General features: G+C 48.4%; 106 protein-coding genes and 1 tRNA gene (1 of these 107 running past the window's edge). 53 read left to right on the top strand and 54 right to left on the bottom strand.

All coding sequences use genetic code 11. From position 1 onward, the window contains the following. Window positions 1-3 precede the first annotated feature (3 nt). From dnaA to gyrB, 3 genes are all read left to right on the top strand, one after another. Window positions 4-1,356: a chromosomal replication initiator protein DnaA gene (gene dnaA / locus MKZ32_RS00005; protein WP_239798060.1), complete on the top strand. Its 1,353-nt coding sequence runs from the start codon at window positions 4-6 to the stop codon at window positions 1,354-1,356. Window positions 1,357-1,553: 197 nt separating this feature from the next. Continuing rightward, the gene (gene dnaN, locus MKZ32_RS00010; protein ID WP_239795370.1) at window positions 1,554-2,660 is read left to right on the top strand and encodes a DNA polymerase III subunit beta; all 1,107 of its coding nucleotides are present in this window, start codon (window positions 1,554-1,556) and stop codon (window positions 2,658-2,660) included. A gap of 67 nt (window positions 2,661-2,727) precedes the next feature. Beyond that, window positions 2,728-5,109, top strand: a complete 2,382-nt coding sequence (gene gyrB, locus MKZ32_RS00015) for a DNA topoisomerase (ATP-hydrolyzing) subunit B (RefSeq protein WP_239795371.1) — start codon at window positions 2,728-2,730, stop codon at window positions 5,107-5,109. Between the two features lie 136 nt (window positions 5,110-5,245). Here the strand turns inward: gyrB and MKZ32_RS00020 are convergent, their stop codons facing one another. Further along, window positions 5,246-5,674, bottom strand: a complete 429-nt coding sequence (locus MKZ32_RS00020) for a hypothetical protein (RefSeq protein ID WP_239795372.1) — start codon at window positions 5,672-5,674, stop codon at window positions 5,246-5,248. 264 nt (window positions 5,675-5,938) lie between these two features. Between MKZ32_RS00020 and MKZ32_RS00025 the strand changes: the two genes are divergently transcribed. The 13 genes from MKZ32_RS00025 (at window position 5,939) to MKZ32_RS00085 (ending at window position 20,893) form a co-directional block, all read left to right on the top strand. Continuing rightward, window positions 5,939-6,511 (top strand): hypothetical protein, encoded by a 573-nt coding sequence (locus tag MKZ32_RS00025; RefSeq protein ID WP_239795373.1) that lies wholly within the window; start codon window positions 5,939-5,941, stop codon window positions 6,509-6,511. 155 nt (window positions 6,512-6,666) lie between these two features. After that, complete coding sequence (locus tag MKZ32_RS00030) at window positions 6,667-7,668, top strand: YncE family protein (RefSeq protein WP_239795374.1); 1,002 nt, start codon at window positions 6,667-6,669, stop codon at window positions 7,666-7,668. Between the two features lie 28 nt (window positions 7,669-7,696). Next, complete coding sequence (locus MKZ32_RS00035; protein ID WP_239795375.1) at window positions 7,697-9,010, top strand: FecR family protein; 1,314 nt, start codon at window positions 7,697-7,699, stop codon at window positions 9,008-9,010. 2 nt (window positions 9,011-9,012) lie between these two features. Beyond that, window positions 9,013-9,447, top strand: coding sequence for a hypothetical protein (locus MKZ32_RS00040; protein WP_239795376.1), 435 nt, complete (start codon window positions 9,013-9,015; stop codon window positions 9,445-9,447). A 175-nt stretch (window positions 9,448-9,622) separates the two neighbouring features. Continuing rightward, on the top strand, window positions 9,623-10,009 hold the full coding sequence (locus MKZ32_RS00045) for a nuclear transport factor 2 family protein (RefSeq protein ID WP_239795377.1): 387 nt from the start codon (window positions 9,623-9,625) through the stop codon (window positions 10,007-10,009). A gap of 153 nt (window positions 10,010-10,162) precedes the next feature. Then, complete coding sequence (locus MKZ32_RS00050) at window positions 10,163-10,618, top strand: ferritin-like domain-containing protein (RefSeq protein ID WP_239795378.1); 456 nt, start codon at window positions 10,163-10,165, stop codon at window positions 10,616-10,618. Window positions 10,619-10,661: 43 nt separating this feature from the next. After that, window positions 10,662-13,205, top strand: coding sequence for a cytochrome c (locus tag MKZ32_RS00055; RefSeq protein WP_239795379.1), 2,544 nt, complete (start codon window positions 10,662-10,664; stop codon window positions 13,203-13,205). Between the two features lie 10 nt (window positions 13,206-13,215). Next, window positions 13,216-14,061, top strand: coding sequence for a hypothetical protein (locus MKZ32_RS00060; protein WP_239795380.1), 846 nt, complete (start codon window positions 13,216-13,218; stop codon window positions 14,059-14,061). Between the two features lie 23 nt (window positions 14,062-14,084). Continuing rightward, window positions 14,085-16,070, top strand: coding sequence for a hypothetical protein (locus tag MKZ32_RS00065; protein WP_239795381.1), 1,986 nt, complete (start codon window positions 14,085-14,087; stop codon window positions 16,068-16,070). 20 nt (window positions 16,071-16,090) lie between these two features. Continuing rightward, entirely contained in the window at window positions 16,091-17,578 is a 1,488-nt protein-coding gene (locus tag MKZ32_RS00070; protein WP_239795382.1) for a c-type cytochrome, read from the top strand. 174 nt (window positions 17,579-17,752) lie between these two features. Continuing rightward, window positions 17,753-19,210 (top strand): c-type cytochrome, encoded by a 1,458-nt coding sequence (locus tag MKZ32_RS00075; RefSeq protein ID WP_239795383.1) that lies wholly within the window; start codon window positions 17,753-17,755, stop codon window positions 19,208-19,210. A gap of 74 nt (window positions 19,211-19,284) precedes the next feature. Further along, window positions 19,285-19,497 carry a hypothetical protein gene (locus MKZ32_RS00080; RefSeq protein ID WP_239795384.1) on the top strand — a complete coding sequence of 71 codons (213 nt, stop codon included), beginning with the start codon at window positions 19,285-19,287 and terminating at the stop codon, window positions 19,495-19,497. Then, window positions 19,484-20,893 (top strand): patatin-like phospholipase family protein, encoded by a 1,410-nt coding sequence (locus MKZ32_RS00085; protein ID WP_239795385.1) that lies wholly within the window; start codon window positions 19,484-19,486, stop codon window positions 20,891-20,893. Before MKZ32_RS00080 ends, MKZ32_RS00085 begins: the two co-directional genes overlap by 14 nt. Window positions 20,894-21,009: 116 nt before the next feature. On the opposite strand, the gene MKZ32_RS00090 is transcribed toward MKZ32_RS00085, so the two are convergent. Then, window positions 21,010-21,903, bottom strand: coding sequence for an exonuclease domain-containing protein (locus tag MKZ32_RS00090; protein ID WP_239795386.1), 894 nt, complete (start codon window positions 21,901-21,903; stop codon window positions 21,010-21,012). After that, complete coding sequence (locus MKZ32_RS00095; protein ID WP_239795387.1) at window positions 21,904-22,272, bottom strand: hypothetical protein; 369 nt, start codon at window positions 22,270-22,272, stop codon at window positions 21,904-21,906. 484 nt (window positions 22,273-22,756) lie between these two features. Between MKZ32_RS00095 and MKZ32_RS00100 the strand changes: the two genes are divergently transcribed. From MKZ32_RS00100 to MKZ32_RS00120, 5 genes are all read left to right on the top strand, one after another. Further along, window positions 22,757-25,726: a hypothetical protein gene (locus tag MKZ32_RS00100; RefSeq protein WP_239795388.1), complete on the top strand. Its 2,970-nt coding sequence runs from the start codon at window positions 22,757-22,759 to the stop codon at window positions 25,724-25,726. Between the two features lie 229 nt (window positions 25,727-25,955). After that, on the top strand, window positions 25,956-26,492 hold the full coding sequence (locus MKZ32_RS00105; protein WP_239795389.1) for a hypothetical protein: 537 nt from the start codon (window positions 25,956-25,958) through the stop codon (window positions 26,490-26,492). Between the two features lie 64 nt (window positions 26,493-26,556). Beyond that, window positions 26,557-27,375, top strand: a complete 819-nt coding sequence (locus MKZ32_RS00110; RefSeq protein WP_239795390.1) for a polysaccharide deacetylase family protein — start codon at window positions 26,557-26,559, stop codon at window positions 27,373-27,375. A 610-nt stretch (window positions 27,376-27,985) separates the two neighbouring features. Then, window positions 27,986-28,522, top strand: a complete 537-nt coding sequence (locus MKZ32_RS00115; RefSeq protein ID WP_239795391.1) for a hypothetical protein — start codon at window positions 27,986-27,988, stop codon at window positions 28,520-28,522. 177 nt (window positions 28,523-28,699) lie between these two features. Further along, complete coding sequence (locus MKZ32_RS00120) at window positions 28,700-29,551, top strand: polysaccharide deacetylase family protein (protein ID WP_239795392.1); 852 nt, start codon at window positions 28,700-28,702, stop codon at window positions 29,549-29,551. 121 nt (window positions 29,552-29,672) lie between these two features. On the opposite strand, the gene MKZ32_RS00125 is transcribed toward MKZ32_RS00120, so the two are convergent. Next, a complete protein-coding gene (locus tag MKZ32_RS00125) occupies window positions 29,673-30,899 on the bottom strand; it encodes a methyltransferase domain-containing protein (RefSeq protein WP_239795393.1) in 1,227 nt (408 codons plus the stop codon). Between the two features lie 580 nt (window positions 30,900-31,479). Here MKZ32_RS00125 and MKZ32_RS00130 point away from each other — a divergent pair. The 6 genes from MKZ32_RS00130 to MKZ32_RS00155 all read left to right on the top strand — a co-directional run bounded on the left by MKZ32_RS00130 (window position 31,480) and on the right by MKZ32_RS00155 (window position 42,386). Continuing rightward, window positions 31,480-33,660 (top strand): O-linked N-acetylglucosamine transferase family protein, encoded by a 2,181-nt coding sequence (locus tag MKZ32_RS00130; RefSeq protein ID WP_239795394.1) that lies wholly within the window; start codon window positions 31,480-31,482, stop codon window positions 33,658-33,660. 6 nt (window positions 33,661-33,666) lie between these two features. Then, on the top strand, window positions 33,667-37,632 hold the full coding sequence (locus MKZ32_RS00135; RefSeq protein ID WP_239795395.1) for an O-linked N-acetylglucosamine transferase, SPINDLY family protein: 3,966 nt from the start codon (window positions 33,667-33,669) through the stop codon (window positions 37,630-37,632). 137 nt (window positions 37,633-37,769) lie between these two features. Next, window positions 37,770-39,926, top strand: coding sequence for an O-linked N-acetylglucosamine transferase, SPINDLY family protein (locus MKZ32_RS00140; protein ID WP_239795396.1), 2,157 nt, complete (start codon window positions 37,770-37,772; stop codon window positions 39,924-39,926). 161 nt (window positions 39,927-40,087) lie between these two features. Beyond that, the gene (locus tag MKZ32_RS00145) at window positions 40,088-40,852 is read left to right on the top strand and encodes a glycosyltransferase (RefSeq protein WP_239795397.1); all 765 of its coding nucleotides are present in this window, start codon (window positions 40,088-40,090) and stop codon (window positions 40,850-40,852) included. A gap of 133 nt (window positions 40,853-40,985) precedes the next feature. Next, window positions 40,986-41,252: a helix-turn-helix domain-containing protein gene (locus tag MKZ32_RS00150; protein WP_239795398.1), complete on the top strand. Its 267-nt coding sequence runs from the start codon at window positions 40,986-40,988 to the stop codon at window positions 41,250-41,252. A gap of 318 nt (window positions 41,253-41,570) precedes the next feature. After that, the gene (locus MKZ32_RS00155) at window positions 41,571-42,386 is read left to right on the top strand and encodes a PEP-CTERM sorting domain-containing protein (protein ID WP_239795399.1); all 816 of its coding nucleotides are present in this window, start codon (window positions 41,571-41,573) and stop codon (window positions 42,384-42,386) included. Between the two features lie 392 nt (window positions 42,387-42,778). Here the strand turns inward: MKZ32_RS00155 and MKZ32_RS00160 are convergent, their stop codons facing one another. Both MKZ32_RS00160 and MKZ32_RS00165 read right to left on the bottom strand, forming a co-directional pair. Continuing rightward, entirely contained in the window at window positions 42,779-42,967 is a 189-nt protein-coding gene (locus tag MKZ32_RS00160) for a CsbD family protein (RefSeq protein ID WP_239795400.1), read from the bottom strand. Window positions 42,968-43,503: 536 nt separating this feature from the next. Then, entirely contained in the window at window positions 43,504-43,896 is a 393-nt protein-coding gene (locus MKZ32_RS00165) for a hypothetical protein (RefSeq protein WP_239795401.1), read from the bottom strand. Window positions 43,897-44,400: 504 nt separating this feature from the next. Here MKZ32_RS00165 and MKZ32_RS00170 point away from each other — a divergent pair. Both MKZ32_RS00170 and MKZ32_RS00175 read left to right on the top strand, forming a co-directional pair. Next, the gene (locus MKZ32_RS00170; protein ID WP_239795402.1) at window positions 44,401-44,883 is read left to right on the top strand and encodes an EF-hand domain-containing protein; all 483 of its coding nucleotides are present in this window, start codon (window positions 44,401-44,403) and stop codon (window positions 44,881-44,883) included. A gap of 284 nt (window positions 44,884-45,167) precedes the next feature. Continuing rightward, window positions 45,168-45,503, top strand: coding sequence for a hypothetical protein (locus MKZ32_RS00175; RefSeq protein ID WP_239795403.1), 336 nt, complete (start codon window positions 45,168-45,170; stop codon window positions 45,501-45,503). 536 nt (window positions 45,504-46,039) lie between these two features. Here MKZ32_RS00175 and pstB read toward each other — a convergent pair. The 10 genes from pstB to MKZ32_RS00220 all read right to left on the bottom strand — a co-directional run bounded on the left by pstB (window position 46,040) and on the right by MKZ32_RS00220 (window position 54,020). Beyond that, window positions 46,040-46,813 (bottom strand): phosphate ABC transporter ATP-binding protein PstB, encoded by a 774-nt coding sequence (pstB, locus tag MKZ32_RS00180; protein ID WP_239795404.1) that lies wholly within the window; start codon window positions 46,811-46,813, stop codon window positions 46,040-46,042. A 12-nt stretch (window positions 46,814-46,825) separates the two neighbouring features. Then, complete coding sequence (pstA, locus tag MKZ32_RS00185; RefSeq protein WP_239795405.1) at window positions 46,826-47,671, bottom strand: phosphate ABC transporter permease PstA; 846 nt, start codon at window positions 47,669-47,671, stop codon at window positions 46,826-46,828. 2 nt (window positions 47,672-47,673) lie between these two features. Next, complete coding sequence (gene pstC, locus MKZ32_RS00190) at window positions 47,674-48,636, bottom strand: phosphate ABC transporter permease subunit PstC (RefSeq protein ID WP_239795406.1); 963 nt, start codon at window positions 48,634-48,636, stop codon at window positions 47,674-47,676. A gap of 451 nt (window positions 48,637-49,087) precedes the next feature. Further along, window positions 49,088-49,318 (bottom strand): hypothetical protein, encoded by a 231-nt coding sequence (locus MKZ32_RS00195; protein ID WP_239795407.1) that lies wholly within the window; start codon window positions 49,316-49,318, stop codon window positions 49,088-49,090. A gap of 306 nt (window positions 49,319-49,624) precedes the next feature. Continuing rightward, on the bottom strand, window positions 49,625-50,185 hold the full coding sequence (locus tag MKZ32_RS00200) for a ParA family protein (RefSeq protein ID WP_275584232.1): 561 nt from the start codon (window positions 50,183-50,185) through the stop codon (window positions 49,625-49,627). Beyond that, a complete protein-coding gene (locus MKZ32_RS15325) occupies window positions 50,160-50,369 on the bottom strand; it encodes a ParA family protein (protein ID WP_275584233.1) in 210 nt (69 codons plus the stop codon). The genes MKZ32_RS00200 and MKZ32_RS15325 overlap by 26 nt, the downstream gene beginning before the upstream one ends. 263 nt (window positions 50,370-50,632) lie before the next feature. Beyond that, entirely contained in the window at window positions 50,633-51,085 is a 453-nt protein-coding gene (sixA, locus tag MKZ32_RS00205) for a phosphohistidine phosphatase SixA (RefSeq protein ID WP_239798061.1), read from the bottom strand. 221 nt (window positions 51,086-51,306) lie between these two features. Continuing rightward, on the bottom strand, window positions 51,307-52,056 hold the full coding sequence (locus tag MKZ32_RS00210; RefSeq protein ID WP_239795408.1) for a GNAT family N-acetyltransferase: 750 nt from the start codon (window positions 52,054-52,056) through the stop codon (window positions 51,307-51,309). Window positions 52,057-52,241: 185 nt separating this feature from the next. Further along, entirely contained in the window at window positions 52,242-53,072 is an 831-nt protein-coding gene (locus tag MKZ32_RS00215; protein ID WP_239795409.1) for a lysophospholipid acyltransferase family protein, read from the bottom strand. Window positions 53,073-53,471: 399 nt separating this feature from the next. Continuing rightward, a complete protein-coding gene (locus tag MKZ32_RS00220; RefSeq protein WP_320412279.1) occupies window positions 53,472-54,020 on the bottom strand; it encodes a pyruvate kinase in 549 nt (182 codons plus the stop codon). A 5-nt stretch (window positions 54,021-54,025) separates the two neighbouring features. On the opposite strand from MKZ32_RS00220, the gene MKZ32_RS00225 reads away from it, so the two are divergent. Next, window positions 54,026-55,066 (top strand): IS630 family transposase, encoded by a 1,041-nt coding sequence (locus MKZ32_RS00225; RefSeq protein ID WP_239795410.1) that lies wholly within the window; start codon window positions 54,026-54,028, stop codon window positions 55,064-55,066. Here the strand turns inward: MKZ32_RS00225 and MKZ32_RS00230 are convergent. Together MKZ32_RS00230 and phoU are read right to left on the bottom strand one after the other, a co-directional pair. Further along, complete coding sequence (locus MKZ32_RS00230) at window positions 55,051-56,502, bottom strand: pyruvate kinase (RefSeq protein ID WP_239795411.1); 1,452 nt, start codon at window positions 56,500-56,502, stop codon at window positions 55,051-55,053. The two genes, MKZ32_RS00225 and MKZ32_RS00230, sit on opposite strands and share 16 nt — an antisense overlap. Before the next feature lie 32 nt (window positions 56,503-56,534). Next, window positions 56,535-57,242: a phosphate signaling complex protein PhoU gene (gene phoU / locus MKZ32_RS00235; RefSeq protein ID WP_239795412.1), complete on the bottom strand. Its 708-nt coding sequence runs from the start codon at window positions 57,240-57,242 to the stop codon at window positions 56,535-56,537. Between the two features lie 361 nt (window positions 57,243-57,603). Between phoU and MKZ32_RS00240 the strand changes: the two genes are divergently transcribed. Continuing rightward, window positions 57,604-58,041 (top strand): alkaline phosphatase family protein, encoded by a 438-nt coding sequence (locus tag MKZ32_RS00240; protein WP_239795413.1) that lies wholly within the window; start codon window positions 57,604-57,606, stop codon window positions 58,039-58,041. 108 nt (window positions 58,042-58,149) lie between these two features. After that, window positions 58,150-59,730 carry an OprO/OprP family phosphate-selective porin gene (locus MKZ32_RS00245; protein ID WP_239795414.1) on the top strand — a complete coding sequence of 527 codons (1,581 nt, stop codon included), beginning with the start codon at window positions 58,150-58,152 and terminating at the stop codon, window positions 59,728-59,730. Between the two features lie 630 nt (window positions 59,731-60,360). Here MKZ32_RS00245 and MKZ32_RS00250 read toward each other — a convergent pair. The 3 genes from MKZ32_RS00250 to MKZ32_RS00260 form a co-directional block, all read right to left on the bottom strand. Continuing rightward, entirely contained in the window at window positions 60,361-60,564 is a 204-nt protein-coding gene (locus MKZ32_RS00250; protein WP_239795415.1) for a hypothetical protein, read from the bottom strand. 155 nt (window positions 60,565-60,719) lie between these two features. After that, window positions 60,720-62,819: a polyphosphate kinase 1 gene (gene ppk1, locus MKZ32_RS00255; RefSeq protein ID WP_239795416.1), complete on the bottom strand. Its 2,100-nt coding sequence runs from the start codon at window positions 62,817-62,819 to the stop codon at window positions 60,720-60,722. 208 nt (window positions 62,820-63,027) lie between these two features. Continuing rightward, window positions 63,028-63,372 (bottom strand): hypothetical protein, encoded by a 345-nt coding sequence (locus MKZ32_RS00260; protein ID WP_239795417.1) that lies wholly within the window; start codon window positions 63,370-63,372, stop codon window positions 63,028-63,030. A 267-nt stretch (window positions 63,373-63,639) separates the two neighbouring features. Here MKZ32_RS00260 and MKZ32_RS00265 point away from each other — a divergent pair, with 267 nt between their 5' ends. Continuing rightward, window positions 63,640-63,936 carry a toxin-antitoxin system TumE family protein gene (locus MKZ32_RS00265; RefSeq protein ID WP_239795418.1) on the top strand — a complete coding sequence of 99 codons (297 nt, stop codon included), beginning with the start codon at window positions 63,640-63,642 and terminating at the stop codon, window positions 63,934-63,936. Continuing rightward, window positions 63,917-64,261 carry an HVO_A0114 family putative DNA-binding protein gene (locus MKZ32_RS00270; protein ID WP_239795419.1) on the top strand — a complete coding sequence of 115 codons (345 nt, stop codon included), beginning with the start codon at window positions 63,917-63,919 and terminating at the stop codon, window positions 64,259-64,261. Before MKZ32_RS00265 ends, MKZ32_RS00270 begins: the two co-directional genes overlap by 20 nt. A 44-nt stretch (window positions 64,262-64,305) precedes the next feature. Here the strand turns inward: MKZ32_RS00270 and MKZ32_RS00275 are convergent, their stop codons facing one another. The 3 genes from MKZ32_RS00275 to MKZ32_RS00285 form a co-directional block, all read right to left on the bottom strand. Next, window positions 64,306-67,914, bottom strand: a complete 3,609-nt coding sequence (locus MKZ32_RS00275) for an SIR2 family NAD-dependent protein deacylase (protein WP_239795420.1) — start codon at window positions 67,912-67,914, stop codon at window positions 64,306-64,308. Window positions 67,915-68,133: 219 nt separating this feature from the next. Then, the gene (locus tag MKZ32_RS00280) at window positions 68,134-68,532 is read right to left on the bottom strand and encodes a type II toxin-antitoxin system HicB family antitoxin (RefSeq protein WP_239795421.1); all 399 of its coding nucleotides are present in this window, start codon (window positions 68,530-68,532) and stop codon (window positions 68,134-68,136) included. Beyond that, complete coding sequence (locus tag MKZ32_RS00285; RefSeq protein WP_239795422.1) at window positions 68,529-68,774, bottom strand: hypothetical protein; 246 nt, start codon at window positions 68,772-68,774, stop codon at window positions 68,529-68,531. Before MKZ32_RS00285 ends, MKZ32_RS00280 begins: the two co-directional genes overlap by 4 nt. A gap of 143 nt (window positions 68,775-68,917) precedes the next feature. Here MKZ32_RS00285 and pepN point away from each other — a divergent pair, with 143 nt between their 5' ends. Then, window positions 68,918-71,704 (top strand): aminopeptidase N, encoded by a 2,787-nt coding sequence (gene pepN, locus MKZ32_RS00290; RefSeq protein WP_239795423.1) that lies wholly within the window; start codon window positions 68,918-68,920, stop codon window positions 71,702-71,704. 282 nt (window positions 71,705-71,986) lie between these two features. Here the strand turns inward: pepN and MKZ32_RS00295 are convergent, their stop codons facing one another. After that, complete coding sequence (locus MKZ32_RS00295) at window positions 71,987-72,793, bottom strand: hypothetical protein (RefSeq protein WP_239795424.1); 807 nt, start codon at window positions 72,791-72,793, stop codon at window positions 71,987-71,989. A gap of 51 nt (window positions 72,794-72,844) precedes the next feature. Then, a complete protein-coding gene (locus MKZ32_RS00300; protein ID WP_239795425.1) occupies window positions 72,845-73,795 on the bottom strand; it encodes a sensor domain-containing diguanylate cyclase in 951 nt (316 codons plus the stop codon). Window positions 73,796-73,888: 93 nt separating this feature from the next. Here MKZ32_RS00300 and MKZ32_RS00305 point away from each other — a divergent pair, with 93 nt between their 5' ends. After that, window positions 73,889-74,173, top strand: coding sequence for a hypothetical protein (locus MKZ32_RS00305; RefSeq protein ID WP_239795426.1), 285 nt, complete (start codon window positions 73,889-73,891; stop codon window positions 74,171-74,173). A gap of 118 nt (window positions 74,174-74,291) precedes the next feature. Here MKZ32_RS00305 and MKZ32_RS00310 read toward each other — a convergent pair whose 3' ends face one another. Both MKZ32_RS00310 and MKZ32_RS00315 read right to left on the bottom strand, forming a co-directional pair. Beyond that, complete coding sequence (locus tag MKZ32_RS00310) at window positions 74,292-74,666, bottom strand: Hsp20/alpha crystallin family protein (RefSeq protein ID WP_239795427.1); 375 nt, start codon at window positions 74,664-74,666, stop codon at window positions 74,292-74,294. A gap of 14 nt (window positions 74,667-74,680) precedes the next feature. Further along, window positions 74,681-75,100: an Hsp20/alpha crystallin family protein gene (locus MKZ32_RS00315; RefSeq protein WP_239795428.1), complete on the bottom strand. Its 420-nt coding sequence runs from the start codon at window positions 75,098-75,100 to the stop codon at window positions 74,681-74,683. A 142-nt stretch (window positions 75,101-75,242) separates the two neighbouring features. Between MKZ32_RS00315 and MKZ32_RS00320 the strand changes: the two genes are divergently transcribed. Further along, window positions 75,243-75,380: a DnaJ domain-containing protein gene (locus tag MKZ32_RS00320; RefSeq protein WP_275584234.1), complete on the top strand. Its 138-nt coding sequence runs from the start codon at window positions 75,243-75,245 to the stop codon at window positions 75,378-75,380. Window positions 75,381-75,689: 309 nt separating this feature from the next. On the opposite strand, the gene MKZ32_RS00325 is transcribed toward MKZ32_RS00320, so the two are convergent. The 3 genes from MKZ32_RS00325 to MKZ32_RS00335 all read right to left on the bottom strand — a co-directional run bounded on the left by MKZ32_RS00325 (window position 75,690) and on the right by MKZ32_RS00335 (window position 77,931). Then, complete coding sequence (locus MKZ32_RS00325) at window positions 75,690-76,274, bottom strand: Swt1 family HEPN domain-containing protein (RefSeq protein WP_239795429.1); 585 nt, start codon at window positions 76,272-76,274, stop codon at window positions 75,690-75,692. Window positions 76,275-76,277: 3 nt separating this feature from the next. Further along, window positions 76,278-76,934, bottom strand: a complete 657-nt coding sequence (locus tag MKZ32_RS00330) for a DUF5343 domain-containing protein (RefSeq protein ID WP_239795430.1) — start codon at window positions 76,932-76,934, stop codon at window positions 76,278-76,280. 130 nt (window positions 76,935-77,064) lie between these two features. After that, entirely contained in the window at window positions 77,065-77,931 is an 867-nt protein-coding gene (locus MKZ32_RS00335; RefSeq protein ID WP_239795431.1) for a YicC/YloC family endoribonuclease, read from the bottom strand. A gap of 253 nt (window positions 77,932-78,184) precedes the next feature. Between MKZ32_RS00335 and rph the strand changes: the two genes are divergently transcribed. The 3 genes from rph to hemW all read left to right on the top strand — a co-directional run bounded on the left by rph (window position 78,185) and on the right by hemW (window position 80,834). Continuing rightward, window positions 78,185-78,901: a ribonuclease PH gene (gene rph, locus MKZ32_RS00340; protein WP_239795432.1), complete on the top strand. Its 717-nt coding sequence runs from the start codon at window positions 78,185-78,187 to the stop codon at window positions 78,899-78,901. Between the two features lie 6 nt (window positions 78,902-78,907). After that, entirely contained in the window at window positions 78,908-79,501 is a 594-nt protein-coding gene (rdgB, locus tag MKZ32_RS00345) for an RdgB/HAM1 family non-canonical purine NTP pyrophosphatase (protein ID WP_239795433.1), read from the top strand. Window positions 79,502-79,640: 139 nt separating this feature from the next. Beyond that, a complete protein-coding gene (gene hemW / locus MKZ32_RS00350) occupies window positions 79,641-80,834 on the top strand; it encodes a radical SAM family heme chaperone HemW (RefSeq protein ID WP_239795434.1) in 1,194 nt (397 codons plus the stop codon). Between the two features lie 42 nt (window positions 80,835-80,876). Here the strand turns inward: hemW and trmB are convergent, their stop codons facing one another. From trmB to thiS, 3 genes are read right to left on the bottom strand one after another with little or no spacing between them, the layout of a single operon-like run. After that, a complete protein-coding gene (gene trmB / locus MKZ32_RS00355; RefSeq protein ID WP_239795435.1) occupies window positions 80,877-81,554 on the bottom strand; it encodes a tRNA (guanosine(46)-N7)-methyltransferase TrmB in 678 nt (225 codons plus the stop codon). Beyond that, the gene (locus MKZ32_RS00360; protein ID WP_239795436.1) at window positions 81,551-82,336 is read right to left on the bottom strand and encodes a thiazole synthase; all 786 of its coding nucleotides are present in this window, start codon (window positions 82,334-82,336) and stop codon (window positions 81,551-81,553) included. Before MKZ32_RS00360 ends, trmB begins: the two co-directional genes overlap by 4 nt. Before the next feature lie 15 nt (window positions 82,337-82,351). Continuing rightward, complete coding sequence (thiS, locus tag MKZ32_RS00365; RefSeq protein ID WP_239795437.1) at window positions 82,352-82,555, bottom strand: sulfur carrier protein ThiS; 204 nt, start codon at window positions 82,553-82,555, stop codon at window positions 82,352-82,354. A 41-nt stretch (window positions 82,556-82,596) separates the two neighbouring features. Here thiS and MKZ32_RS00370 point away from each other — a divergent pair. Further along, window positions 82,597-82,670 (top strand) — tRNA-Gly (locus MKZ32_RS00370). Between the two features lie 151 nt (window positions 82,671-82,821). On the opposite strand, the gene MKZ32_RS00375 is transcribed toward MKZ32_RS00370, so the two are convergent. Then, on the bottom strand, window positions 82,822-83,553 hold the full coding sequence (locus tag MKZ32_RS00375) for a glycosyltransferase family 2 protein (RefSeq protein WP_239795438.1): 732 nt from the start codon (window positions 83,551-83,553) through the stop codon (window positions 82,822-82,824). A gap of 27 nt (window positions 83,554-83,580) precedes the next feature. After that, complete coding sequence (locus tag MKZ32_RS00380) at window positions 83,581-84,507, bottom strand: UDP-glucuronic acid decarboxylase family protein (RefSeq protein ID WP_239795439.1); 927 nt, start codon at window positions 84,505-84,507, stop codon at window positions 83,581-83,583. 575 nt (window positions 84,508-85,082) lie between these two features. Between MKZ32_RS00380 and MKZ32_RS00385 the strand changes: the two genes are divergently transcribed. After that, window positions 85,083-85,829, top strand: coding sequence for a class I SAM-dependent methyltransferase (locus MKZ32_RS00385; protein ID WP_239795440.1), 747 nt, complete (start codon window positions 85,083-85,085; stop codon window positions 85,827-85,829). 102 nt (window positions 85,830-85,931) lie between these two features. Further along, the gene (locus MKZ32_RS00390) at window positions 85,932-86,690 is read left to right on the top strand and encodes a YdcF family protein (RefSeq protein ID WP_239795441.1); all 759 of its coding nucleotides are present in this window, start codon (window positions 85,932-85,934) and stop codon (window positions 86,688-86,690) included. Between the two features lie 43 nt (window positions 86,691-86,733). Here the strand turns inward: MKZ32_RS00390 and MKZ32_RS00395 are convergent, their stop codons facing one another. The 4 genes from MKZ32_RS00395 to MKZ32_RS00410 all read right to left on the bottom strand — a co-directional run bounded on the left by MKZ32_RS00395 (window position 86,734) and on the right by MKZ32_RS00410 (window position 92,404). Beyond that, window positions 86,734-89,844, bottom strand: a complete 3,111-nt coding sequence (locus tag MKZ32_RS00395) for an efflux RND transporter permease subunit (protein ID WP_239795442.1) — start codon at window positions 89,842-89,844, stop codon at window positions 86,734-86,736. Further along, window positions 89,841-91,145: an efflux RND transporter periplasmic adaptor subunit gene (locus MKZ32_RS00400; protein WP_239795443.1), complete on the bottom strand. Its 1,305-nt coding sequence runs from the start codon at window positions 91,143-91,145 to the stop codon at window positions 89,841-89,843. Before MKZ32_RS00400 ends, MKZ32_RS00395 begins: the two co-directional genes overlap by 4 nt. A gap of 204 nt (window positions 91,146-91,349) precedes the next feature. Beyond that, window positions 91,350-91,784, bottom strand: coding sequence for a c-type cytochrome (locus tag MKZ32_RS00405; RefSeq protein WP_239795444.1), 435 nt, complete (start codon window positions 91,782-91,784; stop codon window positions 91,350-91,352). 83 nt (window positions 91,785-91,867) lie between these two features. After that, window positions 91,868-92,404, bottom strand: a complete 537-nt coding sequence (locus tag MKZ32_RS00410) for a DUF1264 domain-containing protein (RefSeq protein ID WP_239795445.1) — start codon at window positions 92,402-92,404, stop codon at window positions 91,868-91,870. A gap of 449 nt (window positions 92,405-92,853) precedes the next feature. Between MKZ32_RS00410 and MKZ32_RS00415 the strand changes: the two genes are divergently transcribed. Continuing rightward, window positions 92,854-93,477: a superoxide dismutase family protein gene (locus tag MKZ32_RS00415; RefSeq protein WP_239795446.1), complete on the top strand. Its 624-nt coding sequence runs from the start codon at window positions 92,854-92,856 to the stop codon at window positions 93,475-93,477. Between the two features lie 89 nt (window positions 93,478-93,566). Continuing rightward, entirely contained in the window at window positions 93,567-93,884 is a 318-nt protein-coding gene (locus tag MKZ32_RS00420) for a DsrE family protein (RefSeq protein WP_239795447.1), read from the top strand. 331 nt (window positions 93,885-94,215) lie between these two features. On the opposite strand, the gene MKZ32_RS00425 is transcribed toward MKZ32_RS00420, so the two are convergent. The 14 genes from MKZ32_RS00425 to tkt all read right to left on the bottom strand — a co-directional run bounded on the left by MKZ32_RS00425 (window position 94,216) and on the right by tkt (window position 109,687). Next, window positions 94,216-95,160 (bottom strand): multicopper oxidase domain-containing protein, encoded by a 945-nt coding sequence (locus MKZ32_RS00425; RefSeq protein ID WP_239795448.1) that lies wholly within the window; start codon window positions 95,158-95,160, stop codon window positions 94,216-94,218. Window positions 95,161-95,235: 75 nt separating this feature from the next. Next, the gene (locus MKZ32_RS00430) at window positions 95,236-95,586 is read right to left on the bottom strand and encodes a c-type cytochrome (RefSeq protein ID WP_239795449.1); all 351 of its coding nucleotides are present in this window, start codon (window positions 95,584-95,586) and stop codon (window positions 95,236-95,238) included. Next, window positions 95,576-96,256, bottom strand: coding sequence for a c-type cytochrome (locus MKZ32_RS00435; RefSeq protein WP_239795450.1), 681 nt, complete (start codon window positions 96,254-96,256; stop codon window positions 95,576-95,578). Before MKZ32_RS00435 ends, MKZ32_RS00430 begins: the two co-directional genes overlap by 11 nt. Window positions 96,257-96,258: 2 nt before the next feature. After that, on the bottom strand, window positions 96,259-97,350 hold the full coding sequence (locus MKZ32_RS00440) for a multicopper oxidase domain-containing protein (protein ID WP_239795451.1): 1,092 nt from the start codon (window positions 97,348-97,350) through the stop codon (window positions 96,259-96,261). A 198-nt stretch (window positions 97,351-97,548) separates the two neighbouring features. Next, a complete protein-coding gene (locus MKZ32_RS00445) occupies window positions 97,549-99,168 on the bottom strand; it encodes an MFS transporter (protein WP_239795452.1) in 1,620 nt (539 codons plus the stop codon). A gap of 373 nt (window positions 99,169-99,541) precedes the next feature. Then, window positions 99,542-99,952, bottom strand: a complete 411-nt coding sequence (locus tag MKZ32_RS00450; protein ID WP_239795453.1) for a DoxX family protein — start codon at window positions 99,950-99,952, stop codon at window positions 99,542-99,544. 73 nt (window positions 99,953-100,025) lie between these two features. After that, entirely contained in the window at window positions 100,026-100,649 is a 624-nt protein-coding gene (wrbA, locus tag MKZ32_RS00455) for an NAD(P)H:quinone oxidoreductase (RefSeq protein WP_320412252.1), read from the bottom strand. A 211-nt stretch (window positions 100,650-100,860) separates the two neighbouring features. Then, window positions 100,861-101,670, bottom strand: a complete 810-nt coding sequence (gene ppk2 / locus MKZ32_RS00460) for a polyphosphate kinase 2 (RefSeq protein ID WP_239795454.1) — start codon at window positions 101,668-101,670, stop codon at window positions 100,861-100,863. A 129-nt stretch (window positions 101,671-101,799) separates the two neighbouring features. Next, a complete protein-coding gene (locus tag MKZ32_RS00465) occupies window positions 101,800-102,138 on the bottom strand; it encodes a hypothetical protein (RefSeq protein WP_239795455.1) in 339 nt (112 codons plus the stop codon). A 288-nt stretch (window positions 102,139-102,426) separates the two neighbouring features. Then, window positions 102,427-103,491, bottom strand: coding sequence for a class II fructose-bisphosphate aldolase (gene fba, locus MKZ32_RS00470; RefSeq protein ID WP_239795456.1), 1,065 nt, complete (start codon window positions 103,489-103,491; stop codon window positions 102,427-102,429). Between the two features lie 89 nt (window positions 103,492-103,580). Beyond that, window positions 103,581-105,020, bottom strand: a complete 1,440-nt coding sequence (gene pyk, locus MKZ32_RS00475; RefSeq protein WP_239795457.1) for a pyruvate kinase — start codon at window positions 105,018-105,020, stop codon at window positions 103,581-103,583. 26 nt (window positions 105,021-105,046) lie between these two features. Then, window positions 105,047-106,231, bottom strand: coding sequence for a phosphoglycerate kinase (locus MKZ32_RS00480; protein WP_239795458.1), 1,185 nt, complete (start codon window positions 106,229-106,231; stop codon window positions 105,047-105,049). Window positions 106,232-106,312: 81 nt separating this feature from the next. Next, window positions 106,313-107,311 (bottom strand): type I glyceraldehyde-3-phosphate dehydrogenase, encoded by a 999-nt coding sequence (gene gap, locus MKZ32_RS00485; protein ID WP_239795459.1) that lies wholly within the window; start codon window positions 107,309-107,311, stop codon window positions 106,313-106,315. Window positions 107,312-107,671: 360 nt separating this feature from the next. After that, window positions 107,672-109,687, bottom strand: a complete 2,016-nt coding sequence (gene tkt / locus MKZ32_RS00490; RefSeq protein WP_239795460.1) for a transketolase — start codon at window positions 109,685-109,687, stop codon at window positions 107,672-107,674. 432 nt (window positions 109,688-110,119) lie between these two features. Here tkt and MKZ32_RS00495 point away from each other — a divergent pair, with 432 nt between their 5' ends. The 8 genes from MKZ32_RS00495 to gspE all read left to right on the top strand — a co-directional run. Continuing rightward, complete coding sequence (locus MKZ32_RS00495; protein ID WP_239795461.1) at window positions 110,120-110,383, top strand: AbrB/MazE/SpoVT family DNA-binding domain-containing protein; 264 nt, start codon at window positions 110,120-110,122, stop codon at window positions 110,381-110,383. Window position 110,384: 1 nt separating this feature from the next. Continuing rightward, the gene (locus tag MKZ32_RS00500; RefSeq protein ID WP_239795462.1) at window positions 110,385-110,798 is read left to right on the top strand and encodes a putative toxin-antitoxin system toxin component, PIN family; all 414 of its coding nucleotides are present in this window, start codon (window positions 110,385-110,387) and stop codon (window positions 110,796-110,798) included. Between the two features lie 63 nt (window positions 110,799-110,861). Continuing rightward, window positions 110,862-111,305, top strand: a complete 444-nt coding sequence (aroQ, locus tag MKZ32_RS00505; protein ID WP_239795463.1) for a type II 3-dehydroquinate dehydratase — start codon at window positions 110,862-110,864, stop codon at window positions 111,303-111,305. Window positions 111,306-111,307: 2 nt separating this feature from the next. After that, a complete protein-coding gene (accB, locus tag MKZ32_RS00510) occupies window positions 111,308-111,751 on the top strand; it encodes an acetyl-CoA carboxylase biotin carboxyl carrier protein (RefSeq protein ID WP_239795464.1) in 444 nt (147 codons plus the stop codon). A 3-nt stretch (window positions 111,752-111,754) separates the two neighbouring features. Beyond that, entirely contained in the window at window positions 111,755-113,110 is a 1,356-nt protein-coding gene (accC, locus tag MKZ32_RS00515) for an acetyl-CoA carboxylase biotin carboxylase subunit (protein ID WP_239795465.1), read from the top strand. 1 nt (window position 113,111) lies between these two features. After that, window positions 113,112-114,002, top strand: a complete 891-nt coding sequence (gene prmA / locus MKZ32_RS00520) for a 50S ribosomal protein L11 methyltransferase (protein ID WP_239795466.1) — start codon at window positions 113,112-113,114, stop codon at window positions 114,000-114,002. After that, a complete protein-coding gene (locus MKZ32_RS00525) occupies window positions 113,999-114,784 on the top strand; it encodes a zinc-ribbon and DUF3426 domain-containing protein (RefSeq protein WP_239795467.1) in 786 nt (261 codons plus the stop codon). The genes prmA and MKZ32_RS00525 overlap by 4 nt, the downstream gene beginning before the upstream one ends. Before the next feature lie 131 nt (window positions 114,785-114,915). Further along, window positions 114,916-115,343, top strand: the beginning of a protein-coding gene (gene gspE, locus MKZ32_RS00530) for a type II secretion system ATPase GspE (protein WP_239795468.1). 1,342 nt of this gene lie beyond the right edge of the window; 428 of the gene's 1,770 nt are visible here — the first part of the coding sequence; the start codon lies at window positions 114,916-114,918; its stop codon lies off the right edge, out of view.

A 115,343-nucleotide genomic window follows, 5' to 3' on the forward strand; every position in this document is an offset into this window, starting at 1 on the left:
ATTATGCGAGACAACACATTATGGAATTCCTGTCTTCTTTTTTTTGAAGGTACGCTTACCTCACAACAATTTAATTCCTGGATTAAACCTCTGACTTTTGAAATTCACGGTAATAAAATTACCTTGACTGCACCTAACAGTTTTACGTTAAAACTTGTGCAGGGACGATTTTTACCAGAAATTTCCAAGCGAGCAGAATTATTTCTTTCATGCCCGCCAAGTTTCGAGTTACGCATAGGAGAAAGACCTCTCAATTTGCTTCCCTCAACATTACCAGTTGCTATAACTAATATTATCCCACCTATATCCCAACCCACACTTAATAAACACAAAAATCAAAATAAACTTAATCCTTTGTTATCTTTTGAAAACTTTGTTACTGGTAAAGCAAATCAATTGGCTCATGCAGCAGCAATACAAGTTGCTGAAACTCCCGGCACAACGTATAACCCATTATTTATTTACGGTGGGGTTGGATTAGGAAAAACTCATTTAATTCAGGCTATTGGAAATCATATAAAACTTGAAAATGCACAGGCAAAAATTTGCTATGTTCATGCTACAAATTATATTTCAGATGTTGTCCGCGCCTTTCAAACTAAAAAATTTGATGAATTTAAACAGTTTTACAACTCCTTAGATTTGCTATTAATTGATGATATTCAATTCATCGCGGATAAAACTGGAACCCAACAAGAATTTTTCTATACTCTTAATTCATTAATTGATGGACATAAACAAGTTGTAATCACTTGCGATACCTTTCCCAAAGAAATTTCTGGAATGACGCCCCGACTTACTTCTCGGTTCAGCTGGGGATTAACAGTCGCAGTTGAACCACCTGGTTTGGAAATGCGAGTAGCAATTTTGCTACAGAAAGCTGCTATTTCTAACAATCCGATAAGTGAAGATGTTGCTTTTTTTATTGCCAAACACATTCGTTCAAATATCCGTGAATTAGAAGGTGCACTTAAACGTATAGATGCTTATTCCAAATTTCACAAACGCATCATCTCTGTAGAACTTGCAAAAGAAGCTCTTAAAGATTTGCTTGCTTCTCAAAATAAGCAAATTTCCATAGAAAATATTCAAAAAACTGTAGCTGATTTTTACCGCATCAAGGTTGCTGATCTTCTTTCCAAGAAGCGTACGCGCTTAATTGCCAGACCTAGACAAATTGCGATGTGCTTAGCAAGGGAATTAACACAATTAAGCTTACCTGAAATTGGAGCTGCTTTTGGAGGACGTGATCATACAACGGTTATGTATGCATGTAAGACCATCGAAAGCTTACGCAATTTGAATTCCCCTCTTAATGCAGATTTCAATTTACTTAATCAAACATTAAGAAACTAATGTTTGATATTGTATTTATTTTGTGAATAACCATTCTAAAAAATAGTTTTTTAGAAACTATACACAAAATTTACAATGCCAAAAACAACATTTATCCACACCTTTTTATAAACTCTAATATGTTATAAACAAATAAAAATACAAAGTTATTCACTATATATAATATCTATTATTGTTATTGTTAAAGGTATATAAGAATGTTTATTGAAAAGATTGAAAAAAATAATTTACTAAATCCCCTTCAGAAAATCATTGGAATAGTAGAACGTAAACAACCTCTCCCAATTCTATCAAATGTATTAATTGAAAAAACCGGATCAAATATACGTTTTGTAGCAACGGATCTTGAAATTCAAATTTCAACACAATTTACCGATGCAAATCAAAGAAGTCCTGATACAGCAATTACTGTAGCTGCTAAAAAATTACAAGAAATTCTCAAAGTTTTACCTGAAGAAAGTAAAGTTACATTAGATATTCAAGAAACTCGTCTTTTAGTAAAAGTAAATAAAAGTAAATTTACTTTACAAACTTTACCTGCTCAAGACTTTCCAAAGGTTTCCGAACAATTAGAACAAGCTGTCAAAATTCAAATTGAACAAGGAAAGCTTAAAAAATTATTTGGTATGGTTCAATATGCCATGGCACAGCAAGATATTCGTTATTATTTAAATGGTGTTTTATTGGTTATTGAGGGCAATTTTTTAAAATTAATAGCAACAGATGGACATCGTCTTGCTTATATTATTACTAAGCTTGATCAAGAATATCCTAAACGTGAAATTATTCTGCCTAGAAAAACAGTTAATGAACTAATTAAACTTTTAACTGAGACAGAAGAAAAAATAACATTTGAATTAACTGAGAATCAAGTCCGTATGACTTTTTCAGATATTATTTTAATTTCTAAGGTAATCGATGGAAAATTTCCAGATTATGAGCGTGTTATCCCTAGTTATACTAATCAACTTACGTTGAATAGAATTGAAATATTACAGGCGTTACAACGCGCAGCAATTTTATCCAATGAAAAATTCAGAGGTGTACGTTTTGTACTGACAGAAAAAAATCTGCGTATTATAAGTAACAATAGCGAGCAAGAAGAAGCGCAGGAAGATATGGAAATAGACTATCAAGGAATTGCACTTGATGTTGGTTTTAATGTTAATTATTTAATGGATGGATTAAATAATGCTGCTACACAAACCATAACATTCTCATTTGGTGATGCAAATAGTAGTATTTTGATCACAATTCCAGGTAATGAAGAATTTAAGTACGTTGTTATGCCAATGCGTATTTAATAACGAATGAAGTATAAGTTAATTTATACACACTTAATGTTTCACGTGAAACAAATGAAAGAAAATAATGAATGAATATAATTCCACCAGTATCAAAGTTCTCAAGGGGCTGGAAGCAGTTAGAAAACGTCCAGGCATGTATATTGGTGATACTAATGATGGCAGTGGCTTGCACCACATGGTCTTTGAAGCAGTTGATAATGCTGTGGATGAAGCATTAGCGGGGCATTGCAACGAAATATCTGTGATTATTCATCCAGATAATTCAATTAGCGTGACGGATAATGGACGTGGTATTCCGACAGATATTCATGAAGAAGAAAATCGTTCCGCAGCAGAGGTAATAATGACGGTGTTACATGCCGGCGGTAAGTTTGACGGAAACTCTTATAAGGTTTCAGGTGGCTTACATGGAGTGGGAGTTTCAGTAGTGAATGCATTGTCCGAATGGCTACGATTGACAATCTACAGAGACAATAAAATCCATTTCATGGAATTCCATTTGGGAGAACCAGTTGCACCGCTTAAGGTAATAGGCGAGACAAAGAAACGCGGCACAGAAGTGCATTTTCTGCCTAGTAAGGAAGTGTTCGGACTAGTCGAATTTCATTTCGATATTTTGGCTAAACGTCTACGCGAACTGTCTTTCTTAAACAATGGCGTAAAGGTTTCGTTGATAGACAAACGGAATGGTAAAGAAGAACTTTTTGCATTCACAGGCGGAGTAAAAGGTTTTGTAGAATACATGAATAGAAATAAGAATGTACTTCATAAAAATATCTTTTATACGCTTGTTGAAAGAGAAGGAATAACAGCCGAAATTGCCATGCAATGGAATGACTCTTACCAGGAAACTGTGCAGTGTTTTACTAATAATATCCCGCAGCGTGATGGTGGTACACATTTGACAGCCATGCGTACAGCAATGACTCGTACATTGAATCAGTACATTGAATCTGAAGAAATTGCTAAAAAAGCCAAAGTTGAAACAACTGGTGATGATATGCGTGAAGGATTAACAGCGATACTTTCGGTAAAACTTCCTGATCCTAAATTTTCTTCGCAAACTAAGGATAAGTTAGTTTCTTCTGAAATTCGCCCCGTTGTCGAAGAGGTAGTTAGTCAACAATTAATGGCATTTCTGCTAGAAAATCCAAATGACGCAAAAGTAATTGTTGGGAAAATTGTAGAAGCTGCGCGTGCCAGAGAAGCTGCTCGTAAAGCTCGTGAATTGACTCGTCGTAAAGGGGTGTTGGATGGTATGGGGTTACCTGGTAAGTTAGCCGATTGCCAAGAAAAAGACCCGGCACAATCGGAGTTATATCTGGTTGAGGGTGATTCTGCCGGGGGCTCGGCAAAACAAGGACGCGACCGTAAGTTTCAAGCTATCTTGCCGCTTAAAGGTAAAATTTTAAATGTTGAAAGAGCGCGTTTTGAAAAAATTATTTCATCGCAGGAAATCGCCACGCTGATCACGGTTTTAGGCACGGGTATTGGTCGGGATGAGTACAACCCGGACAAATTGCGTTATCACCGGATCATCGTGATGACAGATGCTGATGTGGATGGCTCACATATACGTACCTTGTTATTAACGTTTTTCTACCGTCAAATGCCAGAGTTAGTTGAGCGCGGCCATGTTTATATTGCACAACCGCCACTATATAAAGTCAAACAAGGCAAGGAAGAGCGTTATTTAAAAGACGATCATGAAATGAAAACTTTTATGCTTCGTTCCGCCCTTGTTAATGCCGAGCTACATACTGATCAAGATTCACCAGCACTGAAAGTTGAAACACTCGAGCATCTGGCAAAGGAATATTTCCTTGCGGAAGCCATCATCGATCGCTTATCCCGGGTTATCGCAAAGGAAGCTTTGCATGCAATGCTCAAGCAGCCAGATATTCAATTGGATAGTGCAGAACAAGCAGAACAAAGTGCGATAAGCCTGCAACAAGTTTGTGGCCCGGAAATAATTGTGAAAGCTGAGATTAATTCATCCAATGATGAAAACCGTTTACGTTTGGAAAAACATTTGCATGGTAATTATTCCGTAAGCTACATTGAGCCGAGCTTTTTGCTAAGCGGTGATTACACCCAAATTAAACAAACGGCACTCGCTTTGAATGGACTGTTAGGCAAAGGCGCATACATCAAACGAGGAGAACAACGCAAACCTGTAGCCGATTTCAAGCAGACCATCGAATGGTTGCTGGAAGAGGCTAAACGTGGAGTTAGTATTCAGCGTTATAAAGGGTTGGGAGAAATGAATCCAGAGCAGTTGTGGGAAACTACTATGGATATAAAAAACCGGATCTTGTTGCGTGTGCAAATTGAAGACATGATTTCAGCGGACGAAACTTTTACAACTTTGATGGGCGATATAGTGGAGCCTCGCCGTGCCTTCATTGAACAGAATGCTCTGGGAGTTAAAAATCTTGATGTATAGAATGATACTGATAGCCAAGAGAATTTAAGTGTACAGCTATAAATTGCGACAAATTCCACCAAGTTTAAGTATTTTTTAATGCGAGAGTTTTTCTCTATGTAGTTAAGTTGGCGCGGCACCTCCACAAAGGTGACGTCTACCCTCTGGCCTGTATGAGCCACATAGCCATGGCGTCAGTTGTCGTGAAACTAGTCACAACACTGCAATCAGCTTCAAGTCTTTGAGTATTCCCGGACAGCCAGGCCGTCTCTTGGCGCCAGACACCCGGCCTTGCAGTTGCAGCCAAAAAAACGCATGGAGAGCCGGTCACGAAACTGGTATTCAATCCTTCGTAGGCCAGGTTGCACAGGTGCTGGAGAATTAGCATCTTGAACATGAGTACCGCATCGCGATGCGGTTTTGCTCCAGCGTTGTTCTTCCCTTCCTTGACATTCTCCCCTGTCAAATCAGAACGAAATGCATCCCTCTCTATTTGGCTATCAGTTATACCAAACCCCTCTATTTCTGTGAGCTTGATTGTGTGGGTCTCCGTGTCAAAAAAATCAGATTGATTACGGGCTACCATTGTGTTCGATGTTCATTGGATGGATGCTGCCATTCATCTCGAGAGTGTTTCACCATACAGAAAAGCTAAGGAGAAATGCGAGGATTGTTAAGATTTCCGTATCAAAAATAAGGAAATTGCCTATTCCATTTTCATTTCTTGCAGGTAGTATTTATTATGCTGATGCTCCCTAAACGAGGAACTGTCTCATCAGCACTTGATACTTACTATTTGATAAAACTGCGGGTAGTCACTGTTTCCCGCAACCAACCTAAGGAGACCTAAATGTTCCAACTAAACAAAATCGTAAGTGGCATGATGGTGATCGCAGCATCGTCTGTATTGACGATGAGTGCCTATGCCGTAGATGCAAAGGTGTCGGCTAGCGATAAAAAAGTGATCGAGAGTGCGATGTCCGCAGCGCCAGCCAAGGTTGCGAAGGATGCAACCATCGTGGCCATGGAGGCAGGCGGCAAAATGCGCACCCTGCGCCAGGGAACAAACGGTTTCACCTGTATGCCGGACAATCCGGCGACGCCCGGGCCCGACCCCATGTGCATGGATAAGAACGCCATGGAATGGGTCCATGCATGGATCGCACACACAAACCCCACCCCAGGGAAAGTCGGTTTTATGTACATGCTCTCCGGTGGAACGGACGCCAGCAATACCGACCCTTATGCGACTAAGCCTGATGCCAATAATCATTGGATCAAGACCGGACCTCACGTGATGATCGTCGGCGCCGACGCCAGCTTTTACGATACGTATCCGAAGAGCGCTGACCCCGACCCCTCGCTCCCCTTCGTAATGTTTGCAGACACGCCGTACCAGCACTTGATGGCGCCGGTTAAGTAAGTATCGATTCACGCAATTTAAGCTACAGAGAAAACAGGGGGCAGGCCATGGTTTTTTGTTACCTCCGACTCGAAGAAACCGTGGTCTGTCTTATGATGTTGCTACGGTAATTTGGGTTTTTTTATGTTCCGTTATTCTGGAAGTGCTACACCAACATGAAGCTTTTTTTAATGATAACCCGTGCTGCAATTTTAATACTCTCACTCAGTCTGCTTTCAAGCTGCGCCGAACTTGAAAATAAACTTTCAGGTAAAACACCTCCGCGTGTTTATGTTGCTAATGAGAGTTCTAACTCAGTTACCGTGATTGACGCGCTGACGTTCAAGGTGATTGCCACCGTCGACCCCAAAAATTTCTCGACCCATGATCTTGCGTTATCCCGTGATGGAACGCGCTTATACGCGACTAACCTTGCTTCAGGGCGGCTTTCTGTCATTGATACAAAAGCACTGGAAACGATTGCGTCAATTTACACCGGTAGCCGCTGCCATGTGGTTGCACTCACCAATGACAACCGGTTTGCCTGGGTTGCCAATATTGGCGATGACACGATCTCCATAGTGGATACGGAGGGCTACCGAATTGTGGGTACGCTAGCTGTCGGAAAAGGTCCTACCGGCCTGACGTTTTCTCGGGACGGCAGTTTCGCCTATGTGAGCAATCAAGGCGACAAAACCGTTGCAGTGGTTGACACCACCACCTATCAGCTAATCAAAACCATTCCAGTTGGATCCAACCCGCATTTTTTGACGCTGGGACCTGATGGGCGTATCTGGGGAGCCAATTCCGGGGGTAATGACATTTATGTGATCGACCCCGCCACTCAGACCAAAGTTGCAACCTTTGAGGTAGGCCCCAATCCACAGCAAATTGCTTTCGCTTACAAAGGCATGGTGGGCCCTAATGCATATGTCACCGTGAGTGGTGCGAATAATGTCGCCGTTGTAAACATCAATAACACCAGAATGCAGGTTGTTGAACGCATTCCGGTGGGTGATAAGCCCAATGGCATTCTGGCGAACACGGAAGGCACCCGTATTTATGTCGGGAATGAGGGTTCTAACAACTTGCATGTGATCGATACCGGTACCAATGCACTCCTCGCCACGGTACCCGTAGGCCTCAAACCCATCAGGGTGGTGATGTCGCGCAATTAGGCAGAGTATAAAAATAATGAAGAAACTAATGAATCATTCAGGCTACCTCGGCATGCCTCAAATAAACAGCCGGAACAAACAATATGTTGTTCTGCTTCTGTGGGCTCTGTGCGTATCTGGGTTTATTTTGTTTACACCTGTTACAGCCCGAGCTGAGAGTGCGGCTGTCGGCATTGCCAAGAACGCCAAGGGCTCACTGGTCGTAGTGAGAGTGGATGGAATAGAGGAGCGTTTGCGGGGAAAAGGTGCGCTGGCGCTTTTTGAAGGAGATGTATTGCGCACAGATGACAAGAGCGTCGCACTGATAGAACTGAAAAACGGTATTCAGGTAGGACTTAACCGGAACACCAGCTTCAAGATTGTTTCACGCTGGGAAAAAGAAAGCGGGATAACACGCATTCTCCGCCTGAAACAGGGCATGTTATGGGTCAAAATCAGTGGCGGGCCGCAGCAATTAGAAGTTGAAACGCCCGTGGCCATTGCCATAGTTAAAGGGACTGAATTCATCATTGAAGGCTTACAAAACGGCAACAGTGTTTTAACAGTCATAGAAGGTCTGGTGGAGTTTGGCACCGCTTTGGGTACGTGCCCTATCCGTACGTCTACGGTCAGTTATGCGGAACAAGGCAAGAAATGCACCAAACCAGTGATTACTGATGTCAAGACTGCCGCCAATTGGACGGCAGAGCTAAGCGGTACTGCAGCAGCATCAGTTCCAGATTCAGCTGTAACCTCGCTACCGGTATTCTGGCCGCCACCGGATGCTTCAACGCATCAAAAAATCCCGCGTGAACTCCTTGTGCCAAATAATACCCAGGCACAAACCTGGGCAAGCGTAGCCGCCAGGCTAGAAAAAGCACTGACTGATAACGGCTATTCCAGCCCTGGATATTATGCTGTTCCGGAAGGATTTGCGTTGATCAGCCAGCTTGAACGAATCAACCGAGATGCCACGCCCTCTCCACCCAATATACGCTGGAAAATAAAAGTTGATCCAGCCAGTATCAAGTCTTTCAATTTGGAATCTTACCTGAAGGCGTTGCTGGGTAAGGATGAAGGACTTTTTCGGGTTATTGCGTTCGTTTTTACCCCCGTTCCCATTATTACCAGCGGGGAAAAAATCGATATAGAAGAAGCAAAGCTTTGGGTCGGCAAAGGTGGTTCAAAGCTTCCCAAAGTCCTGTCGAAGCAAATTTATGATGAGGATATGGAAGCTACCGCTTTGATATATGAATTCGAAATCCCCAGCCGTAGAGAACCTGCCAGGCTGAATAAACCTTCCGAGCATAATGGCCAGCAACACTTGAAAGCAGCCAACATCTTGAAGGCGCTAGGGGGCTAACCATGCTTGTCTCCATTACAGCCGCAAGACAAAAACTAGCCATCGTATGGTTTAGTGGCGCCGGTTTAACTTTTATTGCTTTGCTCATTCTTGACACTTTCGGTAACCAGGGGCACGGCGCTGTGCTATGGGATTGGTTTCTCCCTGTTATTACGCCGAATCTCTCTCTTATCGTTGGCGTGATGTTCAATGATCTCAGACGTAAAGCTGCAAAAGGTGAGTCTGTGGATTCATTCATGTACCGCCTCGCGTTTTGGCTTTCCTTAGTCTATCTCTTGCTGTTGTTTATTACGCCATTGTTGTCACCTTTTACTGATGTGCCGCTAGTTACCTATCTCCAGAATTCGAAAATACCGCTATCTCTAGTGCAAGCCTTGGCTACCACTGCACTGGGTGCTTTTTATGTGCAACGAGAGTCCAAATTTGAACCCAAATAATGCAACCTCATGGGCAATGGGAATCCAGACACTCGGAAACAGGAGGGATGATGCCGTCATGGAATCGTTTGCTTGCTTGACATAGGTCGGCTAATGGGGGCCATCTAATTGTGGCTTTAGAAGCGCTATTACTAATGCAGGGCATTTTTAACAAGATCGAACAGGAGGAGTAAACATGGGAACAGCTACCACTATCGTGAAACAAGTTTACGAGGCATTTGGCCGCGGGGATGTACCGGCGATTCTGAATCTGATCGCTGACGAAGTCGATTGGGAGTTCGTTGGTTCGACGAATTTACCTTATGCCGGTCGGCGAAAAAATCCTAAAGAAGTGGCCGATTTTTTTGCGGCGGTGGCGCAGTCCGAAGATATACATGCCTTCGAGCCGCGCGAATTTATCGAGGCCAATGAGCATATCACCGTGCTGGGCTGGGAGGATACAACTGTGCGTGACACCAACAAAAAATTTGAGAGCGAATGGATTCATGTGTTCACAGTAAAAAACGGCAAAATTACCCGTTGGCGGGGGTTTCTCAACACAGCTGCGCATTACGGATTGTAGCAGGCGAAATCGGTGCAATAACTGAGGGCCGACTATGGTTTCTTCGGGTAAAAGGTGACAGAAAACCGTGGTTCCCGAAATTAATGGGATCAGACCTCCATGGCACTCGCAAACCGTTGGCACCAACTTAATTTCATAAAGGAGAAATTGATCATGGACAAAGACGCCGTACTGAAAATACTTAATCGCATCATGGAACTGGAACTGGCCGGTGTGGTGCGCTACACCCATTACGCGTTGATGGTGTACGGCTACAATCGCATCCCCATCGTTGACTGGCTGCAGAAACAAGCCGAGGAGGGGCTGGTTCACGCACGTCAGGCCGGTGAGCTGGTGACCTGGCTGGGTGGGCACCCGTCGCTAGGCATCGGCCCTCTGCTGGAAACTCACACCCATGATATCGGCGACATTATGCGCGAATCGCTGGCGCACGAAGTAGAGGCACTGCAGGCTTATTACGAATTGCTTGCTCTCGCTAAGGACAAGGATGTTCGGCTCGAAGAATATGCTCGCAACATGATCGCTCAAGAAACCGCGCATCAGGATGAGGTGAACAAGATGTTGCGCAAGCCGGGACAGACTGATGCATTCTCGGCCACAGGAAGGTAGCTGCGGGATTTATTAAAACAGTAAAGCAGGGAAGGGAAAGAACATGAAAACATCAATCTGGCTCGCCACCATGGCCGTTGCAGCCATTGCTGCACTAGCGTGGTTCACAAAGCAACCCGAGATAGCTCAGGCAGAGATCGCAACCCAGCCATCCGTCGCGCAAGCGCAAATGACCAGTCAACAAAACAGCGCCTATACCGATAATGAATTTCATTCTGGCGAAGTTGGCCTCAGTCCAAGTGCGCGTGCGGGACGTGAAATTTGGTTCAAGGCGACCGCGGGCAACGAGCGTTTTCATACGTACACTTTTCAGCAGCGCGTTGGCGTATTAATTGATTGGTTCCGGGTGCTGCGCGGTGACCAGCGTGAACAGCGTTTTCAAACATGGGGGCTAATTAATGATCCCGGCTGCTGCACCCCGGGCAGTCCGAATTGTCCAGCCAAAAGTCGGGAAGAAACCTATGGTTTTGATTGGTGCCCGGGTGATGAGACGCTACTGAAGTTTGTCGGTAAGTCTGGCTATCGTGACCCAGCCTGCGATTTCAAGGACGCACCCGCTGAATCTGCCGACCCCAAAGGACATCAGGATGGACGAGAAGATGCCTGTAACCTGGCCTTTGGTACTTCAACCGGCGCGTTAGGTTTTCGTAAATTTCCCAATCCAAAATTTGATCCGGTGGCGTGGAAAAAACTTAATGGCAGTCTGGGAACGTGGGAAGGCTATGATCGTAAAATCAGCAGTGACCCAAAACGTAATGATGCCAAGCTGAGCCGTCTTAGCGATGGTTCCATTGAACCGCCGTTCCGCATTGGCATGGCATGCGGCGCCTGCCACATTGCATTTAACCCGGCCAAGCCACCCACTGACTCTGCCCATCCAAAATGGGAAAATATTACTGGCCTGGTTGGCAATCAGTACATTCGCATTTCTGAAATCATCGTTTCGGGTATGCCCAGTGACACTCTGGAATGGCAAGTATTTGCTCACGCGCGTCCCGGCACATCCGATACTTCTGCTATCCCTACCGATCAGATCAACAACGCTGGCACTATCAATGCGCTTATCAATATTGCCCAGCGCCCGGTTCACGACAATACCCAAGTTCTCAGGTGGCGCAAGGCTGAGGTCTGCCCCAGCGGTGCGAAAGAACATGAGTGCTGGTGTGAGCCGAATAAGCCCGGCAAGTGCTGGCAACGCAGCCTCAAGACTGAGGCCGTGCACCATATACTCAAGGGCGGTGAAGACTCAACAGGTGCACTAGGTGCAATCCAACGCGTTTATTTCAACATTGGTTCGTGCGCAGAAAAGTGCTGGCTGAATCATCTAACTGATTTACGCCAGCTCGATCCTGCCGCGCGCAACTTTGGTCAGACGCCCTTCAGCATCGGCCAGTGCCGTCGCGAGTGCCCCAATTTCCGCGCCATAGAAGATCGTTTGCAAGACATCCTGGCCTTCTTCCTATCGCCTGAAAGCGCAGCGGCCGATTTGCAAGCTGCACGTGCAAACATGCACGCATCGAAGGTCGCGTATGGCAAAGATGATTTGACTGCTGATCTTGAACAAGAATTCGGCAAGGGCGCGGTCAGTCGTGGCCGCACTGTGTTCGCCGCCAATTGCGCGCGTTGCCATTCCAGCAGCAAAGCGCCGGCAGAGACGGTGGATTTTCACGCGCTTGATCCCAAGACCGGTTTGCGCGCCGACTGGCTTGGAAGTGACGCGCTTGCCCCGGTATCGGAAATTGGCACGGATCGTTGCCGTGCTCTGCACTCCAATCATATGCAAGGGCATGTATGGGAAGAGTTTGCGTCCGAGAACTATTATGCTCGTCCCGCCGACCCGAATATCCCCGAACAGAACGGTGGAGGACGTGGTTATTACCGCAATATTTCATTGCTCAATGTATGGGCACATGCTCCGTTCCTGCACAATAATTCGGTAGGGCCCGAGTTATGTGGGATCAGTACCGGATCATACGACTTTTACCGTAACAGCTATGTCGACGCTAGCAAGCCTGGCTACCCTATGCTGTCGCATGATAAAAGCCCTGTCTGCTGGAAATACGACCCCAGTGTGGATGGTCGCTTCAAGCTGTATGTCGCATCGATGAACGACCTGCTTAATCCGTCACAGCGCGCTCCCAAGGCGACCAAGCTCGATCGGGACATTGTGCTCGATGTTGGCCCACGAGTTTGGGACGGGTCTGAAGAAAAGCTCATCGGCTTCTCAGTACGCATTCCTGCAGGATCGACCGCGGGCAAAGTGGGTAATTTTCAGCACAAGGCCTTCATCGCCGATCTGATCGCGGCCAAGCTGCATCCCCAGCAACTCGAAAAAAACTATACAACACAATTCGGGGCAGCCAACGCACATCAGCTTGTGCTGGCCATGCAGGATACTGCCAATGCCATAGTGCAGGACCCGGGCAAACTGGTTGACGCAATCAAATCGGCCCGCGCGCGACTGCCGCTGTTGGGTGAGGTATATTCCTCATGCAATGCGGAAATCGAAAATGACGGCCATCGTTTTGGCGAGGATCTGTCACCCTCCGACAAAAAAGCACTGATCGCCTTTCTGGCAACGCTTTAAGGAGAACCATATGCGTACCCTTCCCCTGCTTATGATTGCTGTCGTTCTACCATTGTCTGGTTGTGATTATATTAAAAGTCGGTTTGGGGCTAAACCTGATATTTATTATGCGACTTACGGCGAGGGCTATGCCGCGAAGCCCGATCTGGCTCAGCTCGAATACGAGCACCCGCTGTCAGTTAAAGAACTCGTCAAGGTTACGCCCCAGTATCTCGACACCTTGTCACAGGAACAGCTCGACCAGCTCTATGCACGTCTGCCTGCCGGCCCTATCCCCGATGGTGCATTCGACGGCAGCATCGTCTTTCCCAAGGGCAGTAGCGGAAAATTACGTCTTGCTGAAATGCTTGGCGGCCTGAAAGGCTTGGCAGCACAGTTCAAGGGTAAAAAGCTGGAAATCGTTGGTGAGACCTTATGGAAGGGCAAGGTTTTTTACCGTGATGAAAAAGTGCTGCGCAACCGCATCGAGGATCTGACCATTCTTCGTCCCATCATTGGTGCTGGAGAGATTCCAAAAATCAGTGTCGATGGCCGGGATGCATGGCTGTTGTTCCCGGCTAAACTGTACTGCGGTCAAAGTCTGCTGGATTCCCGGCGCGAGTCCATCATCATCGACTATGCCTTTACTGACGAGCTCCCCGGCTATCGCGAGATGCCGGATTCTCTGGCTGGTCGCAACGGCCTCAAGGTGCGTGATGAGATCCGCATGATACGTCCCGGTCTGTATCTGGGTCGTGCTTATCTTGATCGCGCTTTCGGGCTGAATTTCATACTTGAAAATAAAACGCTAGCCAAAGCAGGTGAGGCCGATTTTCTTGCCGGTAAAATCGTCCAGGAGTGCTGGTCTGGCACATAGCTGGAGTATCACGGAAGTCTTACATGAACCGGATAACAGGAGGCATCATGGCGTTGCTGTGCTGTTTAAGCATGGGTGCCGTTGCGGATGACGGTGACCTGCCTCCGACAGGTCGCTCTCGTTTTGATTTTTTGATGGGTAATGCGCCTGTGCCATATCCTTTCCCGCGCCTTATAGCGCGCATCCGATCGCAACTCGAAGCATCCGGGGACGGCTTATCACCCCTAAAAATCACGCTGATTCCTCTGGGACGTTCGCTACGACGTTCCGTCGCCGCACCCGATTTTTTCCATTTTCCAAGTGTAGTCGCAGCGGTGGATGGCAATTCCCAAGAAGGTTATACGCCGTTAAAGGACCAGTTGTTTTTAGGCTATAACGAGCGCGCCGAATCAGTCGAAATTATTAGCTATAACGAGCAGGCCGGGCGTTTTGAATTTCAGGTCGTACGTGATTACCGATCTGGCGCGCAGCCGAAAACCTACTATGCGAGCCGCGCACTATGTCTTGCCTGCCACCAGAATAATGCGCCAATTTTCTCACGTCCATTGTGGGACGAAACGCCTGCCAACCCTGCCATCGCCGCGCGCCTTAAAGCCACGGGACGCGATTTTTATGGCATCCCGCTTTCTGGAACTGATATTTCCAGCGCTATTGATGCTGCGGCAGAGCGTGCCAATCTGTTCCAAGTATGGCTGCAGATATGGCGCGAAGCATGCAGCAATGTTTGTCGCGCACAGTGGCTCGATGCCGCACTTGCTTATGCCATGTCCGGAAATTTGCCGGAAGTCGATGAATTGAAATTCACTGATCTGGAAGTGCGCTGGATAAAAACATGGCCGCAGGGTCTCAGCATTCCTGGTTCCAGCATTCCCAATCGCGATCCGTTCGCGAATATCGTTGAACCCCACATCAAATCACCTGCCATGCTGTCTCATCCCGTGGCGGAGCTGGCACAGCTGGCGTACATTCCCGCCCAATTGGAACCGCTTAATCCACGTCCGATATTACAACGCTGGACTACTCCAGATAAAACTCGATTAGTAGCCGGACTGGCTGGATTGCTAAATAAAGCTGACGTGCAAGCATTTGATCGCGCACTGGTAACACATACCAAGGCGCAGTCGCGCACACTCACGCTGCCATGTCATTTCACACGCAAACCGAGACGTGTAGTGTTCAACTGCACTACCTCAGATCTGCATTTGTCGGGGGTAATTCAAAATGTCGGAAGTACGCTCAGCGGACAGATTGACCGACTGCAAGTGGGCCATGCGAAGACTGCACTTGACTTGACCCTCTCTGGCCGGATGACTAAAGCGGGACAGATTGAACTAATACCCAAGCGCGGAGCGAGTGAGGTTCGTTTGTCCGACGGGCGTCGCTGGTCACGGCTGCAACTCAACACCTTGCGCGCCGATCAAGGCTTTGCAACCCTCACACTGATCGATGATTACGCGGCTGTGCGCTCTGCGTCGCCCCGCTTGCCGTTGATGACGGCAAGTGTTTTTGACGGTAGTCGCGCACTGGCTGAGTTGCAAGCTGAATTAGGCATGGATAAGCGCGAAGCTTTGGCGCGCGAAATTTTAGCAAACAAACTGCCGCCCGCAAAATTGGAAATCGTAGCGCCGCGCAAACTCTCCGGCAGCGCGGCACGCTTTTTACAATACTGCGGACAATGTCATGACAGCACAACTAATTTTCCGCCTAATTTTTTGCACGGCGATGACGCTACCGTCAACACTCGTCTTGATCATTGCGCCGAACGCATTTTTTATCGCCTAAGCATGTGGCACGTGGCCGAGGCGAAGCGCGGTAAAACCGCCATGCCGCCGATCTCAGCGCTTGCCGCATATGGCTTCGATGCAGCAAGCTGGACGAACTCCGCGCCATTGGCTGATTTACTAGACGCTGCACGCCAACGTATTGTCACTCACGGTGGCCAGCCTGATGCCGTACTTACGCGGCCTTTCGAACAACTGCGCAGTTGCCTCCCCTCCTCCACTCCATGATCTGAAAGGAAGATTCCCTTATGAAAATCTCCTCCTGCATAGTCTGCCGTATCGGGTTATGGTCGGGCATCATTCTGGTCGTACTTTTGCTGCTGCTCACCGGGCTGCGTTTTTGCCGCGATGAACCCGTCGTGTATGCAGACCCGGTCGAGCATTTTAAATACGGTTCTACGGGTGGCGACCGCGTGATGGGTTTTCCCAAACGGGTATTCCGGGCATTGCCAGAAATCTGCGGCCAATATCTTCCCGGTAAGGGGTATGCGTCACTGGGCATGATTTTTGAGCCTGGCCACGATCTTCCGGTCGGCATGAGTCAACGCAGGCATATGGGTATCGACCGCACTTTTCTCAACTGTGCGGTGTGCCATACCTCAACTGTACGTGTGAAAGCGGATGCCAAGCCCATGCTGGTGGTTGGCATGGGCGCCAACACTTTTAATCTGATGGCCTTCGAGAAATTCATCAATAGCTGTATGCGTGACGTGAAATTCAGTGCTGAATATCTGGTACCAGTCATTCAGGCTCAAGCTATCCAAGAACAGGGCGTCGAGCTGTCGCTGCTGGATCGCTATGTGGTTTACCCTGTTGCCATTACGTTGATGCGCGACCGCGTCACCTCCCTCATGCATCGTATGCGCTTCATTGACGCACAGCCGGATTGGGGGCCGGGCCGGGTTGATACCTTCAATTCCGCCAAGGCCCTGTTCAATTTTTCCATTGAACAATTGCCGCATGAGGAGCTGCTGGGTACGGCCGATTTTCCAACTATCTGGAATCAGGGCAAGAAAACCAGCATGCAGTTGCATTGGGATGGCAACAACAATTACGTAGAAGAGCGCAATCTTAACGCTGCCTTCGGCACTGGAGCCACGCCGCCCAGTCTGGACCACGCCGCCATGACGCGTATCCAGGTATGGAATGCCAGCGCCACGGCGCCTGCCTTTGGAAAATCTTTCCCCATCGATCCGGTCAAAGTCCAGCACGGCGCAACGATTTACAAGGAATATTGCGCTGCCTGCCACGGCGCAAGCGGCACCGATTTTTCCGGGGCGTATGTCGGTAAAGTCACACCTCTGAAAGAGATAGGCACCGATCCCAACCGGCTTAATTCCTTTACCCCTATGCTCGCCGAAAATCTAGGCACGCCGTATGCCGGAACGGCTTATAGATTTACGCACTTCCGCAAAACCTGGGGTTATGCCAATGCCCCGCTGGACGGTCTGTGGTTGCGCGCGCCGTATTTACACAATGGCTCCGTACCAACATTGTGGGATCTGCTGCAACCGGTGAATCAGCGTCCAGCACACTTTTATCGCGGTAATGATCTTTATGATCCAGTGAAATTAGGATTCGTCGCGGACGTGGCGAAGGATGGCGATAAATCCTACTTTGCTTACGACACAGACAAGCCCGGCAACAGCAAGGCGGGTCATACAGGCAAGGCTTACGGAACTGAACTGCCTGATGAAGATAAATGGGCGCTGATTGAATACCTTAAAACATTCTGACTTAATTGAGTACTCCAAAACACATGACAGAATTTCCATTTAAGGTGGTTTCCCTCATCCCCACCTTCTCCCTGGGGGAGAAGGGCTTTGCTTCCCTCTCCCCCAGGGAGAGGGACTAAGGGTGAGGGAAGGAATGTCCATGAACAAAAAGATCAATAAGGAAGGAGAAATATCATGACAAAACTCTGCAAATGCTCTCGCTGGCTGCTCCCACTCGGTATTCTTGCCCTCATTACGGTCGCGGTGCTCGGCTATGTCAGCTGGGATCGGTTCTTCCGCGATTACGGCCAACCGCCATTCTCCAGCGCGGAGGAGCGCTTCAAATATGGCTCTATCGGTGCTGAATTCGATGCCGGTATTCCTTACTGGATTTTCTATGTGCTGCCGCGCATGTTTCCGGAAAAATTGCCGAAGCCGGGCGGCCTTGCCGCTTTTGGTGTGAACTGGGAGCAGGGAAAAGAGTTGCCCATCGGCTTCACCAAACGCCGTATCGGTTTTGATCGCGTGGCCAATAACTGCGCTGCCTGTCATGTGGCAAGTTACCGCAAAGCGCATAACGAGAATCCTGTTCTCATCGCCACCGGCCCCAACCACACGCTTGATCTGGAAGCCTTCTTCCGCTTCCTGGTCGATTGCGCGAAAGACCCGCGTTTTAATGCCGATAATTTGATGTCCGAGATCAATGGCGCCGCCAAGCTCGACTGGATTGACCGCATGGCTTACCGCTTCCTCATTATCCCGATCACCAAAAAAAGGCTGCTGGAGCGCGAAGGGCAATTCCAGTGGATCTATCGTCATGACTTTCCCGAATGGGGAAGGGGACGCGATGATGCGATGAACCTGACCAAGTATTTCATGATCCGCTGGAAAATGGACGACACGTTTGGGCCCACCGACATGCCTTCGGTATGGAATCTGAAAAAATACAAACCTGAGTTGGGCCACCGCATGAACTTTGCCGGTGATTCCCATGACCCGCGCTCGGTCGTTATGGACTCTGCGCTGGGCTTGCTAGGTGCGGCACCGCATGATAAAAACGATTTTTTGAAACAGATCGACTGGTTGCTCGACTACCTCGGCAACACGCCTGCACCAAAATATCCTTTCATCATAGACCAAGCCCTGGCCGCCAAGGGCAAGTCAGTGTTTGATGCAAACTGCATGCAATGCCATGCGTCCGCCCGTGTCGGAACGCGTATTCTCCTCGCCGAAATTGGCACCGACCGCGGACGCATGGACACCTGGAACCAACAGGCTGCCATTGAAGCAAACAAAGTTGTCAGAGATATGGGCCTCGAACGTAAAGGCCTGGTGGAAGAACCATTGATCGGTTACGTCGCCCAGTTCCTCGATGGTATCTGGTTGCGCGCGCCTTATCTCCACAACGGCTCCATCCCCTCGCTCAGGGATCTGTTAAAACCGCCCAGCCAGCGGCCGCAGGCATTTTGGCGTGGCTACGATGTTTATGATCCCGCCAATATGGGCTTCATTTCGCAAGGCCCGGAAGCGGAAAGGGCAGGTACAAAATATGACACCACCCTGCGCGGCAACGGCAACATGGGCCACGACTTCGGCACCGGGCTGCCGGAAGAGGACAAGAATTCGTTAGTGGAATATCTGAAGACTTTGTAAGGAACGTATCACCCTAATAACAACAATAACAACAGAGACGGATGCGGACTTTTTTAAATCTCAAGGAGAATGCGATGGAATATCTGCTGGCACATTTTTCACGCTCTCGACGAGTGGTGGTCGATGATATTTTTTCTGGACGAACCGAGGAGATCATAGAACTCGAAGCGGGAGCTCACATTGTAGCGCTGGGCCCGCCATATAATTTTACCCCTTCATCAATCAATATTGTTCTGCGCGATACGTCGCCGCTCACGCCGATGGAGGTGGCCTTTGATCCCATATAGCTGCCGGGCCATGGCCGCTCTGGCGCTCTTGCTGGTCTTGGCGACGTCCGGGTGCGCGCACTATCCCGTCAACACTCCGCTTGCAACCTTCCAACAGGATAGCGGTTACCGATTTGTTCAGGATGCCGTCCCCCCGAATACGAACTCATTGTTTGTCTGCCTGGTATTTTCCGGCGGTGGTACCCGTGCGGCGGCATTTTCCTATGGCATTATGGAAAAGCTGCGCGACACCAAGATCGTCTGGCAGGGTGTGACTAAGAGTCTGCTGGACGAGGTGGATTGCATCTCGTCGGTCTCTGGTGGCTCGTTCACTGCGGCCTATTATGGCCTCTTCGGAGAGCAGATTTTCTCCGACTTCAGGACGCACTTTCTTGAGCGCAATGTGCAACGGGAGTTGTTTGGCAAAGCACTGGCTCCAACCAACTGGTTGCGTTTGGCTTCGCCCACCTTCAGCCGCATTGATTTGGCAGCAGAGCTTTACGATGAGGTGTTGTTCGAAGGCAAGACTTTCAAGGATCTGGCTGACCTCAAGAAACGGCCTTTTGTAATCATCAATTCCACCAACTTGGCCAATGGGGACGGATTTCAATTCACTCAGGCACAGTTTGACTTTCTTGGTTCGGATTTGGCGACTTATCCTATTTCCAGGGCGGTTACCGCTTCATCGGCATTTCCCTTTTTGTTGAGCCCATTGAGCCTGAAGAATTACGCAAGTCCTGAGAATTACGTTGTTCCAACGGATGTCAAACTCGGAAAAGAAGATTTCTATGTCAACCGCCGTCGTTATCAGTGGGCACTCAACCAGTTGGCCTATCTCGATAAGGAGGCGCGTCCTTATGTGCATCTCATGGACGGGGGGTTGGCGGACAACATCGGGCTACGTCCGCTTGAAGATGCGTTTTTGCGGACCAGTGGCTTTATTCGAAGTTTGATCAACGAGGGAGAAATCGATAGATTGGTCTTCATCGTTGTCAATGCTCGAACTGACGACCAAGGTGACTTCAGCCGCGCCGAGAGCCCTCCCAGCCTTGGCACGGTGGCCTTCAAAACTGCAACTATCGCGTTAGACAACTACAGCTTCGAGACCATCGAATTCATGCGTGATCTTGCGGCTGCGCGCAAGCAAACGCAAATGGTGATAGCAGCCTGTCAGAAAATGCTGGATAAATGCATGGGTCAGCGCTTGCCACAATTGGCAAAAACTATCGAGCCCTATGTGATTGAGGTGAATTTTGAGGCGATTTCAGACCCCGGGCGGCGTAACTACTTCTTGGGCTTGCCGACCCGTTTTTCCTTGTCGCGCAATCAAGTGAAAGACCTTGTCGACATTGGCCCACAGTTGCTGGATCAGTCTCCTGATTTTAAGGCCCTGCTGGAGTCACTTTCTGGAAACTAAGCATGAAGTTGGCTGTTGGCTGTGACATGGGCTTTTCTGGCCTAATGAAATAAAAGGGTAGCGTCCCCTTTTTCCAAAGGGAGGACAGGATGTTTTGGTCACTCAGGAGCGGTTTGTTAGGCATATTCATGTGTAAGCCTTACTAATTCCTTGAAATCGCTTTCCCCGATAATTCTTATTGGAGCGCCTTGAGAAATTAGTTCCGCTGCCTTTCTATGCTTGGCACTCTTGTCATGACCTGCAAGCTTACTAATATCTTGGTCACCAACTACAAGGATGGTTGTTTTCTGAGTAACTGATGGTGCGACTTGGCAGCCGACTGATGCTGCAAGGTTGGCGGCCTCTTGCCGGCATATTTCGAGAGCACCAGTAAAGACCAGAAGTTCTCCAGCAAGCTCGCCATCGGGATTTCCCTCTCGTCTTATTGCAGCACTGCCACCTCCGACCCCGGGAATTATTGGGCCTCTTACTCTCGACAACCAACCATCGATATCAAGACCCTTTTCTTTACATGCCTTGATAAGAATATGAGCACATGCTTTGGCATCTTCGAGAGCATCATGATGTTTGAACTGAAAACCCAGCATCTTTGAAACAGGCGAAAGACCATATCCTTTCCAAGCGCAATCAATCCACGTTCTACGAGCAACTCTTGCCGAATCTAGCCAACTACAATTTGGGACGGCAATCTTGTACCTTCGACAAGCTTGGCTAATGGCTACTCTGTCGAAATGGGTATGACAAACGGCAACTTTCCCATCAAGTATTGAGCGTAATTTTTCGCTTAAATCCAATAATGTAGGTGACCCGTCAACAGTCTCTTCTGTGATCCCATGGATGGATATATTCAAACCATCAAAATAGTCTTCAGGATCAATGAATGACTTCCATTCGTGTACTAAACGCCCATCAACATACTCGACAAGACCAATTTGGCATATGGAAGCCATATTTGCGTTAGCTGTTTCTACATCTAGCGCAACAAAACTTATATTCTCAATATCCTGCATTCATGCACCGCCATATTTAGAGATATCACTGGTGTATGTCACTTGGACACCTGTACTAGCACAGACCAGTTTGACATCTACTGAAAGGTCAATATTGAGATCTTCGTCTTTCAGACCTTGCAGCTGAGCCAGGTAGAAGTATGAACCCCACTTTTCGCCTTTCATTGGCTTATCTAGTCCGCCTTTCCAATCCAAAGCTGGTAATTCGCCACGTTCGGCGCGAGCAGCAAGTTCCGGCTTTAATATTCTCAGTTCACGCCCGGTTTCCCAACTCCGGATTGAACCTTGATCTTCAGCCTTCCAGCACTTCTCCCAAGAAAGGCCTTTACGAACGGGCTCAGTAATCGAACGGAATATTTTCTTGCTCAACTTTTTGACTCCTCGCGGGTTCGCCTAATGAATAGCGTTTATCTGCCGCCCTCCCCAAACTTGTTTAAACTCACGACCTTATTGGCGGCGAATAAACCTTATTGGACTGAACCACTGGAGAACAGAACCTATGGGGTATGAACTTCGATGCCATTAGTTTATACCATTAGGAAGTCCATTGGTTTTAATGGACTCGCACTCAATGGACAATCTGACTTCAAGCCGTATCATGCTGCGCTTTTTGTACTTGAGACTTAAACTGCCCTGTCAATTACCTATTGAGTGTTGCCCTAATTGCTAATCCCGTACAAACATCATTTACGAACAGTAAATGGTATTATTTGGAACGATTAGTTGCACCTTACTATCTTAGGTATTTCGATAATTCTCTGTTGGTTTGTCGAATGTACTTTCTTCAATATCCGTCACAGAATATCCATTCAAGTGCCCCTTCAGAAGCCATGCCACTAACAAAAGCAATGAAATGATTAGCTACCTTAATAAAAAATTGCTACTAACGGTAATTGTAACTGTATCAGTTGTCGCGATTGGCGGAGGCGCCACCAGCCTTGTCTGGCCGCAAATAAAATTGGAAATGGCACCGTCAGTCTGTGAAGCACGTGGCGCGGTTGATACGCCGAAAATAGTGGATTCTACCGGCGAAGCCAGCATTTATATTGAGGGCTGGGCAGCCGATGCTGCGGGAGTAAGCCGTGTTGAGATGTGGGCGAACGGCAAGTTGCTTGCCAGTGTCAAGCCGAGCCTCGTCAGAACTGATGTGACTTCAGCCCTTCCGCAATGCAAATTTGCGCCTGTTTCCGGATATACCTTTGCATTTGCGCGCGGCATTATTCCGCCGCATACCTCAGCTTTGGAAGTGCGCGCGGCAAACGGCGTTGGTAAGATATTTAACGCTGGCCGGGTGCCCGTTGATTTTTCAAAGCCCTTTGGGGTGTTGGACATAACCGAGCCGATCAAGGCTGATGGTCAAAATTTGATTAGCGGCTGGGCGGTGGGAGGGCGGGACCCGGTGAAAATACGGGTATTGGCGCAGGATAAAGAAATGTTGACGTTGTCAGCCAACAGTAAGCGAGATGACGTTGCCAAGGTGTTCCCAGCTTGGCCGCAGGCGGCAACCAGTGGTTTCGAGGGGGTGCTGCCAATACATAAGTTGCCGCGCGGCCGTTATCGCCTTCAAATTCTGCTTGAAGATGGCAAAGGACATAACAGCGAAATCGTCGGGCCGCAAGTGATTAACGATCTGCCGTTTGGCAAGATATTGGCGCAGCATCACAAAATGATGTCGCCCGGTGCAATAGAGCTGCGCGCCTGGCTGGCCGATGAGCAAGGCATTCGGTCTGCAGAGGTAGAAACTGAAAGCGGTACACCTCTGGGAAAAATGACGCTGACAAAAAAAATGCAGTTGCTATCGGCTTTTTCTGACCCTCGCTTTAACCGTGACAAGGCGGGCGATGCGCCACTCAAGGAAGGTGATCTGTACGATCTGACTGTGCCATTTGCCGTCATACCGTCTGGTTTGCAGCGATTACAGGTACGCGTGGAAGATAATGCGGGCAATATTGCTGTATTGCCTGGGCCGCTGGTGCTCGATAAAAACTTAACCGCAAAACAAACTTGTTCTGGCAAGAAATTGCGTGTGTTTTATCCCGGCGGGGCGGTGGATTTTCGTAATAATTTTCGCCAGTTGCAGGAATTACGCGATATGGCACAAGGCGGCTGTGTTGAAATCGGTTTCCGCGGGCGTGTTGAATATATGCGTACCACCAAAGGCGAGCAGGCCGATTATATATTTGATCCCAACTTTCCTGAGCACCTGCGCAATCGTAACGGCAAGGGTATGACCGGTGAATCCTTGAGTGAGTTATTTGAGACTGCGCTACGCTTTCGCGCACCGTTGATGATCACACTGGATGGCGGCGTCTGGGCCGATTCCAAGTTCGCCGCGCCGGATTTGGATATTGTCGATATGTTGGAGCAAGACGAGCGCGCCGTGCAATGGAATCAGTTCGGCAAGTCTGAGCCAGACAACGCTCTGAAAGGTTTGGCCGGCGCTGTCGACAGTCCGGAATTGGCACGCATGATGAGCCTGAACCGCTACAACCGCCGCTTTCTTGATTACAAGAAGCGTAACCTGCAAGCCGCCGTGCGCGAAATTGTCAAATTCAACCAGACGCATCCCGCCCATTATGTGATGATCAACCTCGACCCGGATGAGTATATCAATCCGTGGTTCTATCTGACCCAGTGGTACGACTACAATCCGGACACATTGCGTCAATACCGAGAATGGCTGTTCCACCTCGGCCCTTACGCAAATGGCGGCGAACTAGCCTTCTCTCGACACGAACCCGGGTTGACTCTGGCCGACGCAAACCGGCTCGCCAAGCGATCCTGGAAGGAAGTTAGCGCCATTGAACCACCACGCCTATCTATCGATTACAGCGATCAATGGCAGCAATTATGGACGCAATTCAGGCGTCATCTAGTGGCACGCCATTATGATGACCTTGCTGCCTGGGTAGTAGAAGCAGGCTTGCCGCCAGAGCGTATTTATACTGGTCAAACTTTTATTCAGGCGGATGTCGCAGTAAGCATTACTGATTATGCCAATGGCTGGAACGACCAGGCGGGGGTGTCGATTGAAGGTGCCAAGCCACGCCAAGGCCATTTGGGCGTGATTTTGTATGGCCCAGCCAGCCGCAACGAAGGCAAGCCGCGCAGCGGTAATAGCCTCATCGACAATATCCGGCGCGTCGATCCTGAATGGGGCGTGGGAGAATTCCATCCCGCCACGATTGCGTTTCCAGAAAAATTGCCGAATCACGGTGAATCCTATGCCACCATGCAGGCGCTCATAAATGGTGGTGTGCACTTTCTGTCACCGATGTGGGGCAGTTACGTGGGTGACCGCATAGTGCACCCGCATAACTTCAAGGCCTACGATGCCATGGAAGGCTCGGCCTATGAGTATCAATTCGTCTGGTGGCTGCGCGCAATGCAAGCGTGGCCGGTCGGCAGCTTGCTTTACCCGTTTGGCAATGATTTGGTGAAGAGCAATGATGGCTGGATCCCGGCAGCCGGAACACGTCTGATAAGCGGTTATGGAGAGCTGCATCTGACGGGGGAAGGTGTGCACATTGGTCTGGTTTCACCGCAGTGGGAAATGCGCTATTTGACGGCCCCGACTGAGCTTGTTGTAACCGGGAGTTGGCCGCAGCAAACCAGAGCATCAGCCGTGTTATTACTGGAGAATGGCGAAAAACTGTCCTGTTTACTCCAGTTAACCGGGCAAAACACGGCACGTTGCCTTTTTCCGGCAGCTCAAAAACAGCAGATGTCGCGCTTGACGTTGGAGTGGCAGCTGCCTGCTGTGCAGCAAAAAGCGGGTGTCAAGATAAGTGGCGTAGCGCTGAAGCTTGTTGAGTCTCGTTGATTTCATGTACTCTGCCATGTATCGGCCTGAAACCCTTTCTGGTAAAGGCTTTACCATCAGATTAGAATTACCAGAGTGGAAAATCGACTCGTCTTTTGAAATTAAACTATCCTGATGCAACGTCTCTCCGACCTCATGCGTTATATTTATTGGCATTACAGTTTTAAGTTCCGCGTTGGCAATTATGGAAGGTTCAGCGCTCTCTTAATCAATGATTCAAAGTTGATGTATGTCTCAGCAAATTCGAACCATTAATACTTTAGTTTTGCCAGACCAGGAGAAACCATTTTTCCGCATATGTATGCAGCAAACGATATGTGAAAATGTGAGAGATTTATTTCGTTTCAAGTTTCACGATTCGCCGCCTGAAGAACCAATTCACTTGGTGGCTTATTACGACAGTAAAGATTCGATTACTCTTCCCGTATGTTACATCCATTTCTATGAATGGCAGGGCTGCTTGCTATGCGGCGGCGCTTGTGTTGATCAACGTGTTCTCAAGAAAATGAGTCCAGAGGAGCGTGCAAGTCTGCGTAATGCTGGCGGCGCATATTATCTGTCTTTGTCCACGGCATTTAAGCACTTCCAGGACAAAACATTAGGGGTGTTCGGCTATTGTGGTGATCCATTATCAGAGCGCATCTCTCTCCGCGCTGGATTTGAAAAAACTCCTTTTAAATATGTGATTGCATGGTGGAGTTCAACTATGCAAGATACAGGAAAGCTCGCTTTAATCGAAAAAGTACGTGAACTTGGGCCGTTTTAATTGTGCTAACCATTCTGGTGAATAGCCTCTTCCATGCGTACCACACAACTGAATTAGCTCAACCATGACAGCACTGATTTTGACGTATCATTCAATGAACGTTGACGGCAATGAGTATTTAAATAACGATCACGTTGCGTTGAGTATGGATTTGCGTTTGCTCACTGAGCTAGGCTGGACGATAACTCCATTGAGCACAATAGTCTGTGCGGTAATTCATCACAAGTTAGACCCTGTAAACAAATGGGTTGCTATTACGTTTGACGACGGCTCATGGTTTGATTGGCACGATCTTGATCACCCTACTCACGGGCAGCAGAAGAGTATGGCGAACATTTTGCGTGATTTTTCCCGAATGCATACTGGACGAGGCCAGCCTCCAATAGAAGCAACGTCTTTCGTAATTGCGTCACCACAAGCGCGTGCGCAACTCGAGGTCACTTGTATGGCGGGACATCGCTGGTGGAGTGATGAATGGTGGCAGCAAGCCCACCATGAAGGAGTGATTCGAATTCAAAATCATAGCTGGGACCATAATCACATCACTTTAGATTCGACAGCTGTTTTGCATGAGAAAGGACGATTTTCAGTCGTTTCAACCTATCAAGAGGCTGATGCGGAGATTCGGCAAGCGTCCGACTATTTGGACTCTATTTGCGGAGCTGCGACATCCACAATTTTTGCCTACCCCTATGGCGAAGCTTCTGACTATTTGGTGCGGGAGTATCTTCCTAATCATACGTCAGAACATCGACTCACCGCGGCACTTACAACTGAACCGGAATACGTCACCAACGATTCTAACCGATGGCTAATTCCCCGTTTCGTATGTGGTTGTGATTGGAAGTCAACAGAAGAACTACGCACGATCTTGCAAAGGTAATCGGGACCGGTATGAGCTCGAAGAGTAGGTGGGGTACCGAATGCGCGGGCTATTTTTCAAACAATTCTAGCGCAAGAGAACGATTTACTAAGCGTAGATGAATCAACAAAAGTCTTGTCGAGAATCTGATTGCACATTTGGCCGTACATCTATTTCAACGAAAGCGATGTACGAACAAGAATGTGCAATTGAAAAAAAAGCGGCCGGCCGGAAGTTGTTCTTCTCAAGCCGCAGCCTCTATTGATCCGGCCAGGATATGTTTGAACTAATCTACCAGTCAAACCGCACAGCGGGGGTACTTTCCACTTAAAACTTCATTTGGCTGTGTTAATAAGTACCAGGTACTCTGAATTGAAGAAACATCTAGTAGATGGCCCCATTAAGAACGGCATTTATTCCTGATCGAGAGGTCTTATTAACCAAGTGGCTGCAGAATACCTGATTGTATAAAACTTGAAATACCCTTAAATCAGCCTCTTTAGGTTTGTCATCATATAATGCCAATTAGCATCAGCAACCGCATTCCTTATCTATAGAGTTCTCACATATGTAATATCGACTACCCATAACGTAGCGCCATACTCATTCTCATATTAAAACAGGTTTTACTATGAAAAGTTTTAACGAATCAATCTGCATTATCCGTACTGAGTCAGCCGCTTTTTTTGTCGCCGACCTTTTCTTGGAAAGTTTTGGTACACCGTTTCCGATCCCTCGTAATAATTGTGGCTTAGCGATTCCTACGCCACCTGAAAACTGGAGGCAATACGTCGCATTTTATCGATGGACCGATTTATATTTTGAACCAATAGGGTTCTGTAATTTCATCCGTTTTGGAGAGGTATATTTGGAGGGGGGAATGTGTGTAAAAAAAGGCTTTTATCGTCGTTTGCCCAAGAATCACTGGCGCGAATGTAAAGATCGGGGAGGAGTCGCACAAATTTTAATGGAAGAGGCATCAAAAGATCTTAACGACTGCACTGCTTGGTTTGGTTATTGTGGGGACAAAATGGCTTATTTGGTCGATAAGCGTGCGGGATACATTGATACGCATCACCCGCATTTGATCGTCAAATGGTTCGCACCACCGAGTACAGAACAACAATATGAACTAATAAATTCAATCGCTGAAATTGGACCGTTCTAATCGCTAAAGGGCCGATTTCAGAGATGGTCAGTGCGTGACTGGCCATCAGAAATTGAAGAACGGCTGATCCCGGAGCAAAACCAGCAAAAAAGGCTTCTTGCAGACTCGTGTGACCTTGGCAGCATTGCGATTTGAATCTATGGGTACAATTATGGTGTTACTTTGGAATTACGAAGTATGAAAGGGATAGTCTTAAGTTATCACTCGCACAACGTTTTTGGAGCGGGATACGAAAATAACGATCACGTAGCTTTTTCAAGAGACCTGGAATTGATTACAGCGGCGGGAGGCGAGATTATTTCATTAATGTCACTTGTCGCGAGAATCCGTCGTTATCAGGCGGGGGAGCGGTCGGACAATGACGAAAAAATTTATGTAGCTCTCACCTTCGATGACGGTCCAGTGTTCGACTACAAAGATTTTATTCACCCGGTTCACGGTTACCAGCGAAGTTTTTATAACGAAATGATGAAGTTTCGAGCTGAACACGATACTAATATCCAGCCAGGATTAAGCGCGACTAGTTTCGTAATTGCTTCTCCGTCCGCGCGTCAAGCGATGGCGCGAAGCCCAGAATGTGGTTATACGTTCCTGGATGAAGACTGGTTAGGTGATGACTGGTGGGAAAACGCTTCCAAAACGGGAATGATTTCAATCGGAAATCACAGTTTGGATCATGTACACCCCGTCGTTCCAAGTGTTGTTCTATCCTCAGAAATACGTGGCAGCTTCCATGAAGTTGCAACATATGCTGATGCGAACGCTCAGATTCGCGACGCTTCGGCTTTAATTTCAAAAAAGACAAATGGACTTTCAGTCCCGTTATTTGCATTTCCCTACGGTCACTACAACGATTACCTCGTAAAAGAATATTTGCCCGATCACATTGACGAGCATGGCTTGGCAGCCGCGTTTTCAGCTGATGGCCGATATATAACAGATCAAGATAACCTGTGGTGTCTGCCGCGATTTATATGTGGATTACATTGGAAATCGCCGGAAGACTTAAATGGCATTCTCAACGGATAGCTCCCAAGTTTACAGTCGCTGCGTGTTCAAAAATAATTGATCACCACTATCTTTTGTTTTCATATGGTGCACAGAATAAAAACCTGTCTAGACTGAAAATTTAAGATAAAAATCGAGACATCTAATGATTGAGATTTTTCTCCGGTTTCTGAACTGCCATGTATGGCTCTTCTACAGCCAAATCCAGAATACTATACGGCTGTAATGCTGCATCATACTCAACTACTTCGCTGGTTCTGATCGCTGCACGGAGTAAAATGTATCCATAGCTTCGCAATTCTTTTTCAAAATCAGCCAGGCGAATAGGATTAAGTTCTTTATAAAAACGCCAATAATCTTCATTTGTGACATTAAAACCTGAACGATCCATTATCGTAGGTTTTGTGGTCATTACCATTTCCTTTAAATCAGCCTCTGGAATGCGCAGATGTAGATGAGGAGTAGAATCGAATTCGCCCAAGTGGCTTCCCAACGCTGAATAGTACAAACCAGGGGCGACGAAAAATAATCCACCTGGTTTCAACACCCGATAAACTTCATCCAACGTTTTTCGATATCCCCCTGCAATATGTTCAAGCGAGCCCCAAGATATCACAACGTCAAAACTCTCATCGGCATATGGGATTTCCTCGCAGCTTTGCTGTATAAAAGTAAAGTTGTCAGGCATTGTTTGTAAAGGCAATCCGTTTTCCCGAGCGACTCTAGGTAATTCTTTTATGTAGTCCACAATATCTAAGGCGACAAGTTCTTGCGGCTGATAGCGCAGAACGATACTCAAATCTGTAATTCCTTCGCCTGCACCGATATCCAAAATTCTGCCATGCAGCTTTTCAGAATTAGCGAGACAAAGTTCTCCAATGACTTTTGCAGCATGACAAAAATGACGATGAAACCAATTAGTCATACCTTGACGCCATGACAGCTGATTTAAACGAGTTTCCGTTTCCGAGTTAATACTCCACGTACCTAACAAAATCTGCTGTGCTGACTCAATCCCATGGATGGAAAACAATTGTAATGAATCCGGTGTGCGAACCTTGCTTACCGTTCCCCATGAAACTCCAAGTTCATAACTGCCCGGAGGAAGTGATACTGGCCATTCAAAGTTGAAGCAGAACTCGCCGCGTGGCAACCAAGGCAGAAATATTCCACCTTGATGCGTATCAGAAGCCACCAAATAGGTGTCAGCCCCTACATGACGAATGAACAAGCGCATTACAGGATCAAAAACACATATGTCCCGAATTTGAAGTCTCATCTGAACTTTTATGATCTGCCCTTCTTGATAAATGTTAGCAATAGGCTGGACATTTAATGCTGCAGGATCAATATTGTTTGGTTGATTCATTTGGACTCTTCGATAAGTTTAGTTTAATAAAAAGGTCTGAGATTCGTTTCATTGAAACTTAGATGACGACTTTATGCTCAAAATTACGGAGTTTTTGAAGGCTAATTTCTGGCCGTATTCTTGGCAAGAAACGCACGAATTTTTTATAGCAACGAACCCATGGCTGACAGAGATGAATGCTATTTGCCTTATGTTCTTGGTGTAAGAACAGGTATTATTTTTGGGGCACTCAAATAAATCAAAGATAGCTGTGAAGTCTGACGGGACAGCTTTTTTGCTATACTGTGCCCTAGTTTTTGGCATTTGGCATTGCGTTGATGTCTGCTCTAGTCATGGCTGAGGCGCGTCTCATTTTAGCTTGCAAAAGACTGTTTCACTTTCTTTCCCTTGTTCGCGCTCGCCGCAAATTATATACGCAATCACTGCTATCCGGAGATTTGAGTATCCATACTCAATAACTCGCACTTTCTCCTTGGCAGATAAATAGTGAAGGCAATTGTTTGAGGTGCCGAATTTTTTGAGAAAGCAGTGAGATGCTGCACTTTGAATTTAGGATTCGCGTCACATTAAGGCATCAAAAATGCAAAATGAAAATCAGTCAATTCCTATCGGCACTCCTACTCACCCAGAGGTGCTTTATCAGTTGGGATTGAAGACTTTTAGTTCAAAAAATTTCGAACAAGCAGCAAATTATTTTAATCAGGCAATACAAGCTGATTCAAAGCAGCCACATTATTGGCTTGCTTTGGGTTTAGTCTCGCAGGCGCAAGGGAAGTTTGACGAAGCAGCAGGATATTTTTGTAAAGCACTTGAACTGAATCCAAATTTTGCACGAGCATATTATCAGTTGGGTACGTTATATCAAATAAAGGGGAGTCTTCATGAAGCTGCTGCTAATTTTAGTCTAGCGTTAAAATTTCTTCCCGATTTCCCCCAAGCTTGGAATAATTTGGGGAGTGTACTTAATTTGCAGGGGAAAATTGATGAGGCAACGGTTGCTTTTTGCGAAGCAGTACGTTTAAAACCAGATTACGTGCTCGCTTACAACAATTTGGGCAGCGCATATCAATCACAAGCAAGAATATGCGAAGCTGAGAGCTGTTATCGTAAATCCATTGAACTTCAGCCGGATAATATTTATGCCCATTTTGGCTTGGGGCATGCTCTTATGGTGCAGTGGAAGATGGAAGAGGCCGAAAAAGTATTACGCCGAGCGCTCTTTCTCGATCCAGGTAATATTCCAGTGCTAAACAACTTGGCTTATTCATTAAAAGAACAAAGCAAGCATGTCGAAGCGGCATCCGTTTATCAGCATGCCTTGTCATTAAAGCCCAATGGTTTGAAGGCATTCATCGGCGCGCACCTGATGTTGCCCGCGATTTATTCCAATGCCATAGAATTGTTCGCGGTACGCAAACGTTACACTGAGGGTCTTAAGACTTTACGTGGTAACACCGAAAACTTCCTTGAAATAGAATCAAAAGAATTATTGTCAGGATTGAACTGGACAAATTTTTATTTGGCTTATCAAGGTCAAGATGACAAATCGATGCAAGTGGAATATGCACATTTTGTGGCGGATATTCTTCGGGTTGCGGCTCCAGATTTAATGCAGCCCCTAAAGCAAGATCCCACGGTCAGCCAACGACGTTTGCGCATTGGTTTCTTGTCGAGTTTTATGCGCGATTGTACCGTCGGATCTTATTTTAAAAGCTGGGTTACTTCTCTTGACAGAGGAATGTTTGAAATTTATTGCTATCACATTGGGCATATACAGGATCAGGTAACTCAAGAGTTTGCCCATGCGTCTGATTGCTATAAACATCTTGCTGGTGACGTTGAGCATGTTGGAAGACAGATCAAGAAAGACCAGCTGGATATCTTGATTTATCCGGAAGTTGGTATGGACCAGGGGGCATTCGTATTGGCAGCCATGCGCTTGGCACCCATACAATGCGCTGCCTGGGGACATCCGGTAACCACCGGCCATGCCAATATGGATTATTTCTTTTCCAGTGCATTAATGGAGCCAGAAAATGCGCAGGCTCACTATAGTGAGCAATTGATTTTGTTGGAGGGAATCGGAACGTGCTATTTAAAACCGGTACTTCCTTCTCCCGCCAAGCGCTCGGACTTTTCATTGCCAGAGGAGCGTGTTCTTTATCTTTGCCCGCAATCGTTATATAAAATTCATCCCGATAACGATAGGCTGATGCTGGAAATTCTGGCACGGAATAAAAACGCTGTGCTGGTATTTTTTCAGGCCACTGATATGTCAATTACACGTGCTTTCATGAAGCGGCTCGGAAATGTATTTGATGAAAGCAGGATGGAGAAAAGCGGTCAAATAAAGATGTTGCCGCGCATGGCTCATGAAAATTATTTGCGTGTCAATATGCTGTGCGACGTCATGCTCGATACCCTGCATTGGTCTGGCGGCAATACAACGCTGGATGCGCTGGCCTGCGGTTTACCCGTGGTAACGATGCCCGGTGAGTTCATGCGTGGGCGACAAAGCTACGGTATGTTGAAGTGTATGGGCTTGAATGAATTGATCGCGCACGATGACAAAGATTATGTTGAGATAGCAACCAGACTTGGTACGGATAGCGCTTGGCATCAGCAAGTTGTGCAACATATAAACACAAGTAGTGACGTTATCTTTGCGGTGGAGACGCCATTGCGTCAGATGGAGCAATTTTTTGCAGCAGCATTGAATGCTCGACCATTAAGCTCACCTTCTGATAACAATTGTAATTAATCATCCATGAATAATCCCGGCAATTTGTTTCAACAGGCAGTGCAGCATCATCAAGCAGGACGGCTAGTGGACGCCATGATAGTTTACCGACAAGTTCTCGTGTTACAGCCCAAGCACCCACAATGTCATTACAACTTGGCACTGGCACTGCAATACTTGAATCAAACCGATGCGGCAATTGCCAGCTACCAGCGCGCCATTGAAATTAATCCTGGTTTTGCCGAGGCACACAACAATCTGGGCAATATCTTTCAAGCCCTGGAGCGCCTGGATGACGCCCGGCAGTCCTACAGCCGCGCCTTGGCAAGTAACTCCAGGCTGCCACAGGCACAATTCAATTTAGGCCTGATACTTAAAAAACAAAAACGGTTCAGTTTGGCGGTGGAGCATTTCCAGGCGGCGATAGACATTGCGCCGGACTATGCGGAAGCTTATGACAATCTCTGTTCACTGCTGAGATTCCTCGACCGCACCGAGGAATGGCTGGATGCATTCAGGAAATACGAGCGTCTGGATAATAAAACCGACTGGTTTTTTGTTGCCGGACTTTCCGCCTGTCGCTACCTGGGCGATTTCACCCGCGAACAAAACTACCTGCAAGCCTTGTTCGCACATCCACTCACAGATGGCGATATCGGGGTGCTGGATAACATTTTAGGGGTGGCGCAGTACTTTGATCTGCCACAAGCGCAGTTACTGCGCTTGTACCATGCCTACAACCAGGCAGTAAAACGTCAACATTTCTCTGAATTCCCGCTGGTTTCTCCCTATCGAACGCAGCGCACAAAATTGCGCATTGGCTATTTGTCGGCGGATTTTCGCGTACATGTGATGGGCAAGCTTATGTACGAAGTGCTGGCGCGCCATGATCGCAGCCAGTTTGAATTGCATCTGTATTCCTTGGCGAGCCAAACAGATGCACTCACCACGCAATTTTCCACGATCAGTGATAAATTCGTTGATCTGCATACGCTGTCTGCGCGCCAAGCCGCCAAGATGATCGCCGAAGATGACCTCGATATACTGATCGACCTGTGCAACCACACCTCTTATTCCAATGCGTTGATCCTCGCCTACAAACCGGCACGGGTGCTGATCACCCATCTTGGCGCTCACGGTGGCATAGGCCTGGATACGGTTGATTACAAGCTGACCGACCATTATGCCGACGTGCCGGAAAATGCGGCATATTTGATCGAAAAACTGTTACCGATGGAAGGTTGTCTTTTCCCCTTTCACCATGTTGAACCGGCTTCGCAGGTCCATTTAAGTCGGGCCGAGTTAGGCATTGCCAAAAATGCAGTGGTATTGGGGGTGTTCGCTAACATAATGAAGTTCAGCCCGCGTTCTCTACAGACCTGGGCGGCAATCTTGACGAGAAACGAACATGCCGTGCTGGCATTTTCGCCTCTGAAAGAAAACGAAAAAACCAGCTATTTACGTCAAATTGCTGCGGCCGGAATCGATCCGGCGCGAGTGAAGTTCATCCCCGCGGCAAAGGACGAGCAGTTGAACCGCGCACGTTATGCGCTGCTGGATATGGCCCTCGATACGTTCCCCTACAGCGGTGGTGATACGACCCTGGCAGCGCTGGATATGGGAGTGCCGGTGGTCACATTGTGTGGTCAGCGTCATAGCGAACGCACGTCTTTCAGTATTTTGATGAACCTCGGCGTGCCTGAAACAATCGCTCACAGCGAAGCTGAATATATCGATCTTGTTTGCCGTCTGGCGAGCGACGCTGGCTGGCGAGGCACGGTGGTGGGACAGATCCGGCGCGGTCTTATCGATTCGCCGCTGGTTGACATGGATGCTTATACCCGGCATCTGGAAGACGCCTATCGTCATGCTATCGCCCAATGTCCCCTAAAAGATTCAGTCGCAAACGACGATAATAAAGCGCTGTTCCAGAAAGGCGTGCGGCAACACCAGGCCAACAACTTGATGGAAGCCGCTGACTATTACCGGCAGGTACTATTGGATGAGCCAGGCCATGCCGCCGCCCTTTATTTATATGGCGTACTTCTGGAACAAATCGGCCAGGAAGATGGTGCCATCGCGCAACTCCAACGTGCAATTGCGATTAGCCCAAGCTATCTTGATGCGCATCTGGCACTGAGCAATCTTTATTTAAAGCAGGGACAGATGGAGGATGCGGTCGCCGGCTTTAATAAGGCGCTGCAAGTTAAGCCCAGCCATTTTGCAGCGCTGAACGGGTTGGGCCGCGCTCTGACTGGGGCTGGACATCTGCCGCAAGCCGTCACCGCCTTGCAGCAGGCGATCCAAAGTCAGCCCCAGGAATCGTCTGCGTATTTCAATCTTGGCGTGGCATATCAAAAACAAGGTATGCCAGATGTGGCAATGGCCACCTATCATCGTGCCCTGGCGCTGGAGCCAAACAATATCGAGGCATTATTCAACCTGGGCGTACTGTTTCAGCAACAAGGCATGCCCGAACGTGCTGCTGCCTGCTATCAAGAAATTCTGCGTATTCAGCCGGATTATGTACCGGCCTATTACCATCTGGGCGATGTATTGTTCGACGCTGGCAAAATCAATTCGTGGCTGGAAAATTTTAAACAGTTCCGGCGGCACGTGCCGCCCTCTGCCATGCTCGCGGTGTATGGCCTGCAAGCCTGCCAGTACTTGGGTGAAGTCGAACAGCAACAGGCGTATCTGGACGACTTGTTGAGCGATAAGTATGTGTTCTTCAATGCCGCCGATGCACTCGACCGGCTGGAGGAAATACTGTTTTTACTTTTGTCTTTTGACATTCCTCCAGAGCATCTCTTTGCTCTGTACCAGCGCTACAATCAGTTGAGTAAGCAGACTTATACCCCCCCGATATCGCTGCCCACACGCATCGCTGGTGGGAAGATCCGGCTGGGCTATTTGTCAGCCGATCTGCGCGATCACGTGATGGGAAAAATGATATATCAGGCCATGTCCCGCCATGATACCGAGCAATTCGAGGTGTACTGCTACTCGCTGTCATCGCAGCAAGATGCGTGGACCGAGCGCTTTCGTGTCTGTAGCCATCGGTTTGTCAGCATCGCAAATCTCGGCGCGCTCAGTGCGGCAAATCGCATTGCAGAAGATAACCTGGATATCCTGGTGGATCTGTCCACCCACACCAAGGGTAGCTTGCCAGCGATTCTGGCGTACAAACCCGCACGCCTGCAGATCACCCACATTGCCAGCGCCGGGGCAGTGGGGCTGGAAAGCATCGATTTCAAGCTGACTGATCATTACGCCGACACTCCAGCAAACCAGGCGTATCTGCTGGAGCGCCTGTTGCCGATGCAGGGCTGTGTATTTCCTTATCGACACATCGCGCCAGCCAGCCAGCACAACTATCAGCGTAAAAAATTTGGCATAGGAAAGCACGCTGTCGTGCTGGGTGCTTTCGTCAGCTTGATTAAGCTGAGTCCGCGCTGTCTCGCATTGTGGCGCCAGGTGCTGGAAGCACTGCCGAGCGCGGTACTCGCGTTCTCGCCGCCCAACATTGAAGCTAAAGCCGGGTATCTGCAACGACTCAAGGTGGCTGGCATAGCAGCATCTCGCGCCGTCTTTATCCCGCTTGGCAAAGATGACGCTCACAACCAGGCGCGCTATACCCCGGTTGATATAGTGCTGGATACCCTGCCCTATGGTGGCGTCAATGGTACGTTGGAAGCGCTCGACATGGGCGTGCCGGTGGTCACACTGCGCGGGGAACGGCATGGCGAACGCACCGGCTTCAGCATTCTGACGAATCTCGGCGTAACGACAACGATTGCCTGCAACGAACAGGAATTTATCGACATCGTCAAACGCCTCGCTAACGATCAAACGTTTTACGCCAGTGTGGCGGATGCTATCCGGCGCGGTTTGGCCGACTCACCGCTAGTCAACATGGATGAGCATGTGCGCTATCTGGAAGAAGCCTATCGACAGGCGTTGCTGCAGAAAGGCATCGTAACATCACGATGAACATCCAATTTTCGTCACAATACGGCGTTACTCGAAAAAAATTATCGCTTACATATCAACATATATGCCGCGCTCAAATTTTTTACTCGTGCCTTGTCTTGTTTAGAAACTTGAATTTTTAGAGGCGCTTTGTAGCCATGACTGATAGTCCCGATTCACTGAATCAGGCCGAGGCGCTGCAGCAGCCTGCCGCCCTGGCGGGACAAGCCGGTAATTTGGAGCGGGCACTGGCCTATCTTGATCAAGCCATCGCTCTCAGTCCGCAAGAGTCGCGCAATTATTTTCTGCGCGGACTCACGCTGGAAGATATGCATCGACCAGATGAAGCTATCGCTAGCCTGAAAAATGCAATTCGCGTGAAGCCGGATTATGCCGAGGCCTACAACAATATCGGCATTATCCTGCATGACCAAAAACGCTTCGAGCAAGCCGCTGCAAAATTCCGCGATGCAATTCATTACAAGCCGGATTATCCCGAGGCTCTTAACAACCTGGGTACCTCGCTTCGTGCGCTGGGTGACTTCATTGGCGCCCAGCAGCAGTTTGCGCAAGCAGCGCTGCTGAAACCGGATTATGCGCTGGCCCATTACAACCTGGGTATCACTCACCTGGATATAGGACAACTCAATCCGGCGGAAACCAGTTTCAGCCATGCGCTTCGCTTGAAACCGGATCACGTTCAGGCTTACAACTATCTCGGTTCTGTTCAGCACCAATTGGGCAAGCTCGATGAAGCGGAAGCCAGTTTCACCCATGCCGCGCAAATGAAGCCGGGCAAGAATGGCGAAGAACTCAACAAACTTGCCCGCGTGTTTTGGGAGCAAGGTCGTATCGAACAAACGCTTGCTGCCTATGGACAAGCGCAAACGCTGATTCCGCATGAACTGAAATCGGCACTTGGCGCCTTGCTGTCGTTGCCCGCCGTATATCGCAATCAGATTGATCTATTGGAAGCACGTCAGCGGTTCGCTAATGGCCTGAAAATCCTGCACGCAAATATCCCGAATTTTATTTCTCACAACCAGCCCCAGAAACTATTAGACGAACTGCGCTGGAGTAATTTTTACTTGGCCTACCAAGGTCTGGACGATAAGAGTTTGCAAATAGACTATGCGCATTTCGTGGCTGCCATGCTGGAGAAAATCGCGCCGCAATTCATGCAGCCGCGCGTGAAAAAAGATGCAGCGGGACGCCGCTTGCGTATCGGTTATCTGTCCAGCTTTTTCAGAAATTGCACTGTCGGGATGTATTTCCGCAGCTGGATCACGAGACTCGATCGCGAGCAATTTGAAATTTTTGTCTATCATACCCGTCCGGAAAAAGATCCTGTTACCCAGGAAATTGTCGACGCTTGTGACCATTTCCGCCATCTTGTCGCGGGCCCTGTTTCGCCTGGTAGCATCGCCTCTACTGTGCTGACGGATGACCTGGATATCCTGGTTTATCCTGAGCTTGGCATGGATAACACCAGTTTCCTGCTGGCTGCCATGCGACTGGCGCCAGTGCAATGTGCGGGCTGGGGACACCCAGTGACGAGCGGCCACGCAAATATCGACTACTATTTTTCCAGCGCCGCAATGGAGCCCGATAACGCCGAGCTTCATTATTCAGAAAAATTGATATTGATCGAGGGTCTAGGCACTTATTACAGCAAACCCGTGCTACCCACACCGGCGCGCCGCGCCGACTTTGCGTTACCAGAAGGCAAAACGCTGTATTTATGCCCGCAATCATTATTCAAAATCCACCCAGACAATGATGCCCTGCTGGCGAACATTCTTGAGCGCGACCCGGATGGCGTCATCGTGCTGTTTGCCGGTCGCCACCCTAACATCACCAACGCCTTTTTTTCACGGCTGGCGCAGACCCTGCGCGTGCGCGGGTTGGAGCCGCAAGGGCGCGGCATTATTCTGTCGTCAATGGCACACGATGATTATCTACGCGTCAATATGTTGTGTGATGTGATGCTCGATACCTTGCATTGGTCTGGCGGTAACACAACCCTGGATGCGCTCGCCTGCGGTTTACCCGTGGTAACTTTGCCGGGAGAGTTCATGCGCGGTCGGCAAAGCTATGGAATGCTGAAATGTATGGGGTTGGATGAACTTATAGCTAAAGACCAGGATGACTATCCAGAGATAGCCATTAAGATCGGCACAGACAGTGCATGGCGCGAGCAAGTTGTACAACGTATCATTACAGGCAGCAATAAAATTTTTGAGATGGAAAAGTCATTACGTCAAATGGAATCGTTTTGTCATTCTGAATTCAACGCGCAATATGGCGGCCAGTAGATCGTTCCGTTAAAAAATTCCAAATAATCCGTTCGGACTGAGCTTGTCGAAGGCCGGTGTTGGCGCGGGACTAGCGGTTCGACAAGCTCACCGCGAACGGAAATGGTTTTGCTGGAACCCACCATTATTAGCCCTATCTCGATTGAAACGGAGCCAAATACATGCTTTCAATTATCATTTGCAGCATCAATCCGGAAAAGTTCGCGTTCATCTCTAAAAACTACATCGAGCTCCTGGGGAATGCGCCGTTTGAGATAATCGGCATCTACGACGCGCAGTCACTCTGTGAAGGCTATAACCGTGGCATCAATCAAAGCCGAGGCGACATCCTGATTTTTTGCCATGATGACATCGAGATAATCTCAACCGATTTTTACCCTCTTTTATGCCAATATCTTCAAGTCTATGACGTGGTCGGCTGCGCCGGCACAAATCACTTAGTCGCCAGCAACTGGGGGTTCGCGGGAGATCCCTACATGCACGGCACGGTGATTTACCCGGCGACCGCTGATGTATGGCCTGGCAATCACTTCGACTTGGCGGTGTGGGGCGGAGTCAGTTCGGTGGTCGTTGAAGGGATTCAAGCTTTAGATGGGTTTTTCATTGCCGTGAATAGACGGGTGGTGAATGAAGTACGCTTTGATGAACAAAATTTCGATGGCTTCCATATCTATGATACCGATTTTACCTTCGCAGCCTATTTAGCCGGATTCAAATTGGCAGTATGCAAGGATATTTTAATAGCCCATCAATCGCGCGGAAATTATTGTGAGAAGTACGCTGCATTTAGTGCAAAGTTTATGGAGAAGTATCAAGGCCGCCTGCCCGTTCAAGAATGCAATAACCGCCAAGTGGCATTAGCGAAGAACCTTGACCGTGCACAAATACTACGTATCCGTGACAGTTTTCGGGTCGCTCGAAGTTGAATTAAATAACCTATATAAGGGTAGCGTTCCTTTATTTTATTGCTTGGAAATTCACGAGCTTTTCAATTTACTTTGCAAAACTTGGCGCGCTCAATAACCAATCGCGAGACCTTAGAAAAGTTAAGGTGTTGGGATGGAGAACTCAGGAAAGCATTACCAGCACTTGAATGCTGAAGAGCGCGCGATGATCATGCTGATGAAACGAGAAGGAAGTGAACTTAGGGAAATTGGACGATTCTGGAAACGCTCTTCGAGCACTCTTCCAAAAGAGATTGCACAGAATTGGGGAGGTGAATCTGACTACGTTGCCTCCTTGGCTGGTGAACAGGCACACCGTCTGCGAATCAAGTCCCGTAAGCCATTGAAGCTCGGAGAGGCAATCCGTTGTTTGAAGGGGTGAAGGAACATCTCAAAGAGGAAATGGCCACCATTTAGAGATTGCCCATCTATTAATCATGTCGGTTTTCTTTACAGTGCCTGCAAATTTTACGTCTTTAATTATCAACATATTTTAGTCCTTAACATTTATTCAATTGAAATCATACATATGATCGCACAGAATAATTTGTGGCATATTTCATGCTTATATATGTAATGCTTTAATTTAGTGCTTCGATGTGGCATTTTGATCTTTTAAGCCCCAACGAGGTTATTTTAGATAGAGGGCAAATATATAGTGCCACTTATCTATAAATTATTAATTTTTAAGGAGGTTTAAATGCGATCAATAAATTTGAAGTCAGCAGGGCCAGCAACAATGGTTCCTTTAGCAATCAATAGTAATTTCATTCGCTCAGTGAGCATTGTTGTAGGTCTGTTGATGACCACTATGGCTCATGCTGGATTTGTCGACTTCGTTATTCGTGGTACGCCGACGATAAATCACCCTGCTGTTGGTCAGACCGAATTTGTTTTGACAGTGGGTGGCCAGAAGGCCGCTTTAGGTTCGAATGATATTAACGGTCAAACGCTGGGAAGTTTGCAAAGTGTCGCTATCACGCGGCTAGATGATGTGACCCGGTTCGCGGCTGGTTCCGGCCCTCGAGTGGCGCCCTATCTGAACTTCTGGATTACTGATGGCGCGGGCAACTTTGCCATCGTGGCAAATGAGCCTTCTGACGCTAATATGCAGTTGCTATATAGCAATGGTTACGATTTGAGCTTTGCTGACCTTTCGGGCAAGGTGGCAAAGATTTTTGAAAACACCAACAAGAGTTGGTTGCCCAATGCGGGCGTCGGGCTCACCTTCGCGGATCTCGCAAGTTTTGTTATTCAGGCGCCTACGGTTGCCCAGCTAACTAGCGGCTGGGCTGGCCTTGGGGGTGGTGCACCGCGTGAATTGGTTACCAATCTGGCCTACGGTGTAAACTGGGTGTTCGGCGATACGCTATCAAATTATGTCTCCGGCGACCCAGGCTATTTGGTCACAAATGCTTCAGTTAGCGCGGTGAATGGCGTGCCTGAACCAACAACTCTCGCACTGTTAGGTTTGGGTCTGGCAGGTCTGGGAGTTTCTCGTCGTCGCAAAATCTGATTCAAAGGTTCGTAATTAAACAGCACTTCCCCTAACATTTTAGACGTTTGGCGTAGTAGTTTCCTACCCCCTCTTAGTTTGGTTTCGAGGTAGGTGTAATTTAACCTACCTCGGAACCTTTTCCGACTTTTTTGAGTCTGCAATCACCTCAACACCAAATTTCCAAAGTGGATTGTTATGGCTAAAGGTGAGTCCAGTACGCGCATGTCCCGAAGCCGTTGCACCATAGTCTGGCTCTCGACTACTATCCATGACCTAAAATCCATTTTAGAGTTCACTGTTAAATGGACGCCATAGGTATCTCAATTTTCATAATCTAAATTTATTAGAAAGTTGACTGTGTTTATATCGTATACCTATGCAAAAGGCCATTTGATGGCAAGCTATCTAGTCTATGTACGCTTTAGTCGCCATTTCTTGAGATCATTATTAAGATCGCCAAATTCCGCTTGTCTTTTACCCATATTTTTCTGAGTTTTACCTTGTACTTCCAATTTTTTATCTTCGGTAAATTTACCGGCCATTTCTTTGGCTTGACCTATGGCTTTATTGATACGACCCTTAACTTGATCCCTGTTCATAATGTTTTCCTCAGAAATGAATTAAATATGATCCGAACTATGGCGACAACGACAGGGCTAGATATTGCCAAAAATTCTATATTCAGTCCGTGCACTACCTAACATACAGCGTACCTTTCGATGCTTTCTAAAAGCGGCGGTATAAGGTTATCTGTAAGTTGTCAGTGTTTGTGATTACTTGTATAGATGAATAAAGGAATGGTTCGTTTCTGGTTTTTTTGCATTTGCGATGCGGGTCATAGGAGATATTTTTTCAGGGTGTCAACATAGCGTCCAATTGATCCAAGGGTAAATGCATTATCTACAAACTGACAGTTTGGTAGCAGTCGTTGCTCAGATACGCTTGCCGCGCTGTATTTAGGAGTAGGGGTAGGTATTCGAAATTTACCCCAGATGGGGACGAGCCGATGATCGTTTGGGCAGAATGAATATTTTTGATGTTGGATCCGTAAGGTACCAGCCATCATTTTAAAAGGGCTTTGTTGAGGTAGGCTATCTTAAATAGAGCCTAACCTCCTGTTGTGCTTGATACAAAATTAATGCCCAGAACCACCTGATCCACCGGAGCTAGAACCACTGGACCCGCCAGATGTACTGCCTCCACCTGATGTTCCACGTATCCCGGTATTTATGCCCGGTGTCTGTGTATCTATGTCAGGTATCCCAGCGCCAATGCCCGGTGTTCCAATGCCTATGTCAGGCACCCCGCTACCTATGCCCGGCCTCCCGGTGTCTATGTCAGGTGCCCCCGTACCTATGCCCGGTGTCCCGGTGTCAATGGATGTGTCAGATGTACTTTTATCAGATTCGTTAGATTTTTGCTTCATCGTACTTTTTTGTCCATCTTCCTCTGGGGCGTTGGCTTGAGCAAAAGTAAAACTCAATGCAAAACACGACGCAATTGCAATATTAATAATAGTTTTTTTCATGGGTAGCTCCTGTAAGTTTTAAATTAAAACATTTATGAAATAGGTTGCAGGGGTATTTTCTGACTCAAATAGCGTTACCAAAATTTCTAATTACAAATTTATAAATCATTTGAAAATATATGCTCTTTACTTAATGTCGGCAGCAGATACCTCAATCCATAAATAGAAAACTTTGAAAAACTATTTTCATCACTAGAAAGAAGGGAGAGCGTTTGCAGAGTAATTTAATGACCATACGGTGTCTGTACGGCTGCGTACAATCGGTAGGTTTATCTTGCCAGTGATTTTTTTCACATCTCGATGATTTCGATCATTCTTAATTTTATGTAATCACCCCTGACAATACATAAATACATATATGTTCCATATCGCACAGACCAGATTCCAAATACTTTGTAATCTTGTTCCAGAGTTAGCCAATAAAAAGCCGGATAAAACTCGTTAAAGCGACAGAACCTTATATCAATTAAGCAATTTTCCGCAATTTTATAAATGGAGTTATAAATGAATAAACCTTTTAATTACCTCGCTATTACATCGTGTTTCGTATTGAGCACTACTTTAGCTCACGCTAATCCTGATTCATCTCAAGGAAATATGCACGATCAAATGTTCAAAACTATGGATTCCAATTCGGACGGAATGGTTACCAGGGACGAATTTAATAATTTTGGAGCAAAGAAATTCCAAGAATTGGATGCCAATGGTGATGGTCAAATCACCGGTGAGGAAATAAACGCCGCACACAAGAAGATGGAGAGTAGCGAGGGTGTAAGGAATAAAATGAATGATAGCGGAAAGGATCCCAAGGGTAAGGAGCGTTCCCAATGGGACAATGCTAATTCCAGGAACCAGTCGACGACGGGCGGTCGTTCCAATAATTCATGGACTCCTCAAGACTCAGGTGGTGATAGATCTGGCAATGATTCTTGGGATAAAAAGAGAGACGATGCTGGACACAAATCTAACGATAATGACAATAATTAATAACTGTAATTCATTGTAGAGTCGTTATTACATTGCTGCTGTTAGCACTGTAATGTATCTCTCAAACCCGCTTCGGCGGGTTTTATTTTGCATAAATATCGTTAGATATTCATGCGGAAGCTGGATTTTGGTACGGTACGGAAGAATCGAAGCCTGCGCTTAAAATGGTTGGATGTGCATAATCTATTGGGTGTGATCACGATCGTATGGGTGCTTGTTGTAGGATCACCGGATCCATCAATACATAGAGCCAGGTCATTATTGGGATTTGGCAGCGAGACCAAATGGCCGATATGCTTGCCCCCTATAAAGGGCTGCCTGCTCCCTCAAATTTTGGATCGCTGGAGCAATCGCTGGTCACGGCACGCAAAGCAGTACCAGACATGCACGTCAGTTTCGTTGCATTTCCGGGAAGCTTGTTCTCAAGCCCCCATCATTACACTGTATTCATGAAGGGCAGCACCCCGTTAACTTCTCGCCTGCTTAAACCCGCTTTGATTGATGCCCAGACCAGCAAGCTGACCGATAGCAGAGATATGCCTTGGTACGTAAAGACGCTTTTGTTGTCTCAACCACTGCATTTCGGTGATTATGGCGGGCTACCCCTGAAGATCCTTTGAACCCTGCGGGATATCTTTACCATCGTGGTTTTGGGCAGCGGGCTGTACCTCTGGTGGAGCCGGCGTAAGACGGCGGATAAGCGTATCAGCCAGCTGGAACAACTGCATCTTGATTATGCCGTGGGTTTGAAGGATATCAAATGAGAACCTTATTGCAGATATGGGGATTCCCATCTGTTGATGGCCGTACTACTGACATTTGGCCTGCTTGCGGCTTTACTCGGTGTCGGTATATGGCATGGGGCATCATGGATATCCATGGCCATCCCTGTAATGATAGGGCTGCGCCATTGGCTAAAGAGATAGGCGCTAAGGGACTCAATTCAGATGCGAGATTGGCGTTCGTTATTTTATTTTTACTTTTCTCAGGTATTTGACGGCATATTGAGAGGCTCGGTTACCTTTGAGGCCAGGCTGTTGGGGGCTGGACAGTTAGGCAACTGGACTAGCTATGGGAGTAAAAAATGCAATGATTTCGTCGGATTTGCTATGTAAAAAATAGCGTATTCCTAATACAAATCAGGAGTAGCGAACGCTTACCCGAACCGCCCGGTAATGTAATCTTCCGTTTCCTTGCGCTTAGGATTAGTGAACACCGTTCTGGTATCGCCGAATTCGATCAGGTCACCCAGATACATATAGGCGGTGTAGTCTGATACGCGCGCTGCCTGCTGCATATTGTGGGTGACGATGATAATGGTGAACTCTGCTTTCAGCTCATCGATCAGCTTTTCGATATGTGCGGTGGAAATCGGGTCGAGCGCAGAAGTCGGTTCGTCGAGTAACAAGATTTGCGGTTTGACCGCGATGGCGCGCGCGATACACAAGCGCTGTTGCTGACCACCGGAAAGTCCGGTGCCGCTCTGTTTCAGTTTATCTTTCGCCTCCGTCCATAGCGCTGCTTTCCTCAATGCCCATTCCACCCGTTCGTCCATATCGTGGCGGCTAAGGTTTTCATAGAGTTTCGCACCGAAAGCAATGTTGTCATAAATAGACATGGGGAACGGAGTCGGTTTTTGGAATACCATACCGATCTTGGCCCGAAGTGTATTGAGATCCTGCTTTTTGTCGAGAATATTTTCCCCATCCAGCAGAACTTCACCCGTCGCTTTTTGCTTCGGATAGAGTTGATACATGCGATTGAAGGTGCGCAGCATGGTGGATTTGCCGCAGCCTGAGGGACCGATAAAGGCGGTCACCATTTTTTCCGGAATGGTCAGGTTGATATCCTTGAGGGCGCGCTCAGCCCCGTAGTAAAAATTCAGGTCGCGTACAACCAGCTTCGGACTAACCGTTCTTTCAACGCTCATCTGCCTGCATCCTTAATAAGTTGTGGATTTTTGGCGGAATAATACACGCGCCATTATATTGAGCGAGAGCACGCTGAAAGTGATAAGCAGCGCACCCGCCCAGGCGAGACTCTGCCAATCCTGGTAGGGGCTCATGGCAAATTGGAAAATCACGACCGGCAGGTTGGCCATGGGCTGATTCATATCGCTGCTCCAGAATTGATTATTCAGCGAAGTAAACAAGAGCGGTGCGGTTTCACCGCTAATGCGCGCCACGGCCAGCAGCACCCCGGTAATGATGCCAGCCCGTGCCGCGCGCAGCGTCACCAGGTTGATCACCTTCCATTGCGGTGCACCCAGCGCTGCCGCTGCTTCGCGCAAGGTATTCGGCACCAGGCGCAACATATTTTCGGTGGTGCGGATGACGATCGGGATGACTAAAATGGATAATGCCAGCGCACCGGCCCAACCGGAAAAGTGCCCAATCTTGATGACATACATTTCATAGATGAACAGACCAATCACGATAGAGGGGGCAGAAAGCAGCACGTCGTTAATAAAGCGTGTGGTCGGTGCCAACCAGCCGCGCTGGCCGAATTCCGCTAGATAGGTGCCCGCGAGTATGCCGATAGGCGTGCCAATCAGTGCGGCGAGAAAGGTCATCATCAGGCTGCCGGCAATGGCGTTGAGCAAGCCGCCCGCGCTATTGGGTGGGGGCGTCATCTGGGTAAGTACTGCGATAGACAGTTGAGGCAGACCGTTTGCCAGCAGCGTCCATAAAATCCAGCCCAGCCAGATCAGGCCGAACAGCATGGCCAAGGCTGAAATTCCCAGACACAGGGCATTAATCAAACGGCGGCGTGTGTAGAGTGTCAGCATAATCAACTCGTGGATCCCTCGCGTTTCGTCAGCATGTACAGCATATAACGTGCCAGCGACAACACGATGAAAGTGATTAAGAACAGAATGAGCCCGAGTTCGACCAGGGCCGAGGTATATAGCTTGCCCACGGCCTCATTGAATTCGTTGGCCAGCGCGGAGGAGATACTATTGCCCGGCATCAATAGCGAGGCACTTAATTGATGGGCATTGCCGATGACAAAGGTGACCGCCATGGTTTCGCCCAACGCACGTCCCAGGCCCAGCATAATACCGCCAGCCACACCGATCTTGGTATAGGGCAACACCACATGCCACATGACTTCCCAAGTGGTTGCGCCCAAGCCATAGGCAGATTCCTTGAGCAGGGTGGGAACAACCTCGAATACATCACGCATCACCGAGGCAATAAAGGGAATAACCATGATGGCCAGAATGATACCGGCGGTGAGCACCCCGATGCCCATGGGAATGCCCTGAAACAAAGGCCCCAATATCGGGAGCGGCCCCAGTTTTTCTATGAGCCAAGGCTGAACATAGTCAGCAAACAGCGGCGCAAATACGAACAAACCCCACATGCCGTAAATAATGCTGGGGATGCCGGCCAGCAGTTCGATGGCAATGCCCAGCGGACGGCGTAACCAGCGCGGCGACAGTTCAGTGAGGAAAAGCGCGATGCCAAAACTGACCGGGATGGCGATCAGCAAGGCGATGGCCGAGGTTACCAGCGTGCCAACGATCGGCACGAGTGCGCCAAACTGTTCAGTGACCGGATCCCATTCCGCGCTGGTTAAAAATGAGAAACCGAACGCCTTAATGGAGGGCAGGCTGCCGATTATCAGTGAAACGATGATGGCAATGAGTAAAACGAGCACGGCGAATGCAGACAAGCGGGTGACATTGCGGAACAGAATGTCCAGCAAATTATGGCGCTTCATAGGTACTTCACGTAAAAACGTCGGCATGATTTTTAAAAGTGCTCAAAATTTGAGGGAGCCTGGCCCCCTCAAATTTTATCCGGCAAAAATTATATCTTGCAAATACACATTGCTAGAGCTTTTGAATAGATAAATTAAAAAAAACGATTTAGTCTCTCCAAACATTAGATTCGCTACAGCGTAGCCAACTATAGTCATTTTCTATTACATAATTATTACACTGCGAATTTTGCAGCGCTGGCTGCCATAACACGTTGATACTGGTGAAAAACAAGACTTTTTCATGATGGAAAAAAGAACGCGCACCACATTGCATACGCGTTTAACCGGAAAATGGTGATCTAAACGGAGTTAGTAAATAAGATGTTTGTCGTGTGTATTTTTAATTAAAGGGTGCCAGGGCCGTATGAAGAACGGCAGTATGGAAATAAGAGTTTCATGCATGTGGGCCTCAAATATAAATACTTGGCGCAGCTAATTAACCATTCTTCATCCAGTCACGAAAAGTAACGGGTAGCACGCGTTCACAAAAGTGGTTAAACATTTGGCGTTCAATCTCTTCATTGGCGTTACTTAAATAGGCACTCATTTTAGATGCGACTATATGGTATCTCACTCGATGCGACTCTCTCACCTCTGCATTAATGATAGCCGAGCTTAAAGCTTGCATGTGGTACGGTTGCTTAGGTTGCAGAATCAGGTTAAGCATCGTCATCTCCTTTTGAATGTATGGACGCAGGATAGTGCAACGATGTTTCAGGGATATGACAGAAAAATAAAGAATTTATTAAAGTGGTGCTGTAGCTTTTGTTTAGGGCGCCTCTAAAAATTCAAGTTTCTAAACAAGACAAGGCATAAGTAAAAAATTTGAGCGCTGCATATAGTTGATATGTAAGCGATAATTTTTTTCGAGTAACGCCGTATTGTGACGAAAATTTGATTTTTAGAGGTGCCCTTTAGAAAGGCAGGAGATTAATTTCTAAGCTAATCAACCTCATGCTACAGAGCTGAATCTTCAACCCAGGCATTCTTTAATTTCTGCCCATAATGATTCATAAGCCAGCGCCGCCCGACACGTTGGAGCATAGCTGGCAAGGGCTGCGCGATTTAGCCCCATCCGTTCTATATCGCTGGCATAGGGAATAGTAGTATTAAGTAATCCAGCTAAAGTTTTCGGTGGTTTTTCAACGAGAAGCCGATGGAGCTGTTTGCGCATATCCACCATGGAAAAAAATGGCAGCACCTGAAGATCATCCAGACTATTTTCTTTGCAAAACTTCAGAGTCTGGTCTAACGTTCGCAGTAATAAAGTAGAAGGAATGGTCGGCACTAACAAGACATCAGCCGCCTGAAATACGTTTTCTGATACTAGCGAGATACTGGGCGGACAATCAAGAAAAGCAACATCATAGTCGTCATCAAGATTCTGGAGCAGTTTTCGTAATTGCCGCGTTGGTTTTTTTGCGTCTTCCAAAAATAGATCCATATTGCGGAAGGAAAAGTCTGCAGGAATAAGGTCGAGATTGGCATAATCAGTTCCCTTGATTAGCTCATCCAAACCTTGCTTGCCATCCATAAGCGTTTTTAACGCCTCCTTTTATCTTGGATTTTACACGAAAGTAGAAAGAAGCCGCACCTTGCGGATCCAAGTCCATAACCGATGTGCGGGCACCCTCAAGACTCGCCAGATAGGCCAGATTAACGGCCGTTGCGGTTTTACCTACCCCCCCTTTAATGTTGTAGCAGGCAATAATATTCATGTGAGCGTGCTCCTTGTGAATCTTGGGGTTTAGTTAGATAGTCTCGCTGAAAGCGATACGGTTCTTATTTTCTGCGAAGGGTCGCAAAAAAGTATTCAATATTTCTTTCACGGAGTCCATGTGCAATATGACAAGAAGTGTATGGGTTAGGTGATTTTAGTCCATCCTAAAATTTGATTTTATTCGACACCTGGAGCGACCGTTTTTTATTTTTAATAATGAAAAGTAACGAGGACATTTAGAAGCGGTATTGTCTTAATGACTTAAAGAAACTCTGGCGACATCACCGCGCGCAATATGGTTTGGGTTTCATCATCGTGAGAGCGGTTACTAAACCACCACACTTCACTCTTCTTGACGCTCCACTCGGCCTCGACGCCCGACAGTAGCGCAGCAGCTAGGCGTCCCAAGGTAGGCTGATGGCCCACCACAACCACTGCACCCTTGGCATCCGGCCAGCCCGCTGCCTCTATTACTGATTTAACGGATGCTCCTGTGCCGACTTGTTTTGTGATTTCGAATTCCAGGCCCAAGGCATTTGCCGTCTGATGAGCTCGTTTTGCCGGGCTGACGAGGATGCGCGCACTCTGGGGAAGATGGGATTTGAGCCATTGCCCCACCTGCTGAGCCTGTTTTTCACCTTTTACTGTAAGTTTACGAGCATCGTCCGGCACGCCGTCCTCGGCATCTGCATGCCGCCATAAAATAAAATCCAAAGCTCCGCCCTCCGATAATAAAACACCCATTCTATACCCTGTATTCCATACCCTGATTTTATTACAAGCACTCAGGCCCCTCGGAACTAGATCGGGCACTTCTATAAATGGCGACGAATCCCGTCAGGTTAAAGTATTTAATGAATGCTTCCAGGATGCCGCTTATGTTTACATCTGTCCAGATGTGCCGCAAACGGATCTGTAGAAATTATATATATCACCTATTTACGGAGGAAATGCTTGGCATATTTTTCGTTTAGCCTGGACATGGGCAACAATATGAATAGGTCGGCAGTGTTGAAATCTGGATCCCAGGCCGGTTCACCGCCAATGTAAGCGCCCAAGCGTAAATAGCCTTTAATTAACGGAGGGATGTTGACGTCAAGCGTACTGTCTAATGCCTCGAGCGGCAACGGACAGCGAGGAAACACGCGATATTCAGCGGGCGCTGCATACAATTTGTTCAATTTTTTAAAAATGCTGGCAGCGCAATGTCCGCCATCGTTCATGCTGATGCTGGCGCAACCAATCAGGTATTCATGGTTGTTCATATGCATATAGTCAGCGAGACCGCTCCATAGTCGCGCGATGGTCACGCCATCGCGGTAATTTGAATGTACGCAGGAACGGCCAACTTCCACCATGCGGTCGCGCAGGTGAGCCAAGCGCGTTAGATCAAACTCGGTTTCCGCGTAGTAGCCGCAAATGGTTCGAGCGCGGTCGGGGGGCAATATCCGATAGGTACCGATCACCTTGTTGGTGCTGTTATCGCGTACGAGTAAATGTTCGCAATAGCGATCGAAAATGTCGCTGTCAATTCCTTCATGTGGGCTAGGCAGAAAGGCACCCATTTCTTCAGCAAATACTTTATACCGCAGACGTTGCGCTTCCTCAATTTCTGAGTCGCTTCTAGCCATACTGAGGGTAAGTCCGTTATGCGGCAGGTGGTGTTTTTGGTTCAGATTTAACATCGTTGTCTCCATGCGTGGGGTAAAGACAAATCTAACGATGGCCTGTTGCAGAGGTATTACAGGCAGATTAAGGATTGATGAAATGTGCGCGTCATTTGCGTACGCAATTGTTGGATTAAAGCTCGTGTTAGTAACAACAAAGGGGTCAACTACAGAAATGCAAGATTGCGGAGGAGATTGTGACGTTATTCTATTGTATGACTGGTATGGCCAGATGAAAGATTGACCAGGGTCGTATGGATTGCTTCACGTGCCTCGGAGGCCAGCATACGGCGATTTTTTCCTGTGCATGGGATTGCCGGTAAATAAACCAGCGTGACATGCAGGGAGGGGCTACACAGAATTTTCCATAGTGACTCGATAAATGTCATATCGTCCACAAAAGCCGCATCGCCATTCGTCTTACCAGTCCCATCATGATAGCGGATAGCAACCGGACAAATAGTGGATCCAATATCAACAGATCCTTGCAGCAGTGAAGAATGAAAATGACCCAGTTGAGTGCCATCGGAGGTAGTACCTTCCGGGAACACGGCGATGCAATCTCCCTGTTCCAGTATTCCTTTAATTTGGCAGTTAATGCGCGCTGTTTCCTGTCGGATGTCACGCTTAATAAACAGGGTGTTAATACGATGAAATATCCAGCCCAAAAATGGCCAATCGCCGATTTCAGATTTGGCGACAAAATATGCCGGAAGCACAGCATTCAGGGAAACAGCATCCAGCCAGGAGATATGGTTGGCAACAATCAGTCGGCCCTGCGCAGTTACGTGATGGTAACAACCATAAGTTTCCAAACCAACGTGTAGTACATCCAAAAACTTGCGTGACCAATATTGTACGATGTGCTGTTGAGTTGATTTGTTCAGTAACGGGATAGCACCCGCAAGCAGCATGCCATAAATTATATGGAACGCTATGCGTACGCCCCGAAAGCAGGCCGTTGGGGTACTTATCAATTGCGGTGCTTGATAGGGAGTTTCGCAGCTGTGAGATGTGGGATTCATAATAGCCATGTTATTTTGTCCAAATATTTATAAGGAATGGTTTTATGGCATTAAGCGCGCAAAATATTACACCTGTATTAATTATTTTTTATTTGGAACAATAATGTTGTTACGAGCGAGTTTGGCTAACATTCAAGATCTCATCAAACTGTCATAGCACTGAAATATCGCCTGCGGGGTTTGTAGATAGATGGCTGGTGGAAAGCGGGTGAATATGCGGTATGTAAGGTCAGAAACACGAAGAGTGACTTATTGCCACCCAACAGATCAAATGCGAATTGATCGTGTTAGGGTAATGCAATAATCATCCATTTGATGATATTAGCCTGCTTGGACTGATATCGGGGTCAGTCTGAGAACTTTGAATATCATAGTAGTTTATTCAGTGCGTGGTATTGCTCTACAAAATTAGGAATGTAAATGAAAGAACTGGGCCAGCTTCAACTTGCGCATCATTGAACTTTTTTTATTTTGATGACTTTGCATGCGGCACAGAATCCCGTTTAGTGTTTCAACCGCCTGCAATATATGTTCGCCTTTATTTAACATCACGCATTCAGCTTGATTTCCTAAAGCGGCGTCTGAGATTTCAGCGCGTGAGGGAATTCCATTCTTGGCTAAATTTTCCAGCACTTGAGTCGCCCAAATCACCGGTACATGTGCTGCTTCGCATATCCAGAGAATTTCTTCTTGTACCTCGGCCAGTCTTTGATAACTGCATTCCACCGCCAAATCACCACGCGCGATCATTACTCCGAAGGTAGCGGGTGAGCGCATGGCTTCCAGTAATATGTCAGGCAGATTCTCAAATCCACGCCGTGTTTCAATCTTGAGTATGATGCCCGGATGGCGTTTGTCGATACGGTCGATCTCTTTAATCAGGTCGACGACATCTTGCGCAGAACTATAGACCCGGCACGATTTATAAATGAATTTTTCTTGGTTTTCGATGTCTATGAAATATGGAAAAAGAAGATGCCCGCAAGCAGTCGCGAGAAGTACTGCATGAACGACGCAAGCAAGTCATTCGTATGCACCGCAAAGGTGTGGCGGTGATGGAGATCGTGGTGCAGACGGGACTGAGCTGGACGGCAGTCAATACGGCGCTGCGGTTGTATAAGGCTGAAGGTTCGGGGGCACTCAAGCCCGGCGTTCGGGGTAAAAAACCTGGCAGTGGACGTCGCTTGACGATTAGCCAAGAGCTGGCGATTCAACAAACCATCTGCGACAGACGCCCCGAACAACTCAAGATGGATTTTGCGCTATGGAGCAGGCCCGCTGTGCGCCAGCACATTGAGCTGGCGCACAGTATCAAGCTGTCTATTCGGGCAGTAGGCAACTACTTGGCACGTTGGGGTTTTACACCACAAAAACCCATTAAAAAAGCATACGAGCAGCGGCCTGAAGCCGTCCAGGCTTGGCTTGATGAACAATATCCGGCCATTGAAGCCAGAGCAAAAACAGAAGGTGCGGAAATTCACTGGGGCGACGAGACGGCGCTAGTCAACACGGATGTCAGAGGCAGGAGCTATGCGCCGGTGGGCAAGACACCTGTGACGTTCGCAGTAGGCGGCACGCGCCACAAGCTATCGATGATTGCGACGGTAACCAATCAGGGTAAAACGCGCTGGATGATTATTGATGAGGCATTTAACTCCGACAAGCTCATTGAATTTCTGGAGGCGCTCATCAAGGATACAGACCGCAAGGTGTTTCTGATACTGGACAACTTGAGAGTTCATCACAGCAAACCTGTAAAGGCTTGGGCTGCCGAGAACGCACAGAAAATCGAGTTGTTCTACTTGCCCAGCTACAGCCCTGAACTCAACCCCGAAGAAAGACTGAATGCAGATCTCAAGCACGTCATCACTTCAAAGGTGCCAGTGCGCACCAAGGCAAAACTCAGAGCTGCTGCGACTGATCACATGACCATGCTTAAGCAAAACCCCGAACGCGTGCGCCGTTATTTCCGCGACCCAAAAGTCGCCTACGCGGCTTCATGAATAATTTGTGCCGGATCAATAGTAAAGGACATGGCAACGAGATCAGCATGCTCAATCACAAAATGTAAGTCTGCGCGATCCCGTTCAGTCAGGGCGGGCAAGTGCAACTGACTATCTGGCAAATTGATCCCTTTGTCTCCGCGCAGTTTGACGCCACCAGGTTTTGCATGCGAAATGCGTATATGCAAACCTTCGGCGTCATTTTTCTCAACCACACCGCCTATCTTGCCATCATCAAACCAGATTGCGTCTCCCACTCTTGCATCCTGGATTACCTCTGTGAGGGTGTATCCTATTGTTGCCGGATAGCGCACTCGGCCTGCTTTATCAAGTTTTGCAGGGGCACCAAGTTGTAAAGTCGGGGTAAGAAGTAATATGTCATCGCACTGGAGCAAGATGTATCCATCTAGTTGAGGAATATTGCCCACCTTGGTTTCATGCATGCGTGACGATGACTTATGTTTTATAGGGAGATGTTGCAGTATTGTGCCCGGCACAACAAAGGCCGAATTCACCGACTGCGCCCATACTGCACGCTTATTAATTTTAATTACTTTCAGATGACGGCTACGGCCGGCTGCATCTACAAAGTCAATGCTATCCCCGGGGGATAGACGCTTTAGCCAGTTGGGACAAACAGGTAAACTCGCATCCGCTGTCACGGGCGGCACAAGAGTGGATGTTTCGTCAAACAGCCAGATCTTGGCTGGCGCAATCATTCTGCCATATGCATCTCGTTTTGGACGGATACGCACTACAGCAGGGCCGGGTTCAACTGGCCCGGTTCGCAATTTAGGTCCCGCTAAATCCATGAGAATTCTGCAGGTACGTCCCACTTCACGCTCAGCCTGCCGCAAGTGCTGAATCATGTTTTGCCAGGCATCCTTATCATCATGGGCACAGTTGATGCGCATGCAATCCATGCCATGAGCTAACAAGTCACGAATTAAGCTGTAATTGCTAGCTGCCTCGCTGGGCATCGTGACCATGATTCTGACCTGACGCTCTAACGATCCCGGACCCAGAAGCACTTCAGTATGGTGGCGCAACAAACCTGGACCACTCATGAAACTCGGTGTGGTATCTACTCCCAGTCCTGCGCGCTCCACCCCACAAAGCCGGTCGAGCATTGCAAGCACTGCATCAATGCTCGCCAGCACATGAGCTTCGGATCGTCCAAACGAGGACAAGCCCAGTTGCGATAAACGGGATTGCAGGGGACGTAAATCATGTCGGCGTAATGCGATGTAATGCAACAGGTTGCGTGCGCTTTCTTGTTGCTCATGAACAACCCCTGAGATTGCTATCAGGCTGCTTGTTTCCAGGTTGATCAAACTCTTGCGGATAGATACGATTTTCGCCGCTAAGGCGGCATATTCCTTTTTCTTCGCTTTGCTATTCGTTTGAAATGGATGTGATGGCTTGGTATTTTTCATGGAGTTAAATGCTACGCGTCGGTGTTGGCAAGCTACTCTAAAACTTCGCGCTCAATTTCTTCCACGGTGACATGGCGCACGTCCTTGCCCTTGACCATATAAACCACATATTCGGACATGTTCTTGGCATGATCACCAATGCGCTCAATGGCCTTGGCGACGAACAGAATTTCCAATGCAGTGGAGATGGTGCGTGGATCTTCCATCATGTAGCTGATGAGGTAGCGCATGATGGTGCGGAATTCCTCATCCACCAACTCATCCTGGCGCACCACTTGGGCAGTATAGGCAAGATCAAGACGAGCAAAGGCATCCAGCGATTTGTGTATCATGTCCAGAGCTAGTTCTGCGATTTTTTTAATCTCTGTATAACGCGGTAAAATAATACTTTTCCTCTGTGACAGCAGCTTGCCCATGCGTGCTATTTTCGCCGCCTCATCACCAATGCGTTCAAGATCAGTGATCGTCTTGACCACCGTCATTACCATCCGCAAGTCACCCGCAGCAGGCTGTCGCAGAACAATAATTTGATTGCAGTTTTCGTCGATTTGCACTTCCATTCCATTGACGCGATGATCATCATTAATAACTCGATCCATCAGCGGAACATCGTCATTTATAAGTGCCTCAATAGCTAGCCGGATTTGACTTTCCACCAGTCCACCCATCTGTAATACTTGCGCACGCACGGCTTCCAGCTCGGCATCAAATTGCTTAGAAGTATGTTCAGTGGAGATCATGAATGAGATCCTTATTGAGGAGAAGTTAGTGGTGATACTACTCGCGTTCTGTGACAATTTTGTTACATACTAAGTAACGGTATTTATACTCTGCTTGCGGCTTCCTGTGGTATTACATCCGTCTCATGACCCTCACATATATCATTGGTGATCATCCGCCAGTGATGTTTTACGGTGACGTGGCGATACCACGATCTGGTTTACGGATGAGGCGATGTCCGAGTGGCGGACAGCAAAGAAGGAAGCTCAATCGGCCATCATTGTGCGTTGATCTTGTGTTAGAAAACAATTCATAGATCCATTATTTTTCTGCCTTACATCGCATGGGAGCAATTCACGTAAGACTGCGAGAGGGATCATCATGCAAAGTGATAAGACACTGCATAGAAATCACGCCGCATACCTTCGCTCATTCTTTCAATTCAAGCGAATTTACTTATATGCTGATTTGCGTGCCGGCAAAATGCCGAACTTCTCATTTATCGCTCCGAATCAGTGTCATGACATGCATGGCACGGGCAATAGTGGCGCCTTATGCGCTTACGAGCCGAACCCCACCCTGGTCCAGATGGGCGATGCGTCCGTACAGGAACGGGTTACTGAGATCAAAAAGTCCGATGCGTGGCGCGACGGTAAGAATGCCATCGTCGTGTTGTGGGATGAGAATTCAGCTTTCTTCCAAACAAGGTCGTTGCCATTGTTGAGGTCAATTATGGCGCAATGGGTGTACAGAGCGGCAGACTGTCAAACTCAAGTGGATAGGGGATCAGGGGGGGAGCTTTGGCTCCCATTTTTTTAACACTCATTGACTTGATTATTTGTCATTAAAATTTAATACGACTGTCATTAAATTGACATATTCGTAGCATATTCTTGCTCAAATTGTTTTTAACAACCAAGGCAAAATATGAAAGTTTCTAGAACTACATTGGCAGTTGCGACCATTTTAGGTGTAGGCACATCCTCTGGCGCTATTGCCCTGGATCTTTACGTGGATACCAAAACTGCACAAATATATGCAGAACCTGGCCCTGATCGACAATTCATGGGCGCTTTCGAGAAAAGTCAGGCTGCCCCTGTAAAAATATCGGATAAAGCGAATAAATTAGGAAATTCAGAGATTGCGGCTATTCGTGAAGATTTGGCCTTAAAAACTAAAGAAATAAAAGTTCTAAAAGAGAGTTCGACAGGCTTGGTTAAAACGAAACTTGGAGAAAAGGGGCTAGAAATTGAAACTACGGATGGCGACTTTAAAATTGCCATAGGCGGACGTTTACAACTTGATGGACAGCTAAATCAAAACGAACACCATAACCATATTCCGCAAAGCGAAAAACTGAATGACGGCGCGGATCTTCGCCGAGGTCGTATTCATATGGATGGTACGTTATACAAAGATTACGATTTCAAGTTCGAATACGATTTTGTACGCGGTAGCGGTACCAACGCTGCTGGTATAACTGATGCTTGGGTTGAGTATACAGGCCTTAAGCCAATTACTTTTACGGTTGGTCAGTTCAAAGAACCATTTAGTTTAGAATCAGTAACCAGCAATCGCTTTCTAACTTTTATAGAACGTTCTGCACCTAGCAATGCTTTCGTAGAATTCGCTAATCCCTATCTTATGGGTATCAGCGCTCAAACTTTTGGTGATCGATATACCGTTCGTGGCGCCCTCCAGGCAGAACCAATTGGCAATGGCAATTATTCCAACAATACCTCCTTAAATGGCAATGGTAATGCAAACCGAAACGGGCAAAGCGGCAACCCTAGCTATGGTGTTACAGGTCGCGCCACCTTCTTGCCAATTTACAACAGCAAGACTGAATTACTACACTTAGGTGCAGCAGGTTCTTATCGTACTGTTAATAATGCTAGTAACGGCGTTGCAGCTATGTCATTTGCCAGTCAGGTGAGCAACGTAGATCGTAGCAATTGGGCAAATACTGGAGGGTTGACGGACCCTATTACTGTAACAACAAACAGAAGGGTACTGGAAAATTTCGCTCGCGTAGGTGCCGAGGTGTCCGGTGTATATGGCCCAGCTTCGTTCCAGGGTGAATACATGCGGACTCAACTTAGCGGACAGAATTATAATTCGAAAGATCATTTGGACGGCTATTATGCATATGTAAGTTATTTCCTGACTGGCGAATCGCGTAACTATGATACTAAGAAGGGGGCATTTGGTCGTCAAAAACCGAATCGTAACTTCGATCTCAGAAATGGGGGTTCGGGTGCTTGGGAGCTTGCAACTCGCTTTGACTCTCTGGATATGAATACTGAGCACGTTGCCGGTGGGTTTCTACAGAGCGGAACCGTGGCTTTGAACTGGTACCTCAATCCCCATGTCCGCTTTATGGCTGATTATGCTCATGTTTTCACTAATAAAACCATTGATACAGGTTTTACTAAGGTTAAGCCAGCTAGCGCCACCAGCGGACAAAATCCTGACATCTTTATGGTACGCGCCCAGCTCGACTGGTAACGTTAAATATCAGCTCAACAATAAAAATTGAGCTGTTTAATTTTGGCATCCCATATCTCCGCCTTCAACTAACACCTCCTGCGGTAACCTAAACTCCGGCCCTTTGCAGGGCTGGGGTTTAAGTCGTTTTTTCACCCGCTGCGCATGCTTCTAAATGATGTTAGGAAATTCTATACCTTTGGGGAAGTACTACCGAAATGGCCCGTTTCTGTTCTCGTTATGTCTTCGCACCTAGTGGGCATGCATGCGTGAAATAAATTGATGGCTTTAGTGAGAGCGATTAGGCGCCGGTGAATTTTCCCTGCCAGTTGATTGGCACCAGAATCAACGGCATCTTGTATCTCACCCAGTCCCCAGCTTTGGCGCAAGAAGGCTCTGGCCATGTAAAGTTTTGGCTTAGGCCCAGATGTGCGGGCCATTTCGCTATTATTGATTCGGCCAAGTGAAGTTTGAAGTGGGAAGTGCCGTCACTGTGTGGTTTGACTGACAGATAAGTTCAAACATATCCTGGCCGGATCAATAGTTAATCCGCCCAGTCTCGTGAGATTGGAGAGAGGGACGTCTTGAACGATTTCCGGATTGAAATACAACTCGCCCCCCGCCCACGGCCGCATGCCGAGGAAGGCAGTTTCAGTGAAGGAATATTTTTTCTCGCTCCGAAGAGTGGCCGTTGCGTCCGTTGTAGGCGGCATTGAATGGCGCCTTGCTCTGCCAGACGTAGGTAGTCTGAAACTTGGCGTTCCAACTTTCCTCTACCCCATAGGCGAGAGAAAGCCCGAAGTGAGTCGCAATACAAGCCAGTAGCCAATGAGGGATCGTACGATGAATGACCATAACACTACTCCGTCGGCAGTTTATAAAACTGCTAACTTGATTCATTAAAGCCGCAGTCCAGTTGCAATGATGCGATATCTGCGCAGGACTGACATCAATCCTTATTGAAGAACGTTATCTGCGAAAAGACATAATCATTTAGACCAAAAAATCGCTTATACCGTCCCAGGTGTTGCAGCTTCGGCGAGCTGTGACAATAATGAAGATTGCGCGCATTTCAGTACATAACGGCCGGGAGTCTTCGCTCGATAATGCCCATCTGAATCCATTTCCCAAGCCTGAAGGTTATCCTGCGTATACGCTTTCAGCCCTTCATCGATCACACGTTTTTTCAGCTTCTTGTCGAGCACTGGAAAGCACACCTCTACACGACGAAAGAAATTGCGATCCATCCAATCGGCACTGCTCAGATACACGTTATGCGCCAGGTTATTGCGAAAATAAAATATGCGCGTATGTTCCAAAAAACGACCAATTATCGAGCGCACACGGATATTTTCGGATAGTCCCGGCACTCCCGGACGCAGCGCACATACCCCGCGTACAACAAGGTCCACCTTCACTCCAGCCTGCGATGCTTCGTACAGCGCCCGGATGATTTCTGGTTCAAGTAATGCGTTCATTTTGGCGATAATGTGCGCACGCTTACCCGCCTTGGCGAGTTTATTTTCATTCTGAATAGCACGCATAATCTGGCTATGTAATGAAAAAGGTGATTGCCACAAATAATTTAATTTGCCCGCTTTGCCCAGACCGGTCAGTTGGGTAAATACCTCATTGACGTCTGCACACATTTGCTCGTTGCTCGTGAATAGGCCGAAGTCCGTATAAAGCCGTGCGGTGCGCGGATGATAATTACCGGTGCCCAGATGTATATAACGGCGCAGCTTGCCCTCCTCGCGCCGTACCACCATCAACATCTTGGCATGTGTCTTGTGTCCAACGACGCCATACACCACATGTGCCCCCACTTCTTCCAAGCGGCTTGCCCAGTTGATGTTGGCTTCCTCATCAAAACGCGCCAGCAGCTCAACGACGACAGTTACTTCTTTACCATGTTTGGCAGCGGTGACGAGTGCTTCCATTAATTCTGAATCCACACCGGTGCGGTATACGGTCTGTTTGATGGCAACCACACTTGGGTCAGCGGCGGCCTGCTGGATAAGATCAATGACAGGTTTGAACGATTGGAAAGGGTGATGCAGCAGGACATCGTTTTTGCGGATGACTTTAAACATATCCGCACCTTTCTTCAGCAAATCACTGGGCATACCCGGCGTAAAAGCAGGGAATTTCAGGTCATCACGCGCTACCTGCTCGGGGATACCCATCAGGCGCACCAAGTTTACCGGGCCATCTACGCGATACAGGTCATCTTGTCCCAGCTCGAATTGCTGCAACAAATACGTGGCTACCTGTGGCGAGCAATTGTCTGTAACTTCCAGGCGCACAGCATTGCCGAAGTGCCGCTGCGGCAGCTCACCCTGTAAGCTGATACGTAGATTTTTCACCTCTTCTTCGTCTACAAACAAATTACTGTTACGCGTAACACGGAACTGGTGACAACTCAATACGTCCATTCCGCCGAAAAGCTCGCCTACATGGGCATGCAAAATGGAAGAAAGAAATACAAAGCCATGCGCACATCCACTAATGTCAGACGGCAACAAGATGGTGCGCGGCAACACGCGTGGCGCCTGCACAATGGCCTTGGCCGAATTGCGCCCGAAGGCATCTTTGCCGACCAGCTCGACAGCGAAATTCAAGCTTTTATTAAGTACACGAGGAAAAGGGTGTGAGGGATCGAGACCGATCGGGGTAAGTACCGGCATCACTTCAGACAAAAAGAAGTTTTTGATCCAGGCGCGTTGAACATCATTCCAGCTAGTGCGGCGCAGGAAACGGATGCCATGCATATCCAGTACAGGCAGAATACTGCTGTTCAGTAGGCGATATTGTCGTTCGATAAGACGATGTACCTGCTCCCGTACATGCTTGAGTGTCTGACGCGCATCCATGCCGTCTGGCCCCGCGGCAACACTTTTAAGATTAATTTGTTCCTTCAACCCGGCGACACGGATTTCAAAAAACTCATCCAGATTGCTGCTGACAATACATAGGTATTTCAGACGTTCCAGAATCGGGATGCTGGCATTCTCTGCTTGCGCCAACACGCGTTGATTAAACTCAAGTTGACCTAGCTCACGATTAATAAAATGCTGCGAGCGAAAATCTTTACCTGCTTTACGGTTCATTTATAGTTACCAGACTGCGCATGAAAGTCTTGCTTTATTGACTGTAAAAATAAAACATTTTTGAATGGTAATCGACATTTATTACAATATTATGACGTCTTGTAATACCAATTTTTGTCGATAACCAGAGGCGATACGGTTAAGTAATTTGAACGATTGCGTTGGATAGTGGACTTCAAACCAACGTAAAACGGGCAAGAGCTCGGCATCACATCACATCGATTGTGTGTACCAGTAAATAGGGAGCAAAAATGCTTCCGGTACATTTGTTGGTGTAGGGCAATCGTACGCTTTCAGACAGGAGGTGCGCAACCGCAAGATACAATAAAGCCGCATGATTAGCGGCTTTTATTGGGTTATTGCAATGAAGTCCGACAGCATGCGGCCAGTTTTTCTTCATATGCCGCAATTGCTGTGGGATGCGTGGTGCAACCAGGGTGCATAAGGTTTCGATTTGCGCTATGCGCTGCAACAAAAATTCTTGCAGCTTGTCGCCTTCGCGTCCACGTGCTGCGGTAAATTCACGCAGCACTTGATGCAGCAGTTCGGGCACTATGGTTTGCAGTGTGTTGGTAGGCAGAGACGAAAAAGGTCAAAAAGGTCAATGAAGTCAGTTCTAATATTCCAGTATTTTGATTGAATGTTAGAACTGCCCCCCGCGCTTTCTTTTCGGAGTCGGTTTCAATTTTCATCATGCCAACCTATGAGGTACGTACAAAAACAATTCGAAGATGAGTCTGTTTAATTCAGTTTATTGTTAAGTACCCCCCATGTGTTGTTCAAATTGACAACACGTCATCATGTTGTTATTGTCTCCAACATGAAAGCCGGCGAATTATTCAACCGCCGCGTTCCTGTTGCTGAGCAGGCCTTTGCGGAGATGGTGCTGTGGGAAGTGCCCGAGCCGCTTTCCGGCAGCAAGCATCGCTACAAATATCGTCTGGCATTCGTCGTTGCCGGAATGTGTGTGCTGCGTTATGACAACGAACCAGGCAAGGGCGATCATAAACACGTGAGTGGCAAGGAAGTGAAATACCGCTTTGTTTCGGCTGACAAGCTGGTGGCGGATTTTGTTGAAGATGTGAAGAGGTGGCGCGATGAAAATAGTAACGATTGATGTACGACCATTGAAGGACACGTTGGGCGATTTCACCAAGACATGGAAGAGCGGCAAGCATACCGCGCCTCGCATCAGCTTTGAATCGCCCGAACTGCTATTCAAAGTGTTGTCCGGCAAACGCTGGGAACTATTGAACGCAATGACAGGTGCAGGCGCAATGTCCATCCGCGAGGCATCGCGGCGCGTCGAGCGCGACGTAAAAGCTGTGCATGGCGACGTAACCGCATTGCTTAACGCTGGGCTTCTGTCAAAAACAGACGAAGGTAAGATCGTGTTTCCGTTCGATGCCATCCATGTGGATTTCATGCTCAAGGCGGCTTGAGGTAAAGATCAATCGAATCTGACCCTATCGATCTCTTTTAACTTTCATCGCTCAAACACATAACGCCTGCCATGACGGGCGCCAGCCACTTTGAGGACTTTATGCAAGTTATCTAAAAGCAGCTCTTTTGCATCAGGGAGAATTAACAAAAGTCGCTCGTTAATAAATTTCTCAGTTGCAGTCAGAGCTATAAGATTCCCAGTGAATTGAGACACTTTTGTTTGGTTTAGATCGGCAAGCATGAAAGAGATAGCATCCTCACTGAAGACGTCGATAGTGAGTTCTTTAAAATAAGGAAGAATGTATTTCAGCAAAAGTCGCCGGTAGTCTGAATTTGACTTATTGAATTCAGCAATAAACTCATGTTGACCTGAATGGTCTAGGTATTGAGCAAATAGACTACCAATCTGGTAAATGAACCATGCAGAATCCTGATTAACGGCTAGGCTCTTTAGCCATTCTAGACAAGGTTCGATTGGTCCGATTTTTATTTTTCCTAAATTGGCTATCATAGGTGGGACGGATCCGCCTAATAAAGCCTTTATCAAACGTTCGTCTCTCAGCAAAATAAGTTTGGAGAAAAGATCTTCTTTGTCAGACCAGTCAAAGTTAATTCCATCGAGTAGATCAACAGATTGTTTTAGTCGATCCTCATTACTCATTTCGATAAACTCGGCCAAACCTTGAAACGCTGGAGTCAAATCGGTGGGAGAAATACAATGGAATAGTATGATTTTTTCAATACCGGTCTTCTTTGCGGCTTCCTGCATAACAGTTGTTGCAAGGTCAGGCCGCGCAGCGCAAAGGTCTTTCAGTGTCTCCAATGTCCATTTTTTGTAGGTTTTGTCCAGATTGGATATAAGGCATCTAACGTGGTTAGTATTGAAAGAGTCCCAAGATAATATGCAGTCAGCCTTTACACTGGTCGAAATTAAATGGATTGGGAAGGCTGCCTCAAATATGCCCCGAAGCAATAATTCACCGGCAAAATTGAGTGAGGCAGTTGACTTTTTTTTGTAAAGAAGGTTGCAAAGAATTCTAGCTCGAATTTTCGGGATAACACTAGAAGTTTCCTGTGGAAGGAACTCATACCGGATGACGGAAAGATCTATTTCGTCCAGAAAATCCGCAGCGCCACTTGTAAATCCTGCTACTGCATCATCATCAGTGTCAGGCACCATTTCCTGTTCAATTAGATCTGCCCAATTAGCAATCTTCTTGGCATCACAGTCTGTTGCATAAGGCTTCAGGGCAGAGGCAATTCCGTTGCAACAAAAATTGAAATCATTACGGCAATCAAAAAGCATCTGTAGCAACTCATCCTTTACAGCTGCTCCTTTTAATGAGACAAGGCGATTCACGGCTGCAGCACCAAGTGTATTTCCACATTGAATCAGCGAGCGAATCTGCGGCTCATGTAATTCTGTAATCGGCAGTCCAGAGGTTATTGCCGAATCAATCTCCCTTCCCGATGTGCTAAAACTTTCGTATCGAGAAGGTATTTCCATAAGGAGTCTAGCCAAAACTTTATCACGACCTAACTCGATATACTTTGCAGCATTTAGTGCGAGAGCGAAATCCGCTTTTATTACATTTTCCAAAAAAAACTCAGATTGTTCTACTGAAAGAAGGCTAAGGGTTAGAAACAGTGCCTGATCCCATCTTGTAAGGCTGAGTTTTTCCTTTAGCACATGTGGGCTTAGCTGGTATAGACGCGCTAATTCTTTGGCAGCCAAATACTCGGTCACGGTTTGATGTACAAATGCAACACGCCCTCCGGTATGAGGAATTAGTATTGAGGCCGATACAAGCCAATTCGAAATGTCACGCACTTCTATATCAACTATAGAAGATGCTTCCACACTCGACTTGAGAATGTTGTGCATCTCACTTAGAGGGAATGCCTCCTCGCCTCGATTTAGTGCATCGTAAGCGACTAGAGAAAGCGATTTTTCTAGGTCGAACGGCTCTTTAAAACGAGTTACAAAAGATTTTTGCAATCCCTTAAAAAAAGACTGATAGAAATCCTTTGGATGAACCTCACTCGGTAAACGTATGGCGCCACTAACGATATATTGGAAATAAAATGGTCGTTGCAAAAGCGAATGGACTTCACGCTGAAACCGCCCCTCAATTTTGATATTCAACCGTTCAAGCTCAGTTGTTACATCCTTGTCGTCAATCTGGTCAAGGAAATGTACTGGAATCCCAAGCTTGTCTAAACCGTCGTTAGTGCGTGAACCGATTATGAGTGATGAATTGCCAATCCCGTTTATAAATTTTGTAAAATCTGCTTCGTAGCTTCCACTTTCCCAATACTCCTTTGGCATTTCGTTGAACGAGTCAAGAAATATTTTCACCTTGAAATGTCGTAATACTTCATTGAGTGGAAAATTCTTTGGCAGCGACTGACTTACTAACTCAGTAAGGTCGCCTTGATATAACTTGAGGTCAGCAAATATTGGTACGACGATTTCCTTTTCACAAAATTGTTCTGCGAGACAAACTTCACCAAGCTTGTCTGCCAACCTTGCTACGGCTCGACGGAGAGAGTAGGTTTTACCAGCACCAGGCATGCCGATAAGTAGTGCGCGTTCTGAAATCCCATCCAAAAATATTTCAACTGGTGAGTGATCAAACTTATGTAAATCAGAATAAAAGCCATGACTACTCCGTTTTTTATCTTGTGCATGAACCCGAAGTTGGAACTCACGAGTGAGTTTTGGGCTTCGTGCTAAACCTGCTGAGTAGCGCGCTAAAGCAAGAACGGTGTCGGTGTTGCATGGGTCGAAGCGCGGAGCGATCGCTGGTACCGGTACCTTTGTTAGGAAAGTATCGAGCAAAGATAAGAGTGGGGCGTGGTCTCTGGTTTTGTCTGGACGCTCAATTGTTGTATAGCCAACAAGATGAATTCCATAATTCCTCCGCCAGAAGTCAATTTCTGGATCGGAGACATCTGCCATGATTGCATAGTGATCACGGCTTCCACCTTTGTAGAGGTTGGCTAAGATATCCTTTAGATAGATGAAGTCAGGGTCGCGAAGACCGAAACCAAGGTAGACCACCGGTCTACTTGCCAAAAGCAATTTCAAAGATTCGAGTGCTAAGTGCAACTCTCCATGGGGAAGAAGTTTGCGATATTGCTCTCGCGTTAATATGATGCTCTCGCAATCAGCAGCATCGCCATGAGGTTTAAATATGAAATTCGTCGCACGAGCGTGAACTAACTCGGCCATTGATGTAAGTTGACGATTTGTGATTGGCGGTTTGAAAAACTGATCCGATTGCCACTTTCTGAGGCTTTCTTCGATCAGGTTGTCGTAGTTTGTTGTAATGTAACAACGAGGTCCCAGGGAGACAATTTTTCTGTGGATCTCATGTGGTTGGGCAATTCCATAGCAGCATATCTTCTTGATGAACTCACTTATAAGTTGTGGTGTTAACTTATCGAAGCCATAGCTCGCGGCTTGCAGGAGGTCACCTTTCTGTGCTTCGGAACGAATCAAATCTGCTTTTAACCCCTGGTATTCAACAAAACGTGCTAGTTCTTCAATTAGGGCGGACCACGAACTGAGGCCCGACCACATTGATATGCCTGAACCAATGAAAATAACTGTATCTCCCTGAGATAAAATTTGCCGTAGTTTTTCCATTATTTTAGGGTCCAGATTAATGAGTTAAATAAGGCAGGATCGAAATAGAATTTCGCGGCGAAAATTCCGGCCACTCCATTCTTACCTACAGATTATATGTCGGAGATGTAGCCGAACTATCGCAAAAACCATGGGGGTTAGTCCTTACATTTGACATGCTTTAAAATTTCAAATGTTAAAGACTAACCCAAGCCCCCTACCATTCGCTCGCTCGCCGCATCAGGCGCGATGCTCACGCTTGCCCAGCCCTTCGGCCAGTAGCATCGTCACCAGCGTATTTAACGAGGTGCCTTCGGCCTTGGCTCTTGCCACAAGGTTGGCGTGGAGGCTGCGCGGTAGGCGTTGCATCAAGCGCACCGGCTCGGCGCTTTCCCCGTGTCGTGTCGGTTTCGGGATGGGTTTTCCGATATGGGCTCGCGCTGACATCCAGGCGGAAAATGCATCGCGTGCATTGAGAACGGCCTCTGTCTCGGTTTCGCCATCTGACATGCAACCCGGAAGATCGGGAAAGGTAATCAGATAGCCCCCGCCATCCTCTTCCGTCAGCGGCTCAACTACATGGGCATAGGCTTCGAATGGATAAGGCGGTTCGACATGCGTGATCGTAATTTCGCTCATAATTGCAACTCCTTTGCTTTATCGACCAGCGCCACAAAATTGCGCACATACACCGGCTTGATAGGCCGGTGTGCCGGAACACACACATCATCCTCCACGCCGGGGAATGAAAACACGTGATGGCTTCCTCCCTCGTTTCTCCAGTCGATGCCGAAGTGGTTGGCAACCGATTTCAGATCATCCATGCGCCAGTCGCGCGGGTTGTTGCGCATTTTGGCGAGAGTTTTTTCGTGTGCGCTCATTTTTTAATAGTGCCGTATGTGGCACTACAGGTCAAGAGTTCCAGTGAACAGGGTTTAAGTGCTCGCGGGTACTGCATTTCAGCCCCACCAGCCCCGACCCTGTTAAAATCCGCTTCATCTCACATCCTCCAGATCTGCCGCTCATGACCCAGAACCCGACCCAGAAACCACCCGTCACCATCCATCGCAAAGACTACACTGTCCCGGCCTATTGGGTGAACACCATTGAAATAGGTTTCGATCTCGACCCCGCGGCAACGCGTGTGTCCACGCGCATCATCCTGCAGCGCAATAGCGCATCGCCCAACAAGGATGTGGAGCTGCTGGGCGACGGCGTCAAGCTGGTGGCCTTGCGCATGAACGGCAAGACGCTGCGCAAAGGTGTTAAGGGTTACTCAATAGCGGACGGGAAATTGCGCATCGCCAACGCACCGGACGAGATCACGCTGGAGATCGAGACACTGGTTGAGCCCGAGAAGAATACCTCGATGATGGGCCTGTATGTCTCCAACGGCAATTTTTTTACCCAATGCGAGGCCGAAGGTTTCCGCAAGATCACCTGGTTTCCCGATCGCCCGGATGTGATGGCGAAATACACGGTGATGCTGCGCGGCGATAAGAAAAAGTATCCGGTGTTGCTGTCCAATGGCAACCTGATCGAACAGGGTGACCTGCCCAAAGGTCGCCACTATGCCAAGTGGGAAGACCCGTTCAAGAAACCTTCCTATCTGTTTGCGCTGGTGGCAGGCAAGCTGGTGTGCCAGGAAGAAAAATTCAAATTAAATAGTGGACGAAAAGTGCTGCTGCAAGTGTGGGTGGAGCCGGGCAATCTGGACAAGACGCAGCATGCGATGGATTCGCTCAAGCACAGCATCCGCTGGGATCAGGAACGCTACGGGCTGGAGCTGGATCTGGATCGCTTCATGATCGTTGCAGTGGGCGACTTCAACATGGGCGCGATGGAAAACAAGGGCCTGAATATCTTCAACACCAAGTATGTGCTGGCCAACCCCAGCATCGCCACCGATACAGATTACGCCAATATCGAGGCGGTGGTCGGCCATGAATACTTTCATAATTGGACCGGCAACCGCGTGACCTGCCGCGACTGGTTTCAGTTGTCGTTGAAGGAAGGACTCACGGTGTTCCGCGACCAGGAATTCTCCGCCGACATGATCGGCACGGACAGCGGTCGCGCGGTGAGTCGCATTGAAAATGTGCGCATGCTGCGCCAGGTGCAGTTTTCCGAAGATGCGGGGCCGATGGCGCATGCGGTGCGGCCGGACAGTTTTGTGGAGATCAGCAATTTCTACACAGTCACGATCTATGAAAAAGGTGCCGAGGTGGTGCGCATGGTCCAGACCCTGCTGGGGCGTGACGGCTTCCGCAAGGGCATGGACCTGTACTTTGCACGGCATGACGGGCAGGCGGTTAGCTGCGACGATTTCCGCGCGGCGATGGCACACAGCAGCGGGCGCGACCTCGCCCAGTTTGAGCGCTGGTATAGCCAGCCCGGCACGCCGCAGCTCAAGGTGCGAAGCCATTACGACGCCGCCAAACACACCTATGAGCTGACGCTCAGCCAGCGCTGCAAGCCCGCCGCCGGACAAAAGAAGCCGCTGCCTTTCCATATCCCCGTTGCGGTTGGCCTGCTCGATGACCGGGGCCGCGACATGGCGTTGACTCTTGACGATGCTACTATTGATCCGGTTCCGTTTACCCAAGAATCCGTTCGCATTGAGCCTGTCGAAATGCGGATGGATGCTCGTGCTTCGACAAGCTCAGCACGAACGGGAGTCCCGTTCAAATCGAGCCGGATCAATAAACCTGCCACCACCTGCGTGCTGGAGCTGACCAAGGCAAAACAGACTTTCATCTTTAACCGCGTCAGCAGCAAACCCACGCCATCATTACTGCGCAACTTCTCTGCGCCGGTGGTGATGGAATATGACTATACCGACCAGGAGCTGGCGCATCTGATGGCGCATGACAGCGATGCCTTCAACCGCTGGGAGGCCGGACAACGCCTGGCGATGCAACGTCTGTTGAATCTGATTAAACAGGTGCAGGCGGGTGAAGCGCTGACGCTGGATGAGTTGTTCATCAACGCCTTGCGTACCACGCTCATCGACACGGCGCTGGATCCGTCTTTCCGTGAAGTGGTGCTGACGCTGCCTTCGGAATTGATGCTGGCCGAACAGTGCGAAGTGATCGACCCGCAGGCGATCCACACGGCGCGCCAGTTCATGCGCAAGACGATCTCTGAAAAACTCAAGGCCGATTTCATCGCTGTCTATGCAGCCAACCTGACACCCGGCAAATACAGCCCCGATGCAAAATCGGCCGGCAAGCGCGGCCTGAAGAACCTGTGCCTGTCTTATCTTTTAGGCTGGCAAGATGAATCCACGCTGCAACTGGCCCACGCGCAGATCGACGCAGCCGACAACATGACCGACCGCTTGGCCGCGCTGATGGCGCTGGTGAATACCGGCAGCAAGACGGCACAGCAGCCATTGAAAAACTTCTATCGGGATTTCAAAAACGAGGCGCTGGTGGTGGACAAATGGTTCAGCCTGCAGGCGATCGCGATGCATACCGATGTAACAGCGGTGCGCAAGCTGATGACCCATCCCGCGTTCACTCTGAAAAATCCCAACCGCGCACGCAGCCTGATCTCCAGTTTCTGCAACGGCAATCCGTCACAGTTCCATGCAGCGGATGGCAGCGGCTATGCCTTCTGGACAGAACAGGTGATTGCGTTGAACAAGCTCAATCCGCAGGTGGCCGCACGTTTGGTACGCACGCTGGATCACTGGAAAAAATACCAGCCTGCGCTGAAACAACAGATGCAGGCCGCGTTGCAGAAAGTCGCCGCAACCAAAGGCTTGTCCAAGGATGTGCAGGAGGTGGTATTCAAGACGTTGGGGTGAGAGCGGCAACCTTACTGAATTAGGGAGACGCTGACTTATTCCGTCACCGCGGGGAGCGAAGCGAAGTTACGATGCATATGTCATTGATTAAGATATAATTATTTATTTATTTGCATTGCTCGCAATGACCGACATGAATTATTCAGCGCGTCCTTAGAAACCTAAATACCGTAGTTGAAGCTTGTAGGAGCGGGCCACGCCCGCGTGTCGCTTGGTCGCGGGCATGGCCCGCTCCTATGGTAGCCCAGTCGTAGGGTGGGCACGAGTGCTCACCATGCTTGGCTACGGCTGCAGCGGCAAGTTTGTGTGGACCGTGGGCGTTGCATTCCAATACCAGTAGAAATACCCATTTTTGGTCTGAAGCAGGGTGTGGGTCATCAGACTGCTCTTATCGAGGTGCCCCCAGCACGCACGTGCCGAGTTGCGATTGTTATGCAGGTCGATGCATTCCTGGCCCAATAATGCAGGTTTGGGCGGGATATACAGGGCGCTACCACGGGGCACCCAGAGGTCCACCAAGCGGATCTTATGCAGCTTGGGCCAGTAACGCCCGACCGAAATGACCAGCGGAAGGTTGGGATCGGTTGACGCAAAGATGTGCGGGAAGTCGTGGTGCTCAAGGTCGGTGCAGACGACAGTGAGCAATTTGTTTCCCGTGTTTTGGTAAGGTGACCAGTGCCCGGCAAAGACGCCGTATTCGTATTCAATCTGCGACAGCTCCTTGACGGGGCAGCTCAGGGGTACAGCTTGGCCCTGCTCTACCAGCGTGATGCCAAACGCTGCCGCCACGTCACGAGTCGCCCACATGGGGTCAAAGACAACCTTGTCTGCGACGAAACCGAGTTGGGTTTCTACACCATAAGGGGCATTCTGCTTTACCCCAATCACCTCAGAAACAACATACTCACTTCCTATCGCCACGCGTGGATCGATTGGCGCAGGGACGAGTGGCGTCACACCGCTCGGGAGTTCTTTGACGTAAGTGGGGTGCCCGTTATCATTGTAGAAAAAAGGAGTTTGGGAAATATTTATTGCCGTTTCATGCTTCTCAATTATGAAAACAGGCGGATCTAAATATCCTGTAGGCATTTGTTATAGTCTCCTCATTAATTTTGTGGCATTCAGAATGTTGATTCAGAGCTACTTGCTGGCAATCCGGTTGCGCCCCAGTTCCTTCGCCTGATAGAGCATCCTGTCGGCTTCGGCCAGCAGCGAGGCGGGTTCGCTATCGGAAGCAAGAGTGGCGGATGCGACCCCCACGCTGACGGTGACCACGTCTTTTGCTTTGGAAGCCTCGTGCGGAATACCCAAGTTTTGGATGGCCGCGCGGAATCTTTCGGCGATCTCAATGGCCGAATTGAGGTCTGCATTGGGCAGGAGTAAAACGAATTCCTCGCCGCCGTAACGGGCGAACAGGTCGGTTGAGCGTAGCGGGATATTGTTCAATGCATGTGCAACACGGATCAGGCATTCGTCTCCCTGAATGTGTCCATAGCGGTCGTTGTATTGCTTGAAGTAGTCGATGTCGATGACAATCAGTGAGAGTGGCTGGTGTTCGCGCTGGGAACGGAACCATTCGGTTTTCAGGGTCTGGTCGAACAGTCTGCGGTTTGCCACGCCAGTGAGGCCGTCCTGCAGTGCCAGCACTTCCAGCTTGTGGTTGAGTGAAAGCAGTTCGTCTTCCATCTTCTTGCGCTCGGAGATGTCGAACATGAATCCAACCAGTTCAGTCGTTTCGCCATTCTTGCGGATGACGTGGACGACATCGCGTATCCACACGAAGCTGCCATCTGCCTTCAGTGCGCGGTAATCCGCCTCGTGGTCAACGCCATCGATTGATTGGGAGATGCAGAAGTTCGCTGTCTTCTCGCGATCTGCTTCGTGAATGCGGTCTATCCAGTCGGTCGCAGTCAGCCAGCTCTCTTGTGTCCAGCCGAGCAGCTTCTCGATCTGCGGTCCGATGTAGCTGAATTTTTTGGTCTCCCAGTCAATCTTCCAAGGGATGGCCTTGGTGGATTCCAGCAATGTCCTGTAGGTGCCGTCTTCATCTGCAACGGTGATTCTCAAATCATGTATTGTTGTGTTGTTCATATCGCGCTCCATCAAAGTCAGGGCTTTTGATTGCTACCATTCCGGTAGCTATCAAGCCAGAATGACAAGGGAGCAGAGTTCCATGCATTTTCAATGACCAACCAACCCTATATGTTTTTGACGATGGGGTTCCGGAGTCTGGTTGCTGCTTATGCTATTCCCCCTTGGGAATGGGTCTATCTTACGCGACTGCCGCTATTTGCTGCAAGGATGCGAAAAACTTATTCCATGCAGATTAAATATATTTCTACTTCGGCTCGTTCCCCGAGTTTATTGGGCAAGGTGGTCGCGCTCATTGCCATGGTTGCGCTGGGTGTGGTGGTGCTGATGTTTTCTGCAACTGGGGTCAGAGTAAATTTAGCGAAGTGGATAATTTAAGATGGCATAACAGAAGCTTTAAGTTTACGCTGACCCCAGTTTGCAGTTATGTTGATTTGCATGATGAACCTCCCATCTATATCCGGCAGTGGAGTAAATCCACCGCCGGGTCATGAGATCAGGTTGCCTGCACTACGATCCGGCGCGGCTGGGCATGCTCGGCCTTCGGAATGCGCAATTCCAGCACGCCATGTCGGAATCCTGCCGATACCTTGTCGCCATCCAGTTCCCGCGACAGGGTGAATACCCGGCGGTAACGCGACAGATCGACTTCAGCGTGGATCGCCTCCATGTTCGGCGGGGAATTTATTTCCAGCTCGCCTTCCAGAATCAGGTTGTCGCCGTCCACATGGATGGACAACTTTTCTTTTGGCACTCCAGGTAGATCGGCATACAGTGTGATGCCGGTCGCATCTTCAACTACGTTCACTGCAGGGCGCATGGCTGCACTCTCTTCACTCGCATTTTCACGCTTGATGACTTTCTCGCTCATGGTGTTCTCCTTTCTCATTGAACCGAAATCCGGCGCGATTGGGCAGCTTCCCTGCGCGCCACGCAGACGTGTAGCACGCCATCGCGATAACTGGCCGTAGTTGAATTCGGCTCGATGTCGTCCGGCAGTGATACGACACGTCGGAAACGCCCGGAGAAATGTTCGCCAATATGTATGGTCGCTCCCTCAGGCGGCACTATGTTTTTGCGCTCGCCACTGATGGTCAGCACGCCATTCTCGACTTGCACATCGAATTCCTCCGGTGTCATGCCGGGCGCAAAGGCATAGACCTCAACCGACTTCGGTGTTGTGCCAACGTTCATGGCCGGATAGCCTGGCGCCGCACCGCGAATGCTGGGGGAGCCGTCAAACTCACGCTGCAACCGCTCCAGTTCCGAGAACAGATCGCGGGGAAAAATACCTCGATAATGCATGATGTCTCCTTTCAACGGGTAAATGCTGGCAGGATTGCCATACCCCGCAATCTGTGGACACGAACATAAATTTTCAAGTGCTTGAAAGTGGAAAAATCTGACCATATATAGTTTATGAGTCAGAAATATTCTGGAGAGATTCATGCAATATCAGGACTATTACAAGATACCGGCCATATCGCGTGATGCCGCGGCGGAAGAGATCAAGAAATATTTCCGCAAACTGGCGCGCAAATATCATCCGGACGTGTCCCCGAAAAAACCCCGGAGGGTCGGATGAAAGAAATTAATGATGCCTGCGCCGTACTGTCCGATCCGGAAAAGTTTGCCGCCTATGACCGCATTGGCCAAGGCTACCAATAGTTACATGGCTGGGGTTAGAGTAAATTTAGTGAAGTGAATAATTTAAGATGGCATAACAGAAGCTTTAAGTTTACTCTGACCCCAGTCATGAAGTCAGTTCTAACATTCCAGTATTTTGATTGAATGTTAGAACTGCCCCCGCGCTTTTCCTTGAGCAGCGAACAGATTTAAATTTTTTCGGGATGTATTTCAATAGGATCGCTCATTGATTCTGATATGGTTCTACTCAGGTCATAATTCTGAACCAATCACGCAATGCAAGTTCTAGTCGAAGAACTTCATCTTCAGCTAGTGGTGAACAGTGAGCAATTGGATTTCGGAGCGAGTTTAGGTTAGCCATAACCTTTTCCACAGCCTTTAGTTCGTTAAACACAACCCCACCGAAGAGCGACCAATTTGATTTAATGATCTCACTTAACTCCCCAAATGTGGTGTAGTCGATGGGCTCTGATGATCGCGGAGTTACTGCCGCCTCCTTCTCTCGTTTGATACTCTTGATGACATTTTGTCTGACCACATCTGGAACCAAATTTCCCCACCAATCCGGATTGCCTGTCGCTTCGAATATGTCTACGATTAGCTGGCGAATGGACTTTTCAAGACAGTAGAAAACCTCATAATGCTGTGACATTTTTCGCGCTTCCGCACGAAGCGAAGAGGCAAATTGAGGATAGTATTTGTCCTCAATTTTGTTGCCCTTATTTCTGTTTCGACCAAGGTCAATTTGAAATTTTTCTTCTACTTGATCGAGCTCTGCTTCTAGAAGCATGTTTGTCATTGCAAATGCTTTAACAGCAGTAGAGCGGCTCACCTTTTACTCCTGTAGTAAGTGTTGTTTAAGGCTTTTGAAAATCGCATTAAATACCTCAATATCAGTGGTAGCTGGCAAGTTTAAGTTGATGGTGTAAGAAAGGTTAATTCCTTCACTCTTTGATGAGGGTTGTTTGTATGCAATCTGCTGCATAGGGGGGACAGGAGAGGTATTTTGGGACATGGCATTTTCTGTTGATTTACCATTTGATTCCCCTGAACTGTTGTTTTCATTCGTGTCAAATGATGCAATTTTTTTCAGTGCGCAGAAGGTGGATAATGTTTTTTGTACTACGGTTGAGTTAGCCTCAGCGCCGGTTGCTTCGATAATTATACTTTTGAGCTTATTGTTATCTAACTCATAAACATACTCATTCATTTCAAAAAGGGTTTCGTAAAGTTCGCGCATCGCCTTTGCAATTGCGAAGCCTGACTTTGCAGGGTTACGAAACTCTCGATATCTATCTGTTGGTGTTCCATCAGAGGCTACCAAACCCATTTTTTTAATAAATGGGATAAGCGCTCTACCAGAGCCGCCTTTAAGTTGTAACTTGGTAGAAACATAATCTTGCGAGAATTTTTCTGGAACCGATGCCGTTTTGATTTTCTCAAGCATTATTTCAAGACTGCCAGTGACTTGAACGTAAGGCAAATTCGCCATGCATTTCTCCTTGATTCTGTTGTAATGCCTGCTTTCAATTTAGTGGAAGTTGATATCGCTCCACCTCAACCCCGTTCAAATAACGCGGGTGGCTATAAATACATCACATGACGTGCAACAGAATGAAACATTACTCCAAGTTCTGTATTTGTTCACGCATCTGCTCAATCAATAGCTTCATTTCCATGGACGCACGCGATACTTCTGCATCGACGGACTTTGACCCTAGCGTGTTCGCCTCGCGGTGTAGTTCCTGCATCAGAAAATCCAGCCGCTTGCCTACTGTTCCGCCTTTGACCAGCACTCGTTTCATTTCGACCAGATGCGTTTGCAAACGCGACAACTCTTCATCCACATCAATTTTGCTGGCGAACAATGTAATTTCCTGCCGCACGCGTTCATCATCTCCCGTTTGCAGCGCTATGCGCAAACGTGCGGCCAATTTTTCTTCATACGCTGCAATTGCTGTCGGGATACGTGGTGCGACCAGGGTGCATAAGGTTTCGATTTGCTCTATGCGCTGCAACAGAAATTCTTGTAGCTTGTCGCCTTCGCGTCCGCGTGCTGCGGTGAACTCGCGCAATACTTGATGCAGCAGTTCGGGCACCATGGTTTGCAGTGTGTCGGTCGGTATAGCCGCACTTTGCAACACACCATTCCAACGCAACACATCGGCGACGCTCAAGCCATCTGCTTCGGGCAAGATGGCTTGTACCTCGTCGCTCCATTGAGCCAGTTGTTGTACAAGGGGCTGATTCAGCTGCGCCGGATTTTGTACGGATGGCCGTGGGGCGAAACCGATGCGGCATTCCACCTTGCCGCGTGTCAGCTGCGCAGCAAGGATCTCGCGTAACAGGGGCTCCAGCATGCGCAGCTCGTCTGGCATGCGTAGCTGGAGGTCGAGGTAACGGTGATTGACCGCTCGCAGTTCCACTGCAAGCGATCCGGTGTCGAGTTCTGTTGCGGCAGTGGCAAAGCCGGTCATGCTAAAAATCATTGGGACTCCAGATAATATGGCTTGGGTGATTGCTCAACCCGATTTCAATGTTAAACAAGGGCCTGATTTATTTATGCCTTGCTACGTTTTTTCAGGAATTGAACTACAGTATGTGCATTATATGACGATTGGATATTGTAAATTTTGTTATATAAAATTCCAAACTAGCCTGCAACAATTGTATTGGACTAATTCTGATGGCCTGAGTGGCACGAGCTATAATGCGTGCCATTTCATTTTCTGGATTATTTTTATGCGTCCCAGTCAGCGGCAATCCGATCAGCTTCGTTCTATTCTTATCACACGTCATTACACCAAGCATGCCGAAGGTTCGGTGTTGATTGAATGCGGCGACACAAAAGTGATTTGTACCGCCAGCGTGGAGGAGCGTGTGCCGCCTCATAAAAAAGGTTCTGGTGAGGGGTGGGTTACGGCGGAATACGGCATGCTGCCGCGTTCTACCGGTAGCCGTATGGGGCGCGAAGCAGCCAAGGGCAAACAGTCTGGACGCACGCAGGAAATTCAGCGTCTGATCGGACGCAGTTTGCGCTCAGTGGTGGATTTGAAACAATTGGGCGAGCGCACCATCCAAGTGGATTGCGACGTGATTCAGGCCGATGGTGGGACGCGCACTGCCAGCATTACCGGCGCTTTTGTCGCTTTGCACGATGCCGTTAGTGGATTGATCAAGCAAGGGTTGATGCAGGAGAACGCATTGCGTGATTTCGTCGCTGCGATTTCGGTGGGTATTTATCAGGGCATGCCGGTGCTTGATCTTGATTACGCCGAAGATTCTTTATGTGATACCGATATGAATGTGGTGATGACTAGTGCGGGGCATTTCATTGAGGTGCAGGGTACGGCAGAGGGTCATGCTTTCAGCCGCATTGAGATGGATGCCATGCTCAATTTGGCGCAATCCGGCATCGCGCAGTTAATTGAAATGCAGCGCGCGGCTCTGGGAAAGTAACGCACTGTGCACAAGCTGGTTATTGCTTCCAACAATCCGGGTAAGTTGCACGAGTTGCAGTTAACGCTTGCGTCACTCAGCATCGAGATATTGACGCAGGCGCAATTGGGCATTGATGAGGCTGAAGAACCTTACTGCACTTTTCTTGAGAATGCTCTGGTCAAGGCGCGCCATGTCAGTCGTGTCAGCGGCCTGCCTGCACTGGCGGATGACTCTGGACTATGCGTAGCTGCTTTGGGCGGCGCACCTGGTGTGTTGTCCGCGCGCTATGCGGGCGAACCGAAATTGGATTCGCGCAACAATGAAAAACTGTTGCAAGCGATGGAAGGAATGGTTGACCGGCGTGCGCATTATTACTGTGTGCTAGTGCTGGTGCGCCATGCTGACGATCCGCAACCGCTGATTGCGGAAGGTGAATGGCATGGTGAAATTGCGCAGCAGATGCGTGGAGAAGGAGGATTTGGTTACGATCCGCTGTTCTGGTTGCCGCAACTCAACAAGATGAGCGCGGAATTGAGCCGCGACGAGAAGGCGCAGATCAGCCACCGTGCACAGGCACTGCATATTCTGCTACAAAGGCTGCAAATAGTGGAGTATTGAGAACGATGGAATTGCAAACAGCTCTCGGCATTCCGGCCGTGTGCAGCAGCAGACAAAGTCGCCCGCACCGTCATTTCTAATAGCAGTGATTTTGTCCGCGTTTTTCCAAATATTGTTGATGGTATTCCTCGACGTACCCATGAATATTCACCTTGTACACCCACTCGACTCCACGACGCAGGAGATCAGTTTTAAGGCTTTACCGCCGCTGTCTTTGTATATTCATATTCCGTGGTGTGTGCGTAAATGTCCTTATTGTGATTTTAATTCGCACGAGGCGCGCGAGGCTCTGCCAGAGCAGGAATACGTGGCGGCGTTAGTGCGCGACCTGGAGCTGGCACTGCCGCAAATCTGGGGGCGCAAGGTATACACCATATTCATCGGTGGCGGTACGCCCAGCTTGTTTTCTGCGCAGGCTATGGAACAAATTCTCTCTGCAGTACGCATGTTGTTGCCGCTGGATCATGGCGCGGAAATTACGCTGGAAGCCAATCCAGGCACAGTGGAGGCAGATAAGTTTGCAGGTTTCCGTGATGCAGGTGTCAATCGCCTATCGCTCGGCATTCAGAGTTTCAACGATACTCACCTCAAGGCGCTGGGACGTATCCACGATGCGTCCCAGGCGCGGGGGGCCGTAGAAATCGCACAGCAGCATTTTGCCAGCATTAATCTGGATTTAATGTATGGCTTGCCGCAGCAAACGCAGGCGGAAGCGGCGCAGGATGTGCAAGCCGCACTGGAATTTGCGCCGCAACATTTATCTTGCTACAACCTTACCTTGGAACCGAATACACTTTTTCACCGTTATCCGCCAGCCCTGCCGGACGATGATCTGTGCAGTGTCATGCAGCAGGATATTGAACAAATACTCAGCACGCACGGCTATCAACATTACGAAACCTCGGCTTTTGCCCAGCCAAAAAAACAGGCACGCCATAATCTGAATTACTGGCAATTTGGTGATTATCTGGGCATCGGCGCGGGTGCACACAGCAAACTGAGTTTCCCGGACAAAGTGTTGCGTCAGGTACGTTATAAACAGCCGCAGGCCTATCTGCAACAGGTAAAGCAGGGTGTGCCGGTGCAGACCGAACATGCAGTGAAGCGCGAAGAGTTGCCGTTTGAATTCATGATGAATGCATTGCGCTTGAATCAAGGGTTTGCTGATGTGCTATTTGCCGAACGCACCAGCTTGTCTTTGCTGCTGATCCGCCGTGAACTGGAGCAGGCCGAGCAACGTGGCCTGATTGAACGAGGCCTGCAGCGCATCGCACCGACCGAGTTGGGGCGGCACTTTTTGAATGACTTGCTACAGATTTTTTTGCGCAAGTAAAGTTTGTGGAATTGTCACTCCGCGGTGACTCACGGATTTTGATCAGGGTTTCTTGAACACCAAGTCCCAAACGCCATGCCCCAGACGCAGCCCGCGCTGTTCAAATTTAGTAAGCGGGCGATAAGCCGGGCGCGGAGCATAATTCGCCGCGGTATTTTCCAGTGATTTTTCGCTGCTCAACACTGCGAGTACCTGTTCAGCGTAATCCTGCCAATCCGTGGCGACATGAATATAGCCACCCGGTTTGATTTTCTTCACCAGTTGCGCCACAAACGGAGGCTGAATTAGGCGACGCTTGTTGTGGCGTGCCTTGTGCCAAGGATCGGGAAAAAAAATATGGACGCCGTCCAATATGTTATCCGCCAGCATATCGCGCAGTACTTCAACTGCATCATGCTGGATGAGGCGGATATTTTTCAAGTCCAATTCTTCAATCTGTTTGAGCAAACTGCCCACACCCGGAGTGTGCACCTCAAGAGCAAGATAATCATTTTGCGGATGCGACTGGGCGATGGCGGCAGTGGTCTCACCCATGCCGAAGCCGATCTCAAGGATTTTAGTCGCAGTTCTGCCGAAAATATTTTCTAAATCCAGCGATTGAGAAAGGTAGGGGATGCCATAAATCGGCAGGAGTGTATCAAGGCAACGCTGTTGCGCATTGGAGATGCGCCCTTGTCGCAGCACATAGCTGCGAATGTGTGAGGAGCGCTGAGGTATCAATTTATTAATCCACTGGTAGGTGAGCTAGGCGAAGCGCTATACAATTTCTTTGGCATGCGCCCGGCCAGAAAAGCCATGCGACCAGCTTCCACGGCCAGCTTCATGGCAGAGGCCATCAATACCGGCTGCTGTGCGGCGGCAATGGCGGTATTCATCAACACCCCATGGCAACCGAGCTCCATGGCGATGGCCGCGTCTGAGGCAGTGCCCACTCCCGCATCCACAATAACTGGTACTTGTACGCGGCCCATGATGAGCTGCAAATTCCACGGATTGAGGATGCCCATGCCGGAGCCGATCAGCGAAGCCAGCGGCATGATCGCGACACAGCCGATGTCTTCCAGTTGTTTTGCGATGATGGGGTCATCCGAGGTATACACCATTACCTGAAAGCCATCCGCTACCAGCGTTTTTGCGGCGGCGAGGGTCTCCACCACATTCGGATAAAGCGATTGCGGATCACCCAGCACCTCCAGCTTGACCAGACAGTGCCCGTCCAGTAGTTCACGTGCGAGTCGCAGCGTGCGCACGGCGTCGTCCGCGCTGTAGCACCCCGCCGTGTTGGGCAGCAGGGTATATTTCGATGGCGGCAGAATGTCCAGCAGATTCGGCTCGTTCGGGTTTTGTCCGATGTTGCTGCGACGGATAGCGATGGTGATGATCTCGGCGCCACTGGCCTCCACCGCCGCCTGCGTCTCGGTAAAATTCTTGTATTTGCCGGTGCCGATTAACAGGCGCGAGTTATAGCTTTTGCCCGCGATGAGCAGTGTGTCTTTGTTCATTAATGTGTTCCGTGATTAACCACCACCGACTGCGACAACAATTTCAAGTCGGTCGCCATCTGCCAGCAGTTGTTGGTTGAATTGTCCGCGCGGCAAGATTTCACCGTTGCGTTCCAGCGCGATGCGCTTGCCTGTCAGTTGCATCTGTTCGAGGAGCGTAGCGACGGAAACAGGATGATCGAATTGGCGAACTTCGCCGTTAATTGAGACTGAAATCACTTTCAAATTCTGGTCGCGTTAAGGTAACATCCATTCTACATGCGGGCGTCGTATAATGGTAATACCCTAGCTTCCCAAGCTAGAGCCGTGGGTTCGATTCCCATCGCCCGCTCCACCAAGCAACCACTGGCTGTTGCACTTCAAACTCGAATTCGCTAGATTTTTTCATATCAGCCAGCAGATAAATTTCTAATGCAATACAAGGCTTCATTCAACAGGAGCCAATGGAACGCATTCCGTCAAACTGGTCTCCGTGCAGGGTGCAGCTACTTCACCCGCAGTCGCGCGAATAGTTCCTCGGCTGAGGGGCTAACTATTTTTCTAACCGAGCCATCGTGCAATCCATGAGTAGGAATCGGCAACCCGGCTTGCACGTAGTGGTCACGCCAGTTGGATTCGTACAAGACCGTGTGCAGTCCAGTCCATGCACTTTTGAGCTGATTGAGCTTGAACATGTCAAACATCACACGGTCACATATGGACATCCAAGCATTTGGAATCATGCCCCACATAGGCCACATAAAAGCTGCAGACCGGGCAAACGACATACAGTTTGTGTCTACATGGGTATGCTGCAAATCCTCTGTATGTTCAAGGCGCAGGTGCTCATGACCAGGCACAAAAATGTGTCGGTAAGAAAATACCGCATCCAGAACTTCTCCCTCTACTTGCGCTTGTTCATAAACATTCACCAAGCTCGTCACATGATTTGGTTCGTACAAGTTATCCGCATCCAGGAAACAAACGACATCGGCACCTTCGTTCAAGGCGCAGATGGCTCCCACACTTCTGGGCGTACATCCAAAGTCGCCATGAGCGACCGGCAAATTGATAGAAGACAGATTCTTAACGCCTGAAGTAACATCTGGCTTGGGATGTCCGTCAGAAATGAGGTAATGCCTTGTATCTTGATGTGTCTGCGCCAATACACTTTGGATGCATCGCCGCAGGATTGCATCCGACTCTTTGTAGTACGGCGTAATAATCGCAACCTTCATTTGGTGGCCACCATTGTGAATGGGCATTTAAATTTTGAAATAGGCGATTGTTTTTTTCAAGCCATTGATCAGGTCAACCCTTGGGTACCAATCTAGCTGGCTTTTTGCCAGGTCGATGTCGGGCTGTCTTTGTTTGGGATCGTCCTGGGGCAGAGGCTTGAAAACCAATTTGCTCTTTGAGCCTGTCAGCTCAATCACTATTTGGGCGAGCTCCAGAATCGAAATTTCTGAAGGGTTTCCAATATTGACAGGTCCGGTAAAGTCATCGCCGGTACCCATGGTTAGGATCAACGCATCAATCAAATCGTCAACGTAGCAAAAACTTCTGGTTTGGTCACCATCACCATAAATTGTGATGTCATCCCCGTTGAGGGCCTGAACGATGAAATTGCTGACCACACGGCCATCGCCGGGCTGCATCCTCGGCCCGTAAGTGTTGAAGATTCGTACCACTTTGATCAGCAAATGGTGCTGTCGCCAGTAGTCAAAGAAAAGCGTTTCAGCACAGCGCTTGCCTTCATCGTAACAACTGCGAATACCAATCGGATTGACCCTGCCCCAATACGCTTCCGACTGGGGTTGAACTTCCGGGTCGCCATACACCTCGCTCGTGCTTGCCTGGAGGATTTTTGCCTTTACCCGCTTGGCCAGGCCCAGCATGTTGATAGCGCCATGCACACTTGTCTTGGTGGTTTGTACCGGGTCAGATTGGTAATGCACCGGTGATGCAGGGCAGGCCAGATTGTAAATTTCGTCGACCTCCACATATAACGGAAAAGTGACATCGTGCCGCATCAATTCAAAATGGGGGTGTCCCAGAAGATGCTTGATGTTTTCCTTGTTACCCGTGAAAAAATTGTCAACACACAATACATCTGAGCCGCTGGTTATCAGCCGCTCACACAGGTGCGACCCTAAAAATCCAGCCCCACCGGTTACAAGTATTCTTTTCATTGTTTGTCTGCTGGACGTGGGTGATAAGGATAGGAAACTCAATGGTAGATTCCATTGATGCACATTGATTTGCGCAGTCTCTCTACGTCATGGGGGGAGTCGAGATATCCTGGTCGTATATTTATGATTGAAATTGCCACCGTAAGTTGCCAAAATTCCGGGCGCCGCATTTCGGTTAATAAAATCTTGCACCATGAATCCAACGGTAGGCAAACCGAAATAGGTGTCTCCATTGTGTCTTGTTAACTCAATATACTTAATTTTTGGTGAACTGAACCTATTTCGACGCTGTAATCATTCGGAGTTAAGTAGCGCAAACTCCTGCACAAGATAAGGATGCATGTTACAGGACTGATAAAACTCTGATGCAAGGAAACTAAAGCTCGAGCCCGCAAAAAATACTGTTAATCATTTTAAACAACCGAGTCCAGATGGGAGCCTGACAGCCCTGTACGTAACACCACAAAGAAAAACTATCGCAATCTTGATATTCGTAAGATAGCTCGGCCTGGCTGTTTACCGGATGAATGGTTCAAGGGACAATGAGAGCCTTGCCGCATACGAGTGTTATTGTTATGAACAAGAAACGCAACCCCTACGAGATGCTCCGAATCCATGAGTCTGGCGATGCGCCCTACCAGAAACATTTCGTTCCTGAAGACGTCAGAAAAATATGTGTCGAGTTAGCACCATCGACCTATCTAGACGTGGGATGCAATCGCGGTCAACTGATTGCTGCGGTCAAAAAAGGTCTTCATAACCGTGCCGTTTGTGTCGGTGTTGAAATGAACGCGTTTGCCGCAAAGGCCGCAGAACAGGTTTGTGATCGCGTCTATTCAAGTGCCTTTGATGCAGCAATCGGGGGGCTCAAGGCAGACTATCCGGGCGGTTTCGATGTTATTTCATTTGCTGATGTACTTGAACATATGTACGACCCGTGGGAAGCCATGGTTTTGGCGAAGGAATTGTTATCCGAGCGTGGAAAGTGTGTATTTCAAATTCCAAATATGGGACACCGTTCCATTATTGGCGGACTACTTTCGAATCGATTCGATTATGAGTTGATGGGTTTGCTGGATGTGACGCATATTCGCTTTTTTACGCCAGGATCATTTGAAGACGCCTGCCAGCAGGCTGGGTACAAGATCATGCGGAAGGTGCAAATCATGGAGGAAAACCCGCAACCTGTTCTATCTGCGTTCAGCACGCTGATTGCAGGATCAGAGGATGTTAAGAATTTCTTGCGAATATTGGGCGTGTCACAGATCGACCTTGCTCTACTGGCGATGTGGCAAATTTGTTACGTGTGTGAACCTCTATGAGTTGACCTCACTTTATGATTCAGCAGCATCTCCAGCTCCGTGAGAAAAAAGCAATATCGATTCTCACAATTTATCTCGATCACATTATTTTCTATATAAAACATGCCCGATATTTTTCTGCTCAAGGCAATCGCCAAGACGATTATTCTGCCTCCCACAGGGTTGCTATTAATCATTCTCGTTGGCCTGTTTCTGGTACATAGATTTCCGCGCACGGGCAGAGCGATCGCAATCATTGCAACGGTCTACCTGCTTGCGCTGTCTACTCCTTTTGCTTCTTATCAACTGATGCATTTTCTCGACACATCGCCTCCGCTTGACCTCAATGAAGCACGTCACGCCCAAGCCATCGTGATCCTCGGTGGCGGAATTCGTAACAATGCGTTGGAGTACGGTGGGGATACATTGGGGCGGCTAACCCTCGAGCGCGTGCGCTACGGCGCGCGGGTCGCAAAAAATACCGGGTTGCCGGTGCTCGTCGCCGGTGGATCGGTACTGGGGGGTGAAACGGAAGCGAAATTGATGCGGGAAGCTCTGGAAAACGAGTTCGGAATCAAAGTTCGCTGGAGCGAAGATAAATCACGAAACACGCGCGAGAATGCGGCATTTTCTGCTGCGATACTGGCAAAAGAAAACATTCGGCAAGTCGTACTCGTCACGCATAGCTTTGACATGCCACGAGCAAAAGCGGAATTCATTACGGCGGGATTGCCGGTAATTGCGGCGCCTACCGGAATTTTAAATGGCACCCTCGAATGGCCGTCGGATTATTTGCCAGGAATCGGTGGATTGCAGGCAAGTTACTACGTTTGCTACGAACTTTTAGCGAAGCTTGTCATGCGGATGTCTCTCTTTCAATAAAGGATACCTCTAAATTCATTACAAGTTATCGCTGAACCCTTCATCAATCCTTCGGCATATTCCGCCCTTGCCACCACGAGTACAGCACTGGGATCACGATTAGCGACAACAGCGGTGCCGTAAGCATGCCACCTACTAACGGCGCGGCAATGCGTTTCATGACCTCTGCCCCGGCACCTTGGCTGAACATCACGGGCAACAAGCCCGCCACGATTACCGAGACGGTCATCATTTTTGGGCGGATGCGTAGCAGTGCTCCCTGAATGATGGCTTGGTGCAAATCATGACGGTTGTTCAAGCGTCCGGCGCTGCGTAAATCTTCGATGGCATTATCAAGATACAGCAGCATTACTACGCCAAATTCGGCGGCTACGCCAGCCAGTGCAATGAAGCCCACCGCTACTGCTACCGATAAATTGTATCCCAGCGCGTATACCAGCCAGAAGCCGCCGATCAGGGAGAATGGCAGGCACAGCAGCACCAGCAGCACTTTGCCAAAATGACGGAAGTGCATATATAGCAACAAGACCGCCAGTATCAGCGTCAGCGGAATGACCCACTGCATGCGTTCTTTGGCATGTTGCAAATTTACATACTGACCCGACCAGGCAATGGCATAGCCGGGCGGCAATGTCACCGATTTTTCCAGTGTGCGCTTGGCTTCGTTCACATAACCGCCGAGATCGCGCCCGGTGATGTCGATATATACATAGGCGGTCAAACGCGCATTTTCGCTTTTGATTTCCGAAGCCCCCTCACTGAAGTGTAAATGCGCCAATTCGCCCAGCGGCACTTGCGCCCCGGAAGGCATGGTGATTCGGCTGGCCGCTATTGTCGGCAGAGAATCGCGCAGGGCGCGTGGATAGCGCAGGTTGATCTGGAAGCGTTCGCGACCGTCAATCACCGTGCCGATGTTTTCGCCACCGATTGCGCCTTGTACCAGGCGCTGCACATCGGCTACGGTAACGCCATACCGTGCGGCTTGAGCTCGGTTAATGTCAATGTCCAGATAACGTCCGCCAGTGGCACGCTCAGCGAATACAGTGCGCGTACCGGGCACGCTCTTGATTGCCGCCGCAATTTGTTGGGCTAGCTGAGCGATGCCGGCCAGATCAGGGCCGGTGACTTTAATTCCCAGCGGCGTTTTGATGCCTGTGGAAAGCATGTCTATGCGGGTGCGGATTGGATAGCCCCAGGAGTTGGTGAGCCCTGGCAGGCGCACTTGGTCATCGAGCTTGTGTATCAGTTGCTCTACCGTTTCTCCCGGCGGCCACTGGTCGCGCGGCTTCAGCAGAATGGTGGTTTCCAGCATTGAAAGCGGTGCCGGATCGGTCGCCGTATCGGCGCGTCCGGCCTTGCCGAATACTCGCTCGACTTCCGGTAGTGCGCGGATCAGGCGATCTGTGATTTGCAAAATATTAGCTGCCTCGTCTACGGACAAGCCGGGCAAGGTTGTTGGCATATAAAGCAGGTCGCCTTCATACAGTGGCGGCATGAATTCGCTGCCCAGTTTGGCCAGCGGCCACGCCACGGTAGCTAAGAGCAATAGCGTGGCGAGTACGGTCAATTTGCGTTTACTTAAGGCTGCCAGCAGCACTGGCCGGTACAGGGCTTGTAATATGCGGTTCAACGGATTGCGCTGTTCTGGGCGAATGCGCCCGCGAATGAAATAGCCCATCAGCACCGGTGTGAGCGTTATCGCCAGGAACGCGCTGGCGGCCATTGCATAAGTTTTTGTGTAGGCGAGGGGTGCGAATAGCCTGCCTTCTTGTCCGTCCAGTGTTAACACCGGCAAGAAGGAGATGGTGATTACCAGTAGCGAGAAAAACAGGGCTGGGCCTACTTCCAGTGAACTTACTTTCACCACCTGCCAGTAATCGGGTTTGGCTCCGGCACGCTCCAGATGCTTATGCATGTTTTCGATCATCACAATGGCAGCGTCAACCATTGCGCCGATGGCGATGGCGATGCCGCCCAGCGACATGATGTTAGCGCTGACGCCCTGTTGTTGCATGATGATGAAAGCGGTCAAAATGCCGATAGGTAATGTTACAACTGCCACCAGCGATGAACGCAGGTGAAACAGGAACAGCAGGCAGACCAAAGCTACTGCCAGTGATTCCTCGATCAATTTCTCGCGTAGGGTGCTGATGGCGCGTTTGATCAGGTCGGAGCGGTCATAGGTAACGACTAATTCCACCCCTAGTGGCAATCCTGCTTTCAGTTCTTGCAAGCGCGTCTTGACCCGCTCTATCGTTTCCAGTGCGTTGTTGCCGTAGCGCATCACGACGATCCCGCCTACTACCTCGCCCTCACCATCGAGATCGACCACGCCACGGCGCGCTTCCGGCCCCGTCTGGATATTCGCCACGTCCTGTAAGCGGATGGGGATTCCTTGTATGTCTGTGCCGAGCGGAATTTGCCGGAAATCATCCAGTGTTTTGAGGTAGCCGCGCGCCCTGATCATGTATTCGGCACGTCCCATTTCTACTACTGAGCCCCCGCCGGACAGGTTGCTGTCGCGTACTGACTGCGCTACTTTGTCCAGTGTCAGTTTATATGCGGCCAGTCGGGTCGGATTAACTTCGATCTGATATTGCCGCACCATGCCACCGACACTCGCCACTTCGGCGACACCGGGCAGGCTTTGCAATTCATATTTCAGGAAGAAATCCTGTAGCGCGCGCAATTGGTCAGGATCGTGTCGATGTTGTCGATCGGTTAATGCATATTCAAAAATCCAGCCTACGCCAGACGCATCCGGCCCAAGTGCCGGGGTGACGCCGGGCGGCAGCTTCCCCGCCATCTGGCTCAGGTATTCGAGCACGCGCGTGCGCGCCCAGTAGGGATCAGTTCCATCCTTGAAAATGATGTAAATAAACGACTCGCCAAACATGGAAAAGCCGCGAACCGCAGTAGAACCAGGTACCGACAGTAGCGCCGAGGTAAGCGGATAAGTTACCTGGTCTTCCACTGCTTGCGGCGATTGGCCGGGGTAAGTGGTTTTGATGATGACCTGGACATCAGAAAGATCGGGAATTGCGTCCAGTGCGGTATGACGCAAGGAGTAAATCCCCCATGCACTGATTAAAGCTGCAAGCAGCAAAACCAGCAGATGGTTACGTAATGACCAGGATATAACGCGGGCAATCATTGGTGCTTATGCGTTTCCTGCATGCGTTGCGCGGCATCATGCAGCGACGATGCTGCGTCCAGCAGGAACTGGCCGTTTACTGCTACTTCTGCGCCTTCCAGCAGACCATCTACAACCTCGATCCAGTCCCCGCTTTCGGTTCCGGTCTCAATATTCACAGGAAGGAAATGCCCCTCCCCTCTGGACAAAATTACCAAGTCGCCTTGTCCAGTGTGTATTACAGACGAGCGGGGTAAAACGAGGGCTTCATGCGGCTGGGCGTGGATAATCACGTCGACAAAGCTTCCAGGGCGCAAATGTAGATTGGTATTATTAAGCGTCACCCTTGCGTTGATTTTGTTGTTTTCGGCGAGGGGATTGATAAAGTCAAGCTTGGTTTTAATTTCTTGCCCATCGGGGCTTTTTATGGTCACCGCATCGCCATTCTTTACCCGGCCAGCCTGGTCGGGGTAAAGCGTGATGTCAATCCATACCTTGGAGACATCGGCTAGAGTAAACAGGGTGGCGGAAGGCGTGACGAAGTTACCTTCGCGTGCATTAATTTGTGTCACAACCCCTGCCTGGCCCGCCAGTATTTTAACCACCTCAATGGGTTGCTTTGAGTCTTCCATCTGTTGAACGGATTCAATGCCAATATCTTTATGGAGAAATTTAGTTCTTTCTCTGGAAAGCTCTTGCAGAAGATCCATCACATAGGGATTTTCCACTAGTGGAGAAATGTCGCCTATCGTTTTTAACGTCTGATCACGGCGTACCACAAACCTCAAATACTCTTTTTGCTGTGTAATCAAATCGGGAGAATAAATCTCATAGATTATTTGTCCTTTGCGAATCTGCTGTCCGACCGAATTGATATTTAGCTTTTTTATCCAGCCATCGACCTTGGTATGAACGTTATAAAGTGTATCGCCATCGACTATTACGTTGCCATAAGTGCGGATTTCATGGCTGAGCGAGGTTTTTTTTATACTTGCTAACCTGACACCAAGTTTCTGGATGGATGCGGTATCGATATGAATGCCATGGTCGTGGTTGTGAGCTGCGGAATTTTTTGACTGCACCAGATCCATGCCGCAAATCGGGCAGGTGCCCGGATGGTTCTGCATGATCTCTGGATGCATCGGACAAATCCAGATTTGTTCCTTTCCGGCTTTGCTTATTTCAGATAACGATAAGGTCTTGATATCGGGAGTTGCAGTTTGAGCGGGACGCCATGAAATAGAAATGCGCTGACTGATAAGATACCCGGCCAGAATGACGATTCCTAGCAGACCTATCCCTGCCGCTATTTTTTTCGTCATATTGATGGTCCGATTTCCTCTGGTCTATACTTGATCAAGCCGTGTTATTTGCGACTAGGCTCTAACTGTGTCGTCTTAATTCAAGATGCAAAGTTTATTACCTTTGGAGGTATGAATAATATACGCCCTATGTTTATGGTGAGCAGGGCTGAATTTACAAATTTGATGTTTAGGTGGATTGTCTTGTTGTTGAAAGGAAACCGTCTACTTGCCTTCGAAGGTACGTATAAATTGAATCACATTCCAACCATCTTCCTCGTTTATATCCGTTCCAACCCGAATCGGCATCCCGGTTCCTGGGCTACCATTTTTTAAAACCCACATTAATTCCCCATCCGTGCGAAGTTTCTGCCATTTTACATCGGTAAAATCACGCGAAGGATGTCCGGGTAGATTGACACCTGTTCCATCCTTGCTATGGCAAGTTACGCAAAAACCTACCCCAAAATAAATTTTACGGCCTGCTTCAATTCGCTCTGGTGTGACGGGATAAGGGCTTTGTACTTGCTGTTCCTGCGCAATAATCGCCTTGGGTACACGCGGTTCATACATGTCCTTGTGAAAAGCCAACGTGCTTCGCGAACCGACGCTCAGAAAGATAGCAATCCATACCCACCTATTTTTCTTTAAAAAAAACATGGCATCCCTCACATACAAAATCAAAAGACACAGTGTTCATCCACATGGACAAACTCCATGTCTCTTGAATAAATCAAATAAACTTATTTTTTAGTTGCATCTTTACCAATTTTTCCATGTAGCTCTTCCCAATGTCCAACTGATTGAGGAATGCCGACCGAACCGTCAGGAATGGGCGCGTCTTTAGGCCAGAGGTGGAAAATGATGCCATCGGTACCAGCAACATAATCCGCCAACCCTTTTTGCTCTTTCGGGTCAGATGGATTCACTATGGCAACGCGACCGGTTTCTATCTCCTGCTTGTGATCGTGCCAGTTTTGCGTATGCGACCATTTCGGTATGGCCGATCCGGTAAGCTTTTTGGAAACCATGTATTCAATTTCGGTTAAGCGAGCGTTAGGCTCAGTTGATTCGAACAAGATGCATTGAATAATGTCGTCATTGATTGGTTTGCAGTAATGATGGAATGGACCGATTATTTCCCCGTCCATGACATGTGGCGCTACAACATGAATTGTATAACCGGTCAGTGGGTTTTTATCCGCAGCAAAAGCTGGAGCAGATAAAAAGCCAGCCGTTATCAACGAGGAAACAAGAACGCAGGCTTTGCTGATTTTCATAATTGAATCTCCTTATAAATTTGTATAGTTAGAGTTCGGATTATTTCTATATATTCCATGACTATTTTTATCATTATGTGGGCTCTGATCCCATCTTTTCGAGAATAGGCATTCCTACGCCTTCTTTACAATTCAATGCGTAGAGAGTCCTATCATATACCTTACTATTACATCGCTATGTACGATATCGCACAGACGTCGTCTTCAAAGCTGAACATGATTAAAATGGTTTTGAATTTGTCGAACCTTCTGGATTATCAAGAAAGGTTCGCCTGGAATCGGCATGATGTCCTTCTCCGGTTTGTCCGATGACAAGGTGTGGCAGCTCATTCATTACATTAGATCGCTGGCACGTTGATCAGAGGACGTCGAATAACGGCGGCAACGCAACAGATGTAGATATGCGGCAACATAAAACCATTTTCTCAACTAATCAATAGGAGATACACATGAAATTTGTTACTAAATTACCGCTGGCATTGGCATTGGTCGTGGGCAGCGTCACTAGTCCGGTTTTTGCAGAAGCCGAGCATCACGCAGGAAAAGAAGATGGACATCACGCGGGGAAGGTGGAGAAAAAGCTTCGTGCAGAAGCGATTATCGCCGGTCCGGGCATTACCGGAGAAGCTCATCTGTATGAGGAACACGATGGGCTCGTCAGAATCAAGATGATGGTACAAGGTACGCCTGACAGCAAGCTAACGCCCGGGCGACACGCGGTTCACATCCACGAAACAGGGGCATGTGATCCGTTCACGGCGGCGAAAGGCCATTATGATGGCAATATCAATCCGCAAATCAACCCGGAGGCGAATGTCAGTCCAGGTCTTGGAAATCACCCCTATCATTTAGGCGACCTGCCGAATCTTGTGGTTGATGAAAACCGCAAAGGGACGCTGTATGCCATCACGAGCCGGGTCACCCTTACTCCCGGATTGACGACCCTTTTCGATGCGGATGGGAGTGCATTTATTATTCATGGACTTGAAGACAAATTCCTTCCTGATCCTCCGACGAAAGATGCCCCAGGTGGCCCCAGGATTGCATGTGGGGTGATTGTTTTGAAAAAGTGAGAGCAACGATAGAGTGTAATGACAGCATCACAAATGACACATGATGATTGTCTGTAATTCTTACGAATGAATGAGAGAGGAGATAATTGGTGGCAACCTTCATAATATCCGCCAGTCGAGGCACAGACGATCCGACGATGGCCACGTTGCCCTTCATGGCCGCGAAGACGGCAAAGGAGCAAGGGCACGATGTGGTGCTTTGGCTCTGGAACGAAGTCGTGACGCTCGGTCGCAAAGGAACAGCCGATCATATCCATGGTGTGAATCTGACTCCATTGAAAGAACTACTGGCTGCGGTGCAGGCGGCGGGTGTGCAGATTTGGGTCTGTGGCGCCTGCGTCCATTCGCGCTTAGACATCGAAGACGTGCTCAGTATGGAACTCGCTAAATCCGCGACTAAACATTAACTGTTGTGGTTGGTTCTTGAATCCGCCGACTGTAAACAAATTTGTTGGGCTGAGATAGCCAAGGGGGACTTTGATCGGGCGGCTTAGGTAGCGCATTTGAAATTAGAGTTGCCGGATGAAATGAAGAAAATGTGCGGCATGTTCAAAAACCACGATTTCCGGAAATTAGGTTTGGTCTTTCACAAAAGTGGATATGAATTGGGGGCATGTTCTTAAAACGGAAGATACGAACAAATCGCTGGAGCCATTGCATGGCACTGCACTATGTCCGGCTTAAATGTTAAGAGAAGGCCAAGGCCTCCTCTTAACTAACAGAATAGCTTACTAAAAACTATCTGATCAAGATTTGATCGCCACGCCCTTTTTTCGGATCAGCGTCGGGTTTGTTCATCAAAACTGTGATAGCACCGCGTAACGCTGCTCCCATTGCATGATCAACGATTGCGACATTGGTCGGACGGTCAGCTGGCGAAACGATATCAAATGTACTGCCTTCAGCTACCGCCACGTTGTATGTTTGAATGCCGTATAGAGTGTTCTTCGGGTTACCGTTGATATAAACACGATCCCAAATTCCTGCGATAGGATGCAGGGCGACCGGATTATTGATGTTCGCGTTCACGAAGAAAATGCGGACGCGTTCGCCAGGCTTGGATTCCAGAACCTGAGTTGCATTTGGATCATGCACGGGGCTGTAATGGAACATTTTGCCGTTGATGAGCGCACCTTTCCAGCCGGTGTTTTCAAGTAAGCCAGTGATGTTTTCGCTGTCCGGGAAGTATTGCTGCTGAATCAGCATATATTCACGGTCTGCTTTTGGATAGTTCTTCTTATCTTTTGGATCGACGATGATCATTCCGTACATTCCCTTGGCAATATGCTGAGCCATTGTGCTTGCACCACAGTGATACATGAATACGCCTGGAGTCTTGGCTTCAAACTTGAAATGCTTACTTTGTCCCGGCTTGATTTCACCGAATTCATTTAGCACGTCAACCTGAGCCGCGTGAAAATCCATTGCGTGTGAATTTTTATTTTCAGGTGGATTGATTAGCGTGAAATCGACCGTATCGCCTTCGTCTACGCGGACAGGCTTGCCAGGGATGGAACCATCGAATGTCCAGGCTGCCATTTTGACATCGCCCTTGTTATTCACGGGCAGATCAACTTCCATCGCTGTCATCGTCACTTTGACAGTTTTTGCGAATATTTGCTGTGCGGAAAAAAGACCAGTTACCAGCATTACAGCAACAGCTGTATTTTTAAGTTTATACATATTCTTCCCCTGTTTAATTTAAAGTTAACTACAAATTGCTTATTTCTTCCAACCATTTCTTGCGACTGCCATTTACTAACCAAATTTGCACTTACATAGCATGCGTAGATGTTGCACTAAATCCTTGATTTCCTCGTCACTTAAGGTTGACCCCCAAGGCGGCATCAATATTGATTTATCAATGGATGGGCCACCCTCTTTGATTGCTTTGAATAATGTTTCGTCCGAGCGACCTGACATTGACTTTGCATCGGTATGATCACGCGGCACGACTGACATATCCCGGCTGTTAACGCCTTTTCCGGTTCCCTCATTGCCGTGGCATTGAACACAATACGCTTTGTAGTTGTCCGCGGGCGTTTCCTTGGCTTGGGTTTGAACTGAGAATGCCGTTAGTAAAAGCAACAAAAATAATTTAGTTGGCATTTGCAGCCTCCTTGCTCAGTGTCTCAAGATAATGAACCATTTTCTGTATATTCACCTCCGATAAACTTTTGTTGGGCATCATGGATTTTGGCTCCCAAGCTTGGGGAGACCTGATGAAACTTGCCATATATTGTGGTTGCAGGCGCTTGGCCGCCGTATAAAGTTCTGGCCCCGATACCCCACCATATTCAGGCTCGATCAAGTGACAGGCCATACAGCCCAAAAATTTATTGAAAGCCATTTCCCCCATCTGCTTTGATACCGTACCGGACTCAACTTTCTCCTTGGCGATCAAATCGTCATGCGGTTTCATCTTCATGAGCTCGGCCGCAACTGAGGTGGCATCGGCCTTGGAAAGTGCGATATGATCCGTGAGCGTCGAAGTATCAATTTCATCACCTTTTGCCCCAGACTTGATATGCCCGCCATAATATATCCCGGCTGGACGTATCCGCCCGGGCTTTTGCAGCCAAGATACCAGCCATTCTGAGCGATATTTGTTGCCCGCGTAGAAGAGATCTGGCCCCTTTTTTTCAAAGGCAGCTTTCAATGTCTGGCTTGCCGGCCCCTTAATGTTGTGGCAGGCAGAACAGCTCCCTTGAAGCATTCCTCCCTCAGCGAGAACGGTTCCAGAAAAACCAAGTAAGGCAACAAGAATTATTCGCTTCATATTTATCTCCTCCTTTTCCCCTGTTCGACAATTTTGCCCATGAAAGGTGCGCTGTTGAAAAGCCCATATCCCTGCGTAAGCGACACACTGTAGAAGAAATTGGGGTCATACACTTTATTTTTCCATGTGTACCAGTCATTCATTTTGACGCCTTCATATTCAAAAACGGTCATTGGCCCACCCATTGAAGCACCGTTGTTGGTCATGTGCTTGTCAACATGGTCGTGCATTATGAAGAGCCCAGGATTGTCCATCTTGACGATCACGTCATAACGCTCGCCGGGCCCTACCGGGACAGTGTCCACATAGTAAGGACTAGCAAGTGGATACCCGTCTTTGTGGGTGATAAGCATGTCGTGCCCATGCATATGCATTTGGTGCGTTTCATCGCCTGCGCCATAAAAGCGCATTCTCAACACATCGCCTTTCTTGACCCTAATCGGCTGAGTGAATGGGAAGGATTTTGCGTTTACTGAAAAATAATCAGAAACATCCTGTGGGCTGCCCCCTTTGCCATAGACGCTGGCATATGGAGATTGCCAAGTACTCAGCATCAGAATGGCATCCAGGGTTACTTCCTTTTCGAGGGCGCTCGGGTTTTTTGGATCGACGATTATTGGCCCCCACATCCCGCGTATCGCCACATGCTCCCAGACATCCACATGGCAGTGGTACCACAGGCTTCCGGGACGATCAACATTGAATTTATAAGTATAAGATTCGCCAGGCTGAATCGCTTCTTGTGTGAAACCTGGCACGCCATCATGTTGCCAACTGCCGGTTTGATTAATTCCATGCCAATGGATGGTATGGGGAAGTGTAGTGTTGTTGCTTACATGTACCATCACATCATCGCCCTCCTTGACGTGGATAAGCGGTCCTGGCACTTGTCCGTTGAAAGCGAATACTTTGTTGGTAAAGCCTGGCGCTACTTCTATTGCAACCTCATCAATGGTCAGGTTAAATTCGCGTTGCTCGGCCCAGCTTGCAGTGGCAATTCCCGCCAAGAACAAAAATGTTAAAATATTCCTGAGATAACACATCACAGTGGATACACACAATCTATTTAAGGTAATGGTCATTTTTCTGGTCATCCAAATTTCTATTTCAATATCTTTAATTAAAGATATATTTTTAATGTATCTTTAATTAAAGATATTGTCAAGTAAATTATTGATACCTTGTAGCGAGCAAATAAACATGCTTAAACATATAACAGAGCATGTTTCTGGTATTTATAGATTCGGCACATGATGAAGATTTAATTGTTACCCAATCCAGTTCGGATTTAATTATGTGCGTTGCCCTCCTTTAGCTCTTCCTGCAACCAAGTGAGTCACCTTGGGAGGATCACTGCCAAGATGGAATGCCCGTGTTTTTTCGATGACATCACTATCTGCAAACGTTACCCTTTCATGCTGGCGCAAATGTTCAATCCATGATTCGACCATGAAGCATTCCACTATACGATCCGGGTCATCAATATCTTTGAACAACTCCCACATGAACGCGCCATCCCGTCGCCGGATCCTGCGCATTTGGTGGTGCATGATGCTGGTGAATTCATCGGCTCTTGCCGGATCAATGTGGTATTCCACCGTCACCATTACCGGCCCCCTATCGATTTCAAGGTCCTCAGTCATCGTCGGTGTCGGCCAGTAGATCGACGGTGAAAGATCAGCCATGTCATGCTGCCCGATCCGGTATCGCCATGTTACTGCAATGCCGGCCACGGCTCCAATGGCTGCCGCGGTAAGCGCGTAAGGAATGCCAACCCATGAAGATATCTGTCCCCAAAGTGCGCTGCCTGCAGCCATGCCGCCCATGAAGACAACCCAGAAGAGCGCTAATCCTCGCGCTCGCACCCAACTTGGGAGGGCGGTCTGGGTGGCCGTCATTAATGGCGATACCACGCTGATCCAGGCAACTCCCATAATAAGCATTGCCACTCCGGCCGTATACACATTCCCGCTATGAGCAAGAGCCAGCATGGCGATTGAGTAAAGTCCGGTAGCGCCCGCCACAATCTGGTCACGCGTTATACGGACATGAACATGGGGTAACAACAAAGCGCCGGCAATAGCACCGACACCCATGCATGCCAGGAACAGTCCATAAGTGCCCGGACCACTCTTCAGTTCTTGTCGAACAATCAGAGGTAGCAATGCCCAAGAGGCGCTTGCGAACACAAAAAAGGCGGCTCCTCTTGTAAGAACAGCACGCAACTCCGGAGAATGGCGCGCATAACGCAAGCCGGCGCGAATTGCTCCGAAGACGCGTTCGGCTGGCAGCTCACTTACCGTTGGCGTGCGCTGCCAGCTCTTCAGGGCTGCAATGACGGCAAGGAATGAAATAGCATTCAGGATGAAGACCATTCCAGGCCCGGCGGTGGCAACGATCAATCCAGCAAGTGCCGGGCCAATTGATCGGGATATATTCATCCCAATGGTGTTCAAGCTGATGGCTGATTGAAGTTCAGCTCGCAGAACCAGTTCCGGCGTAATCGCTCCCCATGCCGGCATCATCATTGCCGTACCTATGCCGAGAGCGAACGTAAAGACCAGCAGAATTGGGGCTGTCGTTATTCCTGAAAGTGTTAATGCGCCAAGAGTTGCAGCAGCGATCATCATCCAAACCTGTGAAATGATTAGATAACGCCGTCGATCGATAATATCGGCAAGAGCACCCGCTGGCAATGCTAGCAGGAACACTGGGGCAGTCGTGGCCGCTTGGACCAGTGCTACCATCAAAGGGCTGGCGGTGAGCGAGGTCATGAGCCAGCCTGCACCGACCTCATGCATCCAGGAACCAATATTTGAAGCAATCGAAGCGATCCACAGCATCCGGAATACTTTGTGATGCAGTGGTGCCCAAGGGGATGCGGATGAGTTCTTAAGGATGTCGGTGGACACGATTATTCCGCGTTATGCACTATTCAACGCTGTAGGAATTAACAACAAGTGATAGTCGCATGAACGGAGCCGATTGTTGAAGATGAATTCGTGCCTTTGCAGAAAATGGATTACTAAACTGGTATTGGTGCCGACTTTAGTAACGTTTCAGGTTAAAGGCTGGTGGTGTTCACCACAAAGTTGGCTGGCGATGGGGGCCATTCAGAAAGCCCAATGGTAATAGCCAAGCACATTCCAGAAAGCGATTCTAATCGCTTCTGCCTCAACAACCGTTTACTGAATGTGCATTCATGCGCGTGGCTATGAATTACGCAGCTATGAGTGTAGCTAGGTAGGATGCTGGAGGAGTCCGTGAATATTTTTTTTAATGCAATTAAGCTCTAGTAGTGTTACGACTTAAGCTAAAAGGCCCGCTGCCGTGTACGACAACATAGAGTAAGCCGCCCATCATGGAAATATTCTTCATGAAGTTGATCATCTGATTTTGTGCTTCGTTGGGCGGCACAGCCCAGAAATTATGGAAGAACAGCGCAGCCATTGCGGTGAATACAAATATCGCGGCGGCGGCCCAACGTGCATTCCAGCCGATGATCAGCATGATACCTCCACCCAATTCAACGAAGATGGCGCCAATGGCAAGCAATTCCGGCATTGGCAGTCCCTTGCTGGCTATATACCCTACCGTCCCTTCAAAGCCGGTTATTTTACCAAAGCCCGACATAACAAAGATAAATGCCATCAAAATACGGCCCACTAATGGGCCAAAGCTGTTCAATGCATTCATAGTTGAAATCCTTTTTTGGAGTAGTTAGAAAGTTATATTGAGATACGCCTGCTAGCTGTTCAAGATCTGGCATTTATGCAGCTATTTTTAGCTGCCTGGTAATTTCAGCGACATGTCGGCCTTGAAAACGTGCAATCGCAAGTTCGTTTTCGCTCGGTTGCCGTGCGCCATCACCACCAGTGATCGTTGATGCGCCGTAAGGACTGCCGCCAGTGATTTCACTAATGGTCATTTGTCGCTGCTCAGAATAGGGCACACCGACGATCACCATGCCTTGGTGTAGCAGCGTGGTATGAAAACTGAGGATCGTTGACTCCTGACCGCCATGTTGGGTGGCCGAACTGGTAAAAACGCTGCCTACCTTGCCAATTAGTGCGCCCTTCATCCACAGTCCTCCAGTTTGATCAAGAAAGTTGCGCATCTGGGCGCACATATTACCGAAGCGCGTGGGCGTGCCAAAAATGATGGCATCGGCCTCAGCCAACTGCTCAGGTTTGGCGGTGGGTATCTGTGCAAACGATGCACGCGCAGTTTTGGCGTGCGTTTTTAATGCATCGTCAGGCATCAGTTCCGGCACCTGCCATAGAGTTGCCTCAACATCCGATATCTCGCGTACACCAGCCATGATAGCTTCCGCCATCTGATATATATGTCCGTGTGAACTGTAAAAGATTACCTGTACCTTGGTTGTCATCATGTACCTCTGTAGTGGTGAATAGATTCATATCGACATGGAATGTCGCCAAAAACACAGGTAAAGATTATCTTAAGTTAAGTCTCTCGTATGTGCGGTGACGCACGGACTGATGAGGGCGAATCGTGAGGCTTGCCTGAAAAAAGGCTACAGATTGAACGCTAAGCTAAACGGCGAGGATAATCATTAAGGGGCGATGTTCATAAATCTTCGGCTACGGCTCCAGCACGTCATTTTTGAGATATGTAGCGTCATAAGTTAATACGATCCGTGGATCCGGCAGAACCAGTTTGTCATCCTTATCCGCGTAATCAAGGCGATTGAGCATATCCTTAATAACATTAAGTCGTGTCAGATACTTATCGTTGGCACGAACTATTGTCCATGGAGCTATTGTGTTGTGTGAGCGAGCCAACATTTCGTTGCGCGCCAAGCTGTATGGCTTCCATTTTTTGATTGCCTGGTCGTCAAGCGCGCTGACTTTCCATTGGGTGAGCGGGTCTGTCATGCGCTCATTTAAACGTTTCTTCTGCTCAGGTTTGCTAATGTCGAGGTAGTACTTAAAAAGCTTAATACCTGAACGGACCAACATATGTTCGAACTCTGATACTGAATCCATAAATTCCTCATGCTCAGCGTCAGTACAAAAGCCCATTACCCGCTCGACACCGGCGCGATTGTACCAACTGCGGTTAAACAGCACGAGCTCTTGAGCTGCCGGCAGATAGGGAACATAACGCTGAAAGTACCACACTGTTTGATCTCGGTCCGAAGGTTTGCCAAGTGCTACGATGCGTGTTTCACGCGGACTTAAATGCTGGACGATGCGCTTGATTGTGCCATCTTTTCCAGATGCATCCCGCCCTTCAAAAATGATTAGAATTTTGTCATTGCATTTAATGAAGTGCCGTTGTAGTTTGACCAGCTCAACCTGAAGAGCATGGAGCATCTTTCGGTATTCATGCTTGCTGATTTGTGCAGTTGTTTTAGTGGGTTGATTGAGATCGTTTTTTTTATTCATCATATATTCACCAAAAAATATGTCGATTTCTGCCATATAAAACTAAACTTATACCCATGCTTCACGAAGTAGCCTGCTATTAGTAATCATCACATGATTGATGTAATCAGTTATTTTGAATAATTTCCAGTTCTAGACATTTTCATCGATATGCTCTGTTATATCTGTTTTTCTTTGTTTGTGGTGTCGTCGGTCTACCTTTGAGCGAAGCTCTTTCAGGAGAGGCTGAATTTTGATACGACGGCAGATTGTTCGGCGTTCACCAAGATGGGTCTCTGCATTTCGCCTCTCGAGTGGCTTAATCAGGTTGTGCTGATGTTCAGATCGTGTCGATGGCCGAAACACCAGTGACGGCTGGGTGCGCTCTGGGGCGGGCTTAACTGGTTTAATTTCAGTTAACTTTGTTACTTCATTGATATCTTCTAACCCTTTTACAGACGGAGGAAGGGGAAGGTTGTGTATATATTGCATGATGTTTTAAGTATTCTGAATTTCATACTTGCAGGAATTTCAATGTTACCAGCTTCGCATTCTTTCCTCTAATGCACAAATACTGGCGTAAACAATCTTCCCATTTTGGAATTGAACGGCGGGATCTTTTAGGATGGGAGTTAATAAATTTGCGGGAGGGTAGGAGTATTTAACGGGAACTGGAAAAATTTATAATTTGCTGTGTTAGCTACGGGTGCTTACTTTTAATTCTCGGGATAAGAAAAAAGCGGTTTGAAAACCGCTTTTTTTAATTGTGCTTACATTGAATTATTTGACGATGGCTTTTAGCTCACCTTTGGTGTATCTGATGGCCATCGCATCCAGTGATAATGCTTTGATTTTCGAAGCTTGGCCAGCAGAACCGAAGGCTTCATAACGTGCCTTGCAAATTTCTTTCATGGCTATGGTCGATTCCGCCAAGAATTTACGTGGATCAAAATTTTTGGGGTTTTGTGCCAAGTGACGACGCACCGCGCCAGTAGATGCCATGCGCAGGTCTGTGTCGATGTTAACTTTTCGCACGCCGTGTTTTATACCCTCGACTATCTCCGAAACTGGCACGCCGTAGGTTTCCCCCATGTCGCCGCCAAATTGGTCAATGATCTTCAACCATTCTTGTGGCACAGAAGAAGAGCCATGCATTACCAAGTGAGTATTGGGAATACGGGCGTGGATCGCCTTGATACGCTTAATATCCAAAGTGTCGCCTGTGGGTGGGCGGGTGAATTTGTATGCGCCGTGCGAGGTGCCGATGGCTATCGCCAGTGCATCTACACCAGTCTTCCGGACAAAGTCGGCTGCTTCTTCTGGATCGGTTAGTAGTTGCGAATGGTCTAGTTTGCCTTCTGCGCCTTGTCCATCTTCTTGTTCGCCCATGCCGGTTTCAAGTGAGCCCAAGCAGCCTAGCTCACCTTCAACGGATACGCCGACCGCGTGGGAAAGATCAACAACTTTACTTGTTACTTCAACGTTGTATTCGTAAGAGGATGGAGTCTTGGCATCTTCTTTCAAAGAACCATCCATCATTACGCTGGAGAATCCGGAACGAATGGCGTTTATACATACAGCCGGGGAGGCTCCGTGATCTTGGTGCATGACTACTGGAATATGCGGATAAGTTTCTACAGCAGCGAGAATCAGGTGACGTAAGAATGCTTCGCCTGCATATTTTCGAGCGCCCGCTGAGCCTTGCATAATCACTGGGCTGTTGGTTTCATCCGCTGCCTCCATGATTGCCTTGACTTGTTCCAAATTATTGACGTTGAATGCGGGCAGGCCGTATCCGTTCTCGGCTGCATGATCCAGCAGCTGGCGTAATGAAACAAGAGCCATTTTTTTCTCCTAGCAAATTTAAAGTTATCAAACAAAATCAAAAATAAAATCTGGCCGTGTACGGGAAAACGCGGCCGTGCTTCAACTCCTCAGTGCTTATGGTGATCGCCTACCCGGACAATTTTCATGGTATTGGTATAGCCAGCCTTGCCCACGGCTTCACCTATAGTCATTACAATCATGTCACCTTCTTGTACTAATCCCAAACGTACCAGTTCGTCCTCCGCTGCGCGCAACTCTACTGAAGGAAGTTTTGAGGTAGTGTTAAACGCAATCGGATGCACTCCGCTGAATAGAGTTACTTTACTCAAGGTTGACTCAGTTGGCGTTAACGCAAAGATCGGCACCCTTGCATTCATGCGGGACATCCACAGAGGAGTTGAACCAGACTGGGTCAGTGCCACAATCGCTTTGATCGTAAAGTGAGAAGCTGCATATAGCGCAGACATGGCGATAGCCTGATCGATACGTGCAAATTTAGATTGTAACAGACGGTGATTGGTGGCGAGATCTTCCATCTCACTTTCCGCATTAATACAGATGCGTACCATGGATTTGATGGTTTCAATGGGATAGTCGCCCACCGCAGTTTCTGCCGACAGCATTACCGCATCGGTACCGTCCAGCACTGCATTTGCCACGTCCGATACTTCCGCACGAGTGGGAATCGGGTTAGTGATCATGGATTCCATCATTTGCGTGGCAGTGATAACCAATTTGTTTTTGGCGCGTGCCATACGGATCATGCGTTTTTGCAAACCTGGCACGGCTGCATCACCCACTTCCACGGAAAGATCGCCGCGGGCCACCATAATAGCGTCGGATGCATCAATAATTTCGTCCAGTACGGCAATGGCTTCAGCACGCTCAATTTTAGCCATTAATAAGCTTTTGCCGCCAGCCGCATGCATCAATTTGCGCGCCAATTTCATGTCATTCGCTGAGCGCGGGAAGGAAATCGCCAGATAGTCCGCTTTAATCAAGGCTGCGGTCTTAATGTCCTCCTTGTCCTTGTCGGTAAGCGCGGGCGCAGTCAAACCGCCGCCCTTGCGATTGATGCCTTTGTTGTTGGACAGCACACCGCCGCATACAACTTTGCAGATAATTTGCGCGCCCTTAACTTCGGTTACATCGAATTCCAGCATGCCGTCATTCAGCAACAGCACCGAACCTTTGCTGACATCCTTAGGTAAGTTCTTGTAGTCGAGACCAACTCGTTCCTGATTGCCCAGGCCTGTCCATTCCGCATCCAGGATAAAAGTATCTCCTTGCTTGAGAATGATCTTGTCGTTTTCAAGTTTTCCCACACGAATTTTTGGGCCTTGCAGGTCAGCAAGAATTCCTATAATACGGCCACAAGCAGCCGCTGCAGCGCGCACTTTCTCAACACGCGCCACGTGGTCCTGCGCTGTGCCATGGGAAAAGTTCATGCGCACCACATCCACGCCAGCAAGTATCATTTGCTCCAGCACTTTCTGGTCGCTGGAGGCTGGTCCCAAGGTGGCAACAATTTTGGTTCTGCGTAACATAAATTTCTCGTCTTATTTACTTCGCTTTACTTCGCAGCACGTTGCTCAAGAATTTCCACCGCTGGCAATTTTTTGCCTTCGAGGAATTCTAGAAATGCCCCGCCGCCCGTGGAAATATAGCTTACTCGATCGCTGATCTTGTATTTGGCAATCGCCGCCAGCGTATCCCCACCGCCGGCGATAGAAAATGCGGGGCTTTCCGCGATCGCCATGCCTAGCGTTTTGGTGCCAGCGCCAAACTGGTCAAATTCAAATACGCCTACCGGGCCATTCCACACGATGGTTGCGGCGTTCTTCAGATAGGATGCATAAGTCTGGGCAGTTTCGGGTCCAATATCAAAAATCATATCATCATCGGTGATATCAGCCACTTTCTTAACCACGGCAGGCTCATTGGCATCGAACTTTTTGCCCACGACCACATCGGTAGGTACCGGAATCGATCCGCCCTTGGTCTTGGCGGCTTGTATTAAACGCTGGGCTTCGGCTACAAGATCGGGTTCATATAGCGATTTACCGACGTTATAACCAGCTGCTTTAATGAAAGTATTGGCAATGCCGCCACCGACGATCAATTGATCCACGATGTGCGACAACGATTCCAATACGGTTAACTTGGATGAAACCTTAGAACCGCCGACGATGGCGATCAGCGGGTGAGCCGGGCTTTTCAATGCCTTGCCCAATGCCTCCAGTTCTGCTGCCAGTAGTGGGCCCGCGCATGCCACTGGTGCATACTTCGCCACACCGTGGGTGGAAGCCTGCGCGCGATGTGCGGTACCGAATGCATCCATTGCATAGATGTCGCACAGCTTAGCCATTTTTTGGGACAGCTCGTCGTTGTTTTTGCCTTCACCTTTATTGAAGCGCACGTTCTCAAATAGTACGACTTCGCCATCGGCGATGGTGAAGCCGCCGTCCAGCCAATCTTTAATTACCCGTATCTCTTTACCCAACAAGTCGGACAAACGCTTGGCTACAGGTTTTAGGGAATCGGCTTCGGAATATATACCTTCTTCAGGACGACCGAGGTGGGACATTAACATTACTTTGGCGCCTGCTTTCACGGCATGCTGGATGGTAGGCATGCTTGCCCGGATGCGAGTATCGTCGGTTATGGTACCGTCATCAGTTTGGGGAACATTCAAGTCTTCGCGGATCAGCAGACGTTTGCCCCTGAGATCCAAATCAGTCATTTTGATTACGGACAATTCTTTCTCCAATTAAGCATTCGAGGTGAAACGTAAGAAAAATACAAAAAGGTGAGAGAGTTCCTCACCTTGCGTGCATGTTTATTTAGCGATGACGCGAACCATCTCCAGAACCTTGCTGGAGTAGCCCCATTCGTTATCGTACCAAGAGACGACCTTAACAAAGGTGCCATCCAGAGACATACCAGCCTCTGCATCGAAAACAGAAGTGCAACTCTCGCCCCGGAAGTCGGTAGAAACCACTTTTTCGCCCGTATAGCCCAGTATCCCCTTCATTGAACCCTCGGATGCGGTCTTCATGGCGGCGCAGATTTCGGCGTAGGTCGCAGCCTTGTCCAGTTCCACGGTGAGGTCAACCACGGATACGTCAGAGGTGGGTACACGGAAAGCCATGCCGGTGAGTTTTTTATTCAGTTCGGGAATAACCACGCCCACGGCCTTGGCCGCACCAGTCGAAGACGGAATGATGTTTTCGAGAATGCCGCGACCACCACGCCAATCCTTGTTAGAAGGGCTATCCACGGTCTTCTGGGTGGCGGTGGCGGCGTGTATGGTGGTCATGAGTCCGCGCTTGATGCCCCAGGTGTCGTTTAGCACCTTGGCCACAGGGGCGAGGCAATTTGTAGTGCAGGAAGCGTTGGAGATAATCGTTTGGTTAGCATAGGTTTTGTCATTCACGCCGTACACAAACATGGGCGTGTCATCCTTGGACGGGGCAGACATGATGACTTTCTTGGCGCCAGCGGCAATGTGTTTTTCACAGGTTTCCTTAGTGAGGAAGAGACCGGTGGACTCGATGACTATATCAGCGCCCACTTCATTCCATTTCAGTTCGGCGGGATCTTTGATGGCAGTCAGGCGGATCTTGTGACCGTTGACGACCAAGGTATTGCCTTCAATGGAAATGCTGCCATCAAAGCGGCCATGCACGGAGTCGTAGCTCAACATGTAAGCCAAGTAGTCGGGTTCAAGCAGGTCGTTAATGCCTACGATCTCGATGTCCTTGAAATTTTTAACCGCTGCGCGGAACACCATACGGCCAATTCGACCAAACCCATTGATACCAACTTTGATTGTCATGTTTCTCTCCTGGTTTTATAACTAAAATTGTAATTCAGACAAATTTCTTCAGACTGTTCTGATGTTGTAGCTCAGCTAATCAAATATTTAAACTTTCAGCATCTTCACATGCTCTGCCACAAATAACCGGACGACAGGATAACCTTGAAGCGTGTCGCCAATCCTACCGCTGCAACGCTAAGTGCCCACTTCGACGGAAGGGAGCAGTATGCGAGCCTCGATGTTTGCACTAGCTACTACAGTTGCAACACTGAGACTGACTTGATATGGCCTTACGATGATCATCACAGCAAGGTTATGCGGACACTTTTTGCCTCTTCAAGCAAAGCTCATAGAGTCCGCTGTATCGCTACCAGAAATTTAAAGTATGCTTTTCATGGCTTTCACCACATTTTCAATGGTAAAGCCGAAGTGTTTGAACAATTCACCTGCCGGAGCAGATTCGCCAAAGGTATCCATGCCAATTACCGCACCGTCCAAACCAACATATTTGTACCAAAAACCTGTCACGCCAGCTTCGACAGCTACGCGTTTACTGCCCTTTGGTAACACGCTGTCCCTGTATGCCTGATCTTGACGATCAAATACATTCGTTGAAGGCATGGAAACTACTCGTACATTAATGCCGTCTTGGGCCAAGGCTTTTTGTGCATCCATGGCCAGACCCACCTCGGAGCCTGTCGCGATAATGAGCGCTTGTGGCTTGCCATTGGCGGCTTCCGATAACACATAACCACCCTTGCGGATGTTGGCGATTTGATCCGCATCGCGTTTTTGGAATGCCAAATTCTGGCGGCTGAAGATAAGGCTGCTCGGGCCAGTTTTGCGCTCAACCGCTGCAACCCATGACACGGCAGATTCCACCGTATCACAAGGACGCCAAACATCCATATTTGGAATATAGCGTAGCGTGGTGGTTTGTTCCACTGGCTGATGAGTTGGACCGTCTTCGCCTAGGCCGATGGAGTCATGCGTGTATACGAAAATCACGCGCTGTTTCATCAGCGCAGCCATGCGCAGTGCATTGCGTGCATATTCTGAGAACATCAGGAAAGTGCCGCCAAATGGTAGCAAACCGCCATGCAACGCTACGCCATTCATAATGGCTGACATGCCGAATTCGCGAACTCCGTAACTAATATAGTTACCTGTCGTTTTTCCATGAACGTGCTTGGCGCCCGTCCAATTGGTTAGGTTCGAACCGGTCAGATCCGCCGAGCCGCCAAGAAATTCAGGTAGTGCCGGCACTAGACCGTTAATCGCGTTCTGCGATGCCTTGCGCGAGGCAATGGTTTCTGCCTTTTCATTGGTCTTGGCGATCAAGTCCGCAGCATGCTGTGCCCAGTCTGCTGGCAAATCACCCTTCATTCGCCGCTCAAACTCAGCCGCTTCCTGGGGGAAAATCTTGCGGTATTCTGCAAATTTATTGTCCCACAATTTTTCCAAACCCTCACCCTTGGTACGCGCATTCCACGCTTGATAAACGTGTGCTGGAATTTCGAACGGCGGGTATTTCCAGCCTATGTATTCGCGCGTAGCAGCGATTTCCGCATCGCCCAATGCAGCGCCATGCACGTCATGCGTGCCAGCCTTATTGGGGGAGCCCGCGCCGATGATGGTTTTGCAGCAAATCAGTGTAGGCTTGTCGGTAACTTCTTTGGCAGCCTTGATGGCATCATCAATTGCTTCGGGATCATGGCCTTCCACATTGGCGATTACATGCCAACCATAAGACTCAAAGCGTTTGGCCGTATCGTCGGTAAACCAGGCTTCAACATGTCCATCAATCGAAATGCCGTTGTCGTCCCAGAAGGCAATCAACTTGCCGAGCCCCCAGGTACCGGCCAGTGCACAGGATTCATGCGAAATGCCTTCCATCATGCAGCCGTCGCCGAGGAAAACATAAGTATGGTGGTTAACGATTTCGTGGCCGGGCCGATTAAATTCATTTGCCAGCATTTTTTCCGCTAGGGCAAAACCTACCGCATTGGTAATGCCTTGACCCAGCGGGCCAGTAGTGGTTTCGACGCCAGCGGTGTAGCCATATTCTGGATGCCCTGGAGTCTGGGAGTGTAGCTGGCGGAAGCGCTTCAACTCATCAATCGGCAAGTCGTAGCCAGTCAAATGCAGCAGGGCATAAATCAGCATCGAGCCATGGCCGTTGGAAAACACGAAACGGTCACGATCGGCCCACTTAGGGTTAGCCGGGTTGTGGCGCAGATGGTGAATCCACAGTGCTTCGGCGATTTCTGCCATGCCCATGGGGGCGCCAGGATGGCCAGAGTTTGCTTTCTGAACTGCATCCATCGCCAAAGCGCGGATCGCTCCAGTTGTGTCATTAAACTTGGGGGGGTGTACCTTACGCGCCGCAGCCATCTTTCACTAACCTCCTGAACATCTCTTAAAGAATAAATAAATTATTTTTGTAACAAACCAATTAGTAATTATGCCGCACTGCCCTGTTTAGGGCAACAGGAGAAAAATAGTTATCAATTTAATAAATCTAATACAATAACTTGTATATAATTTTCACTGGCGGGATCGTAATTTTACATCAAGTCATTCGCTCCTCTTTTGAACTGAATTCCTCCGGGCAACCGTTTGAAACTCACCTGCCGCACTGGTCAGCCTGCGCGTTACTCGCACGAACTCCTAACGATTATCTGACGTCCAGATAAACGCAGCACACCTTTTGGGAAAAGCTACACATCTTTAATGACAGTAAGGCCGGTAAAGCCCGTCTGTTCCTTATTGGGCAATGGTTTAAGCTTGCGTACCTCGGTTTTCTCAAGTACAATTTTGCTGTAATTGCCTTACTTACTTTTGCTTGCCGCTGAGGTAGCTACCATGCACGTCAAGATAACTCCAAACGACCAGATCACGTCTCCAGATCAAAGCGCTGCCCAAGTGGAGGCTGCTGGATACGTCGATGAAGTTGATAGTAGTGCCATCGTTGTGACACCAGTTTTAGCTCAAAGCGTCGAAGCCGTACGTGATAAATTGATTGCATCGGGGATTTCCGAAAAAGATGTAGCAGACGCCTGTGCTTGGGCACGTCGGCCCAAAGAATAACATGCGCGTTGTTCTCGATACCAATGTAATACTCTCTGCATTGTTGTTCGCCAACGGGAATTTGGCGTGGTTGAGAAAGGCTTGGCAGGCGAAGTCTATCCGTCCAGTGATCAGTAACGCAACAAAGGAAGATTTATTCGATTCATTGGATTATCCTAAATTTAATTTGTCAATCGCTGAGCAGGATTTGTTGCTGGAAGATTTTTTTCCATACTGTGAAACAGCGTCCATATCCAACTGGATGCCATCGCACGGCATATTTAGCCAAGTATTTTTGGCCGTGGCACACAAAGCCAAGGTAGATGCACTGGTAACCGTTGAAAAGGATTTACTCGCATTGCGAGGAAGTTTTACCCCCTCCATCTTTACCGTTGAGGAATTGCGTAAACGTTTGCAAGAAGAACGTCTCGCGTAACTACTCCGCTCAATTTCTGCTAAAAAATAGACAACTTGTCCTAATTTGCGGCAAACTGTGTTCATGAAAACCATTCTGGTTCTACATGGCCCCAATCTGAACTTGCTCGGCAGCCGCGAGCCAAGCGTGTATGGCCATACTACATTAGACGAAATTAACAACAAATTACAGCATTTAGCTCGCATGCAAGGCGCAAATCTATTGCATTTTCAGAGTAATTCTGAATCTGCTTTAGTGGATCGTATACATTTGGCGCGCCAAGATGGTACTGATTTTATTGTCATTAACCCTGCTGCGTTTACACATACTAGCGTGGCTTTACGCGATGCGCTGACTGCGGTGGCCATTCCATTTATTGAAGTCCATCTTTCCAATGTGTTTGCACGTGAACCATTTCGCAAAGAATCATATTTTTCTGATCTCGCTATTGGTGTTATCAGCGGTTTGGGTGCAACCGGTTATGAACTCGCAGTGCAATACGCGCTGCAATATTCTGTTAGGAGCTAATCATGGATTTACGTAAACTCAAGACCTTGATTGAACTGGTTGAAAGCTCTGGTATTGCAGAGCTGGAAATTAGTGAAGGCGAAGAACGCGTGCGCATTGTACGGTCATGTGCTGCGGTGCAGCATGTTTATGCAGCACCGCAGCACATGACCACGCTTGCCTCACAATTGGCCGATGCGCCGGTTGAGCCAGTCGAACCCGCAGCCCCAGATGGCCACGTAGTGAAATCGCCGATGGTTGGTAGTTTTTACCGCAGCCCCTCCCCTGGTGCCAAACCCTTTGTGGAGGTGGGCCAGAGCGTGAATGTGGGCGACACCCTCTGTATCATCGAAGCAATGAAGCTGCTCAATGAAATCGAAGCTGATCAAAGCGGTGTCATTAGTGCGGTTCTGGTCGAGAGTGGCCAGCCGGTGGAATATGGTCAACCTCTTTTTGTTATCGGTTAAATAATGTTTGAAAAAATTCTCATCGCAAATCGAGGCGAGATTGCCTTAAGAATTCAGCGCGCCTGTCGTGAAATGGGCATTAAATCCGTAGCAGTGCATTCCGAAGCTGACGCAGACGCCAAGTATGTCAAACTGGCCGATGAATCGGTGTGCATTGGCCCGGCTTCCTCGCTACATAGCTATCTGCACATTCCATCCATCATTAGCGCAGCGGAAGTTACAGATGCTCAGGCTATCCACCCGGGCTATGGGTTTTTGTCTGAGAATGCTGACTTCGCCGAACGTGTGGAAAAAAGTGGATTCGTATTCATTGGCCCACGGCCGGAGACCATTCGTTTAATGGGCGACAAAGTGTCCGCCAAAAACGCAATGAAAAAAGCGGGTATTCCTTGTGTGCCGGGCGTGGATGGCGCACTGCCGGACAATCCAGCCGAAATTACCAAGATCGCACGCAGTATCGGTTATCCGGTCATTATCAAGGCCGCTGGGGGCGGTGGCGGACGCGGCATGCGCGTAGTACATACCGAAGCCGCGTTGCTGAATGCTGTGGTCATGACGCGTAGTGAAGCGCAGGCGGCGTTTAATAATCCTGTGGTGTATATGGAAAAGTTTTTGCAGAATCCACGCCACATCGAATTCCAAGTTCTGGCTGATTCTTATGGCAATGCGGTATATTTAGGTGAGCGTGACTGCTCAATGCAACGCCGCCATCAGAAAATTCTTGAGGAAGCGCCAGCACCTCTGCTCAATACTCGTCTTCGTAATAAAATGGGTGAGCGTTGTGCAGCAGCTTGCCGCAAGATTGGCTATCGCGGTGCGGGGACTTTTGAGTTTCTGTATGAAAACGATGAATTTTTCTTCATTGAAATGAACACTCGCGTACAGGTAGAGCATCCGGTCACCGAAATGATTACGGGCATAGATATCGTGCAACAGCAGATTCGTATCGCTGCCGGCGAAAAACTCAGTTTCAAGCAAAATGATATTACGCTCAAAGGTCATGCCATTGAATGTCGCATCAATGCCGAACATCCCTACAAGTTCACGCCCTCAGCCGGCCGCATTACTACTTGGCATACTCCTGGTGGCCCTGGTATTCGCGTGGATTCGCATGTGTACGCCAATTACTTCGTGCCGCCTCACTACGACTCCATGATCGGCAAGATCATCGCATATGGGGACAATCGCCAACAGGCGATAGCACGCATGCGTACCGCCTTATCAGAAATGGCGGTAGAAGGTATAGAGACTAATATTCCTCTGCATCAGGAACTAATGTTAGATGCTGCTTTTTTACGAGGTGGCACCAGCATTCACTATTTGGAACACAAGCTAGCCGAACGCATCAAGGTAAAATAACATGGCTTGGCTTACGCTGACAATCACTGCATCTGCATCCGAGGCGGAGATGCTGAGTGAGGCTCTGTTGGCGCTCGGCGCACTATCTGTGGATATTCACGATGCAGATGCCGATACCCCAAATGAGCAAGCCATATTTGGTGAACCGGGCGAACCCGTCTCCCATCTTTGGTCATACAATCGCGTTACTGCTCTGTTTGTCGAAGATACGCCGATAGACGCAATCATGCTAGAAGCGGCACACGCCATCGGGCTGCAACAGCCGCCAAACTATGCCATCGCAACCTTGGCGGACAACGACTGGGTGCGCCTGACTCAATTGCAGTTTAACCCCATCCGTATTTCGCAGCGCCTATGGATCGTGCCTACCTGGCATACCCCATTTGACTCCAGTGCCATCAACATTACGCTCGACCCCGGCTTGGCTTTTGGTACCGGAAGCCACCCCACTACCCGTTTGTGTTTGCGCTGGTTGGACAGTCATTTGCAAGGAGGTGAATCCGTTCTGGATTATGGCTGCGGCTCGGGTATCCTGACCATCGCTGCGCTCAAATTAGGCGCTGCCAGCGCCACGGGCGTGGACGTGGATGCGCAAGCCGTGCAAGCCAGCCGCGACAATGCAATGGTTAATCAAGTTGACGCGCAGTTCTACTTGCCTAATGCTGCACTGAAACAACAAGTTGACATTGTAGTAGCCAATATTCTTACCAATCCTCTCAAAGTACTCGCGCCATTACTGGCAGGCTCATCGCGGCAAGGTGGTCAGATTGTATTATCCGGCGTACTCAGCGAACAGGCCGAGGACGTCATGAAAATCTATGATCAATGGTTTGACTTCAGACCACCGGTTGTGGAAGAAGGTTGGGCATGCTTATCTGGAGTGAAGCGATGAATGCAGTCACCCAATGCCCGGAGTGTAGTACCCGCTTTAAGGTCAGCCAAGCTCAGCTGGATATGCATCAGGGCATGGTGCGGTGCGGACGTTGCCAGGCAATATTCAACGCAATAAAACAATTGCATGATAATGAACTCAGCTCGCAACTTACTCTAACCCTGGATCTGGAGGAAATGCAGCAAGTGCCTGTCCAAAGTCCGGTAGAGCATATCCCCGCAACCCACGATAAATATGATTTCAGTCATCTCACTACGGACAGTAAAGAAGAAGCGCTGGAAATAAGTGCCTCAGTCATCAAAAAGAATATTCACTGGTCATGGGTGGTGGTCACATTGTTGTTAGTCATAGTGTTACTGGCACAGACTACGTATTTTTTTCGTGTCGAACTCGCTGCGTACTTGCCGGGCATCAAGCCAGTACTCACGTCCTATTGTAAGATGCTCAACTGCGATATCCCGCTACCGAAAAAAATTGACCTGCTGAGCATCGAATCTTCTGATCTGGAATCCGATCCGAAACAAGCGAGCGTCATCGCTCTCAATGCCATCTTGCGAAACCGTGCGCCTTACGCGCAAACCTATCCCAATCTGGAACTTACACTCACCAACTCGATGGATGAGGCACTGGCGCGTCGCATCTTCCCTCCAGTGGAATATCTCAAATCCGGCGAGGACGAAAAACAAGGGCTGCTACCCAACCATGAGATTGGCATCAAGCTGCATCTTGATACTGCCGACCTTAAACCAACTGGATATCGCTTGTTTTTGTTTTATCCCTAGTATCGTTCCATCATTAAATTTGACACGTACACGCCGGACGTTTTTGATTTCAAGTGGCATCCTCCTGAGTTTTTGCACTGGAGACTTGAAGCTGCCTGCACATGCTTCAGTTGTGGCTTGGTTAAAAGCGAATGGCAGCCCGCCTGCGCGAAAATCCGCATGTTCGTGATACTATTCCCGCACTTTTTCGCACAGAAAGCATCAAGTTGAGAAAACGTTTAGGAGAATGGTTAGTCGAGCAGGGGAAGCTGAATACGCTCGATTTGGAGCGTGCGCTAGATTTGCAGCAAGATGAAGTGGGCGAACACGAGCGTATTGGCGCACTGTTATTAAAGCTGGGGGTTGTTTCTGCCCGTGACGTGGCAGAGGCATTGGCGGCACAACTTGGGCTCGCACTAGTGGAACCGGCTGATTATCCTCAAGTGCCCTTGCTGGAAGAGCGCGTATCGGTGCGTTTCCTTAAAGAGTCTAAAGCGTTGCCGCTACATGAAGATGAACACGTGCTGGTGCTGGCGCTAGTGGATCCACTTGATCAATACGTCATCAATGCCTTTGGCTT

This window comes from Candidatus Nitrotoga arctica (assembly GCF_918378365.1).
Lineage (GTDB): Bacteria > Pseudomonadota > Gammaproteobacteria > Burkholderiales > Gallionellaceae > Nitrotoga > Nitrotoga arctica.

Bases quoted from the DNA above. Each gene is read 5' to 3' on its own strand.
- dnaA (WP_239798060.1), top strand. From the start codon at position 4: ATGCGAGACAACACATTATGGAATTCCTGTCTTCTTTTTTTTGAAGGT.
- dnaN (WP_239795370.1), top strand. From the start codon at position 1,554: ATGTTTATTGAAAAGATTGAAAAAAATAATTTACTAAATCCCCTTCAG.
- gyrB (WP_239795371.1), top strand. From the start codon at position 2,728: ATGAATGAATATAATTCCACCAGTATCAAAGTTCTCAAGGGGCTGGAA.
- MKZ32_RS00020 (WP_239795372.1), bottom strand. From the start codon at position 5,674: ATGGTAGCCCGTAATCAATCTGATTTTTTTGACACGGAGACCCACACA.
- MKZ32_RS00025 (WP_239795373.1), top strand. From the start codon at position 5,939: ATGTTCCAACTAAACAAAATCGTAAGTGGCATGATGGTGATCGCAGCA.
- MKZ32_RS00030 (WP_239795374.1), top strand. From the start codon at position 6,667: ATGAAGCTTTTTTTAATGATAACCCGTGCTGCAATTTTAATACTCTCA.
- MKZ32_RS00035 (WP_239795375.1), top strand. From the start codon at position 7,697: ATGAATCATTCAGGCTACCTCGGCATGCCTCAAATAAACAGCCGGAAC.
- MKZ32_RS00040 (WP_239795376.1), top strand. From the start codon at position 9,013: ATGCTTGTCTCCATTACAGCCGCAAGACAAAAACTAGCCATCGTATGG.
- MKZ32_RS00045 (WP_239795377.1), top strand. From the start codon at position 9,623: ATGGGAACAGCTACCACTATCGTGAAACAAGTTTACGAGGCATTTGGC.
- MKZ32_RS00050 (WP_239795378.1), top strand. From the start codon at position 10,163: ATGGACAAAGACGCCGTACTGAAAATACTTAATCGCATCATGGAACTG.
- MKZ32_RS00055 (WP_239795379.1), top strand. From the start codon at position 10,662: ATGAAAACATCAATCTGGCTCGCCACCATGGCCGTTGCAGCCATTGCT.
- MKZ32_RS00060 (WP_239795380.1), top strand. From the start codon at position 13,216: ATGCGTACCCTTCCCCTGCTTATGATTGCTGTCGTTCTACCATTGTCT.
- MKZ32_RS00065 (WP_239795381.1), top strand. From the start codon at position 14,085: ATGAACCGGATAACAGGAGGCATCATGGCGTTGCTGTGCTGTTTAAGC.
- MKZ32_RS00070 (WP_239795382.1), top strand. From the start codon at position 16,091: ATGAAAATCTCCTCCTGCATAGTCTGCCGTATCGGGTTATGGTCGGGC.
- MKZ32_RS00075 (WP_239795383.1), top strand. From the start codon at position 17,753: ATGACAAAACTCTGCAAATGCTCTCGCTGGCTGCTCCCACTCGGTATT.
- MKZ32_RS00080 (WP_239795384.1), top strand. From the start codon at position 19,285: ATGGAATATCTGCTGGCACATTTTTCACGCTCTCGACGAGTGGTGGTC.
- MKZ32_RS00090 (WP_239795386.1), bottom strand. From the start codon at position 21,903: ATGCAGGATATTGAGAATATAAGTTTTGTTGCGCTAGATGTAGAAACA.
- MKZ32_RS00100 (WP_239795388.1), top strand. From the start codon at position 22,757: ATGATTAGCTACCTTAATAAAAAATTGCTACTAACGGTAATTGTAACT.
- MKZ32_RS00105 (WP_239795389.1), top strand. From the start codon at position 25,956: ATGTCTCAGCAAATTCGAACCATTAATACTTTAGTTTTGCCAGACCAG.
- MKZ32_RS00110 (WP_239795390.1), top strand. From the start codon at position 26,557: ATGACAGCACTGATTTTGACGTATCATTCAATGAACGTTGACGGCAAT.
- MKZ32_RS00115 (WP_239795391.1), top strand. From the start codon at position 27,986: ATGAAAAGTTTTAACGAATCAATCTGCATTATCCGTACTGAGTCAGCC.
- MKZ32_RS00120 (WP_239795392.1), top strand. From the start codon at position 28,700: ATGAAAGGGATAGTCTTAAGTTATCACTCGCACAACGTTTTTGGAGCG.
- MKZ32_RS00125 (WP_239795393.1), bottom strand. From the start codon at position 30,899: ATGAATCAACCAAACAATATTGATCCTGCAGCATTAAATGTCCAGCCT.
- MKZ32_RS00130 (WP_239795394.1), top strand. From the start codon at position 31,480: ATGCAAAATGAAAATCAGTCAATTCCTATCGGCACTCCTACTCACCCA.
- MKZ32_RS00135 (WP_239795395.1), top strand. From the start codon at position 33,667: ATGAATAATCCCGGCAATTTGTTTCAACAGGCAGTGCAGCATCATCAA.
- MKZ32_RS00140 (WP_239795396.1), top strand. From the start codon at position 37,770: ATGACTGATAGTCCCGATTCACTGAATCAGGCCGAGGCGCTGCAGCAG.
- MKZ32_RS00145 (WP_239795397.1), top strand. From the start codon at position 40,088: ATGCTTTCAATTATCATTTGCAGCATCAATCCGGAAAAGTTCGCGTTC.
- MKZ32_RS00150 (WP_239795398.1), top strand. From the start codon at position 40,986: ATGGAGAACTCAGGAAAGCATTACCAGCACTTGAATGCTGAAGAGCGC.
- MKZ32_RS00155 (WP_239795399.1), top strand. From the start codon at position 41,571: ATGCGATCAATAAATTTGAAGTCAGCAGGGCCAGCAACAATGGTTCCT.
- MKZ32_RS00160 (WP_239795400.1), bottom strand. From the start codon at position 42,967: ATGAACAGGGATCAAGTTAAGGGTCGTATCAATAAAGCCATAGGTCAA.
- MKZ32_RS00165 (WP_239795401.1), bottom strand. From the start codon at position 43,896: ATGAAAAAAACTATTATTAATATTGCAATTGCGTCGTGTTTTGCATTG.
- MKZ32_RS00170 (WP_239795402.1), top strand. From the start codon at position 44,401: ATGAATAAACCTTTTAATTACCTCGCTATTACATCGTGTTTCGTATTG.
- MKZ32_RS00175 (WP_239795403.1), top strand. From the start codon at position 45,168: ATGGCCGATATGCTTGCCCCCTATAAAGGGCTGCCTGCTCCCTCAAAT.
- pstB (WP_239795404.1), bottom strand. From the start codon at position 46,813: ATGAGCGTTGAAAGAACGGTTAGTCCGAAGCTGGTTGTACGCGACCTG.
- pstA (WP_239795405.1), bottom strand. From the start codon at position 47,671: ATGCTGACACTCTACACACGCCGCCGTTTGATTAATGCCCTGTGTCTG.
- pstC (WP_239795406.1), bottom strand. From the start codon at position 48,636: ATGCCGACGTTTTTACGTGAAGTACCTATGAAGCGCCATAATTTGCTG.
- MKZ32_RS00195 (WP_239795407.1), bottom strand. From the start codon at position 49,318: ATGCTTAACCTGATTCTGCAACCTAAGCAACCGTACCACATGCAAGCT.
- MKZ32_RS00200 (WP_275584232.1), bottom strand. From the start codon at position 50,185: ATGGATGGCAAGCAAGGTTTGGATGAGCTAATCAAGGGAACTGATTAT.
- MKZ32_RS15325 (WP_275584233.1), bottom strand. From the start codon at position 50,369: ATGAATATTATTGCCTGCTACAACATTAAAGGGGGGGTAGGTAAAACC.
- MKZ32_RS00210 (WP_239795408.1), bottom strand. From the start codon at position 52,056: ATGTTAAATCTGAACCAAAAACACCACCTGCCGCATAACGGACTTACC.
- MKZ32_RS00215 (WP_239795409.1), bottom strand. From the start codon at position 53,072: ATGGCTATTATGAATCCCACATCTCACAGCTGCGAAACTCCCTATCAA.
- MKZ32_RS00225 (WP_239795410.1), top strand. From the start codon at position 54,026: ATGGAAAAAGAAGATGCCCGCAAGCAGTCGCGAGAAGTACTGCATGAA.
- MKZ32_RS00230 (WP_239795411.1), bottom strand. From the start codon at position 56,502: ATGAAAAATACCAAGCCATCACATCCATTTCAAACGAATAGCAAAGCG.
- phoU (WP_239795412.1), bottom strand. From the start codon at position 57,242: ATGATCTCCACTGAACATACTTCTAAGCAATTTGATGCCGAGCTGGAA.
- MKZ32_RS00240 (WP_239795413.1), top strand. From the start codon at position 57,604: ATGCAAAGTGATAAGACACTGCATAGAAATCACGCCGCATACCTTCGC.
- MKZ32_RS00245 (WP_239795414.1), top strand. From the start codon at position 58,150: ATGAAAGTTTCTAGAACTACATTGGCAGTTGCGACCATTTTAGGTGTA.
- MKZ32_RS00250 (WP_239795415.1), bottom strand. From the start codon at position 60,564: ATGGTCATTCATCGTACGATCCCTCATTGGCTACTGGCTTGTATTGCG.
- ppk1 (WP_239795416.1), bottom strand. From the start codon at position 62,819: ATGAACCGTAAAGCAGGTAAAGATTTTCGCTCGCAGCATTTTATTAAT.
- MKZ32_RS00265 (WP_239795418.1), top strand. From the start codon at position 63,640: ATGAAAGCCGGCGAATTATTCAACCGCCGCGTTCCTGTTGCTGAGCAG.
- MKZ32_RS00270 (WP_239795419.1), top strand. From the start codon at position 63,917: ATGAAAATAGTAACGATTGATGTACGACCATTGAAGGACACGTTGGGC.
- MKZ32_RS00275 (WP_239795420.1), bottom strand. From the start codon at position 67,914: ATGGAAAAACTACGGCAAATTTTATCTCAGGGAGATACAGTTATTTTC.
- MKZ32_RS00280 (WP_239795421.1), bottom strand. From the start codon at position 68,532: ATGAGCGAAATTACGATCACGCATGTCGAACCGCCTTATCCATTCGAA.
- MKZ32_RS00285 (WP_239795422.1), bottom strand. From the start codon at position 68,774: ATGAGCGCACACGAAAAAACTCTCGCCAAAATGCGCAACAACCCGCGC.
- pepN (WP_239795423.1), top strand. From the start codon at position 68,918: ATGACCCAGAACCCGACCCAGAAACCACCCGTCACCATCCATCGCAAA.
- MKZ32_RS00295 (WP_239795424.1), bottom strand. From the start codon at position 72,793: ATGCCTACAGGATATTTAGATCCGCCTGTTTTCATAATTGAGAAGCAT.
- MKZ32_RS00300 (WP_239795425.1), bottom strand. From the start codon at position 73,795: ATGAACAACACAACAATACATGATTTGAGAATCACCGTTGCAGATGAA.
- MKZ32_RS00305 (WP_239795426.1), top strand. From the start codon at position 73,889: ATGACCAACCAACCCTATATGTTTTTGACGATGGGGTTCCGGAGTCTG.
- MKZ32_RS00310 (WP_239795427.1), bottom strand. From the start codon at position 74,666: ATGAGCGAGAAAGTCATCAAGCGTGAAAATGCGAGTGAAGAGAGTGCA.
- MKZ32_RS00315 (WP_239795428.1), bottom strand. From the start codon at position 75,100: ATGCATTATCGAGGTATTTTTCCCCGCGATCTGTTCTCGGAACTGGAG.
- MKZ32_RS00320 (WP_275584234.1), top strand. From the start codon at position 75,243: ATGCAATATCAGGACTATTACAAGATACCGGCCATATCGCGTGATGCC.
- MKZ32_RS00330 (WP_239795430.1), bottom strand. From the start codon at position 76,934: ATGGCGAATTTGCCTTACGTTCAAGTCACTGGCAGTCTTGAAATAATG.
- MKZ32_RS00335 (WP_239795431.1), bottom strand. From the start codon at position 77,931: ATGATTTTTAGCATGACCGGCTTTGCCACTGCCGCAACAGAACTCGAC.
- rph (WP_239795432.1), top strand. From the start codon at position 78,185: ATGCGTCCCAGTCAGCGGCAATCCGATCAGCTTCGTTCTATTCTTATC.
- hemW (WP_239795434.1), top strand. From the start codon at position 79,641: ATGAATATTCACCTTGTACACCCACTCGACTCCACGACGCAGGAGATC.
- MKZ32_RS00360 (WP_239795436.1), bottom strand. From the start codon at position 82,336: ATGAACAAAGACACACTGCTCATCGCGGGCAAAAGCTATAACTCGCGC.
- MKZ32_RS00375 (WP_239795438.1), bottom strand. From the start codon at position 83,553: ATGAAGGTTGCGATTATTACGCCGTACTACAAAGAGTCGGATGCAATC.
- MKZ32_RS00380 (WP_239795439.1), bottom strand. From the start codon at position 84,507: ATGAAAAGAATACTTGTAACCGGTGGGGCTGGATTTTTAGGGTCGCAC.
- MKZ32_RS00385 (WP_239795440.1), top strand. From the start codon at position 85,083: ATGAACAAGAAACGCAACCCCTACGAGATGCTCCGAATCCATGAGTCT.
- MKZ32_RS00390 (WP_239795441.1), top strand. From the start codon at position 85,932: ATGCCCGATATTTTTCTGCTCAAGGCAATCGCCAAGACGATTATTCTG.
- MKZ32_RS00395 (WP_239795442.1), bottom strand. From the start codon at position 89,844: ATGATTGCCCGCGTTATATCCTGGTCATTACGTAACCATCTGCTGGTT.
- MKZ32_RS00400 (WP_239795443.1), bottom strand. From the start codon at position 91,145: ATGACGAAAAAAATAGCGGCAGGGATAGGTCTGCTAGGAATCGTCATT.
- MKZ32_RS00405 (WP_239795444.1), bottom strand. From the start codon at position 91,784: ATGTTTTTTTTAAAGAAAAATAGGTGGGTATGGATTGCTATCTTTCTG.
- MKZ32_RS00410 (WP_239795445.1), bottom strand. From the start codon at position 92,404: ATGAAAATCAGCAAAGCCTGCGTTCTTGTTTCCTCGTTGATAACGGCT.
- MKZ32_RS00415 (WP_239795446.1), top strand. From the start codon at position 92,854: ATGAAATTTGTTACTAAATTACCGCTGGCATTGGCATTGGTCGTGGGC.
- MKZ32_RS00425 (WP_239795448.1), bottom strand. From the start codon at position 95,160: ATGTATAAACTTAAAAATACAGCTGTTGCTGTAATGCTGGTAACTGGT.
- MKZ32_RS00430 (WP_239795449.1), bottom strand. From the start codon at position 95,586: ATGCCAACTAAATTATTTTTGTTGCTTTTACTAACGGCATTCTCAGTT.
- MKZ32_RS00435 (WP_239795450.1), bottom strand. From the start codon at position 96,256: ATGAAGCGAATAATTCTTGTTGCCTTACTTGGTTTTTCTGGAACCGTT.
- MKZ32_RS00440 (WP_239795451.1), bottom strand. From the start codon at position 97,350: ATGACCAGAAAAATGACCATTACCTTAAATAGATTGTGTGTATCCACT.
- MKZ32_RS00450 (WP_239795453.1), bottom strand. From the start codon at position 99,952: ATGAATGCATTGAACAGCTTTGGCCCATTAGTGGGCCGTATTTTGATG.
- wrbA (WP_320412252.1), bottom strand. From the start codon at position 100,649: ATGATGACAACCAAGGTACAGGTAATCTTTTACAGTTCACACGGACAT.
- ppk2 (WP_239795454.1), bottom strand. From the start codon at position 101,670: ATGATGAATAAAAAAAACGATCTCAATCAACCCACTAAAACAACTGCA.
- MKZ32_RS00465 (WP_239795455.1), bottom strand. From the start codon at position 102,138: ATGCAATATATACACAACCTTCCCCTTCCTCCGTCTGTAAAAGGGTTA.
- fba (WP_239795456.1), bottom strand. From the start codon at position 103,491: ATGGCTCTTGTTTCATTACGCCAGCTGCTGGATCATGCAGCCGAGAAC.
- pyk (WP_239795457.1), bottom strand. From the start codon at position 105,020: ATGTTACGCAGAACCAAAATTGTTGCCACCTTGGGACCAGCCTCCAGC.
- gap (WP_239795459.1), bottom strand. From the start codon at position 107,311: ATGACAATCAAAGTTGGTATCAATGGGTTTGGTCGAATTGGCCGTATG.
- tkt (WP_239795460.1), bottom strand. From the start codon at position 109,687: ATGGCTGCGGCGCGTAAGGTACACCCCCCCAAGTTTAATGACACAACT.
- MKZ32_RS00500 (WP_239795462.1), top strand. From the start codon at position 110,385: ATGCGCGTTGTTCTCGATACCAATGTAATACTCTCTGCATTGTTGTTC.
- aroQ (WP_239795463.1), top strand. From the start codon at position 110,862: ATGAAAACCATTCTGGTTCTACATGGCCCCAATCTGAACTTGCTCGGC.
- accB (WP_239795464.1), top strand. From the start codon at position 111,308: ATGGATTTACGTAAACTCAAGACCTTGATTGAACTGGTTGAAAGCTCT.
- accC (WP_239795465.1), top strand. From the start codon at position 111,755: ATGTTTGAAAAAATTCTCATCGCAAATCGAGGCGAGATTGCCTTAAGA.
- prmA (WP_239795466.1), top strand. From the start codon at position 113,112: ATGGCTTGGCTTACGCTGACAATCACTGCATCTGCATCCGAGGCGGAG.
- MKZ32_RS00525 (WP_239795467.1), top strand. From the start codon at position 113,999: ATGAATGCAGTCACCCAATGCCCGGAGTGTAGTACCCGCTTTAAGGTC.